The organism is Sporosarcina pasadenensis (genome assembly GCF_047228845.1).
Lineage (GTDB): Bacteria > Bacillota > Bacilli > Bacillales_A > Planococcaceae > Sporosarcina.
Map to the genome: position 1 here is coordinate 1 of NZ_JBFEGM010000012.1, position 81,528 is coordinate 81,528.

The 81,528-nt window shown below is 42.9% G+C and carries 76 protein-coding genes; 53 read left to right on the forward strand and 23 right to left on the reverse strand.

The genetic code is table 11. The features are described from left to right. Positions 1-316: 316 nt before the first annotated feature. The 7 genes from AB1K89_RS14945 to dnaA all read right to left on the reverse strand — a co-directional run bounded on the left by AB1K89_RS14945 (position 317) and on the right by dnaA (position 10,347). The gene (locus AB1K89_RS14945) at positions 317-1,414 is read right to left on the reverse strand and encodes an HD-GYP domain-containing protein (protein WP_413055512.1); all 1,098 of its coding nucleotides are present in this window, start codon (positions 1,412-1,414) and stop codon (positions 317-319) included. Positions 1,415-1,533: 119 nt separating this feature from the next. Continuing rightward, positions 1,534-4,077 carry a DNA gyrase subunit A gene (gene gyrA, locus AB1K89_RS14950; protein WP_413055513.1) on the reverse strand — a complete coding sequence of 848 codons (2,544 nt, stop codon included), beginning with the start codon at positions 4,075-4,077 and terminating at the stop codon, positions 1,534-1,536. 109 nt (positions 4,078-4,186) lie between these two features. Then, positions 4,187-6,109, reverse strand: coding sequence for a DNA topoisomerase (ATP-hydrolyzing) subunit B (gene gyrB, locus AB1K89_RS14955; protein WP_413055514.1), 1,923 nt, complete (start codon positions 6,107-6,109; stop codon positions 4,187-4,189). Positions 6,110-6,179: 70 nt separating this feature from the next. Further along, the gene (gene recF / locus AB1K89_RS14960) at positions 6,180-7,301 is read right to left on the reverse strand and encodes a DNA replication/repair protein RecF (protein WP_413055515.1); all 1,122 of its coding nucleotides are present in this window, start codon (positions 7,299-7,301) and stop codon (positions 6,180-6,182) included. Next, complete coding sequence (gene yaaA, locus AB1K89_RS14965) at positions 7,291-7,530, reverse strand: S4 domain-containing protein YaaA (RefSeq protein WP_413055516.1); 240 nt, start codon at positions 7,528-7,530, stop codon at positions 7,291-7,293. Before yaaA ends, recF begins: the two co-directional genes overlap by 11 nt. 162 nt (positions 7,531-7,692) lie before the next feature. Then, the gene (gene dnaN / locus AB1K89_RS14970) at positions 7,693-8,826 is read right to left on the reverse strand and encodes a DNA polymerase III subunit beta (RefSeq protein WP_413055517.1); all 1,134 of its coding nucleotides are present in this window, start codon (positions 8,824-8,826) and stop codon (positions 7,693-7,695) included. 171 nt (positions 8,827-8,997) lie between these two features. Next, on the reverse strand, positions 8,998-10,347 hold the full coding sequence (dnaA, locus tag AB1K89_RS14975; protein WP_413055518.1) for a chromosomal replication initiator protein DnaA: 1,350 nt from the start codon (positions 10,345-10,347) through the stop codon (positions 8,998-9,000). Between the two features lie 515 nt (positions 10,348-10,862). Here dnaA and rpmH point away from each other — a divergent pair. The 11 genes from rpmH (at position 10,863) to AB1K89_RS15030 (ending at position 21,556) form a co-directional block, all read left to right on the forward strand. Then, a complete protein-coding gene (gene rpmH, locus AB1K89_RS14980) occupies positions 10,863-10,997 on the forward strand; it encodes a 50S ribosomal protein L34 (RefSeq protein ID WP_239432900.1) in 135 nt (44 codons plus the stop codon). A gap of 60 nt (positions 10,998-11,057) precedes the next feature. Then, on the forward strand, positions 11,058-11,408 hold the full coding sequence (gene rnpA / locus AB1K89_RS14985) for a ribonuclease P protein component (RefSeq protein WP_413055519.1): 351 nt from the start codon (positions 11,058-11,060) through the stop codon (positions 11,406-11,408). 92 nt (positions 11,409-11,500) lie between these two features. Continuing rightward, on the forward strand, positions 11,501-12,271 hold the full coding sequence (gene yidC, locus AB1K89_RS14990; protein WP_413055520.1) for a membrane protein insertase YidC: 771 nt from the start codon (positions 11,501-11,503) through the stop codon (positions 12,269-12,271). Continuing rightward, positions 12,268-13,047, forward strand: a complete 780-nt coding sequence (jag, locus tag AB1K89_RS14995) for an RNA-binding cell elongation regulator Jag/EloR (RefSeq protein ID WP_413055521.1) — start codon at positions 12,268-12,270, stop codon at positions 13,045-13,047. Before yidC ends, jag begins: the two co-directional genes overlap by 4 nt. 330 nt (positions 13,048-13,377) lie before the next feature. After that, on the forward strand, positions 13,378-14,763 hold the full coding sequence (mnmE, locus tag AB1K89_RS15000) for a tRNA uridine-5-carboxymethylaminomethyl(34) synthesis GTPase MnmE (RefSeq protein WP_413055522.1): 1,386 nt from the start codon (positions 13,378-13,380) through the stop codon (positions 14,761-14,763). A gap of 279 nt (positions 14,764-15,042) precedes the next feature. Then, on the forward strand, positions 15,043-16,932 hold the full coding sequence (mnmG, locus tag AB1K89_RS15005; RefSeq protein ID WP_413055523.1) for a tRNA uridine-5-carboxymethylaminomethyl(34) synthesis enzyme MnmG: 1,890 nt from the start codon (positions 15,043-15,045) through the stop codon (positions 16,930-16,932). A gap of 59 nt (positions 16,933-16,991) precedes the next feature. Then, a complete protein-coding gene (gene rsmG, locus AB1K89_RS15010) occupies positions 16,992-17,708 on the forward strand; it encodes a 16S rRNA (guanine(527)-N(7))-methyltransferase RsmG (RefSeq protein ID WP_413055524.1) in 717 nt (238 codons plus the stop codon). 434 nt (positions 17,709-18,142) lie between these two features. Beyond that, a complete protein-coding gene (gene noc, locus AB1K89_RS15015) occupies positions 18,143-19,003 on the forward strand; it encodes a nucleoid occlusion protein (protein ID WP_413055525.1) in 861 nt (286 codons plus the stop codon). Between the two features lie 191 nt (positions 19,004-19,194). Continuing rightward, entirely contained in the window at positions 19,195-19,956 is a 762-nt protein-coding gene (locus AB1K89_RS15020) for a ParA family protein (protein ID WP_252504968.1), read from the forward strand. Then, positions 19,949-20,785: a ParB/RepB/Spo0J family partition protein gene (locus AB1K89_RS15025; protein WP_413055526.1), complete on the forward strand. Its 837-nt coding sequence runs from the start codon at positions 19,949-19,951 to the stop codon at positions 20,783-20,785. The genes AB1K89_RS15020 and AB1K89_RS15025 overlap by 8 nt, the downstream gene beginning before the upstream one ends. Before the next feature lie 63 nt (positions 20,786-20,848). After that, positions 20,849-21,556: a DUF554 domain-containing protein gene (locus tag AB1K89_RS15030; RefSeq protein ID WP_413055527.1), complete on the forward strand. Its 708-nt coding sequence runs from the start codon at positions 20,849-20,851 to the stop codon at positions 21,554-21,556. Here the strand turns inward: AB1K89_RS15030 and yyaC are convergent. Further along, positions 21,525-22,103, reverse strand: coding sequence for a spore protease YyaC (yyaC, locus tag AB1K89_RS15035; RefSeq protein WP_413055528.1), 579 nt, complete (start codon positions 22,101-22,103; stop codon positions 21,525-21,527). The genes AB1K89_RS15030 and yyaC overlap by 32 nt on opposite strands. Positions 22,104-22,198: 95 nt before the next feature. Here yyaC and AB1K89_RS15040 point away from each other — a divergent pair, with 95 nt between their 5' ends. The 3 genes from AB1K89_RS15040 to ychF all read left to right on the forward strand — a co-directional run bounded on the left by AB1K89_RS15040 (position 22,199) and on the right by ychF (position 24,499). Continuing rightward, positions 22,199-23,092, forward strand: coding sequence for a mechanosensitive ion channel family protein (locus AB1K89_RS15040; RefSeq protein ID WP_413055529.1), 894 nt, complete (start codon positions 22,199-22,201; stop codon positions 23,090-23,092). Positions 23,093-23,113: 21 nt separating this feature from the next. Next, the gene (locus tag AB1K89_RS15045) at positions 23,114-23,317 is read left to right on the forward strand and encodes a DUF951 domain-containing protein (RefSeq protein ID WP_413055530.1); all 204 of its coding nucleotides are present in this window, start codon (positions 23,114-23,116) and stop codon (positions 23,315-23,317) included. An 81-nt stretch (positions 23,318-23,398) separates the two neighbouring features. Beyond that, entirely contained in the window at positions 23,399-24,499 is a 1,101-nt protein-coding gene (gene ychF, locus AB1K89_RS15050; protein WP_413055531.1) for a redox-regulated ATPase YchF, read from the forward strand. Positions 24,500-24,544: 45 nt separating this feature from the next. Here ychF and AB1K89_RS15055 read toward each other — a convergent pair whose 3' ends face one another. Beyond that, positions 24,545-25,105, reverse strand: coding sequence for a DUF3267 domain-containing protein (locus AB1K89_RS15055; protein WP_413055532.1), 561 nt, complete (start codon positions 25,103-25,105; stop codon positions 24,545-24,547). Positions 25,106-25,437: 332 nt separating this feature from the next. Between AB1K89_RS15055 and rpsF the strand changes: the two genes are divergently transcribed. The 21 genes from rpsF (at position 25,438) to AB1K89_RS15160 (ending at position 47,980) form a co-directional block, all read left to right on the forward strand. Then, a complete protein-coding gene (gene rpsF / locus AB1K89_RS15060; protein ID WP_252504961.1) occupies positions 25,438-25,725 on the forward strand; it encodes a 30S ribosomal protein S6 in 288 nt (95 codons plus the stop codon). A gap of 70 nt (positions 25,726-25,795) precedes the next feature. Next, on the forward strand, positions 25,796-26,305 hold the full coding sequence (ssb, locus tag AB1K89_RS15065; RefSeq protein ID WP_252504960.1) for a single-stranded DNA-binding protein: 510 nt from the start codon (positions 25,796-25,798) through the stop codon (positions 26,303-26,305). A gap of 41 nt (positions 26,306-26,346) precedes the next feature. Next, positions 26,347-26,583, forward strand: a complete 237-nt coding sequence (gene rpsR, locus AB1K89_RS15070; protein ID WP_413055533.1) for a 30S ribosomal protein S18 — start codon at positions 26,347-26,349, stop codon at positions 26,581-26,583. 517 nt (positions 26,584-27,100) lie between these two features. Further along, a complete protein-coding gene (locus AB1K89_RS15075; RefSeq protein WP_413055534.1) occupies positions 27,101-28,042 on the forward strand; it encodes a YybS family protein in 942 nt (313 codons plus the stop codon). 12 nt (positions 28,043-28,054) lie between these two features. Further along, positions 28,055-30,022 (forward strand): DHH family phosphoesterase, encoded by a 1,968-nt coding sequence (locus tag AB1K89_RS15080; RefSeq protein WP_413055535.1) that lies wholly within the window; start codon positions 28,055-28,057, stop codon positions 30,020-30,022. Between the two features lie 2 nt (positions 30,023-30,024). Beyond that, positions 30,025-30,471, forward strand: a complete 447-nt coding sequence (gene rplI, locus AB1K89_RS15085) for a 50S ribosomal protein L9 (protein ID WP_252504956.1) — start codon at positions 30,025-30,027, stop codon at positions 30,469-30,471. A gap of 12 nt (positions 30,472-30,483) precedes the next feature. Next, positions 30,484-31,842 carry a replicative DNA helicase gene (gene dnaB / locus AB1K89_RS15090; RefSeq protein WP_252504955.1) on the forward strand — a complete coding sequence of 453 codons (1,359 nt, stop codon included), beginning with the start codon at positions 30,484-30,486 and terminating at the stop codon, positions 31,840-31,842. Between the two features lie 269 nt (positions 31,843-32,111). Beyond that, positions 32,112-33,575: a peptidoglycan DD-metalloendopeptidase family protein gene (locus AB1K89_RS15095; protein ID WP_413055536.1), complete on the forward strand. Its 1,464-nt coding sequence runs from the start codon at positions 32,112-32,114 to the stop codon at positions 33,573-33,575. 207 nt (positions 33,576-33,782) lie between these two features. Next, positions 33,783-34,493 (forward strand): response regulator YycF, encoded by a 711-nt coding sequence (gene yycF / locus AB1K89_RS15100; RefSeq protein ID WP_252505154.1) that lies wholly within the window; start codon positions 33,783-33,785, stop codon positions 34,491-34,493. Between the two features lie 5 nt (positions 34,494-34,498). Then, on the forward strand, positions 34,499-36,328 hold the full coding sequence (gene walK / locus AB1K89_RS15105; protein WP_413055537.1) for a cell wall metabolism sensor histidine kinase WalK: 1,830 nt from the start codon (positions 34,499-34,501) through the stop codon (positions 36,326-36,328). Further along, positions 36,319-37,647, forward strand: a complete 1,329-nt coding sequence (locus AB1K89_RS15110) for a YycH family regulatory protein (RefSeq protein ID WP_413055538.1) — start codon at positions 36,319-36,321, stop codon at positions 37,645-37,647. Before walK ends, AB1K89_RS15110 begins: the two co-directional genes overlap by 10 nt. Next, a complete protein-coding gene (locus tag AB1K89_RS15115; RefSeq protein WP_413055539.1) occupies positions 37,634-38,470 on the forward strand; it encodes a two-component system regulatory protein YycI in 837 nt (278 codons plus the stop codon). The genes AB1K89_RS15110 and AB1K89_RS15115 overlap by 14 nt, the downstream gene beginning before the upstream one ends. 12 nt (positions 38,471-38,482) lie before the next feature. Next, positions 38,483-39,271, forward strand: coding sequence for an MBL fold metallo-hydrolase (locus tag AB1K89_RS15120; RefSeq protein WP_413055540.1), 789 nt, complete (start codon positions 38,483-38,485; stop codon positions 39,269-39,271). Positions 39,272-39,372: 101 nt separating this feature from the next. Beyond that, the gene (locus tag AB1K89_RS15125; protein WP_413055541.1) at positions 39,373-40,635 is read left to right on the forward strand and encodes a S1C family serine protease; all 1,263 of its coding nucleotides are present in this window, start codon (positions 39,373-39,375) and stop codon (positions 40,633-40,635) included. A gap of 205 nt (positions 40,636-40,840) precedes the next feature. Continuing rightward, positions 40,841-41,005, forward strand: coding sequence for a CxxH/CxxC protein (locus AB1K89_RS15130; protein ID WP_413055542.1), 165 nt, complete (start codon positions 40,841-40,843; stop codon positions 41,003-41,005). A 79-nt stretch (positions 41,006-41,084) separates the two neighbouring features. Beyond that, positions 41,085-41,564, forward strand: a complete 480-nt coding sequence (gene rlmH, locus AB1K89_RS15135; RefSeq protein ID WP_413055543.1) for a 23S rRNA (pseudouridine(1915)-N(3))-methyltransferase RlmH — start codon at positions 41,085-41,087, stop codon at positions 41,562-41,564. A gap of 551 nt (positions 41,565-42,115) precedes the next feature. Beyond that, positions 42,116-42,871, forward strand: a complete 756-nt coding sequence (locus AB1K89_RS15140) for an SDR family NAD(P)-dependent oxidoreductase (protein WP_413055544.1) — start codon at positions 42,116-42,118, stop codon at positions 42,869-42,871. 162 nt (positions 42,872-43,033) lie between these two features. Then, entirely contained in the window at positions 43,034-44,299 is a 1,266-nt protein-coding gene (locus tag AB1K89_RS15145; RefSeq protein WP_413055545.1) for an amidohydrolase family protein, read from the forward strand. 48 nt (positions 44,300-44,347) lie between these two features. Then, a complete protein-coding gene (locus tag AB1K89_RS15150; RefSeq protein ID WP_413055546.1) occupies positions 44,348-45,607 on the forward strand; it encodes an amidase in 1,260 nt (419 codons plus the stop codon). Positions 45,608-45,717: 110 nt separating this feature from the next. Beyond that, entirely contained in the window at positions 45,718-47,181 is a 1,464-nt protein-coding gene (gene allW, locus AB1K89_RS15155; protein ID WP_413055547.1) for an allantoin permease, read from the forward strand. Positions 47,182-47,311: 130 nt separating this feature from the next. After that, on the forward strand, positions 47,312-47,980 hold the full coding sequence (locus tag AB1K89_RS15160) for an RraA family protein (RefSeq protein WP_413055548.1): 669 nt from the start codon (positions 47,312-47,314) through the stop codon (positions 47,978-47,980). A gap of 83 nt (positions 47,981-48,063) precedes the next feature. Here the strand turns inward: AB1K89_RS15160 and AB1K89_RS15165 are convergent, their stop codons facing one another. The 4 genes from AB1K89_RS15165 to AB1K89_RS15180 all read right to left on the reverse strand — a co-directional run bounded on the left by AB1K89_RS15165 (position 48,064) and on the right by AB1K89_RS15180 (position 50,813). Continuing rightward, positions 48,064-48,297 carry a hypothetical protein gene (locus AB1K89_RS15165; RefSeq protein ID WP_413055549.1) on the reverse strand — a complete coding sequence of 78 codons (234 nt, stop codon included), beginning with the start codon at positions 48,295-48,297 and terminating at the stop codon, positions 48,064-48,066. A 3-nt stretch (positions 48,298-48,300) separates the two neighbouring features. Further along, positions 48,301-48,621 carry a YbjQ family protein gene (locus AB1K89_RS15170; protein ID WP_099675914.1) on the reverse strand — a complete coding sequence of 107 codons (321 nt, stop codon included), beginning with the start codon at positions 48,619-48,621 and terminating at the stop codon, positions 48,301-48,303. Positions 48,622-48,743: 122 nt separating this feature from the next. After that, positions 48,744-49,415 carry a class I SAM-dependent methyltransferase gene (locus tag AB1K89_RS15175; protein ID WP_413055550.1) on the reverse strand — a complete coding sequence of 224 codons (672 nt, stop codon included), beginning with the start codon at positions 49,413-49,415 and terminating at the stop codon, positions 48,744-48,746. Between the two features lie 438 nt (positions 49,416-49,853). Next, positions 49,854-50,813, reverse strand: coding sequence for an aromatic acid exporter family protein (locus AB1K89_RS15180; protein WP_413055551.1), 960 nt, complete (start codon positions 50,811-50,813; stop codon positions 49,854-49,856). A gap of 400 nt (positions 50,814-51,213) precedes the next feature. Here AB1K89_RS15180 and AB1K89_RS15185 point away from each other — a divergent pair, with 400 nt between their 5' ends. Beyond that, entirely contained in the window at positions 51,214-52,140 is a 927-nt protein-coding gene (locus AB1K89_RS15185; RefSeq protein ID WP_413055552.1) for a ketopantoate reductase family protein, read from the forward strand. 69 nt (positions 52,141-52,209) lie between these two features. Next, positions 52,210-52,692 (forward strand): nucleoside deaminase, encoded by a 483-nt coding sequence (locus AB1K89_RS15190; RefSeq protein ID WP_413055553.1) that lies wholly within the window; start codon positions 52,210-52,212, stop codon positions 52,690-52,692. A gap of 66 nt (positions 52,693-52,758) precedes the next feature. Here AB1K89_RS15190 and AB1K89_RS15195 read toward each other — a convergent pair whose 3' ends face one another. From AB1K89_RS15195 to AB1K89_RS15205, 3 genes are read right to left on the reverse strand one after another with little or no spacing between them, the layout of a single operon-like run. Continuing rightward, complete coding sequence (locus tag AB1K89_RS15195; RefSeq protein WP_413055554.1) at positions 52,759-53,451, reverse strand: LrgB family protein; 693 nt, start codon at positions 53,449-53,451, stop codon at positions 52,759-52,761. After that, positions 53,421-53,840 (reverse strand): CidA/LrgA family holin-like protein, encoded by a 420-nt coding sequence (locus tag AB1K89_RS15200; RefSeq protein WP_413055555.1) that lies wholly within the window; start codon positions 53,838-53,840, stop codon positions 53,421-53,423. The genes AB1K89_RS15195 and AB1K89_RS15200 overlap by 31 nt, the downstream gene beginning before the upstream one ends. A 40-nt stretch (positions 53,841-53,880) precedes the next feature. Then, positions 53,881-54,534, reverse strand: coding sequence for a GntR family transcriptional regulator (locus AB1K89_RS15205; RefSeq protein ID WP_413055556.1), 654 nt, complete (start codon positions 54,532-54,534; stop codon positions 53,881-53,883). A 346-nt stretch (positions 54,535-54,880) separates the two neighbouring features. On the opposite strand from AB1K89_RS15205, the gene AB1K89_RS15210 reads away from it, so the two are divergent. From AB1K89_RS15210 to AB1K89_RS15245, 8 genes are all read left to right on the forward strand, one after another. Further along, positions 54,881-56,047, forward strand: coding sequence for a glycerate kinase family protein (locus AB1K89_RS15210; RefSeq protein WP_413055557.1), 1,167 nt, complete (start codon positions 54,881-54,883; stop codon positions 56,045-56,047). Positions 56,048-56,063: 16 nt separating this feature from the next. Beyond that, positions 56,064-57,515, forward strand: coding sequence for an SLC13 family permease (locus AB1K89_RS15215; protein ID WP_413055558.1), 1,452 nt, complete (start codon positions 56,064-56,066; stop codon positions 57,513-57,515). A gap of 13 nt (positions 57,516-57,528) precedes the next feature. Beyond that, the gene (locus tag AB1K89_RS15220) at positions 57,529-58,212 is read left to right on the forward strand and encodes a response regulator transcription factor (protein ID WP_413055559.1); all 684 of its coding nucleotides are present in this window, start codon (positions 57,529-57,531) and stop codon (positions 58,210-58,212) included. Between the two features lie 4 nt (positions 58,213-58,216). Further along, on the forward strand, positions 58,217-59,569 hold the full coding sequence (locus AB1K89_RS15225; protein ID WP_413055560.1) for a sensor histidine kinase: 1,353 nt from the start codon (positions 58,217-58,219) through the stop codon (positions 59,567-59,569). A gap of 3 nt (positions 59,570-59,572) precedes the next feature. After that, positions 59,573-60,172, forward strand: coding sequence for a hypothetical protein (locus tag AB1K89_RS15230; RefSeq protein WP_413055561.1), 600 nt, complete (start codon positions 59,573-59,575; stop codon positions 60,170-60,172). Between the two features lie 422 nt (positions 60,173-60,594). Continuing rightward, positions 60,595-62,829 (forward strand): EAL domain-containing protein, encoded by a 2,235-nt coding sequence (locus AB1K89_RS15235; protein WP_413055562.1) that lies wholly within the window; start codon positions 60,595-60,597, stop codon positions 62,827-62,829. Positions 62,830-62,839: 10 nt separating this feature from the next. Then, positions 62,840-64,474 (forward strand): thiamine pyrophosphate-binding protein, encoded by a 1,635-nt coding sequence (locus tag AB1K89_RS15240; RefSeq protein ID WP_413055563.1) that lies wholly within the window; start codon positions 62,840-62,842, stop codon positions 64,472-64,474. 139 nt (positions 64,475-64,613) lie between these two features. After that, on the forward strand, positions 64,614-65,510 hold the full coding sequence (locus AB1K89_RS15245) for an EamA family transporter (RefSeq protein ID WP_413055564.1): 897 nt from the start codon (positions 64,614-64,616) through the stop codon (positions 65,508-65,510). Positions 65,511-65,547: 37 nt separating this feature from the next. Here the strand turns inward: AB1K89_RS15245 and AB1K89_RS15250 are convergent, their stop codons facing one another. After that, positions 65,548-65,670 (reverse strand): hypothetical protein, encoded by a 123-nt coding sequence (locus AB1K89_RS15250; RefSeq protein WP_413055565.1) that lies wholly within the window; start codon positions 65,668-65,670, stop codon positions 65,548-65,550. A gap of 148 nt (positions 65,671-65,818) precedes the next feature. Here AB1K89_RS15250 and AB1K89_RS15255 point away from each other — a divergent pair, with 148 nt between their 5' ends. From AB1K89_RS15255 to splB, 3 genes are all read left to right on the forward strand, one after another. Beyond that, a complete protein-coding gene (locus tag AB1K89_RS15255; RefSeq protein ID WP_413055566.1) occupies positions 65,819-66,097 on the forward strand; it encodes a hypothetical protein in 279 nt (92 codons plus the stop codon). A 464-nt stretch (positions 66,098-66,561) separates the two neighbouring features. Beyond that, a complete protein-coding gene (locus AB1K89_RS15260; protein WP_413055567.1) occupies positions 66,562-67,752 on the forward strand; it encodes a DUF4317 domain-containing protein in 1,191 nt (396 codons plus the stop codon). A 100-nt stretch (positions 67,753-67,852) separates the two neighbouring features. Beyond that, positions 67,853-68,881, forward strand: a complete 1,029-nt coding sequence (gene splB / locus AB1K89_RS15265) for a spore photoproduct lyase (RefSeq protein ID WP_413055579.1) — start codon at positions 67,853-67,855, stop codon at positions 68,879-68,881. Positions 68,882-68,960: 79 nt separating this feature from the next. Here the strand turns inward: splB and AB1K89_RS15270 are convergent, their stop codons facing one another. The 3 genes from AB1K89_RS15270 to AB1K89_RS15280 form a co-directional block, all read right to left on the reverse strand. Beyond that, positions 68,961-70,298 (reverse strand): CitMHS family transporter, encoded by a 1,338-nt coding sequence (locus AB1K89_RS15270; RefSeq protein WP_413055568.1) that lies wholly within the window; start codon positions 70,296-70,298, stop codon positions 68,961-68,963. 210 nt (positions 70,299-70,508) lie between these two features. Further along, on the reverse strand, positions 70,509-71,216 hold the full coding sequence (locus AB1K89_RS15275) for a response regulator (RefSeq protein WP_413055569.1): 708 nt from the start codon (positions 71,214-71,216) through the stop codon (positions 70,509-70,511). Next, complete coding sequence (locus AB1K89_RS15280) at positions 71,209-72,873, reverse strand: ATP-binding protein (protein WP_413055570.1); 1,665 nt, start codon at positions 72,871-72,873, stop codon at positions 71,209-71,211. The genes AB1K89_RS15275 and AB1K89_RS15280 overlap by 8 nt, the downstream gene beginning before the upstream one ends. A gap of 183 nt (positions 72,874-73,056) precedes the next feature. Here AB1K89_RS15280 and AB1K89_RS15285 point away from each other — a divergent pair, with 183 nt between their 5' ends. Further along, entirely contained in the window at positions 73,057-75,441 is a 2,385-nt protein-coding gene (locus AB1K89_RS15285) for a polyprenyl synthetase family protein (protein ID WP_413055571.1), read from the forward strand. Between the two features lie 245 nt (positions 75,442-75,686). Here the strand turns inward: AB1K89_RS15285 and AB1K89_RS15290 are convergent, their stop codons facing one another. Further along, on the reverse strand, positions 75,687-76,388 hold the full coding sequence (locus AB1K89_RS15290) for a YjjG family noncanonical pyrimidine nucleotidase (protein ID WP_413055572.1): 702 nt from the start codon (positions 76,386-76,388) through the stop codon (positions 75,687-75,689). A 436-nt stretch (positions 76,389-76,824) separates the two neighbouring features. Between AB1K89_RS15290 and AB1K89_RS15295 the strand changes: the two genes are divergently transcribed. Next, entirely contained in the window at positions 76,825-78,483 is a 1,659-nt protein-coding gene (locus tag AB1K89_RS15295; RefSeq protein ID WP_413055573.1) for a malate:quinone oxidoreductase, read from the forward strand. A gap of 51 nt (positions 78,484-78,534) precedes the next feature. Here AB1K89_RS15295 and AB1K89_RS15300 read toward each other — a convergent pair whose 3' ends face one another. Both AB1K89_RS15300 and AB1K89_RS15305 read right to left on the reverse strand, forming a co-directional pair. Next, the gene (locus tag AB1K89_RS15300; RefSeq protein WP_413055574.1) at positions 78,535-78,816 is read right to left on the reverse strand and encodes a GNAT family N-acetyltransferase; all 282 of its coding nucleotides are present in this window, start codon (positions 78,814-78,816) and stop codon (positions 78,535-78,537) included. After that, positions 78,813-78,983 carry a hypothetical protein gene (locus tag AB1K89_RS15305; RefSeq protein ID WP_413055575.1) on the reverse strand — a complete coding sequence of 57 codons (171 nt, stop codon included), beginning with the start codon at positions 78,981-78,983 and terminating at the stop codon, positions 78,813-78,815. The genes AB1K89_RS15300 and AB1K89_RS15305 overlap by 4 nt, the downstream gene beginning before the upstream one ends. Before the next feature lie 199 nt (positions 78,984-79,182). Here AB1K89_RS15305 and AB1K89_RS15310 point away from each other — a divergent pair, with 199 nt between their 5' ends. Genes AB1K89_RS15310 through AB1K89_RS15320 form a run of 3 tightly spaced genes read left to right on the forward strand, consistent with a single transcriptional unit; the run spans position 79,183 to position 81,428 of the window. Beyond that, positions 79,183-79,932, forward strand: coding sequence for a methionine ABC transporter ATP-binding protein (locus tag AB1K89_RS15310; RefSeq protein ID WP_413055576.1), 750 nt, complete (start codon positions 79,183-79,185; stop codon positions 79,930-79,932). After that, positions 79,925-80,587: a methionine ABC transporter permease gene (locus AB1K89_RS15315; protein ID WP_413055577.1), complete on the forward strand. Its 663-nt coding sequence runs from the start codon at positions 79,925-79,927 to the stop codon at positions 80,585-80,587. Before AB1K89_RS15310 ends, AB1K89_RS15315 begins: the two co-directional genes overlap by 8 nt. Positions 80,588-80,600: 13 nt before the next feature. Beyond that, a complete protein-coding gene (locus AB1K89_RS15320; protein WP_413055578.1) occupies positions 80,601-81,428 on the forward strand; it encodes a MetQ/NlpA family ABC transporter substrate-binding protein in 828 nt (275 codons plus the stop codon). Positions 81,429-81,528 lie beyond the last annotated feature (100 nt).

The following is an 81,528-nucleotide window of genomic DNA, read 5'->3' on the forward strand; positions in this document are numbered from 1 at the left end:
TTTTGTCTTTTCACCGACAGGGTCGGTTGCAAGACTTTATTTGTTGACGTTTTGCTGTTCAGTTTTCAAGGTTCATTTGATTCGTTGTTCATTGCCTCTCTCAGAAGCAACTCTTATATAATACCATGTTTGCAATTCCGTTGTCAACAACTTTCTCAAAAAGTTTTAAGCTGTTTTGAAGTAGTTATTCATTTACCGGAGAAGCAACGTTTATAACTATACCAGCTTGTCTTTTTGATTGCAACACTTTTTTAAAACTATCTATTCCTTGTAAAGTAAAGCCGCTGTCTTCTATATGAGAGCGGCTCTATTTCATTCATTCTATAATCTTCGAAATCGCTATGCCGCGGTGGGCTGTCAAATCAATGATAACTCCATCCGATTCTTTTTTGATCATCGGCCTTAACGGGTTATCGCGATGGATGAACATGATCTCGCCGATTTCCCCATCAGTCAGCTTCACACGTGTACCTATGGAAAGATTGCCGACAAGTTTAAGAAGCGCTTCCACTACTTTAATGTCGAATTTGCCGAACTCTTCCTCTTTAATCATTTCAATTACTTTGTAAGGGGAATGTTTTACTCTATATAATCTTTCCGACGTCATTGCATGGAAGACATCCGCAACGGCGAGGATTTGGGAGTATATCGAAATCGTGCTCATTTTCTCTCCGCGTGGATAGCCGCTCCCATCAAGGCGCTCGTGATGTTGAAGGATTGCCATCTTCATATCCTGCCTGAGCAAAGGCGTGTCCTGAATCATTTTCACGCTGAACAACGTATGCTTTTTCACTTCGTTGTATTCCGCTTTTGTCAGGAACGCAGTCTTTTCCAATATAGAGGGAGAGATTTTTGCCATGCCGCAATCCGCTAATACACCCGCCAATCCAAGTTGCAAAGTATCCCCTTTTTCATATCCCATTTGGTTGCTGATTGCCGCTGCAAGAATCCCGACAGCGACGGAGTGATGATAAATGTATTCTTCTGGATTGGAGAAATCATTTAACATCACAAGCATTTTTTTCTGCTTAATGAACTTCTCTAGCAATGGAATGACAAATGCTCGGACTTTTGGAACGTCTGGACGTTGGCCGGCCCGCCAATAGCTGAATTCCTTTTTATAACTCCCAACCGCTTCGTTATATTCTTTGCGAAGCTGAAACATGCTCACTGGAATATTTTCCAAAACTTCATCTGCATTCATGGAAGAAGTTTTCTCAGAATCAGGTATGTCCTTCTGGATAACCCGTTCTTCCACTTTTACGCGTTTCACTCCGAATGCTTGTAAAACCTCTATATGTTCTAGTGATAGCTCAGTATCCTTTCGCATGATCGGATACTTCGTCTTGCCATATATATCTTCTTTAAGTAAAATTCCTGCGCGCAGCTCACTGATCGTTTTATAAACTTCCATATCTATGATGTCACCACTTTCCGATCGTCTTTATAGGTCTATCATACTGCAAATATTCAAAATAGACGATAGAAAAAAAGTTATTGAGCGGCATTTTGCCGTCTCAATAACTTTTAAAATCATTCTTCTTCAATTTCTTCTATAGGTTCTGTTTCAATGGTGTCGTCCATTTCCACGTCAATACCACTTTCGTTTCCGTCATTCTCTTCGGTCTCTTCATGCTCATCCTGTTCCTGTTCCTTTTCGACTTTTGCAACTGTCGCTACGAGCTCGTCTTCTCCAAGACGGATTAGACGAACACCTTGCGTGCTGCGGCCAATTGAGGAAATGTCTTCAATGTCCATGCGGATGAGTATGCCATGGATTGTGATCAGCATGAGGTCTTCCGATCCGTCGACGGTTTTCATTGCCACGAGTTGTCCGTTCCGCTCGGTGACGTTCAATGTCTTCAATCCATACCCGCCACGGGACTGCATACGGTATTCATGTTCCGGCGTCCGTTTTCCGAAACCTTTTTCGGTTACGACAAGAATTTCATCGCCTTCCGACACCGTATCCATGCCGACAGCGATATCTCCTTCACGTAATCGGATTCCGCGCACGCCGCTTGCTACACGACCCATTGAACGGATATCACGCTCGTCGAATTTGATGAGCATTCCATCACGTGTACCAATTGCGATATTCTGATCGCCGTTCGTCATTTTCACGCCAATCAATTCGTCATCGCCGCGTAATGTCAAAGCAATGAGGCCATTGGAGCGGATATTGGCAAAATCGGCAACCGATGTACGCTTGACGACGCCGTCACGCGTGGCGAAGAAGAGATATTTATCTTCCTCGAATTTAGCGACAGGAATCATAGCTGTAACCTTTTCGTTCTTGTCGACATCCAACAGATTGATGATTGGCAACCCTTTTGCCGTCCTGCTGAACTCGGGAACTTCATATCCCTTTTTACGGAATACCCTTCCTCGGCTCGTGAAGAACAAGATTGTATCATGTGTCGAAGTGTTCAACAAATGTTCGACAAAGTCGTCATCATTCGTTCCCATGCCTTGGATGCCGCGGCCTCCACGGCGCTGGCTCCGGTACGTACTAGCCGGCAACCGTTTGATATAGCCGTTGTGCGTCAACGTCAATACGGAGTTTTCAACAGGGATGAGGTCTTCATCCTCAAGCATTTCTGCTCCGCCACTCCCGATTTCAGTCCTCCGGTCATCAGCGAAACGCTGCTTCACTTCAAGTAGTTCCTCCCGGATGATATCAATCACTTTTTCCTCATCTGCAAGAATGGCGCGCAGTTCGGAAATCAAGACTAAGAGCTCTTGGTATTCATTCTCGATTTTGTCGCGTTCCAACCCAGTCAAACGTTGAAGGCGCATGTCAAGGATCGCCTGGGATTGCCTTTCGGACAAATTGAAACGCTCCATCAGACCTGTTTTCGCTTCATCGGTTGTTTTCGAACCGCGAATCAACGCGATGATTTCATCGATATGATCCAGTGCAATCCGAAGGCCTTCCAAAATGTGTGCGCGGTCTTCTGCTTTCCTCAACTCGTATTGAGTACGTCTCCGGATGACCACTTTCTGATGTTCCAAGTAATGATAAAGAATTTCTTTCAGTGCTAAGATCTTTGGTTGTCCGTCTACGAGCGCAAGCATATTGATGCCGAAGCTCGATTGCAGAGCCGTGTGCTTGTAAAGGTTATTCAACAATACATGTACATTCGCATCCCTGCGGACGTCGATGACAATACGCATGCCTGTCCGGTCGGATTCATCCGCCAAATGCGTGATGCCTTCGATACGCTTGTCGCGGACTAGCTCAGCGATCTTTTCGATAAGACGAGCCTTATTTACCTGATAAGGAAGCTCCGTCACAATAATCGTTTCCTTACCGTTCGAATGCTGTTCAATTTCCACTTTACCTCTGATGATAATTGAACCGCGGCCGGTTTCATAAGCTCTCCGGATGCCGCTTCTTCCGAGGATGATACCACCTGTCGGGAAGTCGGGGCCTGGTATGATTTCCATCAGTTCTTCGGTAGTAATCGCAGGATTGTCCGCCATCGCTAGTACTCCGTCAATCGTTTCGCCCAAATGGTGAGGCGGTATATTCGTAGCCATCCCGACCGCTATTCCCGATGTTCCGTTGACGAGCAGATTCGGGAACCGGCTCGGAAGGACAATCGGTTCTTTCTCCTGGCCGTCATAGTTATCTTGGTAATCAATCGTGTCTTTATTGATGTCACGCAATAATTCCATCGCAATGCGGGACATCCTCGATTCCGTATAACGCATCGCTGCAGCCGCATCTCCATCGACCGAACCAAAGTTCCCGTGGCCATCTACGAGCATATAGCGATAGTTGAAGTCTTGTGCCATCCTAACCATTGTGTCATAGACGGCACTGTCGCCATGGGGGTGATACTTACCAATTACATCCCCGACGATACGGGCTGATTTCTTATGTGGTTTATCCGCGGTGTTTCCAAGATCCTGCATCGCATAGAGAATACGGCGGTGGACGGGCTTCAACCCATCCCTCACGTCAGGCAATGCCCGGGAGACGATGACACTCATCGCATAGTCGAGAAAGGACGTCTTCATCTCCGTACTGATGTTAATGCCTTGGACACCACGTTTTGGCATATCTGCCATATTGTCAAACTCCTTTCAACTCAGGCGCTTTTCACGAACAGCCTGTCAACTGAACAAAGCCCCGTCTGTTGCAGGTCCATGTTCTTTTCATTTCCTTGCATGGAATAAATCAAGTATCCAAATTCTTTACATACATCGCATTTTCTTCGATGAATCTGCGTCGCGGTTCAACTTCATCACCCATCAGTTGCTCGAATGTCGCATCCGCATCGAAAGCGTCTTCGAGATGCACTTGCAGGAGTGTACGCTGATCCGGATCCATAGTCGTCTCCCATAACTGAGTGGCGTCCATCTCACCAAGACCTTTATACCGCGTAATGACCGGTTTCGGAACGGAAGAAAGTCGACCCAGGATTTCCTGCAACTCGACTTCATCGAAACAGTATTCCTCATGCTTCCCTTGTTTGACCCGGTAAAGCGGCGGTTGTGCGATGTAAACATAGCCCGCTTCGATCAAAGGCCGCATGAAACGGAAGAAGAATGTCAGTAATAATGTCCTGATATGCGCTCCATCGACGTCGGCATCTGTCATGATGACGATCTTATGGTAACGCGCCTTAGAAAGATCGAATTCATCCCCGATTCCTGTACCGAGCGCCGTGATCATTGTCCGGATTTCGGCATTGCCTAAAATACGGTCCAATCTGGCTTTTTCAACGTTCAAGATTTTACCGCGCAATGGAAGGATCGCCTGGAAATGACGGTCACGCCCACTTTTCGCGGAACCGCCGGCAGAGTCACCTTCAACGATATACAATTCACTGATAGCCGGATTACGTGAAGAACAGTCCGCCAGCTTTCCTGGAAGGCTTGATACTTCCAATGCAGATTTCCGGCGTGTCAGTTCACGTGCATTTCTTGCAGCAATTCGAGCCCGTGCTGCCATGAGGCTTTTATCGATGACTAATCGCGCAGTTGGCGGATTTTCAAGAAGGAAACGTTGGAACCCTTCTGAGAATAGAGCATTTGTAATCGTGCTCACTTCAGAGTTGCCCAATTTCGTTTTCGTCTGTCCTTCGAATTGTGGATCCGGGTGTTTGATGGAGATGATCGCCGTCAATCCCTCTCGGACGTCATCGCCAGAAAGGTTCGGATCCGAATCTTTCAGCATCCCATTCTTCCTGGCATAATCATTGACAACACGTGTCAATGCAGTCTTGAACCCCGATTCATGCGTACCGCCTTCATACGTATTGATATTATTTGCGAATGAAAACAGGTTTTCCGCATAACCGCTATTGTATTGCATAGCAATTTCTATGGAGATGCCATCCTTCTCGCCTTCTATAAAAATCGGTTCCTCGTGGATCGGCTCTTTATTTTTATTCAAATGTTCAACGTAAGATTTGATACCGCCTTCGTAGTAGAAAGTATCTTTGCGAATTTCCTCTTCGCGTTCATCTGCAATGGTGATGCGTAGTCCTCTGTTTAGGTATGCCAGCTCACGCAGACGATTTGCCAATATTTCATATTCATAGACTGTCGTTTCTGTGAAAATTTCAGGGTCTGCTTTAAATCGTGTACGTGTGCCTGTTTCATCAGTCTCACCGATGATTTCCAATTCATGCGATAGCACACCGCGCTCAAACTTGATGAAATGAACTTTTTCATCCCGTCGCACATACACTTCCGTCACCTCGGAAAGTGCATTCACGACAGAGGCGCCGACGCCGTGCAAACCTCCTGAAACCTTGTAACCCCCGCCGCCGAATTTACCGCCGGCGTGAAGGACCGTCATAATGACTTCCACGGCTGGTCTGCCTGTCGATTCCTGGATGCCTACAGGTATGCCGCGTCCATTGTCATCGACGCGTATCCAGTTATCCTTTTCAATCGTCACTTCAATATGATCGCAATAGCCCGCAAGCGCCTCGTCGATACTGTTGTCGACAATTTCCCATACAAGATGGTGAAGCCCTCGCGAACTCGTTGTACCGATATACATGCCCGGACGTTTACGGACAGCCTCCAGGCCCTCAAGGACCTGAATCTGATTCGCATCATAAGCTGTCTGCAATTCTTTTTCTTCCATAGCCAAAACGTTCACCTTTCCTTTCCGAACATCAATCTAAGCTTCTATCACTATCAAACAGGAATGGACTTCAATTCCCTTTATCACAAACCTTGCCCGCCGATACTTCATACAGTTCGGCTTTCCGTATCGTCTCGTGGTCGAGTCCCGCAATATTCGTCGTTGTGACGAATGTCTGCACCTGGCCCTGCATGATATTCAGCAAGTGGGACTGGCGGTAATCATCGAGCTCGGATAGCACGTCATCTAAAAGTAAAACCGGAGTCTCTCCAACTTCCTGTTTGACCAGGTCTATTTCCGCAAGTTTCAGGGACAGCGCCGTTGTCCGCTGCTGTCCTTGTGAACCGTATGTTTGGATATCATAGCCATTTACAAAAAAATGGAGATCGTCACGGTGCGGTCCGATCAGTGTCATTCCGCGTTCCAACTCACGACGTCTCGCTTCGTGCAATTTTTGGCTGAGTATTTCTTCCATCTGTTCAGCAGTCTGCCCAGAATCCAACTCTTTTAATGTCCCATACGTCACTTTAAGCTGCTCGATACCCCTAGAAATCCCTTTATGGATCGGTTCTGCCCATTTTTGGAGCAGTTCGATGAAATAAAATCGTTTCCGAATGATCTGCACAGCCAACTGTATATATTGTTCTGTATATATATCGAACATGACGTCCGTAAAATCCAATTTGCCGCGATGATCTTTGAGGATTGCATTCCGTTGTTTTAAGACCTTTTGAAAAGTCAGCAGGTCATGGAGATAAACGGGGGAGATTTGTCCGATTTCCATGTCTAAAAATCTTCTTCGGACCTGTGGACTTCCCTTTACAAGATTCAAGTCCTCCGGAGCAAACATGACAACGTTGAGCTGACCGATATATAGGCTGAGGCGGTTTTGTTCCAAATGGTTGACCCGTGCCTTCTTGCCTTTTTTCGATATCGTCAGTTCAAGTGGGAGACGTCCATACTTTCGCTGAATGTCCCCTTCTATTTTACCATACTCTTGTTCCCAACGTATAAGTTCACGATCGTTGGAGGTGCGATGCGATTTTGCCATCGATAATACATAGATCGCCTCCATGATGTTCGTCTTGCCTTGTGCATTTTCACCGATCAGAACGTTGATATGCGGGGAAAAGGATAGATCAAGCGAAGCATAATTCCGGTAATCCGTTAAAGCTAGCCGTTCAATGAACATCCGATTGACCGTCTGAGGATGCTGATATTTTAAATTTGCCTGCGCCAGGAATGTTGACAATATCCCCGTCATACAGTTTTTTGCCTCGTCTGCGATCGACTTCACCATTTACGTACACGGTATGCTCTTCCAAATACCATTTGGCCATGCCGCCAGAGCTAATACAATTCGACATTTTCAGTAGTTGACCTAATGTGATGAACTCAGTATCAATTTTCATGACTTCCATCCGCTTCAATCCTTCATAAAGTAGTCTGTTCTTCTATTTTACCGAACTTTCAGCTGTAAGTAAAAACGTAAGTGAAAAGGGAGTGCAAAAAATAAAAAGAAACAGGCGAAGGAAAACGGTTTGCATTCCTTTGCCTGCTGTTAGTCTACAGTCTCTTGATTCTTAAAATGTCCTGACAGGTAAAATCAATTGTAAAATTGCATCGCTTTCCATTGATTTCAGAATGAATGGTCTCATAGCACCTGTGAAATGGATGGCAATGTCCTGCCCTTCGATCGCTTTTAATGCATCCATCATGTATTTAGCGCTGAAGGAAATTTTCAAATCCTCGCCATTTACATTGATCGCCTCAATCAATTCCTCAACCTTTCCGATTTCCGGAGAATTGGATGATACTTCAATGGCGTTGCCGCCGTCTGCAGAAAAACGAACGATATTATTACGGTCTTCACGAGCGAGCAGCGAAGCACGATCGATCGCCTGCAACAATTTGCGGCCATTCACTTGCACGGTCGTTTTGTATTCTGATGGAATCAATCTCGAAGTATCTGGATAATTCCCTTCCAAAAGGCGTGAATAAAACAGCACATTCCTCGTTTTGAAGAGAACTTGTTGATCCGCAATGAAGATTTCTACAAGATCTGCATTGTCCGGAAGGATTTTGTTCAATTCCTGAAGGCTTTTGCCAGGAATGACGACGCTGAATGGGCTTTCCGGCATCATCTCAGGAACGATTTCCCTTCTTGCAAGGCGGTGGCTGTCCGTTGCTACGCAGACAAGCTTTTCTTCATCCGTTTCCCAATGTACGCCCGTCAAAATCGGACGGGTTTCCTGCTGTGAAACAGCAAAAACAGTTTCCTTGATAATCGATTTCATCAAGTCGGATGGCAAGGAGAAGCGATATTCGTCTTTTACGTTTGGAAGTACAGGGTATTCATCGGAGTTGGATCCAATTAGATGGAATTCAGATTTTCCGGATTGAATATGGGTTTGCATGTTTGCAACTTCGATAATGACTTCATTCTCCGGTAATTTTCGAACAATTTCACTGAAAACTCTTGCTTGAAGAATGATGGAACCTGACTCAATGACACGAATGATCTGCTCGCCATCTTTTTCAACCGGGATGAATGTGCAAATTGTAATATCCGAATCACTTCCGGTCATCGTCAATCCTTTTTCATTCACGTCAATTTTCACGCCGGTCAAAATGGGATTGGCCACTTTTTGACTGATTGCTTTCATGACGTCATTCAATCCTTCGAGCAACCAATCTCTCATTATTTCAAATTTCATTTTGTACCCTCGCTTATATAATTATTAGTTAAGTAATAAAGATAGTAATAGTAATAGGGGCTGTGGAAATGTGGATAAGCCCTGAAAACCTATATGTTAGAAAACAATTCACATGTGCATAATGTGTGTACATCTTGTTTCGATTTCCAAGAGTTATTCACATGTGGATTGTCATCCACGGCCAAGGATGCTTTTAATTTCTTGAATATCCTGCTGCAAATTTTGATCATCTTTCAGTTGCTTGGAGATTTTTTCATGCGCATGGATGACAGTCGAATGATCGCGGCCGCCAAATTCGGACCCTATTTTCGGCAAAGAGGAATCCGTAAGTTCACGTGAAAGATACATAGCAATTTGACGAGGGAATGCAATCGCTCTCGTCCTTTTTTTGGCTGTGAAGTCTTCTAGCCGTATATTGTAATGTTCCCCGACTGTTTTTTGAATATCCAATATGCTGACAGTCCGCGGGCGGGAATTTGGAATGATATCTCTTAAAGCTTCTGCTGCCAGGTCAGTCGTAATGTCCATATTGACGAGTGATGAATAGGCTACGACGCGGATCAAAGCCCCTTCCAATTCACGAATGTTCGTGTCGATCTGATTGGCGATGTAAAGCATCACATCATCCGAAATATCAAGTAGTCCATCTGCCTTAGCCTTCTTGCGCAAGATGGCAATCCGTGTCTCGAGGTCAGGAGGCGCAATATCCGTTATCAAACCCCATTCGAAACGGGATCTGAGGCGGTCTTCCAATGTCGGGATTTCCTTCGGAGGACGGTCGCTCGAGATGATGATCTGCTTCGATTCTTCATGCAATGTATTAAAAGTATGGAAAAATTCCTCTTGTGTCTGTTCTTTTCCGGCGATGAATTGAATATCGTCAATTAGCAGGACATCTACGTTCCTATACTGATTTCTGAAATCGCCAGCTTTGTTATTCATAATCGAATTGATGAATTCATTCGTGAATTTCTCCGATGACAAATAAACGACTTTGGAGGAAGGATCCTGTTCCATAATATAATGCCCGATTGCGTGCATGAGGTGGGTCTTCCCAAGCCCTACGCCTCCATAGATGAATAATGGGTTATATGATTTAGCCGGTGCTTCGGCTACAGCAAGTGATGCGGCATGAGCAAACCTGTTGCCCGAGCCGATGACGAATGTATCGAATGTATATTTTGGGTTCAACATGACAGATGCTGATTGGATGGCAGACCTGTCTGCCTGTTTTACTGCCGGTTTCGGGACTTGGAAATCTTTTTCTTCCATTTCTTTTGGAACGACGAAATGAATGAGTCGATCTTCTCCAGTCAATTCCGAGAGGATGCCTGTGATCAAATGCACATAATGATTCTCAAGCCAATCCTTCGCAAACGAATTTGGAACAGCAATTGTAACGTTCTCGTCGCCGTAGGACATCAATTTTGTCGATTTGAGCCAGGTTTCAAAACTCGGCCTTGAAATTTTGTCTTCAATTTTCGACAAAACATCGTTCCATAATTTTTCAAGCTGATCCACTCGTGGGCCTCCTTTACATAGAAAATAAAAAAACACAGGAATATGTATTATACACAGAATTCGCTCCTGTGGATAAGAAATATCCGAAAGTGTTGAAAAAATTATCCACAACCTATCAACAATTGTGGATAATAAAATGGGCTTATAAATTTGTCAACAGCAAAATCCTCTATATTGTATCAAGAAACTATAAGAATGACAAGGTATTCTATGAGTTATTAACAGTAGCGGCAATTGTGGAGAATTAGTTTATCCACAGCCTTTTGTATGTGTAGAAGTTGTAGATAAGACCTGTGCATAAAAAAATGGGGAAAAATTTCTATGAACATATTATTCGGCTGTCGATTTTTGTAGTTGTGGATAAGTGATTTGTCGAATGGTGCGGTTGAATTTTGTAAATTGGGATGGACGGCGTGAAACTGCATGTAGAAAAAACGGTTGACATCTTCGGCTGTGCCCTTTATACTGTTCAAGACTGTCAGATTGTAGAGGGACAATGCAGGAGGTGTCTTTAAATGAAACGTACATTCCAACCAAATAAACGTAAACGTAGTAAAGTTCACGGCTTCCGTGCAAGAATGAGCTCAAAAAGCGGTCGTAAAATTCTCGCTGCTCGTCGTCGCAAAGGAAGAAAAGTGCTTTCAGCATAAGACCACTAACTCAGTGGTCTTTTTTTTTACATAGAAGACGATCTATGGAGGTGTAGGTTTGTGAAGAAACGTCAGCGGGTGAAAAAGAATGAGGACTTTCAAAAAGTATTTAAAAAAGGGAAGTCAGTCGCGAATCGCCAATTTGTCGTCTATTCCTATAGGAAGGAAGGGCAACAAGAATTCAGGATCGGACTATCCGTCGGCAAGAAATTAGGGAATGCGGTGACGCGTAACCGTATAAAACGCTATATCCGCCAAGCCTTCCTAGAAATGAAAGAAGAGCTGAAAAATGATCAGGACTATGTTATTATCGCCAGACATCAGGCGGCCACACTTGATTTCCACGAAACGAAAAAAAGCTTGCAGCATGTTTTAAGGATTGCCAAAGCCTTCAAGTCGAAACAAGCGTAGAGGCGTTATTGAGTAAGAAGTAGAACGTAATAAATGTTCATGATAAACTGAAATCACCGATATTTCATAGAAACAGATTTGGGGGATATGATTTGAAAAAAAGAGCCGCGTTACTACTTATGCTGACCGTGTTGTCAGTATTCCTCGCCGGATGTTCGGAATTCAACCAACCGATATATGAATCGAGCGAAGGTTTTTGGAATAAATACATCGTCTGGCCGATAGTGTCCTTGATTGTCACATTCAAAGATCTACTCGGCACATATGGACTAGGAATTATTGCCGTCACGATCATCATCCGACTTGTCTTGCTTCCATTAATGATCAAGCAAGCGCAAAATTCGAAGCGGATGCAGCAAATGCAACCGATCCTTGCCGGATTGAAAGAGAAATACAAATCGAAGGATGCTGTGACGCAGCAAAAATACCGTGAAGAAATGCAAAAGGTGATGACGGAGCAGAAAATCAATCCTGCTGCAGGTTGTCTACCAGTTTTAATTCAAATGCCGATCATCATCGGACTTTATCACGCGATCAGCCGGATGAATGCTACACCGGAAATTGAAATCGGGAAATTTCTTTGGTTCGAACTTGCGACGCCGAGCATTACGCTAGCCGTTGTTGCAGGACTCATGCAGTTTGTTGTTTTACGGACAGGTCCTGCAATGGACAATCCGCAAATGAAAGTAATGATGTATATCATGCCTTTCATGATTATTATTTTCGGTACATTCCTACCAGCAGCACTTGCACTTTATTGGGTTATCGGTAATATCATTTCAATTATCCAGAATATCTTCATTTACAAACCATTTAAGAAAAAAGAAGTGGAACCTGTAAAAGTAGGAGGGAAAAGGAAATGAAAAAGATAACGCGAAAGGGGGCAACAGTGGAGGTTGCGATTGCGGCAGCCCTACAAGAGCTCAATGTTACGCGTGAAGAAGTCGATATTGAAATAGTGGATGCCGGAAAGAAAGGGTTTCTCGGATTTGGAGCAAGGGAAGCCGAAGTGACCGTCACACTAAAAGAAACAATCAAGCAAGAAGCGAAAGAACTTGAAGAGAAGAAGGAAAACATTCAGGCAGAAACGGAAGAACCGCCAATTGTAGAAGAAACAGTTGCCCAGGCTGTCGAACTGGCAATGCAAACAATCGAGGCGGAAGCCAAGGATCCGGCTATGTCGGACGAGCAGGCAATCAATGAAACGAAAGCTTATGTGACGGAAATCGCTAAAGCGATGGGAATTGACGATCTGGTCGTCAAACACGAACTGGATGGGAAATATCTATCTTTCCAATTGGAAAGCGAGAAAGCGGCATTCCTAATCGGCAAACGCGGTCAAACATTGAATGCTTTGCAGCAGCTTGCCCAGCTCGTCGCCAATAAAACGTCCGAGCAATTCAAAGTTGTGCGCCTTGACGTAGGCGACTATCGTGAACGTCGCGAACAATCATTGGAGCAATTTGCGGAACGGATGGCCGATCAAGCGGTCCGGAATGGAAGAAAAGTTCAACTGGAACCGATGCCTTCCTATGAAAGGAAAGTCATTCACAACGCATTATCGAACCGATTGGACATCGAGACGTATTCGGAAGGAACAGATCCGAACCGATATCTTGTCATCGAGCCGATCATTTAATAGGGAACCCCGTGAAACTTCACGGGGTTTTTGTGTGCCTGTAAATGATTCCCCTCGGCGTAAAGCGGATGCACCAGTGATATAAAAGGCCCGAGGTGAGCATATGCATCCTAAACTTGCGCATTACCCCTGCAAAATCGAGCAGAATTAGCTCAAACACTCCCAAACTCCCGCAAAAATTTGACAGCTCCGCCTTTGTTATAAGTTATCCACATTTTTTTGATCCCACAACTATGAGAATGGCTGGATTTGTGTTATTATATGTTGTCAGATAGTCAAGTCAAAACAGGTTATCCACATGTGGGTAACCGAGTTAGGAAGGTGAAGAGTGTGCATTTTGATACAATAGCTGCCATATCGACTCCAATGGGGGAAGGGGCTATCGCCATCGTCCGGCTTAGTGGAGATGAGGCTATCGGCATTGCAGATAAAATTTTTCGTTCTCCGTCAGGGAAAAAACTTGCGGACGAACAATCACATACAATCCATTATGGGCATTTAACAGATCCGTCAACGGATGAAATCGTCGAGGAAGTCATGGTATCCATTATGAAGGCTCCGAAGACGTTCACCCGAGAAGACGTTGTCGAAGTGAATTGCCACGGCGGCGTGGTGGCGGTGAACCGTGTCCTCAACCTTGTGTTGAAAGAGGGAGCTCGCCTTGCAGAGCCGGGCGAGTTTTCCAAGCGTGCATTTTTGAACGGACGCATTGATTTATCACAGGCAGAAGCAGTCATGGACCTGATCCGTGCAAAAACGGATCGGGCGATGAATGTCGCCTTGAATCAGATGGAAGGGAAACTTTCCAGGCTGATCGGCGAACTGCGGCAAGCGCTCCTTGAAACATTGGCGCAAGTCGAAGTAAATATTGATTACCCGGAATATGACGACGTCGAAGAAGTGACCATTCCGCTCATGATTCAAAAAGGGACGTGGGTGAAAGAAGAGATCGAGAACCTTCTGCGCACTTCATCCCAAGGTAAAATCCTTCGTGAAGGGTTATCGACGGTCATCGTCGGAAGGCCGAACGTCGGAAAATCTTCTTTGCTGAATAGCCTCGTTCAGGAGAATAAAGCAATTGTCACCGATATTGCAGGAACGACCCGTGATATTATAGAGGAATACGTAAATGTCAGAGGAGTACCGCTGCGTCTCGTAGACACTGCCGGCATCCGGGAGACAGAGGATATCGTCGAGCGAATCGGGGTTGAAAGATCCCGGCAAGTCCTGAAGGAAGCAGATCTTATTTTGCTTGTCCTGAATAGTTCCGAACCACTAACGGAAGAGGATATTCGGCTATTCGAAGCAACTGAGGGAATGGACCTTATTGTTGTCATCAACAAAACCGACCTGCCGCAGAAGATCGATATGCAGCAAGTGAGAGAACTGGCTGGCAATGGCGCGATTGTCACGACATCCATCCTGAAGGAAGAAGGCATTGTAGAACTGGAAGAAGCAATTGCCAAGCTTTTCTTCGAAGGGACACTCGAAGCGGGCGATCTGACGTATGTTTCGAATGCGAGACATATTGCATTGCTTCACAAGGCTCATAAAACCATCCAGGACGCCTTGTCCGCTGCAGAGGCAGGCGTGCCCGTCGATATGATTCAAATCGATGTCACGCGCACGTGGGAGCTCCTGGGCGAAATCGTCGGCGACACCGTCCAAGACAGCCTCATCAACCAGTTGTTCTCTCAGTTCTGTTTAGGTAAATAGTTAATTTTATTGTAGACACTTAGGGTTGAAGCGTAAGGCGGCGACTCCTGCGAAAGCCGTTACGAAGAACGGCTTTTGCGACCAAAAGCGAAGCGTTGGGAGCAGGGAGTTGTTAGCCGCTGCCTTAATTTCTGCAAAAGGCGTAGAAATTAAGGCAAATCGAACTCTTCGTGGTTCGATTGGAAAGCGTCAGCCTGGAGCTGAAACACGGTTAGAAGGAACTTACATGCCTCGGAAAATATAGCAACACCATTCATAAAATAGGAAGGATGAACGAACATGCCACAATTTGAAGCAGGCACGTTCGATTGTATAGTCATCGGAGCAGGTCATGCCGGCGTTGAAGCGGCATTGGCTTCTGCAAAGATGGGTGCATCGACATTGGTGCTAACAATGAATCTAGATATGATCGCTTTCATGCCATGCAATCCGTCACTTGGAGGTCCCGCTAAAGGGATTGTCGTCCGGGAAATTGACGCGCTAGGCGGAGCGATGGGAAAAGTCATCGATAAAACACATATCCAAATGCGGATGTTGAATACAGGGAAAGGACCAGCTGTCCGTGCACTACGTGCGCAAGCGGATAAAGTCCTCTACCAACAGGAAATGAAACGCGTCCTTGAAGAACAGGAAAACTTGACGCTCCATCAAGGAGTCGTTGAAGAACTAATCGTCGAGGACGGCGAAGTAAAAGGGCTCGTTACGCAAATCGGTGCAATCTACCGTGCGAAAACGATCATCATTACGACAGGGACTTTCCTTCGCGGGGAAGTCATCATCGGCGACTTGAAATATTCAAGCGGTCCGAACAACCAAATGCCGGCAATCAAACTTGCCGAAAATTTGCAGGAACTCGGATTGGAAACAGTACGTTTCAAAACCGGTACACCACCGCGAATTAACGGTAACACGATCGATTACAGCAAAACGGAAATTCAACCGGGTGATGACGTACCTCGTGCTTTCAGTTACGAAACTACGCAATTCATCATGGATCAATTGCCTTGCTGGTTGACATACACAACGCCGCAAACGCATGAAATCATTAACGAAAATCTTCATTTATCCCCAATGTATTCAGGTATGATCAAAGGGAAAGGGCCAAGCTATTGCCCTTCAATTGAAGACAAAATTGTCCGTTTTGCGGATAAATCGCGCCATCAGATCTTCTTGGAGCCGGAAGGTCGGAATACAAAAGAGTATTACGTCCAAGGACTTTCAACAAGTTTACCTGAACACGTTCAACGCAGATTGATTGAAAGCGTGCCAGGATTGGAGAAAGCAGAAATGATGCGTGCTGGTTATGCAATCGAGTATGATGCGATTATTGCGACACAACTTTGGCCGACACTTGAAACGAAAAAAATCAAAAATCTATACACTGCCGGGCAAATCAACGGAACATCAGGCTATGAAGAAGCGGCTGCCCAAGGAATCATGGCTGGTATCAATGCGGCGAGCAAAGTGCTCGGCAAAGAAGAAGTCATTCTTGGAAGATCTGATGCTTATATCGGGGTTCTGATCGACGACCTTGTAACGAAAGGAACGAGCGAGCCATATCGACTTCTCACGTCGAGAGCGGAATACCGTCTCTTATTACGCCATGACAATGCAGATCTACGTTTGACAGAAATCGGATACAAGCTTGGAATGATCAGTGAAGAACGTTACGAGAAATTCCTCCTCAAAAAACAACAAATTGAAGAGGAAATTGAACGACTTCGTAAAGTGACGATTAAACCAGGTGAAGCGGTCCAAGAAATCATCCGAGAATCTGGAGGCACCGAGCTTCGCGAACCGATGAAAGCTGCTGATTTACTGAAACGGCCAGAAATGAAATACGAACAAATCATCACTGTTGTGCCACCCGAAGAGGAAAAATCTGAAGAAGTGGCGGAGCAAGTGGAAATCTTCATCAAATATGAAGGCTACATCGAAAAATCAATGCAACAAGTAGAACGCATGAAGAAGATGGAGAACAAAAGAATTCCTGAGAACATTGATTACAATGCCATTTCGGGAATCGCCAAAGAGGCGAAAGCAAATCTGTCCGCTGTCAGACCGTTATCCATTGCGCAAGCATCAAGGATTTCAGGTGTGAACCCGGCAGACATCTCCATTCTACTTGTCTACATTGAACAAGGAAAAATCGCGAAAATTACTGGTTAACATCATGTGACTGATGTGGGATAAGTCCGCATCAGTCTTTTTTTAGAAGGAGGATCCGAGTGAACGAAGAACAATTTATAGAAGCGTTGAAAGAGCAGGGGATAAGCCTCTCCGATCATCAGCTTAGTCAATTTAACAAATACTTCCACACGTTAGTTGAGTGGAATGAAAAAATGAATTTAACAGCGATAACGGATGCACCGTCTGTTTATCTAAAACACTTTTACGATTCCATTACCGCCGCATTCTACACAGATTTGACCGGAAGTAAATCCATTTGCGATGTCGGTGCAGGAGCAGGATTTCCGAGCATCCCTTTAAAAATATGCTTCCCGGATTTAGCCGTAACAATCGTTGATTCTTTAAACAAAAGAATCACATTTTTGACTGAGCTTGCTAAGGAACTCGAACTGGAAAACGTAAGGTTTATCCATTCAAGAGCCGAAGATTTCGGACAAAATCCGAAATACCGTGAACAATTTGATATCGTCACGGCCCGTGCAGTTGCCCGTTTATCTGTCCTTTCAGAACTATGTCTACCCCTTGTGAAAGAGGGCGGGATTTTCATTTCCATGAAAGGTGCAGCTGCGGAAGAAGAATTACAAGATGCCAAAAAAGCAATCCACGTGCTGGGAGCGGAACTCGTCGAGAAGTTTTCTTTCAATTTGCCAATGGAGGAAAGTGAAAGAAACATATTCATCTTGAACAAAGTCAAAAAAACACCTAAGAAATACCCTCGAAAGCCAGGCATCCCGAATAAAACGCCAATCAAATAAATGTTTCACGTGAAACATTTCCTACTTGTCAGTGAATTCTTATCCAAATAAAAATGAAGAACAGGCGCTTGCTAAAATTATAGCGCCTGTCTTTATACTATTTCTTTATACAGAAACTAGTTATACTAAATTATTTCTTTACCTACTATTTTAGAAGTAATAGTTGCTAGAAGTGCAAGCACGAGACTCCTTCAGGAAAAGCGTTAGTCGAAGACCCCGCAGCTGCGAAGAGGCGAGGAGACTGAGGCAACGCCCGAGGAAAGCGAGTGCTGAAACGGAAAGAAACGGTCTTATAAATTGGATTCATTGTTATAATTTATATAGTATTGAATCTAATACAATTCTACTCTTTAATAAGTAATAAAGAGGATATATAATAGATATGACGAAATAGCTATTAATGATGAGCAGTTTTGTAAAGGTGGGTGCCGGCGATGAAAAACACGTTTTCACGGTTTTTTGGTAGTGGAGAAAAAGAACCTGATTTACAGAACATAGATAAAACTCCACAAGAGAAAGTCGATAAAGTAAAGATTGATTTAATTAAACCGAATAAATATCAACCTCGAACCATTTTTTCTGAAGAGAAAATTGAAGAGCTTGCGCGCACAATTCATACACATGGTGTGATTCAACCGATTGTCATTAGAAAAAGTGACGATGGATATGAAATCATTGCAGGTGAACGAAGATTTCGCGCAATGAAAAAACTAGGTTGGGAAGAAGTCCCAGCCATTATTCGTGATCTCGATGATAAAGAAACAGCGTCCATTGCATTGATTGAAAACTTGCAGCGTGAAGAATTAACGGCAATCGAGGAAGCATACGCTTATGAAAAGTTATTGGAGTTGCATGGTTTAACCCAAGAAGCCCTAGCGCAACGGCTTGGGAAAGGGCAATCAACCGTTGCCAATAAGCTGCGTTTATTGAAACTTCCGGAAGAAATCAAGAACAGCATCCTTACGAAGGAAATATCCGAAAGACATGCGAGGGCTTTGATTTCCGTGAAGGATGTTGAATTGCAGCATATGCTATTCCGAGAGGCGATTGACGAGCAACTCAATGTAAAGCAATTGGAAGAACGAATTCAACAAGCGTTAAACCCCGTTGAAGAAGAGAAGGAAAAAAAGAAAGTCGTTAAGAGGAAATCGGTCAGCAAAGATGTCAGAATTGCACTGAATACGATTCGACAATCACTGGCGCTTGTTACGAAAAGCGGCATCAATGTGAAAACAGAAGAAGAAGATACAGAGGACTTTTATACAATCACAGTTAAAATACCGAAAAAGAAATAGTAAAACAACATAGTATTCTCGTAAGATGTGCGAGATGACTCTTGCTTGACTGAAGCAGGAGTTTTTTTGCGCTATACATTACCACGGCCAACGTTTTTTTGATAAACTAGTAAAGAGTGAACGAAATAGAATGAATCTATTCATTATTAAAGATAGCTTTTTGATAGATGAGTGAGAAAGCAGGTGCAAGTGTGGGTAAAATTATAGCCATTGCCAATCAAAAAGGAGGAGTTGGTAAGACAACCACTTCGGTAAATCTTAGTGCTTGCCTTGCACATATCGGCAAAAAGGTCTTGTTAATAGATGCCGATCCACAAGGGAATGCAACGAGTGGAGTAGGGGTCAATAAAGGTGACGTGCATCAATGCATATACGATATGTTAATCGATGACGTTAACATAAATGAAGTCGTCCACCAGACGAAGATGGAAAACTTGTCTATCGTACCGGCGACTATTTCATTGGCAGGTGCGGAAATTGAATTGGTTTCAACCATTTCTAGAGAAGTACGGATGAAACACGCGATCCAAGAGGCAAAGGAATTGTATGATTATATTATCATCGATTGCCCGCCATCTTTAGGGTTATTGACAATCAACTCATTGACCGCTGCAGATTCGGTCATCATACCAGTTCAGTGTGAGTATTACGCATTGGAAGGGCTAAGCCAATTATTAAGTACAATCAGGCTCGTCCAAAAGCATTTAAATGAAGGCCTGACAATTGATGGCGTGTTATTAACAATGTTCGATGCGAGAACAAACTTAGGGATTCAAGTTATTGATGAAGTGAAGAAGTATTTTCAAGATAAAGTGTACGGTACGATCATTCCACGAAATGTACGTCTGAGTGAAGCGCCAAGCCATGGAGAACCGATCATCATTTATGATTCAAGATCGAGAGGCGCAGAAGTATATTTAGAGCTGGCAAAGGAAGTGGTGCACAATGGCTAAAGGTCTTGGAAAAGGATTGAACGCTTTATTTCCAGATGAGTCTTTAACGAAAGCAGAGTCAATCGAGAATATTCGGTTGAAAAGCATTAAAGTGAATCCGTATCAGCCCAGGAAGATATTTGACGAGAATGCAATCCAAGAATTAAGTGAGTCGATTAAAGAGCATGGAATCTTACAGCCAATCATAGTCCGGAAAGTAGGGACGATGTATGAAATTGTAGTTGGGGAAAGACGTTTCAGAGCTGCCAAAATGGCAGGATTAGCTGAGATTCCAGCAGTCGTCCGTCAATTGACAGATGAAGAATCGATGGAAATGGCGATTCTTGAAAACTTACAACGTGAAGATTTGACGCCGATCGAGGAAGCAGAAGCTTATCAAAAGCTTATGGATAATCTAAGTCTGACGCAGGAACAACTCGCATTTAGATTAGGGAAAAGTCGTCCTCATATAGCAAACCATATCCGACTACTCAGCTTGCCTGAAAAAGTCCGCACTTTGATAACAGAGGGCAAACTCTCAATGGGACATGGACGTACTTTGCTCGGTCTTCGAAAGAAGGAACAAATTTTGTTGATTGCCGAAAAGACAATCAATGAAGGTTTGAACGTCCGTCAATTGGAGAAGCTGGTTCACAGATTAAATGAAAGTGTTCCACGTGAAACAAAGCCAGAAAAGAAAAACATCTTCCTGGAAGAGCAAGAGTCGCATTTGAGGGAATATTTCGGTACAAATGTAACGATAAAGAAATCGAAGAACAAAGGTAAAATTGAGATTGAGTTTTTCACAGAAGAGGATCTTGAAAGAATCCTAGATCTATTGAATGAATAAGCCTGTACCTATTTTGCTCTACGCAAAATAGGTATTATTTTTAGCAAATGGAAGTGAAAAACGATGATATTACTTGGTTCGATTATCAATGCCTTGTTAATAATAATAGGGGCTCTACTTGGCCGTTTCTTATATAACATCCCAGAACGGATGAAAGAGACCGTTATGTATGGAATCGGATTAGCAGTTGCGGCAATCGGTATCCAAATGACATTCGAAAGCACGCAAATATTGATTGTGATCATTAGCATCGTCATAGGAGCAATCATTGGGGAATGGATGGACCTGGACAACAAAATTAATGAATTGGGAAATTGGATTGAGCGGAAACTCCCTTCGAAAAAAGAAGGACCTGGCATCGCGCAAGGATTTGTCACAGCAACACTCATCTTCGTAGTCGGCTCAATGGCCATTATCGGAGCGATAGACAGCGGCTTGCGGAATGACCATGACGTGTTGATCATGAAGGGGATCATCGATGGATTCACATCTGTCATCCTTAGTTCCACGCTTGGCATTGGCGTCATAATCTCTGCGGTCCCTGTTTTTCTTTACCAAGGTCTCATTACGTTATTTTCGACGCAAATTAGCCGCTTCGTGCCAGATGAGCTATTGCAATTTTTCATTTCAGAAATGACTGCGACGGGCGGCTTAATGATCGTCGGAATCGGATTGAACCTGATCGGCATTACGAAAATCCGAGTGGCGAACCTCATCCCGGGAATCTTTGTCGTCGGTATTATTGTAACAATCGTTCATTTCCTGTTTTAAATCTTCCATAAGCTAATTGAAGGGAGCGGGAAATGACTCGGCTCATTTCAAAAGGAAGATGCAGCCGAGTGCTTTGCAGGACGGCTTGTTCCATGAAACCCGAAATATTGACGACCCCTTTGATGGACAAATCACCGACAGGGGGCAATTCTTTTCCAACCGCTTTACCGGGATAGAGCGGTCCACGATGGAACAGCAAGTGGCCAATTGAATCGCTTCTTCCTAAGCATGCATCGATCGCGACGATGAAGGAGGATGGGTCCAATGCTAGCCGTTCATCTAATCGTTGTTGTAGATTAAGGGCATGCAATGGCTTTTCCAATGTCCCGACGACATGAAAAGGAAACAATAAAGATTCAGCTAAATGCGAACCGGTTAACGGTCCTAATGCGTCACCAGTGGATCGGTCAGTTCCAATGCAAAAGAAGGTTAAAGACTCCTCATGAAAGGGGATTTGTTCAAGAAAATATGTGCTGAGCTTCCAAACAGCACCTGTTTCATTATAATGAAGACGGTAATCATAATTAGTGGAAAGTGCTGAATGCATGACAAAACTCCATTCTAATTAATAGTCCACAATGAATTGATTGTGTAGCAGTATACGCGGCTTCATGAGGATTTATACGGAAAGGCATGATGCGGATGACGAATAAGCAAACAGAAGGTATTAAAGAAGTGCTCCTAAATGAAGAAACCGAAAAAATCGGCAGATTCATCTTCTCAGAACAAACATGGATCGATTTCGGAATTCTTGCCGTAAGGATTGCCATTATCATCGCAATCTCAATTATTGTCGTACAAGTCGGCAAGTATATTATTCGAAAGATCTTCAAAATCAAATTAAAGGGTCCGATTCGAAAAGAAGAGCGGCGAGAACAGACTTTACTCAAGCTGCTCGAGAACACGCTCAGCTATGTCATCTATTTTTCAGCAATTCTATCCATCCTGCAGGAGTTTAATATCGACGTGAAAGGGCTTCTAGCGGGAGCGGGGGTACTAGGCCTCGCTGTCGGTTTCGGAGCGCAAAGCCTCGTGAAGGACGTCATTTCTGGATTCTTCATCCTTTTCGAAGACCAATTTTCAGTCGGAGATTACGTCAAAATTGGAACTGCCGAAGGTAAGGTAGAAGAAATCGGTTTACGGACAACGAAAATTAAAAACTTCACCGGAGAGCTTTTCATTTTACCGAATGGTACTATCACGCAAGTCGTCAATTATTCTTTAAAAAATTCTTTGGCGATTGTCGATGTCGCCATTCCATTCGAACTCGGCATTGAGAAAGTTGAAAAGTTGATCGATGCATTTTTGGATTCGATGAGCAAGGACAACCCCGATCTTCTAGGAAAGCCGAAATTGATCGGTGCCCATGACTTCACGGAAGACTCCGTCATTGAACGGATCATCGTGGAAACGAAGCCGATGCGTCATTATGACATTGCAAGGAATATTAGCGTGGGGATAAAAAAACATTTGGATCAGGAAGGAATCGAGATTCCATATCCTATACTTGTTTCAAAGTCATTTAATAACCAATAAATGAACAAGGAGAGATGGACGGTGGAGAAAGAGTTTCATTTGAACGATGTCGTGGAAATGAAAAAATCGCATCCGTGCGGAACAAATGCATGGAAAATCATTCGGATGGGCGCTGACATTAGGATAAAATGCGAAGGGTGCGGCCATAGTGTAATGATTCCACGGAATGAATTTGCAAAGAAGATGAAGAAAGTTCTCGTCAAAGCGGATTCAGAACAAAATTAGACAGGAACGTCAACTATTCTTATAATAGAAGAGTTGCAAAGATGATTATGAAATTGACCTATATGAAAGGTTGGGAAATAAATGGCGTTAACAGCAGGAATCGTCGGTCTACCGAACGTCGGGAAGTCGACTCTATTCAACGCAATAACGAAGGCGGGAGCAGAGGCTGCCAACTATCCGTTCTGTACAATCGATCCAAACGTCGGAATCGTAGAAGTTCCGGATGAACGGCTTCAGAAATTAACTGAGCTTGTCGTACCCAAAAAGACAGTGCCGACAGCTTTTGAATTTACAGATATTGCAGGGATTGTTGAAGGGGCGAGTAAAGGGGAAGGGCTAGGAAATAAGTTCCTCTCCCATATCCGCGAAGTAGATGCGATTTGCCAAGTCGTACGTTGTTTTGACGATGAAAATATTACTCATGTATCAGGGAAAGTGAATCCAATTGACGATATTGAAGTCATTAACTTGGAACTGATCCTTGCTGATATGGAGAGCGTGGACAAGCGTTTGACACGCGTATCGAAAATGGCGAAGCAAAAAGATAAGGATTCCATGGCTGAGGAGCCGGTCTTGCTAAAGCTGAAGGAAGCTTTCGAAAATGGAGAGTCTGCCCGCTCCGTCGAATTGACACCGGAAGAATTCCAGCTCATCAAAGGGATGCATCTGTTGACAATCAAGCCGATGCTTTACGTCGCAAACGTTTCGGAAGATGAAATTGCCGATGCAGAAGAGAACGATTATGTCAAAATGGTCCGCGAATTCGCCAAGAAGGATAATGCGGAAGTGATCGTCGTAAGTGCAAAAGTTGAGGAAGAAATGGCTGAATTGGATGATGAAGAGAAGGCAATGTTCCTTGAAGAATTAGGGATAAAGGAATCTGGTCTCGATCAACTCATCAAAGCTTCTTATCATCTATTAGGCCTTGCCACATATTTCACGGCAGGCGTTCAAGAGGTCCGAGCATGGACATTCCGTAAAGGGATGAAAGCGCCACAATGTGCAGGCGTTATCCATACCGACTTCGAACGTGGTTTCATCCGTGCAGAAACTGTTTCTTATGATGCGCTAGTAGAAGCCGGATCAATGGCAGCTGCCAAAGAAGCAGGCAAAGTCCGTCTAGAAGGAAAAGAATACGTCGTCCAAGACGGGGACGTCATGTTGTTTAGATTTAACGTGTAAATAAATGAAAAACAACCGGAGAAGGGACATCCTTTTCCGGTTGTTTTACTGTATATTGCGTCCTGGCTCAAATAAGTATAGCTTCGGCTTCTCGGGATCGTCTTTTACAAGCCAATCATCCGGAAGTTTACGCAACTCCTTATACATCGCAAAGTCACCAGCAGCACCGCCAATCAGAAAAGCGGCTAGCCCAAGCCAGATACCATTACTCGTAACTAGTCCAATAATCGCGGGTACTACGCCAGTCGTCCAAAAAGGAAGCAATAACGCTTTCCGGATCGCCTTGTTCGTCATTAGGCGATCAGTCGTTGCATAAGCAATACCCAACTTGAGATTCATTCCAATAATCATGCTCTTCCAAGGCACCTTACCGAACATCCTGAAACCGAGCAGATGAAAAAGCTCATGAAGAATAATCAAAAGTACATATCCACCAACAAAAAACAGAACATTCAAAATGGTGAATGTGAAAGATAGTTCCTGATAAATAAGACCATCTACAACTAGCAATCCAATGAGCGTCAAAAATGTTACCCACAAACCACTCTTAGCCACCTTCGGTAAATCAATCTCAATTATCTTATCCGGTTGAGTAGAATCCTCCATCTAATCACCCCTTCTATTAATTATACACAATTTATATTGCTTTACTGCCATTTAATAAGCTGAAGTAGCTTGGAGTGGAAGCGCGAGACTCCTGCGGGAAAAGCGTCAGTCGAAGACCCCGCAGGTAGCGAAGAATGAGCGAACGAGGAGGCTGAGGCGACGCCCGCGGAAAGCGAGCGCTGGAACGGAAAGCAACTGCTCATGCTTATTCATATTTATTAGTTGATTGTTCGAAGACATCATGTTAAAATATGATGATGTGAGTAATAAAAATTACTTACTCCTTGCCCGCCGTAACAAGTGGGCCAAAGTCCATAAGGAGGTGACTAAAGATGAGAAAGTACGAAATCATGTACATCATCCGTCCAACAGTAGAAGATGAAGCAAAAAAAGCATTGATCACTCGTTTCGATGACATCCTAACTTCAAACGGAGCGGAAATCATCGAGTCGAAAGAGTGGGGCAAGCGTCGTCTTGCTTACGAAATCGACGACTTGCGTGAAGGCTACTACCAATTGGTAACACTAAACGCAGGTACAGAAGCTATCGATGAATTCAATCGTCTTGCGAACATCAACGAAGATATCATTCGTCATATGGCTGTTCGTCTGGACAACTAATCCATATAAGAACGAAATGCACTACCGTTAATAGGTGAAACTTGAAAATGATGAGGGAGGTTGCATTCTGATGATTAACCGTGTCGTTTTAGTTGGCCGATTGACAAAAGATCCTGAACTCAAGTACACACAGAGCGGAATTGCGGTAACACGCTTTACGCTAGCGGTGAATCGGACATTCTCGAGCCAATCGGGCGAGCGTGAAGCTGATTTCATCAACTGTGTCACTTGGAGGAAGCAGGCGGAAAACACTGCGAACTTTTTACGTAAAGGAAGTCTTGCTGGAATCGAAGGCCGTATCCAAACGAGCAGCTTCGATGGACAAGATGGCAAGCGTGTCTTCATGACAGAAGTCGTAGCAGACAGCGTGCAATTCCTTGAACCGCGCAGTGCAAATGCTGAGAGATCCGGAGCTGCTTATGGTGGAGCACCACAGAACGAACAACCGTATTATCAGAATCAGCAGCCGAACCAGCAATATCAACAACCAGCTCAACAAAACTATACACGTACTGACAATGATCCATTCGGTACGAGCAGCGGTCCGATCGAAGTATCGGATGACGATCTGCCGTTCTGATGAATGATTGTCTGTAACGTAAAGTAAGGAGGGAAAGCGATATGGCACCACGCCGTGGAGGTCGCAGACGTCGTAAAGTCTGCTATTTTACATCGAACAACATTACAAATATCGATTACAAAGATACTGATCTACTTAAGAAATTTGTTTCTGAACGTGGAAAGATCTTACCTCGCCGTGTAACTGGTACAAGCGCGAAATATCAGCGTAAATTAACGACTGCTATTAAACGTTCACGTATCATGGCACTTCTTCCGTTCGTTTCGGAAGAAAGATAATTATACTTTTTTAACCGCCTTGTGATACCGGCATCCCCGGTCCCAAGGCGGTTTTTTGAATTTATAACAACATATGAATAGTTGTCAAATGCATTGGTCACGATGGTTATTCAAATACATTCCTGGCTAACAGCACGTCTTATGAGTGCGGAACGGGTACCGTTTCCAAGCCTAACAAACTCGCGCCCAATGCCGTTGACAATCAACAAGCCTATCCAGGTGAGAACGTTCGTTATGCGTGAATAAATCGATTTATGCTTTTTTATAGACAGTTATGAGCGTTTCCTGGGAAATATGCGCTTTTAGGGACGTTTATGCGCATTTATAAGAATTTATGCGTTTTTGCTCAAGGAAGGTTGCCAGTGCTATCGAAATACCGATATGCATATAAAAAGTCCAAAGGTGAGAGTCCATACTGTCCTTTGGTTAATCGGCAGTAATCATGATACAATTATAAGAACTCACTTGTTTGAGGAGATAGACAATATTAAGTCCATTGACTGGACGGAGGAACTGAATGATGCAGGACCAATCACAAAAAATAACATACGGTGCGATGATGCTCGCATTGTTCACGATACTTCTGGCAGGGGCCGTTTATGTCCCTTTCCTCGGAAGTATCATAATGATTTTCATCCCATTGCCAATCATACTTTATCGGCTGCGCTACGACAGGAGCTCGACGATTTTCGTTGTCATTGGCGGCAGTATTTTGTCCCTTATCGTTGGAGGCATCTTGTTGATTCCTTTTGCATTGATGTTCGGGGTGCTCGCCTTCCTCGTTGCTGAATCGGTGCTTTTGGGCAAATCAAAGCTGTACACATTCATGGCAACGGGACTCTTCTTCATCGTGACAGGCGTATTGGTTTATCTTATAGCCGCGATTGTTTTCGAAGTCAATGCAATCGATAGTCTGATGACGATGATGAAAGAGGCGGAGACCCAATTTAAGGCGTCGCTCGAAAGCTTGGGAGCATTGCCGGGGAACTACGAAAAGATAGTGGAAGAAGCGTTCACTATGTACCGGTCTGCAATTCCGGCTATGTTCATCATGGCGGTATATGGTTTTACATTCATTATGGTAATCCCCAATTTCGAGGTGCTCCGTAGACTGGGCCATCAAGTGCCTACGTTTCCACCATTCAGGGAGATGAAGCTGCCTGTCATAACCATCTTCATCTATGGGCTCATTATTCTACTTCCATGGATTACGGACTTGAAACCGGAGTCTTCGGCTTACTTGCTATATGTCAATGCGACAATCATTTTACGATTCCTCCTGCTATTGCAAGGGCTCGCATTGATTCACTACTTTATGTACAAAATGAAATTACCGGTTATTGTCACGGTCCTTTCCACGATTTTCGCATTGCTTTTCAGTCCAATAACCACACTTCTTGGCATACTTGATATAGGCGTGAATATCCGTGCTTGGATCCGAAAAGACAACTTGAAGTAAGGGGATGAGACAATGAGGTCAATTTTTAGAAGAAGAGTTATCCGATACCCACTGACTGTCATATCTCTCCTTGGATTGATAGCGGCCGTCCTTTTATTCCTATCGAATTTCTGGGAGGGCCTTTTATTTACGATCCCTTTCACGATAGCAACAGGCATCGCCTGGAAGCTTGAAGAGCAGACGTATGTTGAGACGGAAAAGCATATCGAATCTCTTTCCTATCGCATGAAAAAGGTTGGAGAAGAGGCGCTGCTCGAGCTGCCGATCGCCATTATCCTTTTTAATGAAAAACAGATTATCGAATGGGCGAACCCGTATGCCGTCAATATCTTTGATAAAGAGACGCTTATTGGAGAGGAATTGTTCCAGCTATCCGAAGCATTTCAATCCGTTATTAAAAATGAAGGACAGAAAACGACATTAAAGGTCGGCGGTTCAACTTATCAAGTCATTTACAGGGCTGAGGAAAAACTGATCTATTTATTCGACATCACTGAAAAAGTGGAGATCGAATCTCTCTATTATCAAGATCGGACAGTGCTCGGAGTCATGCTTATCGACAATTACGACGAGCTTGCCCAGACGATGGATGACCAAACGAGGAGCAATCTCAACTCGCTCGTCACATCATTAGTGAATCAGTGGGCATTGGATAACGGCATCTTTGTAAAAAGGATTGCATCCGATCGTTTTTTAGCGGTTTTCAATGAAGCGATCCTGTCCAAGTTGGAAACGGCGAAGTTTTCGATATTGGATGATATACGGGAAAAGACCGCTAAGCACAATGCAAGCTTGACGCTTAGCATCGGTGTTGGAACTGGCTCCGCCTCGCTGACAGAGCTTGGAGAGCTGGCACAATCCAGTCTGGATCTCGTACTCGGTCGCGGAGGCGATCAGGTCGCCATTAAACATAAGGATGGCAAACTCAAATTTTTCGGAGGCAAGACAAATCCAGTGGAAAAGAGGACCCGTGTCCGTGCCAGGGTCATTTCACACGCTTTACGCGATTTGATCCAAGGCAGCGATAAAGTGGTTATCATGGGCCACAGAATGCCCGACATGGACGCAATTGGAGCATCCATCGGTGTTCGGAAGATGGCAAGAATGAATAACGTGGAAGGCCACGTTGTCATTAACTTTGACGAGCTGGATGGCAGCGTGACCCGCCTGATGGAAGAAATTAAAAAGGACGAAGAGTTGTTTGCCCAATTTGTCGATCCGGAAACCGCGTTGTCGATGCTGACAGAGAAATCCCTTCTTGTCATCGTCGATACGCATAAACCGAGTATGGTCATCGATGAGCGATTGATTGATAAGGCCGAAAAGGTCGTCGTCATAGACCATCATCGAAGAGGCGAGGAATTCATTAATAATACAATGCTCGTCTATATGGAACCGTACGCTTCGTCGACAGCCGAGCTAGTGACAGAGCTGGTGGAATATCAGCCTAAGCATGAAAAGCTGACGATGCTCGAATCAACTGCGTTGCTTGCAGGGATTGTCGTCGATACGAAAAGCTTTACGCTGCGGACGGGTTCAAGAACCTTCGAGGCGGCCTCCTATTTACGGACAAACGGCGCCGACACAGTGCTTGTACAGCGATTGCTGAAGGAAGATATCGGGACATATATTCAGCGGTCCAAACTGATTGAAACGGTGGAGCTTACTTCTTCTGGCATTGCGATTGCGAAAGGGGAGGAAGGCACCGTCTATAGTTCAGTTCTGATTGCACAGACAGCAGATATTCTCCTGACGATGCAAGGGGTCATCGCCTCGTTCGTCATCGCTTCCCGTTCGGACGGGAAAATCGGCATCAGTGCAAGATCCCTTGGAGAGCTCAATGTACAGCTCGTCATGGAGGAGCTTGGCGGTGGCGGGCATTTGACGAATGCCGCTTGCCAGCTTGAAGTGGAAACGATAGAAGAAGCGGAGCATTTATTGAAATCCGCTATAGAAGATAAAAATGAAGGGGGAAAATGACGATGAAAGTTATTTTTTTGAAAGACGTTAAAGGCAAAGGTAAAAAAGGCGAAGTGAAAGAAGTATCTGTCGGCTATGCGCAAAACTACCTGTTGAAAAATAAATTGGCTATTGAAGCTACACCTGCAAACTTAAGCCAGCTTGAAGGTCAGAAGAAGCGTGCCGAAAAAGACGCGGCGGCGGAACTGGCTGAAGCAAAGAAGCTGAAAGAACTCATCGATGAGACGACTGTGGAAATGAAAGCGAAATCCGGAGAAGGTGGACGTCTCTTCGGTTCGATCACAACGAAGCAAATTGCTGACGCTCTCGAGAAAAATCATAAAATCAAAGTGGATCGCCGTAAGATGGAACTGCCTGATGCAATACGGGCTCTCGGCTATACAAATGTGCCGATCAAACTGCACCCGGAAGTTACCGCTACGCTTAAAGTCCATGTAACCGAAGAATGATAGGGAGCGATAATGATGGACCAGATGTATGATCGCGTTCCCCCGCATAACAACGAAGCTGAGCAATCCGTCATTGGTGCGGTCTTCCTGCAACCGGAAGCGCTGATCACGGCTTCGGAAATTCTTCGCCCGGATGACTTTTATAAAACTGCGCACGAGAAGATCTTTGACACGATGCTAATCCTGAGCGACAAAGGACAAGCGATTGACGTCGTCACGGTTACTGAAGAGCTTTCCGCCAAAAAGGAATTGGAAGATGTCGGCGGCATTTCATATTTGACCGAAATTGCAAATGCCGTACCGACGGCGGCGAATATCGAGTATTATGCCAAGATTGTCGAAGAGAAATCCATCCTGAGACGGCTCATCCGAGTGGCGACCAATATCGTCGAGGAAGGTTTCACAAAAGAGGATGAAGTTGAAGCGGTCCTTTCCGAAGCTGAAAAAAGGATCATGGAAGTTTCCAACCGGAAAAATGCCGGCGATTTCAAGCACATTAAAGATGTCCTTGTGGAAACATACGACAATATCGAACTTCTTCATACAAGAAAAGGAGAAGTGACTGGCATTCCGACCGGATTCCGAGATCTTGACAAGATAACGGCCGGTTTTCAGCGGAATGACCTGATCATCGTTGCCGCCCGGCCTTCCGTCGGTAAAACGGCGTTTGCCTTGAACGTGGCTCAAAACGTGGCGACGAAGACGGATGAAAACGTTGCGATTTTTAGTTTGGAGATGGGTGCGGAACAACTCGTCATGCGTATGCTTTGTGCGGAAGGGAATATTGACGCGCAAGTGATGCGTACAGGGAACTTGGAAGCAGAGGATTGGCGGAAATTGACGATGGCGATGGGGAGCCTTTCCAACGCCGGGATCTTCATTGACGACTCCCCGGGCATCCGGATTAATGAAATCCGCTCCAAGTGTCGACGACTCCAGCAAGAGCATGGTTTAGGCATGATTATGATCGATTATTTGCAGCTCATCATGGGAAGCGGCCGTTCGGGCGAGAACCGTCAGCAGGAAGTTTCCGAAATATCCCGTTCCTTAAAAGCGCTCGCTCGGGAATTGAAAATTCCGGTCATCGCGCTCTCCCAGCTTTCCCGTGGCGTAGAGCAACGTCAAGACAAGCGTCCGATGATGTCCGACTTGAGGGAATCGGGAAGTATCGAGCAAGACGCGGATATCGTTTCTTTCCTTTATCGGGAAGATTACTATGATAAAGAAACAGAGAATCAGAATATGATTGAAATCATCATAGCGAAGCAGCGGAACGGCCCAACTGGTACCGTCACTCTAGCTTTCGCCAAGGAGTTCAATAAGTTCCTCAACATCGACTGGAGCCAACACGAAGCTCCATCCTATCAATAATAATATGGAAAAGCCTTGATTCACCTGTCAAACGGGTTTATCAAGGCTTTCTCCATATATAAGACTATTTTCACGGCTGGAATTCCCCTCATTTATAACTAACATATGGAAGTTAATAAGGAATAATTGGTTGCAATACTACAAGTTCATTACAAATGGACGTAAAATAACAAGCAAGTTAGTTGATATGATAAATTGAAGGGGCGTGAAAAATCTTTCAGTATGATAGGCCTCTTGTAGCAGTTGCCAGTCGGAAGGAGTATTAAACGATGTTTTGCAAGAAACAAAAAACGAGGATAGAACAGAATAGAAGTACCCTATATAAAAAATTTCAAAAGGTCGGCATCATTACGGTATTCTTTGCAGGTATCGGCATGAGCTCCGGTTTTTCACTAGAAAAAGTGGAAGACTCCTCAATCCATACAATCTACCATGTCTACTCGGATAGTGAATATGTCGGGATGCTATCCGATGAAAAAAAGATCGAACAGCTTAAACAAGAAGAATTGAAGAAAGCGGCCTCCGAATACGAAGATCTCCCATTGACAATCGGGACTAAGTTGTCTGTCGTGCCGGAAAGGGTGTTTTCAATCGGAACAGACGATGAAAAGGTCCTTGGAAAACTTCAAGGCTTGCTAACCGTGGAGGCGGAAGCGATCGGTGTCCAAATTGATGAAGAGACAGCACTCTACGTCAAAGATATGGCCGATTTTGAAAAAGTGATCCAAGAGATTACATTGCAAACAGTCACCGAGCAGGAGCTTGCAGAATTCGAAGCCCGCCAACAAACTACTGAACCTTTACCACCGTTGAAGGAAAATGAAACTAGACTTGCTGATATTCAATTCAGCGCTGACATCCAGGCGGCCGAGGGACAAACGGCACCTGAAAAGGTCCGAAGCGTGGAAGAAGCAATCACCTTGTTGAATAAAGGCACATTGGAAGAGAAGAAATACGTTATCCAGCAAGGGGACGTATTAGGGAAAGTCGCCAGTGCACACAATATGTCGACAGCAAAACTGATGGAAATCAATCCGGGGATTACAGAGGATGCAATTCTTCGAATAGGCCAAGAGCTGAACGTCACAGTCCTTGAGCCTTACGTAGAAGTGGAAGCTCACTACGAATCAAAAGAGATTGCCCCTATTCAATTTAAGAAACTGACCGAAAAAGACGAATCAGAATTCAAAGGTGAAAAGAGAATTAAACAAAAAGGGACTGATGGCAAGAAATCGGTCACGCATTTGATCCGCAAAAAGAACGGGAAAGTGATCGGTAAATCTGTAGCGGAGGAACATGTACTGGAAGAGCCGGTTCATGAAGTGACGGTCGTCGGAACGAAGGTGATTCCTTCACGTGGGACAGGCAACTTCAAGTGGCCGGCAGACGGTGGATACATTTCGAGTAAAATGGGGAAACGATGGGGCCGGGTACACCAAGGCATTGACATTGCACGTCCATCATCCAGGTCGATTTTCGCTTCTGACAATGGAGTCGTGACGGATGTCGGGTACCATGGAACATATGGAAATCGAGTCGTCATAACGCATAACAACGGGTATAAGACGTTATACGCCCATCTGGCATCCATCGATGTCAAAGAGGGACAAACAGTTCCTCAAGGAGCGAAGATAGGTGTCATGGGCTCCACAGGACGCTCTACAGGCATGCACCTTCATTTTGAAGTATATAAGAACGGTTCCAATATCAATCCGTTGAGTGTGTTAAGATAAAGAGTAAGGAATGGAGACGCTACAGTATTCTGTTGCCGTCTCTTTTTCTAATTTTGTACAGGTCTGGATTGGAAGGTTTTTTGCTAAAGAAATAGAATGTATAATAAAGGCCGTACAATCGAAGAAGGCAAGTTGCAAGCTAAGCACGGACTATGAATGTAAAAGATAATAAGTTAGGCGCCAAATCGGCGGGAAAGGGAATGAATGATGCAAAATAAAACGATTTTAGTCGTAGATGATGAAAAACCGATAGCTGACATATTAGAGTTCAATTTGAAGAAGGAAGGCTTTACTGTCTATTGCGCTTATGACGGAGAAGAGGCGCTCGAGAAGGTGGAAGAAGTGCAGCCTGATATTATGCTGCTCGACATTATGCTTCCGAAGCGTGATGGCATGGAAGTATGCAGGGAGGTCAGGAAGAAATATGATTTCCCCATCATCATGCTTACAGCGAAGGACTCGGAAATTGATAAAGTGTTAGGGTTGGAATTAGGCGCGGATGATTACGTGACGAAACCGTTCGGCACACGCGAATTGATTGCAAGGGTGAAAGCGAACTTGCGCAGGCATTCGAAGACGTTGTCGGAGGAGCAGGATGAGGCGACAAATGAAATTACAGTCGGAAGCCTCGTCATCCAACCGGATGCATATTTAGTCCAAAAGCGTGGAGAATCGATTGAACTGACGCACCGCGAGTTTGAATTGCTTCATTATTTGGCGAAGCATATCGGCCAAGTAATGACGAGAGAGCATTTGTTGCAGACGGTATGGGGCTATGATTATTTTGGGGATGTACGGACAGTCGACGTAACGATACGCCGTCTGCGCGAAAAGATCGAGGACACTCCGAGCCACCCGACGTGGATTGTAACAAGACGTGGAGTCGGTTACTATTTGCGTGATCCGGAACAGGAGTAAGGAAAATGCAGAAAGTCGGATTTTTTCGGTCTATCCATGTAAAATTCGTGCTCATCTATATTATGCTCATCCTTGTAGCGATGCAGATTATCGGGCTTTATTTTGCAAGGGAGCTTGAACAGACGTTAAAAGATAACTTCACGACATCCGTCAGAGACAGGATGAATCTTGTTGAATTCAGCGTCCGTGAAGAAATGATAAAAGACCGATCAACTACGGACGATCCGTCGCTCGAACAGAGCTTATGGAACGTCCTTTCGGGCTTTAATTCGGAAGATATAAATGAAATAAGGGTCATCGATGCAAAGTATCGTATATTGGCAACTTCCGAATTGGGCAATCAATCATTGGTCGGCCAGCGATCAATGGAAGACAGTGTGAGAAGATCAATCTCATCCGAAACGGTCTACGAGAATATCAACTATGACCCGACGAAACGAGAACGTGTCATGGTGCTTGTGACGCCTATTAAGAATAATAATTTGGAAGTCGTCGGCACTTTATATGTGACAGCAAATATCGAAAAAGTATTCAAGCAGATCAATGAAATCAACCAAATTCTTGCGGGCGGAGTGGCGGTCTCGTTAACAATCACAATTATTATCGGCATATTCATCGCCAGGACTTTCACGAGGCCGATTTCGGATATGAGGCGTCAGGCACAAGCGATGGCGCAAGGGAACTTCTCAAGGAAGGTCCACGTATACGGGAATGATGAAATGGGCCAGCTGGCAATCGCTTTCAACCATTTGACAAATCAGCTGCAAGAGTCGCAGTCAACGACGGAAAGTGAGCAAAGAAAGCTCGCCTCGGTTCTTGAAAACATGACGGATGGCGTCATATCTACGGACCGTAAAGGCAGGGTGAGCCTAATCAATGACTCTGCGCTTATGATGCTGCGGATGACACGCGATCTTGTGTTGAATCGCCCGATTGCAAGCATCTTAGGCTTGGAGCAGGAATATACGTTTGAAGACCTCATTCAAGTGAAGGATTCAATCGCGCTCGACTTCAGTACGGAGAAGGTCCCTTACATCCTACGGGCGACCTTTTCGGTGACGCAGCGGGAGACGGGCTTCGTGAACGGTCTCATTGTCGTCCTTCATGACAATACCGAACAGGAGAAGATTGACATGGAGAGGCGAGAATTCGTTTCCAACGTTTCTCACGAGCTTCGTACCCCGCTCACGACAATGCGCAGCTATTTGGATGCATTGGCGGAAGGTGCATGGAAGAACGAGGAGATTGCCCCTTCCTTCCTTCGCGTGACGCAGACGGAGACGGAGCGGATGATCCGGCTTGTGAATGACTTATTGAAGCTTTCCAGGATGGATAGCAAAGAATATGAGTTGAATACCGAATGGGTAGAATTCAACCATTTCTTCAACTCAATCATTGAGCGGTTCGAATTCTCGAAGTCACAGAACGTTCACTTCAAGCGATTGTTACCTTCCGAGGATCTATTCGTCGAAATTGACACCGATAAGATGACACAGGTAATCGACAATATTATTTCGAATGCGCTTAAATATTCCCCGGATGGCGGAGATGTCCGCTTTGGAGTAACGACGTCTGGAACGTTCATAAAAGTGATGATTTCCGACGACGGCATGGGCATCCCGCAAGCGAATGTGAACCGCATTTTCGACAGGTTCTACAGAGCGGACCGCGCGAGATCAAGGGCGATGGGCGGAACGGGTCTTGGACTTGCCATCGCGAAGGAAATGATCATTGCACATGGCGGCGAAATATGGGCGGAAAGTGAAGAAGGGAAAGGCACGACGATTTTCTTTACGCTGCCCTTTGAACAACAAGAGGAAGGTGAATGGGATTGAAGTATATCGAACCGGTCAAATCGATTATCTTACTATTGCTCGTCCTGTTGAGCATAACATTCACCTTTTCCATATGGACGTATTCGCCCCGACTGGATACGATTGAACAATCGCCGACCGTCGATATTTCAATCGGCGAACGAAGAAAAGTGCAGGATATCATTAAGCCATATAAGATCCTCATTAAATATGAGGAATCACTCAATGGAACGACCGATCAAATACGGATTGACAGTATTATGAGGGAAATGAACTCTTGGAAAGTCACGCAATTGGTTCCCGGCCAAAACGAGATGAACAAGGGGCAGATGAAAGCCTTCTTCGAAGATACGAATCAGTTCACCTTGTATTTCCAAGGGGATGTGCCGCTGCCTGTGTATGAAGAAATTTTACCTTTTGAGGACAATATTCGACTTCCGGAATTCAGTTTTGACCGCCTTGTCGTCAAATGGAATCCGAAGGAAATTGCATTTGAAGTGCATTTCATCAACCGGGCGACAGGAATCCATTATCATGGCAAAGTAGCTCCGGAGGATACGATGACGTCATATCGTAACATCGTCATTGAAGGGGAAAATTTACCTTCCTATACTGAAGTGAATGTACAGGAACCGGTCTATTTGGCGGTACCTACTGAACGAGTCACGATGAATCAAATCGTGTATTACCAGGAAGAAATAAGTCCGACCCGCTTCCGTGATGCTTTATTTAATGACCCGAATGCAGTAAGACGCAGTCAGGTGGATGGCAAACATGAGGAATTTGGTGATGACCATGCGCTTTTAGTCGTAAATACGGAATCGAAGATGTTGAACTTTGCCCATCCTGCTGTGGAAAACAGGGAAGAGGTAAAACCTTCAACCCTATTAACAGACGTCATTGACTCGATTAATGAGCATGGTGGCTGGACAGATTCGTTCAGATTCTCGTATATAAATAGTTATTCTCATTATGTGAGATTCCAGTTGTTCATTCAAGGCTATCCGGTCTTGGAACCAGCGGGCATAACGGAAATTGCACAGTATTATGGAGTGAACCGGGCGTTTAGGTATATCCGGCCTTATTATACACTTGATGTGGGGGTGGATGAGGAAGAGGTGAGTCTTCCTTCGGGTGCCGCCATAGCAAACGAACTGAAGGAATCGGAAAAAATCGATTTCGGGACGGTCGAGGAAATTACAACAGGGTACATGATGAGACATGATTTAGAAAAACGGATTTTTGTGATGGAGCCTGCCTGGTTTTATTATATCAAAGGTAGATGGTTCTCTTATACAGCTGAGGATCAAGGCGGGGGTGAGCAAATTGGATTGGAATAAGACAAAAACGATATTCATCGTCGTCTTTTCGATATTGAATATATTCCTCTACTTCTTGTATTTAAATCAGCGTACTGAGGCGCAAAATGTGCAAGTTGCGGGGAAAGCCTCCATTGAGGATTTGATGAAACAAGAAAATATTACGTACAATTTGCCACAGGTCGTTAAAAATGACTTTTCCCACATCTTTGCTGATGTGAAGTCATTCTCAGAAGAGGAATTGGAGTCTTTGGAGGACCAGTCCATCGTCATTGTCGATAATACATCAATTGAATCCGAAATGATTATCCCGGTATCCATCCGAAATGACAAAGAGGATTATCATTTCAATGATTTTCTAGCGAAGTATATATGGCACGGAGCTGAATATGAGTTGTGGGAATTGGATAAGGAAAAGCGGAAAGCCATCTTTTTTCAAAAAGTGGATGGCGAACCGATTTTCTATAGTCCGAATGCCACATTGACGATTTATTGGGATGAAAATCATGAAGTAACACATTACGAGCAGCGAATGCTGGAAGAGTTCTCAAGCAAAAACTTGAAAAGAGACATGTTGACACAGGATGAAGCGGTAGGATCGCTAGTTACGCGGGGGTATTTGAAGCAGGATTCAAAAGTGCTGAAGGTGACACCAGGTTACTCGGCGACGCTCGTTTCGACGAAAAACCAAGTATTTGCCGCAACATGGAATATTCGTGTAGAATTGAAGGATGGCACCATCGAGAATCATTTCATCAATGCCATTGAAGGAAAAGTGATAGACTTCCACCTGGAAAAGATGGAAGAGGAAGAGCTCGATGAGGTTGAGGATGAAGAAGAATAAGGAGTTTTTCATATGCGTTTCAGTGTGCTCGCTAGTGGTAGTACGGGCAATTCCATATATATAGAGACAGAAAAGCATGCTTTTCTGGTCGATGCAGGACTTAGTGCGAAAAGAATGGAACAGCAGCTTGAAAGTATTGGCCGTTCCATGACGCAAGTGGACGGCATTTTTGTCACTCATGAGCATAGCGATCATATTAAAGGGATCGGCGTGCTGGCGCGAAGATACAAAGTGCCCATTTACGCAAATGAAAAGACATGGCTTGCAATGAATGGGCTTGTCGGCGAAATTCCGATGGAGCAACGTTTCCATTTCAACATGGAAACGAACATGTCGTTCGGCTCGCTCGATATCCAGTCTTTCGCTGTTTCCCATGATGCTGCAGATCCGATGTTCTATGTCTTCCATGAAAACGACCGCAAGCTGTCGATTATCACGGATACGGGGTATGTGAGCGACCGAATGAAAGGGCATATTCAAGGGTCTGATGCATTTGTTTTCGAGAGCAACCATGACGTCAGCATGCTGCAAATGGGACGCTATCCATGGTCCATCAAACGAAGGATTCTTAGCGACGTGGGCCATGTGTCGAATGAAGATGCTGCTGTTGCAATGAGCGAAGTCGTAGCCCAAAAAGAGACGAGAATTTATTTATCGCACCTAAGCAAGGACAATAACATGAAAGATCTCGCAAGGATGAGTGTTTCGCAAACATTGGAAGCATGCGGGATCCGCACGGGGGAATTCGTGCATTTGCATGACACCGACGCGGAAAAACCGACAGAGCTTGTCACTGTCTAAATCGTTCATCAAAAGCCTTGCCTTCTGGTAAGGCTTTTTTGATTTTAAACGACAGGATTTGGGTACAGTGAGTGTAACTGTGTAAAGAAAGGGAGAGGAGAATGGACGAATTCAATCAAGGTCCACGAAATGAAGACGAAAAACCGGTCATCGAGGAACCAGAACGACGTGAAGAGCCGCCACGATATAGTGAAAGACCGATCAAGCCTAAACGCAGCGGCGGGTTTCTGCCCGCGCTTATCGGGGCTATTCTCGGTGGTCTGATCGTCTGGTTTCTGATGTATTCCACATTGGGCAAGGAGAAAGTGACACCACAAGTCGGCAGCGAGACGAGCGGTAAAAGCAATTTACAGAGCGAGCGAGTCTCCGTAGATATCAATACGGACGTAACAGACATTGTCTCCGAAGTTGCAGATACGGTCGTGGGCATCACCAATCTCCAAACTGTACGCGATTTTTGGTCATCGACAGAAACGAGAAGGGAAACGGGCAGCGGCTCCGGCGTCATTTATAAGAAGGAAGGCGACAAGGCATATATCGTCACAAACCATCACGTCGTTGAAGGTGCGGAAGGGTTGGAAATCACATTCGATGATGGAACGAAGGTGGAAGGAAAGCTTGTGGGCAGCGATATGTGGACAGATCTTGCCGTCGTTGAGATTGATGGTGCTGCTGTCAACACAGTCATTCAGTTCGGAGACTCCGACGCTTTGAAGCGCGGGGAAACGGTCATCGCCATCGGAAACCCGCTCGGTCTAGGCTTTGCAGGATCTGTAACGATGGGCATCGTTTCCGGGAAAGACCGTTCCATTCCGATGGATTTCGATCAGAATGGAACGATTGATTGGCAAGCGGACGTCCTACAGACAGACGCCGCCATCAATCCCGGCAACTCGGGCGGCGCACTCATCAATATGGCGGGCCAGCTCGTCGGCATCAACTCGATGAAAATAACAGAAGCGACCGTGGAAGGAATCGGACTTGCCATCCCGATCAATATTGCAGTACCGATCATCAAAGACCTGGAAACGACGGGAACGGTTCAACGGCCGACAATGGGCGTCAGTCTCTTTAATTTGGAAGATGTGCCTTCCTCGGAGCGAAAAGGGCTGAAGCTTCCGGAGAATATAGCGGGAGGAGTCATCATCACCCAAGTATTCCGCAATACGCCGGCTGAAGCCGCGGGTGTGAAGCGATATGACGTCATTGTAGAAATGGATGGTGTAAAGATCGACGATATGGTCGGCTTGCGCAAGCATCTATACAATGACAAACGAGTTGGCGATATGATGAAGATGAAAGTGTACCGTGACGGAAAACAGGTTGAAATCGAAATGGAATTAAGGGACGGCAATACATTCTAATCATTTTTACAAAAAGCAGGCGAGAAACCGATTAGAATGTTACACTTTTTACAGTGATGTAATAATTAATTATCCACAACGGGCAGCATAGCAGAACATCGGCTATACTGCCTGTTTTTTCTGTAGTAGTTATCGACATGTGGATAAGAAGTTGAAATTGTGAATAACATTGTGTAAAAAATAAATGATGAAGGAAGTGTGGATAATGAAATTATATAGCTGTGAAACCCATATCAATCATGCGCTTGACGTATTTGTCGCAAAAGAGGAAACGTTTCCGATCATGGAAAAAATCGAGGAAGAGAAAAACTTATCCACAAAATGCGAGTACTGTGACACACCCGCATCGTATATTGTGGCGAACGGATAATCGGGCACAATATGTAGTTTTTCCTGTGGATATGTGAATAAGTTCTGTGTATAACATTTCAGCAAAGGTGGACAACCCTGTGAATATTACAATTGTGTCAGTTGGCAAACTAAAAGAAAAATATTTGAAAATGGGCATCGACGAATACGCCAAACGACTCGGCGCCTATGCAAAAATTGATCTTATCGAAGTGGCGGATGAGAAGGCACCCGAGTCATTGAGTGAAGCCGATATGGAAATCGTCAAGAAAAAGGAAGCCGATCGGATTCTTGCAAAAATCCATTCCGATGCGTTCGTCATTGCTCTTGCAATTGAGGGGAAGATGAAAACGAGCGAGGAATTGGCGGCGGGGATGGAGTCGTTGATGACGTACGGGCGAAGCAAAGTCGTCTTTGTCATCGGCGGATCTCTCGGATTACATAATGATGTATTGAAACGGGCGGATGAGCTGCTGTCGTTCTCAAAGATGACGTTCCCGCATCAGTTGATGAAATTGGTGCTGTTGGAGCAGGTGTATCGGGGATTTCGGATTATTAAAGGGGAACCATACCATAAATAGAGGCAAAAAAAGTTGTAAATAAGGGGATAATTCTTTGTCGAAAGCGGGTATTGAGAATCCCCTTCTTCGCTTCATACCCTCCGTGTATTCCTCTGCTGTTTCCCTTCCATATAGTTGTGCATATTGACGTAAAGTTTGTAGTTGTGCAGTTATGCTGTAACCCTCACTTGCTTGTTCTTCGGTGCTTATCCTTACATAGATGGCCACCCTTTTAATGCTTGCAGCTGAAAGGGCCTCATTCAATTTCTTATAAAATGATAGTTTTCCTTTGTTCAAAGTGAACAAAGGTCTTGTTAGAAAGTAATGTAATGTTAAAATTGTTATGCATGTTAAATAGTTTGTACTCGTTTCTTTTGTTCATTGAGTATATAGAACTTGTTGAAAGGGCTATATATAATAAAAGGAGAGAAGTTTGAAAGCGGTTTCGCTTTTTCTTGCTAATACTGTGTTGATGTTTTGTTAGGATAGTTTTGTGATTTAATTAAAAAATTACAACAACCTATTTTTATTTTTAAAATAGGAAGTAAGGGTATAAATTTAGGAGGGTTATTATGTTGTTACAAGAGAAAGTTGCATTAATTACAGGCGCTGCATCAGGACTAGGTAGAGCACAGGCAATTGAGTATGCAAAAGAAGGTGCCAAGGTAATCCTTAACGATGTGAATGCGGAAGGTTTAGCTGAAACAGAGAAACTGATTAAAGATAATAATGGCACTGTACTTAGTATTGTTGCTGACATTTCTAAAAAAGAAGATGTTCAGATTATGATTAATAAAGCGCTTGAAGAGTTTGGAACAGTTGATATTTGTGTGAACAATGCTGCTATCTTGGCGGATTTTAAAGCATCTCTTGATATTACTGAAGATGAATGGGATAGAATCATGGCTGTGAACGTTAAAGCAGTCTATTTACTAACAAATGCGCTCTTGCCACATATGCTTGAAAAAGGGCAGGGAACATTCATTAATGTCGCTTCAATTGGAGGAACAATTGCTGGTGTTGGAGACGCAGCATACATTACTTCTAAGCACGCACTTGTTGGATACACGAAACAACTTGCTTTCAATTATGCGAAAGATGGAATTCGGGCTGTTTCACTATGTCCAGGATTAACCGATACTCCAATGGTCCGCTATGCAATTGATCAAGAACATCCTGCAGTTGTTCGACAAATAGCTAGTATTCCATCTGAACGTATTGGCCGCTCTGAAGATGTTGCCTATTTTTCGGCATATTTAGCAAGTGACAGAGCTACGCATATTAATGGTGTTGAAATGAAAATTGATGGTGGACAATCAATTGGATAATTTTTTTTAAAAAAATTATAGGGCAATTCCCCAGTTCGGTAAAGTTTTATCGAGCTGGGGGACAGGCCCTTTTTTTAGGAAATTTTTTTAGTTTATATCACAATATAATCTTTATTTTTGTGTGAGATACATGAATTTAATTAATTATAGGGGGTATTTTCCATGGGTAATTTAATTATACGAAATGCACATATCAAAGATGGTGAATCTCAAAAAGACATCAAAATCATTGATGGAAAAATTGTGGAAATAGCTGCACGCATTCAAAATGACAATAACTTAGAAGAAATTGATGCAAAAGGCAATGCTGTGTTACCAACTCTAATTGAAAGTCATATCCACCCTGATAAAGCATTTCTTGAAGATCGCAAACCTAATATATCAGGAACATTAGAGGAAGCATTGAAGAATACGGCTGAACTAAAGAAATTATACACATATGATGATGTGAAAAAACGAGCTGAAAGAGTATTAAGATGGTCGGTATTAAACGGGACTACAATTATGAGAGCGCATCCAGATGTGGATCCTTTTGAGAAAACACTTGGAGTAGAAGTACTTCTAGATTTAAAAGAAAAGTTTAAAGAAGTACTAGATTTGCAAATCGTTGCATTTCCTCAAGAAGGCATTATTCAATCTCCAGGCGTACTGGAGATGATGGAGGAATCCATCAAAATGGGTGCTGATGTAGTTGGTGGCTGTCCTTATAGTGAAAAAACAATGGAAGATACTAAAAAACAACTAGAAATCGTTTTTGATTTGGCGGAAAAGTACAATCTGCCAATTGATATGCATGCTGACTTTGGCACGAACGCTGATGATCCACAAAATACATGTATTGAACTAATTTGTGATATGACAATTGAACGTGGCTACCAAGGTAGAGTTGCAATCGGACATGTTACAACATTAGGGTCACTTGATCCAGAAGTGGCAGCACCTATTTTTGACAAAATCGCTAAAGCTGAAGTTTCAATTGTTCCATTACCAGTAACGGATATGTTTATGACTGGACGCACCGAGAGAAAAAATATTCCTCGTGGTATGGCACCTGTATTGTCAATGATGGAGCATGGAGTAAATCTTGCTTATTCTTCCAATAATATTCGCAATGCATTTACACCGTTTGGTAATGCGGACTTAATCGCTGTTGGCTACTTATTGCAAGTATCACAACAAATGGGCTCTGCGGATCAACGTCGTGCAGTATTAGATATGGTCACTTATAACGCGGCTAAGGCAATAGGGGTCAGTGATACTTACGGAATAGAAGTTGGTAAAAATGCTGATATCGTTATCTACGATTGTGACGATTTGAGCAATTTAATCAATGATCAACCCTTAGTCCGCTATGTTATTAAAAATGGTAAGGTCATTGTCCAAAATGAATTATCACGTAAGATGGCATCTGTTTTAATGGGAGATTAATAAGACTATTTGTTTCTATCTACTACTAATTCAGGAAAGGTGATAAATATGGTTCCTACTAACATGTTAAATAATGCTCGCTTAACTGTCTCTGATCAGCCACCTTATGATGCGCTACAGTCGTTTGTTCGTGAAAACCACATCGCTTTGAAAGGGTCTGGTAAAGGGAATCTCGAAGGACTTGTATTTGGAGTTAAAGATGTTTTTAAAATCTTAGGAAGCACTTATAGTAATGGCCACCCAGAATGGTTGCGGACTAATGGTCCAGATGATTTTACTTCTAGTATTGTCACTAAAACGTTATCTGCAGGAGCAGATTTAGTTGGGAAAACGATTTGTGATGAGCTTTGTTACAGTATAAGTGGTGAAAATTGGAATTATGGATCTCCAATCAACCCTCACGACCCAAGACGCTTTACAGGAGGGTCTTCGAGCGGGACGGGCGCAGCTACAGCTGGAGGTTTAGTAGATTTTGCTTACGGAAGCGACTGCCTAGGGTCAGTTCGGGTCCCCGCAAGTTACAATGGAGTATTAGGTATTCGTCCTACTTATGGACGTGTTGCCAATGATGGAGAGGCTCCGTATTGTGAGAGCATGGACGTTCTTGGATATGTTGCTAGAAATTCCGATGTTTTTAGACGGGTTTCCAAAGAAGTATTAGGTAATGACAGTAAAAAAGTGACGTTTAATAGGTTGCTCATCGCTGACGATTGTTTTGATTCGATCAACAAAGATGTTGTAGAGGCATTACAGCCTGCTGTCAACCATCTTAAACAACATTTTGAAGTAGTTGAAAATATAAAAGTGAGTCCGAATGGTTTGGAAGAATGGACGGGAATTTTTAGAATTATTCAAGGATATGAAGTTTGGGAAAGTTACGGTGGTTGGGTAAGGAAATACCGTCCGAATCTCTCATCAGGTCCAAAAGAACGATTAGAGTGGGCATCTACCATTACTATGAGCGAATATAAAGAAGCATTGAATAAAAGACAAGCTGTTATTGAAAGAGTTAAAGATATTTTACCAGAAGGCACACTACTATGCTTACCTACAGCTGCCTCTGTAGCACCTCTAAGAAGTAGCTCTTTAGAAGAAATAAATGCAACGCGTGTACAATCGAGTAAATTATTATGTATTTCACCTTTATCCGGTACACCGCAAATTACACTACCATTAGTTAAACAACACGAAGTGCCACTTGGTATTTCTTTAATTGGAGCTCATGGTTGTGATTTACAGTTAGCCGAATTTGCTGCAGATTTAGTCGATAGTTATAGTAACGCCAATCATAAAATTTTAGCTAGATAATACATCCAAAATGCATACCCCCGTCCTGCTTTAGATGGGGGTAAAAAAGTTAATCTAGCTTTTATTGACAAACAAAAAATAAAAAAAGCCTCTAGGAGGTTTATTTCAATATGGGTAAGGAACATATAAGTGTAACTCAAGAAGAAGTTAAGTTATTCAAGTCAAGAGGTTACGATAACGAGGATTTATTACCGAAAACTGAAGATAAACGCAGTATGAAAGTTGGTAACTATTTCACGCTGTGGATGGGTAATTTGCATAACATTCCAAACTATGCTGCAGCTGGTGGTTTCTTAGTTTTAGGTTTAGCTCCTATTAATATCATGCTTGCTTTAGTTTTAGGTGCCATACTTACGGCGGTATTTATGGCCTTTAATGGAAAAGCTGGTTCAAAATACGGTATTCCATTTTCGATGCATTTACGAGCAACTTATGGAGAGGCTGGGGCTAAGATACCCGGTTTCTTAAGAGGTATCGTAGTCGCTATAGGTTGGTTTGGTTTACAAACTTTCGTGGGATCCCAAGCCCTACTAATCATTATTGGTAAACTTTGGCCTAAGTTTTTAGAAATTGGTGGAGACTTTACTTTTTTTGGTATCGGTATGCCAGGACTACTTGCATTTATCATTTTTTGGTCAGCGAACCTTGCACTAGGTATTAGTGGAAGCAGTTTCCTAAACAAATTCAATACTTTGTTAACGGTCTTGATTTATGTTCTGTTTTTCTCCATGGGAATTTGGGGAGTCATTGTTGGTGGTGGCTTTGGTAATATTTTAAGCTATTCTATTGAAGGAACAAACCAAGATATAAGCCCTCTATTTGCTTACATGATGATCATTAATGCTGTGTTGGCATTTTGGGCGGCACCAGGGGTTAGCGCTGCTGATTTTACACAAAACGCAACTTCAACTAAAGATCAAATGGTAGGACAAGGATTAAGCTTGATTGTTGGTTACGTTATTTTTGCTTTTACTAGTATCTCTATTCTTATTGGTAGTTCTATTCATTATGGCGTGGAACAATGGGATGTGCTAAATGTAATTAATCATTGGGATAGTTTACCGGCCATTCTTATTGCAATGCTAATCTTATTGTTGATAACTGTTAACTCGAATGCTACTGCTAACATCACTCCAGCCGCATTTCAGCTAACAGCACTCTTCCCTAAATGGATAAATTATCGAAGAGGTGTAATAATCGCTTGCTTGTTGGGATTCGCGATTATGCCGTGGAAGTTGATGGAAAATCCAGATAGTATTTATACTTTCTTAAACGGAATAGGTGCTATTTTAGGTCCTGTATCTGGTGTAATGATTTATCAATATTTCTTTGTTTTTAAACAAGAGATCAATCTTAACGAGCTATATTATGATATGAAAGATACGAAAGCTATCAATAAATTTCGCGGAATTAACAAGAATGCATATATCGCAACCATTCTTGGGGTGCTAGTGTCTCTAAGTGGTAATCTTATCCCAACCTTTTCGATTTTTACTGATCTTTCTTGGATAAGTGGTTTTATCACAGCATTAGTATCGTATGGAATTCTTGCTAAGTTTTTTGCAAATAAATAAAAGAAAACTAGTTGGTGGTGGGAGGGAATAAATGCTGCGCATTTATTCCCTCTTTCTATCTAAATTCGATTGAAAATAGTCAATTCTGTTGCTTAATCATACTGAAAAACAAATCAAAGGAGTGGTATTCATGTTAGATTTACGTATCGAACCTTCATATACAAAATTGCCCCAAGAAATAATCGATGGGTTAGGTGCTATTAGTACTACGATTATTGCCGATGCAATGGGAATATTTAATGCAATGATTGGAGTTGCACATTTTAATAAACCGGATGTTCAAATGGTTGGGCAGGCTTTGACAGTCAAAACAATGCCTAGGGACAATTTGATGTTTCATAAAGCGATTGAGATAGCATCCCCTGGCGATGTTATTGTTGTTGAGACCGGTGGAGATATTAGCAGAGCCTTATTAGGAGAAATGATGTGTATGATTGGGAAGAGAAATCGCATTTCTGGCTATGTAGTAGATGGAGCGATTAGAGATGCGGAAGCGATAAAACAAATCGGCTTTCCCGTTTTTGCAAAAGGCGTGAACCCTGGGGGTCCTTTCAAAGAAGGGCCGGGACAAATCAATGTTTCTATTAGCTGTGCCGGTGTTACAGTGAATCCGGGTGATGTCATTGTAGGTGATAACGATGGGGTAGTGGTTGTCCCTTATGAACAGGCGGCAAAGGTGCTAAAAAGAGCGAAAGCAATATACGCTCATGAACAAGAGATGCTCACACAAATAGAGGCTGGTACATTAGATAGAAGTTGGATAGATGAAACATTAAAAAGGAAAGGATTAAAATTTTAAGTTGTAAGTTTTGAGACCAGTTCCCCAGTTCAGTAAAGTTATATCAAACTGAGGGACTGGCCTCTTTGTAAAAAAGCTCCTTTTCAATTTCTATCTTCCTCTTTATAAAAGCGTTCTCCAGATTCTGGGTTGAAATAAACTACTAATCTTTTGTTTGTGATTGGATCAATTGAAATCTCATTTGTCCGTATGAATCCTTTTGGTACTTGCCTGCCGTGTTTCGTTTTGAATCGGCGATCCCAAATGAACCATGAACCGATAATTAAAATAATCAAAATAAGGAATTGGATACTATAAAATCCTATAATCCATTTCATTAGTTATCTCTTTTCTACAATGACTGCTGTTCCATAGGCTACGATTTCACTCATATTTTGACCAATTTCACCTGAGTCAAAACGCATCATAATAATAGCGTTTGCACCCATTGCTGTAGCATTTTTCACCATACGATCCATTGCTTGTTTTCTAGCATCTTCAAGCATTTCTGTATACTGATTTATTTCTCCACCTACTAGCCCCTTAAAAGCAGCAGCAATATCTTTACCAATTCCTCTTGCTCTTACGGTTAAACCAAATACTGGACCTAACACTTCTGTAATTTGGTGATTAGCAATATTTTCAGTTGTTACGATCATCATATGAATCCACTCCTTAATAATAATTTCATACTTATAGTATAATCCATCTTTAGGAAAATAGAAGTATTTGCCAGTGATAAATTATGGAGTGTGTAATCATAAGTAAAATGAGAAATCATAACTTATTTTGTACATGAATAAATTCGATAGCCCAATTTCTCTTTATACCTCAATATCATATCAAAATGTTTATCCATAATCTCGTAAAGTTCAGGTTCAATATCATCTAAGTAATGGATATCAGGCACTGAATCGATGGATGTATTTTGTTGTATGCGAATATTTTCAAAACCTGCCTGTTCCAATAACGCCACCCAATCTTTTTCCGTAGGAAGGGAAGTAAATCCATAAAAATGTTTGATTTCGTTTTCCTCTTTTTCCTCTAGTCGCTGGTTAATCGTTTGTTCAATTGCAATGAAACGGCCGCCATTCTTTAATAACCGAAAGATTTCTTTAAGGGCTCTGGGTTTATTTACAAAAGAAAGAACAGATTCAGAAGCAATAATATCAAAATGATTATCCGGTAACGGAATTTTTTCTACTGGGCCTTGAATTATTTTGACCGATAATCGATTTTTTTTCATTCTCCTTTCGGCCTTTGCAATCATTGTTGGATTGATATCGATGCCAGTTACTTTTGCTCCATATCTGTAAGCTAAATAGGCAGCAGTTTGGCCAGTACCACACCCTACATCTAGAATGTGAGAATTTCTGTTAATGTTCTCCCTCTTGAATATTTCCTTTGTCAGATTAATTCCACCAGGATGTGCACCTTCAATACCGAGTTTAGCCAAAAAATCTAGATAATTGGAATTCAGAATTAAGACCACCTTCTTTAATTTTTTTTGAAGATAAGAAGTATAAATGCCACTGCTTGAAAGTAGTTAAGTGGGTACGAATATAACAGCTAGCGATAAACCTCATTACTTTTTAGTCATATTAGTATACGGGGGAAGGACATGTATGGTGAGGGCGGAAAAAAGAACCTGTACGATTTTAGGCTATTTTTTCGGCAATAATCCAATTGTCAAAGACAACTTTTCAACGGTTCTCCTAGCAATTATCTTCATTTCCGTAATGCCAGCCGTTATAGGTATTATTCAGGGAAGATTGAAGAAAAGATGATGGTTTCAAAGTTGTTTTTGTCATATTAAAAGCAACGGGGACAGAATCCTTGGCTTCGTAAGCCGAGAAACCTGTCCCCGTGGCTATTGTTAAGTTACTGACTAGATTCAAGAGCTAAGTTTACTTCTATTAAAAATATTTTTCTTTATAATTAAATAGTTCTTAATCTCGAAATTCAAATAAAATAGATTTGCTCTGATTTCAAATTCTTCCCTTGTCTTCGGTAATTCTGTTTCCCGTATTGACTCTTCATATTCCTCTAATAGCTTTAATGCAATGGTTGTATCTCCTGAATCTACATGTTGACTGATATTCAGAAAGATGGCTGCAAGCATTCCTCTTTGTTTAATATCTAACTCCGAAGAAGAAACAATGCGTAAGATGGCTGCCATCTGTTTTAGGATTCCCAGTTGATCCTCTCGCATTTCGAGATAATAATAATCATTATTTTCTTTCCGTAACAGATGATTTTCTACTTCTTGGATAGCAATGTTTTTAGCCTGATTAAGGATATTTTCTACTTCAATTAACTCTTTGCCGTCCCATTTTTGCTCATTATCTTTTAAAAGTATAGAGAACTGGTGCAGAATAACGCTGAATTTATTCTCGATCTTCATTTTATATTTTTCAATTTCTTTCTTAAAGCTTGGCATAATGCTGTTTACGAGTAAGGCGATTCCTATGCCAATGAAAATAATATAGAGTTCATTCAATAAGTTCTCTAGGTTGGCTTCCTTGACTGTATAAATATGTAGAATGACAACCATGCTTGTGACAAAACCTTCCTGAATACGTGCCTTTAAAAGGACTGGGACAAACAATAAAATAAATAAAGTTAAAACAATTGGATGATATCCTAATAGTTCAAAGCATATGGACCCAAGAAGTAAAGATAAAAGAGATGCGAAGAATTTCTTCTGAATGGAATGCAATGTTCTTTTTTTTGTCTTCTCAATACACATGATCACGATAATTGCTGCAAATGATGCAAATTCCAAATCGAGTAAACTCGCAATCCAAATTGCTAATCCTGCCCCTATTGCAGTTTTAATTGTCCGATATCCCATAAGTATCATCCTATATTCTCTATATTTTCATTAAACCAATCGAGAGTAGTTTTCCCCATACAAGTATTTATATAACATCAATATAATATTACAGATATTAGATAGAGATTAATAAAATTTAATACCGTACTAAGATCAGTTTACTTTAATCGTATCATAAGTTAATAAGGATTATATATATATGAATAAATTTATTGATAATAAAAAGGGAAATGGACGTAGTATTTCCCTTTAGTAATGTCTGCAGAAGAAGACCGTTAAATTTGAAATTACTACCATTTATGTAAAGGTTATTTGATATAATTTCAGAAGTCGCTTACAATTAAAATGTAAGCGGTTTAAAAGCTAGGGTTACATAAAACAGATATAGATATACAGGTAAAAGAAAGGTTGAGTTTGTATGAAAATTGGTATCATCGGCGCGGGAGCCATAGGCGGGCTTTATGGTGCAGTCTTGTCCGAAACAGGACATGACGTTTACTTGATCGATATATTTAAAGAACATATAGACGCAATCAATTCTAATGGACTTACGATCTTGCATGGTGACGAGAAAAAGGTATATACGAATCTTAAGGCGTTCACTGATGGTAGAGAGGTCTTCGAAGAACTTGATGTAGTCATCGTTTTAGTCAAAACATATATTACCGAAATTGCGATGGAGCAAAATAAAAATCTCATTGGCGACAACACGATTGTGTTAACTCTGCAGAACGGCATCGGTAATATTGAAAAAATCGCTAAATATATTGATGAAAGTAAAATTATCGCAGGAAATACGAGTACAGCCGGTTACATTGAGGAGCCTGGTGTCATTCTCCACACGGGCAGTGGAGGAACTGTAATCGGTGAGATTGATGGTAAAGTCACTGATCGCATCAAAGAAATACAGCGTATCTTCGACCATGAAAAACTGGGGCAATCAAAGGTTTCTGAAAATGTCATGTCATTAATTTGGGAGAAGTTAATAGGCAATTGCGGCATTAATCCATTAGGCGCACTGACTGGACTGAGAAACGGTGAGTTGGTAGAAAACGAGGAAACTTCTAACCTACAGGATAAAATTGCAGAAGAATGTCTAATGGTTGCCAAAAAGGCAGGCATTCCATTACGTTTTAATGATTCTTCTATCATTAAAGACTTAGCTAGGAAAACAGCGCCAAACCAGACATCGATGTTGGTCGACGTCTTAAATAAAAGAAAAACAGAAATTATGGCCATCAATGGTGGAGTTGTTCAAAAAGCAAAAGAACTTGGCCTGGAAGTTCCGATTAATGAAATGCTCGTCAATTTAGTGTTGGCAAAAGAGAAAAGTTATTTAAACTAAATAACAAAGAGCGGATACATCTGCTCTATTTGATATTGAAGTAGTAATGCAAACGAGGAGGATTCAATTATGATAAGTAATTCAGATTTGAAGCACCTGCGACGTTGTATTGAATTAGCAAGAACTGCGCTGGAGAAAGGTGACGAGCCATTTGGTTCGGTCCTTGTCTCAGCAGACGGAGACGTGCTTGCAGAAGATCATAACCACGTTGCAGGTGGTGACCATACACAACACCCGGAATTTGCTTTGGCACGATGGGCGGCTGCGAACATGACGCCTGAAGAGAGAAGCAAGGCAACAGTATATACTTCTGGCGAACATTGCCCTATGTGCGCTGCCGCCCACGGGTGGGTTGGGTTAGGCAGGATCGTTTATGCAAGTTCCTCCGAACAGCTAGTACAATGGTTGAGTGAATTGGGGGTTACTTCATCGCGCGTCCGTAATCTTCCTATTCAAGATGTAATTCGTGATACGACAATAGATGGCCCTGTTCCTGAACTAGCGGAGCAAGTTCGTGAACTCCATCGCCAGTTCCATGCAAGCAGACGATGAACACAGATTGCCTCTCTACCACATAATAAAGTCCAATCTCCAAAAAAGGAGATTGGACTTTTCTAATTATATATGAAATACCCACACAACAATTGGACCAAGAACAGAGCCGATGATCGCACATAACGCCATTGTGACAGAGCTCATTGAAAAGGTAAGTTCACCGTATTCAGCTGCTTTCGCAGTCCCTATCGCATGCGATGCACTGCCAAGAGCGATGCCTCTTCCCATTGGGCTATGCACCCGCAACAATTGAAAAATAGAAGGAGCAACGATTGCGCCAAAGATTCCTGCAATCATAACAGCGACAACTGCCAGCGAGGCATCTCCGCCTAATCCTTTAGCTACTTCTATTGCAATAGGAGTGGTAAGAGATTTTGGGATAAGGGAAAGAGTTAATGAATGATTGACCCCGAAGATTTTAGCGAGGAGAACAACACTGACCATTCCGGAACTGGCACCTACGAATACTCCTCCTATTATAGGAGCTAAGTGATCTAGTAAAAAGCGACGCTGTTTATATAAAGGGTAAGCAAGTGCGACAACGGATGGACCTAAAAGGGAACTGATCCATTGCCCTCCAGACATATAGCTTTCATATGGAATATGAAACAATGACAGGATGATGATAATAATTGTAGTAGCTGTTAAAACAGGAATTAATACTGAATACGTATATCGTTTATAAATCTTAGCCATAGCAAGATAAGCAATGACGGTTATTAAAATCATGCAGATTGCGAGTGGGCCTTGCTGCATTCTTTATCATCCTTTCTCTTTTGTGCCTTTTTCTCAAGAAATTGACCTGCCGTTCCCGTAATTGCAATGGAAATGACTGTACTTAATAGAACAGCAAGGATGAACAATGCACCTTGAAAAGAAAGTAACGAAGAATAGTTCATGACACCAACTGTCGTTGGAATGAAAAACAACATTAATAAACTTAATAAAAATCCTGCTCCATTTTCAATCCATTTAACGGGGACGATTTTGAAACATAAACAAGTAAAGAGTAATAAGAGTCCTAGAATACTCCCAGGGATAACTAAGTGAAAAAAGTTCTGAATAACGTTTCCAATATAAGAGAATATATATAAAATACAAATTTGTAATACAATAATGAGCGTTTTCTTGACGTGTTGCTCCAAAAGAACTTCCCTTCTTTCTAATGAAAATTAAATCTTTCCTTCATTCCTTAAAATTTACCATTAATGTGGCGTATGCCTTATCAATATGGTTCAAAACAGCGTCCGTAGTTCGGCGTACATTCCTTGCTTTTAGTCCCTCGATGATTAATGTATGTTCATAGTGAATCTCATCCAAGCTTTTCCCGGCCTTCAATGAAGCAAATCGATACCAATTAAAATGGTCGGTGAGATTTTCAATCAATTGATACAGACGGAGATTTTGACTCAACTCTGCTAAAAACAAGTGAAAGGAAGAATCGCAGTACACAAACTGTACATGATCTTCCTTCTTGCCAGATAGTTGTTCATCCAGCTCCTCGATTTTTGCAATTGCTTCGTCGTCAAGAAGAGGAATGAGCAGTTCTATGACTAGTACTTCATTAGCCTTCCGCAGTTGGAAAATGTCCTCAACGTCGCTTCTAGTAATGGTTTTAATGAAAATTCCTTTTCGAGGTACAGATGTAATCCAACCTTCCAATTCCAGCTGTTGCAAGGCTAACTTTAATGGGGTACGGCTAATTCCAAGGCTTTCACTAAGTGAACGTTCATTTAACATGGATCCAGGTTCGATTTCGTGCTGAATAATGGCTGTCTTAATTTCGTTATATGCGTGATCCTTAAATAATTGGGGTTGTTCTGCCTTTAGAAAGTTCATCAATTTCATCCTTTAACATAATAGTCGTTAGGTAGATCTTCAGCGAGTAGCACCACTGCTAATTAAACAAGAAATGAGGAAACGAAAACTGGCATCTGGTATACCAGATACCAGTGAAAATAGTATATCATTTGATTTTCCCCTTTACAACCTCTGCAAAGGTTAGCCCCTATTACATCCCAACTCATTTGCTATTTATAGGAGACCCCTTAGCAGAAATCAATATAATCTTCTATTGTTTAACCTCCAAAACCATTTCTAATCATTTATTAATCTATCTCTCAAAATATATTAGCTTTTGATAGGTACATTACAAGTAATCAATAATTTCAAGGAGGATATTCACATGAAGATTGTAATTGTACCGTCGGGGTTTAAGGAATGTTTAGACGCGGAAGATGTCGCGATTGCGATGGCTAAAGGGGTAAGGCGGTTTGATGAGGAAATTGATGTTGAAGTTGTGCCGATGATTGATGGAGGGGAAGGGTTTGCGAAAACAATTGTAAGTTTAAAGGCCGGTGAATTAATTTATAAAGAAGTGACAGGCCCTGTCGGAAAGAAAATCAAAAGCCATTTTGGAATTTTTACTGAACATAATAAACGGACGGCCGTGATTGAGATGGCGGCTGTTGCTGGGTTGAAGCATGTCCCTCGAGACCAAAGAAACCCGTTGAAAACGACTACATATGGGGTAGGGGAACTGATACTTGCAGCCCTTGACCTTGGTGTCGACCATATACTTGTTGGCTGTGGGGATTCCGGCACATCAGATGGCGGCTCGGGGATGGCACAGGCTCTTGGTGTAAAGTTTTTCGATCATCATCATAAGCAGCTGTTCATTCAAGGTGGTGAAGATTTGCTAGAGGTTGCCCATATTGATTCGACTCATGTAGACAAACGACTCACGGATGTTTCCATTGACGTGGCTTGCAATTGGACGAACGTACTTTGCGGAGAGAAAGGGGTCGCCCGAGTCTTTGGCCCGCAAAAAGGAGCGACTCCACAACAAGTAGAAAAATTGTCAGCTGCACTGGAGCACTATGCCGCTTTAGTCCAAAAAAACTGTTCGGTCGATGTCAGGACTCTGCCGGGAAGCGGTGCATCCGGCGGGCTTGGGGCAGGGTTAATTGCCTTTACAGGCGCAACCCTTCACCCGAGGTTCGATCTTATTAAAAATTATATTAATATAGAGGAAAAAATTGCGGGTGCGGATATCGTACTCACGGCTGAAGGTAGTATCGATTTCCAAACGCCAAACGGAAAAATCCCAGCTGAAGTAGCTAGGATTGCGAAAAAGAATCAAATTCCGGTTATTGCAATCACAGGCACGATCGGTAAAGGTGCAGATCTAAACTACCAGGCAGGTATCGATGCATACTCAAGCATCATTCAAAAACCGGCAACATTGGAAAAGGCGATCAGCAAAGCACCCCAATGGATTGAAGACAGTATTGTAGCAGTTCTCCGCCAAGTGAGCGTAGGACTACGGATTGCAAGAAGAAAAATGGCATAGATGAGGTGATGGACCGATGATTACGAGAATGAATAAAAGAAGGACAAAAGAAGGCTTCGCAGTTGCTCTAGTCGACAGAATTTCAACGGCAACCTTGGGGATTATTAGTGTCCATGTCTTCTACTTGATGATCATTGCTTCAGCCTCCCAACTTGGCTATGCTGCCAAGGTTTCTCTTTTTGCATTCTTGTCTGCTATGACTTTATGGGTTGCGACCAAAATTCCTGCAGGGTTCGTGGCAGTCTCGCTGCTCCTATTTATTGTATTATGTAAAGCGGGCAAACCAGAGCTCCTCTACAATTCCCTTTCGGAGGAAATTGTATGGCTGATGGTCGGATCATTTATTATAGGAGAAGCGGTCAAACAATCAGGGCTTGCAACACGTTTTGTTGAGTCGATCGTAAGATACTCCAGTAACAAAAATAGAGTGCTAGGAGGTGTTTCATCGGCATTGTTCGCCTCCGCGTTTTTTATCCCATCCACTTCTGGAAGGGCCGCTCTTTCCATGCCGATGTTACAACAGTTGCGCAGCAAGTTTTCCGCCAAGGAACAAAGTGTGTTGGCGATCATGGCGCCAGTCGTTATTTTAATGAGTACTTCTGCAACATTAATAGGAGCTGGCTCCCATCTGATTGGAATAGGGTTATTGGAAACAACGGTCGGACAGTCCATTTCATTTGTCCAATGGCTTATTTGGGGTGTACCGTTTGCCCTCATTATTACCATTATTTCAGTCATTGTTATAAAGCTCATGTTATGGCCGAAAGAAGCATTGAACGAATTTGAAGCGACGGAGAGCGGAAAAGATATACTGCCGAATAAACCATTTGGGAAAAACGAAAAAAAGACATTGGTCATCATTTTTATTTTGATGGCCGGTTGGCTGTCAGAGAGCATTCACGGTTATGACATTGCTTTTATTACGATGCTTGGCGCGGTACTAGTCATGCTACCAAACTATGGAGTGATTACTTGGAAACAAGGAATCAAGTCGGTATCATGGAATCTAATTCTATTTGTGGCTGCAGCAACGGCACTCGGGCAGGTTTTAGTAGACACTGGCGTTGTCTCTTGGATAGAGAAAGGGATGTTCAGCGCTATTCACCTGTTTAGCGAAGCGCCTGAGTGGGTGGTTGTAAGTATTATTTTACTTGTAACTATCACGAGCCATTTATATATTACATCTCATACGACAAGGGCGATTGTCTTCATCCCGAGTTTTATAATGTTCAGCCAAAGTATTGGAATGGACCCGGCTGCAGTAGTCTTTCTAAGTTTAATAGGGATGAATTACTGCATAACGGTACCTGTCAGCTCGAAAGCTTTACTGCTTTTTTACGAAGAAGGAGAAGTATCCTACGATGCAAAGCAGCTAGCCAAAGTCAGCTCCGTTTTAATGCCGATTTATTTACTTGTCATGCTCTTATTTTATTTTACGTACTGGCAGTGGACAGGACTGCATTTATAAATGAGGTGATAAAATGTCTGACCATATATTAATTATCGAAGATGATTATAAAATAGCTCGAATCATTCAGCTCGAACTTGAATATGAAGGATATGAAGTTAGCATCGCCCACACAGGCCGGGAGGGTATGGCCTTAATTGAAGATAGAAAGATAGATTTGGTGATTCTGGATGTCATGATTCCAGAATTAAACGGAATGGAAGTATTGAGACGTATCCGTCAGGTGAATAACGAAATTATTGTCATTATGCTAACAGCACGAAGTTCAGTGTTTGACAAAGTGAACGGCCTTGATTTGGGTGCTAATGATTATATGACAAAACCGTTTGAAATTGAGGAACTGTTGGCCAGGATCCGCACGAACCTCCGTTTTAAGCCGAAGAGCGTTTCGGTGAAAAAAACAATCCATAAAATTGGTTCTGTTGAAATCAACACAAATACAAGAGAAGTGTACAAATGCGGTAATTTAGTGGAGTTGACTCCGAAGGAATATAATTTGCTTCTTTACTTGGTGACAAATAAAAATCAGGCGATAGGGCGTGAACAAATTTTAACGGAAGTATGGGGCTATGATTATTATGGTGATACAAATATAGTAGATGTTTATATCCGCTATTTACGAAAAAAATTAATAGACTCAAAGGAAGAATCATTCATTCAGACTGTCCGTAGTGTCGGTTATATGATAAAGGACTAACCCCATGAGATTGCAAACGAGAATACAGTTATTTACGACGGTTGTATTAATCGTGCTGTTGCTAGCTGCCAATACGAGCATTTATTTCATCTTCAAAAATACAAGTATTTCATCAGAACTAAATCGTTTGTCGAACATCTCCAATCATATTCTTATTGAGATGAACGAAAAGCCCGATATTTCAATGGAATCCATGCTGCAAGCATATTTACTTAGTGACGGACTGATCCGAACTGTAATTAAAAATGAAAGGAACCCGTCCATTCAGGTTTTTACTGACAATGGCTATAGGACAATTCCATCCAGCTATTATGAAAAACAGTTTGAGGGAATCATTGAATTTAGAAATTCGATGTTTGCGATCGTTTCCATTCCCGCTATAAGTGAAAGCGGCGAAATTATCAACCTGCAGTTAATCGAGAATATTGATCTGTTGTATGAAAATATACAGGAATTAAAATGGGTGTTAGTGATGACTACCATAGTCGTCATCATTATTTTATACGTCACAAGCGGTTTTGTAGGAAGGTTGATCTTATTACCGATTCAACGGTTGACGAATACGATGAACATGATTGAAAAAAGAGGGTCATTTGAAAAGATTGCTGTTGCTTGTGAATCGAAGGATGAAATAAATAAAATGGCCATGACGTTTAATCGAATGATGACAAAGCTAGAAGCGAGCTATTTAAAGCAAGAACAATTTGTTTCAGATGCTTCTCACGAATTGAAGACTCCTTTGACGGTCATAGATAGTTACATAAAAATGTTGAAACGCTGGGGGAAAGAGAGACCGGATATGCTTGAGGAAGCTATCTATTCGATTGAATCGGAATCGCACCATATGAAATATTTAACCGAGCAGCTTTTGCAATTGGCAAAAGTGGAAGAGGGTATTGAATATGAGAAAGAAGTGGTGGACATTGCCGCTATTGTTGGAAGCACGATTCAGCGGCTGCAGCCGTCCTTTAAACATACGATTCACTTTCTGAATGCTTCCGGCTATAGTTACGTCAAAATACATGAACAAAGCTTTGTTCAATTGCTTGTCATTTTGCTCGATAATGCCAATAAGTACAGTGACGACAGCATAACAGTGGAAATGACGGAAAGTAAGGGATATGTAAGTATTGCGGTAAAAGACAAGGGAGTCGGCATACCGAAAGATGCACAAGCCTATGTCTTTGATAGAATGTTCCGGGTTGATAAGACGCGAAGCCGCAAAACGGGCGGAACAGGGCTTGGCTTGGCAATTGCAAAAAAGGTCGTAGAGCAGCATGATGGCAAGATCATTCTTGAAAGTGTAGAAGGGATGGGTTCGAATTTTATAGTGACCCTTCCGAAGCTGGAGGTATAAAAAATGAAGGTGAAGCTCCTTCTGATAGGTTTTATCATTCTTGGCCTATTGTTTTCGCTGTTTCAGATTTTTAGTGATTCTTCAGCGGAATTCACTGAAAAAGAAGCCCAAGATGTAGCTGTAAAGCTCTACGGTGGAAAAGTGCTCGACTATGCCGAGCAAAATGGAAACTACCAAATGACGCTTGAAAACGATAGAGGAGTTTATTATTTGGTTGTCGATGGAAAAACCAAAAAGGTGAATACAATAAAACTTATTGAGAAAAAAGAAGAAATTGACTTGGCTGGCGAAAAAGCCGTCGGTACGAGCGAAATCTCTGGCAATGGAGATGATGGAGACGGCGGGAAAAGCATAAGAGAAGGGAAGCTTGAAGCGATATATGAACAGAAGGCAAAAGAAATTGCTTTGCAGCAAGCTCGTGGGATCATTACAAATGTTGTAAAGGTCACGACACAAAAAGGTGATCATTACAAAGTGACAATTGATGGCATGCAAGAAGTTGCTCATGTGTATGTTCAGTCAGACACAGGTAAAGTATCCTCAGTGTCATCCATTCCAAAAAAGCAGACGGATGACGATGATGACTATGACGACGATGATTAAAGTGCCAATCGACCATCATTGTCGCTCTTTTTTGGGAAAGCCGTGATGCATAGAGAATTCATCAGCCTGATTGAAAACGCTTGTCAAGGAAGGCAACCTAAAAGCGCCACGTCCTGTGGCGACGGTTGCATGACTCGCTTCCTGCGAGCAACAACGGATGCGAGCGTTTGTCAACAGGCTGAGCTGTTAAGAATTTTTGGGAAACTAAATAAATCTGAAAAAATGCCGATAGCCTTTATGTAGGCTATTTTTTTTATGCTGAAAAGCCATTTTGATAATATTATTCACCTTGTAATTTCTTCCTTTTAACTTTATAATTATCTAATATATTTAAAAATACATAACGAGCCGTAATAATACTTATTTTCATCATTGTTTTTTTGCTCTCAAACCCATAGAATTACAGATTTGGAGAGAAAAGTATGAGTAATCATGATAATTTATTTATAATTGAGTCGAATCGGTATTGCAAAGAGGCTGGAATGGATCCGAATGTCGTATCGAGACCGAAACATTTTTTGACGGATAAGGAACTGACAGCAAAGAGAACGTCGTATACTGAAATTTTATCTGTGGTAAGTTTTTTTTCCAATAAGCTATTGGACTCCTTAAAAGGTACGCCAATTCTCGTTGTCGTCTCGGATGCGAAAGGTTACCTTCTTGATATAGAGGGCGATGAAACGATCAAAGAGACGATCAAGCAATTTGGGATTCAAATAGGCAGCTTGTTCACTTTGGAAGATACGGGAACGAATGTAATCAGTCTCGCTCTGCAGCAAAAGCATCCGATCAGTATTATCGGCACGCAGCATTTCCATTCGTTCCTCCATGAAATCGCCTGCTACGGCACGGCATTTCGTTATACGGATGAAAACAGCATGCTTGGCAGCGTATCCATTATGATGCCTATCCAGTTTCAAAATCCACTGTTCCTTACGATGCTAACACAAGCCGTCGATTCGATTGAACGCGAACTTTTATTACGGAAGCAGAATAAGAAGCTCGACATTATGAATCAAATTATGCTGAGCAGGACTAGAAATGGGATTGTCATTACGGACGAAAAGGGAATCACCACCGAATTCAACGATTTTGCACAACAACTTTCGAGCAATAACAGAGAGGTTGTAATCGGAAGAAACATTGTCGAATCCCCTATAACTGGGACTTATTTCAAGGAAGTCCTTGAAAGAGGGAAAATATTTAAGGATGAAGAGATTCAGTTTTTCGATCAAGAAGGGAAACTGGTGGTCTGCCTGTTCGACGCTCAGCCAATCTATGAAGACGACAAAATGATAGGTGCTTTCGGTCAATTCCGGGACATTTCGGATCGCTACTTCCTCCAAAAAAAATACAATTACTTAGCCTATCATGATGACCTGACAAATCTCCCTAATCGAAGATTCATCAATGAAGAAATAGATAATATCATTAAGGAAATAAACGCAGGGCATAAGAGATCGTTAGCCCTTCTTTATATCGATTTGGACCGCTTCAAAGTAATAAACGACACATTTGGTCATGTATCAGGAGATAATTTTCTAAAGAAAGTTAGCGAACGTTTAGCCAGCTGCCTCGAGAGAAACGATGTGCTCGCCCGTATGGGGGGAGACGAATTCATCTTCGTACTGAAAGATTTTAAGGACTCCAACTATGTTATGAAAAAGGCCGAAAAAATTCTGAAACTATTTGAGGAATCCTTTTATATAGGTAATGATGAATTGCATACTTCAGCGAGTATTGGAATCGCCGTTTATCCGGATTATCCCATTTCAATGGAAAAGCTTATGGTCTACGCGGATAACGCGATGTACCAAGCAAAGGAGAAGGGGAAAAATCGTTACAGTGTGTATACTACCGGACTATTAGCGGGGTTGGAGGATGAATACAGACTCGAAGCCGACTTACGGAGGGCAGTGGAGAATGATGAATTTGTACTCCATTACCAGCCACAAATTCATCCGCGGACCGGTACATTAGTTGGGTTGGAAGCTTTGATCCGCTGGCAACACCCATCGTTGGGATTACTGTCTCCGGATAAATTCATCAGGCTGGCTGAAGACAACGGACTGATCAATCAAATCGGCAAGTGGGTCATCAATGAGGCGTCGTCCCAAAATAAAAAATGGCAGGATGCCGGATACAATCCGCTTAAGGTATCTGTCAATCTATCCACTCAGCAATTCCTTACGAAAGACCTGATCACATTTATGGAGGATACGCTTGCACAGACCGGACTTGATCCACAATATCTCGTAGTCGAAATCACTGAGTATATGGCGATGGAGTACGAGTACTCCCTGAAAGTATTGCAAAAACTAAAAGAGATTGGTATCGGGATTAGTATTGATGATTTCGGCACGGGTTATAGCTCGCTGACGTATCTAAACAATTTTCCGATTGACTTCATTAAGATCGATAAATCATTTGTCTTTGAAATAATGAATGACCATCCGAATGCCTATATTGTAAAAGCAATCATCAAACTTGCCCATAATCTACAAATGGAAGTCATTGCAGAAGGGGTGGAGACAAAGGAGCAGCTCGATTTCCTAATTGATCAACAATGCGATTATGTGCAAGGTTTTTATTTTAGCAAACCCCTTCCAGCAACTGAAATTGAAAGAATCTACTTAGAAAAGAACAATAGAGAGTGAGATTATAAAAATGAAAACAGTCGCTTCTATATTAGCAGCAAATTTTAAGCATTGGGGACTAGGGCATATTTTCGGTATTCCGGGAAAAGCTATTTCACCGATTCTCTTTGAGCTATTAAACGAGAATATTGAGTTTGTGTTAAGCAAACATGAAGCAGCCGCAGGATTTGAAGCTGCAGGTTATGCCTTAATGAATGAGAAAATTGGAGTCGCTATCGGTACGTCCGGACCAGGCGGGACAAACTTGATTACGGCTGCCGGCCAGGCATCAGCCTCACACTTGCCATTATTAATCATTACCGGGCACCCTTCCATGAAGGAGACGGGTAAGGCATTAGGACAAGACTCCAGTCAATTTGGCACCGATTTAGTGAACATGTTTAAACACGTAACTAAGTTCAGTGAACGTGTAGAGCGTGGTGATATGCTGGAGCCATACTTGCAGCATGCCCTTGAAAAAGCGTTATCCGGCGTAAAAGGACCAGTGCATCTGTCCATCCCGTTCGATGTATTATTGGAAGAAATCGAGCCATTTGAACTGGATCTTCCGACAACGTACGAAATGATTTCACCATACACGGGAGACGTGATTGAAAAATTAAACCATGCATCCCGTCCGCTTCTATTCATCGGCAAGGGTGTCCATTCCAGCAGAGCATATGACGAAGTGCAACGACTCGCCGAGCATTGGAACATTCCGGTCATCACGACGCCGGGAGGAAAAGGGGCTTTCCCGTCCAATCACGCACTTTCGTTAGGAGCTTTCGGATTGGGCGGCACTCCAGAAGCGACCCAATATTTCCATGAAAAAATTGATCTGTTAATTGTCGTTGGATCTAAACTAAGTGATATGTCAACAGCAGGCTTGTCCGAAGCAATGTATCCCAAGCATATCATTCAGTTCGATTACGACCCGACATTCATCGGAAAATCCATCAAAGTCCCGACGACACCTGTGCTTGGCGATATCAAAACGAACTTGCAAACGATTCTCAAGGATATACCCGAATCAACTAGCGATGAGTATTTATCCAAGCCTGAGACGATGCAACTTTATGAAAATGCACCTGGTGAGCGTATGTCTGCAGTACAAGTAATGCTGGCTATGCGCAATGCACTTCCAGAGGACGCAATTGTATTTGGAGATGACGGCAGTCACTCCTTCTACGGCATCAAGCATTTTGACATTTATAAGCCAGGCACCTACTTTTTCGATGATATTTTCGGTGCAATGGGCAATGGAATCGGCTATTCCATCGGAGCGCAGCTGGCTGCCCCCGAAAAGACCGTCGTCTGCTTAGTAGGGGATGGTTGTATGTTCATGCATGGCACGGAAATTTCGACTGCATATAACTATGATTCGCCTGTCCTCTTTATTGTCGTCAATAATGGACGGTTGGACATGGTGGAAAAAGGCATGCAAAAAATGATCGGCACATCCATTGGAGGCATTTACGAAACGCCGATGGATGCCGCGAAGTTTGCGCAGTCTATGGGATTGTCAGCATATACTTGTCACAATCCGTTCGAATTAAGTGACCGCATTGTTGAAGCCCTGAAGCTCATAAAAGAAACGAACAAGCCGATCGTTATCGAAGCATTAGTCGATGAAAATGAAATTCCACCGACGATGGGGAGACAATGATCAGGGAAAATAGCATACGATATGGCACCGAGACAATGATAAATTGTTTTGGTGCCTTTTAAGTGTTAGTAAGAAAGATTTTTTCCGTTTATTTATGCTACAATAATAAGGTTATCTTTAAGCTCCAAGGGGGATCATAATGAGAGTAAATAAGGGGATTTTATTTGTATTACTAGGTGCTGCTTGTTTTGGGTTTACACCGATATTTGCCAAGTTGGGGTTTGGCTTCGGCTATTCACTTGGGCAAATTAATATCGTTCAAATGACTATTTCCTTTATTTTATTATGGGCTCTCACACTTATTAAACGGCCAAGTTTCAAAGGTCTAACGAAAAAGAACGTTATGCAAATCATGATGACCGGTTGTTTTATCGGTTTGACGACTATATTTTATTATGCCTCTATGCAATATTTACCGGCCTCATTGGCAATTATTTTAATGTTCCAGTTCATTTGGATCGGCATTATTATAGAATGGATTTTCAGTAAAGCAACACCTTCGCCCGTAACGATTTTATCCATTGTATTAATTTTAGTAGGGGTCTTTTTCGCCTCGAATATTATTAATGGAGACGTACAGGGGTTGCCTATAAAAGGTTTAGTATTTGGTATTCTCTCTGCATTCACGTATGCAGGCTTTATTTTTTTGAGTGGAAAGGTCGCTGTCAACGTAGATGCATTGACGCGGAGTTCTTTGATGGTGACGGGATCAACCGTCTTAGTGTTTGTCCTATTTGCGCGTGACATTCCAGCCGTACTCCCATTAGAAGGAAATTTAATATTGATTGCTATCGGAGTTTCATTATTTGGCGCCGTCCTTCCACCGCTGTTTTATGCGGTAGGCGCACCGTTAGTCTCTGGAGGAATCGCAAATATACTTACATCGATTGAATTACCTATCACAATCCTATTGGCAAGCGTCATTCTGTCAGAAATGGTAACGCCCCTTCAATGGTTAGGTACGGTTATCATACTAATGGCAATCGCATTGAATGAGTTTGGCACTAATCTCTTCCGCATGAAGAAGCTTCAGTAAAATATAAAAACACCAGCCTCTCACCTGGCTGGTGTTTTTAGCTATCATTATTCTGAAGTTCCTCATAAAGAGCATGAGCCTTTTGCTCTGCCATTTGCTTATTCTTGTCATAGATGGTGATCAGTTTATTTCCAATAATAAAGTTGTATTGTTTCGTCATGTTATTCACCTCCTTGCTTAATTACTCTCTATGTATACCACTCCTCGACTGTTTTAAACATATGCTTTCAAAAGGCGCATAGTTTCGGGATAATTCACGATACTATGCTCGCAGTAACTTATCCTATTTGCAGGAGGGGAAGACATAAATGGCGAAGGATTCAAAACCGAGTTGGAAAAAGGATCATCCGAGCACCTTTTTAAGCAACTCTGTACTGAAGGCGGATCGTTCGGTGAAGCAGGCGATGTCGCATCCGGAGGAGATGGCAGTTGAGCATGCGTTCAATTCAATCTTGCGTGCTGAAAATGCATACGCGAACGCTGTGGAACGCCATGAGCATATGGATACAGTTCAACAGAACAAGGAACAGTTGGAATTAATGAAAGAGCAATGGAATGAAGTGTCAGAGCAAGTCGAAGACCAGTAATGTGAGAAAGCAACCCCCGTAGACTTATGGGGGTTTATTTATTTCTGACTGCCGGCAATCAAAAATGCCTCTTCTCTTCTCTCACCGATAAAACCTCCACCCCAGCCCCATACTTTCCTCTAATCACTTTTCTCGCACCAATAGGGTTTCGCGCGATGACTTGCTTGATTTGTTTTGTCCCGTTAAGTTCCATCTTCACAAGGAAGCATTTTGATCCACACAACATGGGAAATCCCTCGTTTCATTAGGAGTAAGCATTTGCTTCATTGTAGGATAACTCCGCCCAAATAGGAAATTCTCGGCAATAGCGACCCGATAGACAAACGTATTATTCAAAATTAAATGTGTTCCTGCTATCCTCATAAACATTGATATAATGAAGGAGTGTCAAAAGCGGAATGCTGCTTTGGACGCTCTTTTTTACGTAGTTGATAGAACAGATTAGCCAGGGAGTTGAAATATAAATGAACAAGAAGGCCATTGCGGATTTCCGTAAACGTTTTAAATTAGATACGGATTTATTGAAAATCATTGATATTTACAATGTATATGTTAGGCAGGAGAACAATGAAATCTACCACGAGGTGAGCCAACCGTTTGCTCTTTTGGATCGCGAGCAACAGGAATTGTTCCTTGCCAATTTCAAAAAAGTGTTGGGCGGCAAACTCGATGCAAAGCTTTTTGAAGTGAAGTTCCGAAGTCAATCGGAAGAGGAAACAGACCATACACAACAGATTTTATATGATGGTCTCCAGTCGGACAACGTAGAGGATTGGAAGGCAGAAATGCAAAGAATTGCTCAAAAGATGGTGCAGGACACTCAATATGAAAAAGACATCGTCGTCACGTTTATCCGCGGGAATTATTACAAACCGACGAAACGGCATAGCGAAGAGGCAGAAGTGGCGGATCGGGATGAAGTGTACAAGAACCCGTTCATTCTTTGCAGCATGAATCAGACAGATATGCCAAAACAATCCCTTATTTTTGATTTCAATGAGAAGAAATTCAAGTCGCGTATAACGCTTGACCCGATCATCAATCTAACTTCTCCAATCGGCGGCTTTTTATTCCCATGCTTTACGGATAACGCGGCAGACGTCAACCATGTCTTATACGCGGCGGGCAAAGCGAATAAGCCAAACTTCCACTTTATCGAAAATGTGTTGGATGGCGAGGAGATCATGACTGCCGAGGAAGATAAAGTCGTTTTTGAAGAGATTGTCAAATCGGTTGTCGGTGACGAAATGAATACACGAACGATTGCGAGCGTGTATGACGAGATTCAACGCATGATGGAAGTGGACGACGAGGAAGAGGAAGAAGATAGCACACCTACATTGGATACGAAAGAGTTGACCCGTGTACTAAAAGCGAGCGGCTTGGAAGACGTCGATACCGAAAAAGTGGAAAGGGCTTTCCGGAAAGTGATCGATGATGATACGTACGAAATGAAAGCGAGCCATATCGTTCCAAGCTATACATCCAAATCGATCAAAATCCAAACGAAAGTGGCGGATATCGCCATCAGCCCGCAGGACTTGCGGTTTGTAAGGCAAGTTGAAGTGAACGGTAAAACTTGTATTTTAATTGAGGTGGAAGAGGACACGATGATTGAAGGATTTACACTCCTTTCGGAAGAGCTGTTGGATTAGGAGAAAGTACTTTTTCATAATTTCTTGTCCTTAAGACAAGCTAAGGAAAAAGAGAAAGGTGATCACATGGATAACCAACATGGATCTGGTCGTGCAAAGCATGAATAAACCCTTCACACCACAGCTTGTCTATTTTGAACCGAATGCATTGGATTATCCGCTTGGAAAAGAATTGAAAGAGAAATTCGAGAAAATGGGGATTGAAATCCGGTTCACGACTTCGCACAATCAGATCCGGGATTTGCCCGGTGAGACGGATGCACAGAAGTATCGGATCGCAAAATCGACGTTAGTCGTCGGAATCCGAAAAACGTTGAAGTTCGATACATCGAAACCATCAGCGGAGTATGCGATTCCCTTGGCGACAGGGTGCATGGGTCATTGCCATTACTGCTATCTCCAGACGACAATGGGTACAAAACCGTATATCCGGACGTACGTGAACGTGGAGGAGATCCTCGAAACTGCTGACAACTATATCGCAGAACGGGCACCTGCAATCACGAGGTTTGAAGCAGCCTGTACATCGGATATCGTAGGTATTGATCATCTGACCCATTCATTGAAAAGGGCCATTGAACATTTCGGCAAAACGGAACTGGGCCGGCTCCGGTTTGTGACCAAGTTCCATTACGTGGACCATTTGCTCGACGCGAAGCATAATGGCCACACGCGATTCCGATTCAGTGTCAACGCCGATTACGTCATCAAAAACTTTGAGCCGGGCACCTCTCCTTTGGCGAAGCGTATCGAGGCGGCGGGGAAGGTGGCTAGAGCAGGCTACCCACTCGGCTTTATTGTCGCACCGATTTACATCCATGAAGGCTGGGAGGAAGGGTATCGGCATCTGTTTGAGCGTCTTGATGAGGAGTTGCCGCAGGATGCCCGCGAAGACATCACATTTGAATTCATTCAGCACCGATTTACGAAGCCAGCGAAAAGAGTCATCGAGAAAAACTATCCGAAGACGAAACTCGAGTTGGACGAAGAAAAGCGGCGCTACAAATGGGGGAAGTACGGCATCGGCAAATACATTTATCAAAAAGACGAAGAGGATGAATTGAAGGATCGTTTATACAGCTATATGGAAAAGTACTTTCCGAACGCCAAAATAGAATATTTCACGTGAAACAAACTGAGCAGCACAAAAGAACAAAAAAGTATCAGCACACTCCGAACGTTTCGGGAGAGGCTGATACTTTTTAAAATTAAATCACAATCACGCCAAGTAAAACTGCGATGATTAACAGGACAATGCTGAGCCCCCACATCATCATGAAGGAATAACGGATATGTTTACCCATTTCCAATCCAGCGAGCCCTAGCGCCAACCAAAGCGCCGGTGATAACGGGCTGACAAATGTGCCGATAATGTTTCCGATGATCATTGCGTAAGCCGTTGAAAGAGATGGGATGCCGAATGTAACGGCAACCTGATCAATAATCGGCAAAAGGGCAAAGTAGTATGCATCCGTGCTTAACAGCAAGTCGAAAGGAACGCCGAATACTCCGATAATGATATGCAAATATGGAGCGACGAATGCCGGTAATACTGTCACAAGATCCGTAGCAATCGAGGTGAGCATATTCGTGCCGTTTAAGATCCCCAAGAAAGATCCAGCCGCCAAAATAATCGTCGCCATCATAATTCCACCTGGCGCATGTTCTTTAATGCGCTCCATTTGGTCCTGAACTTTCGGGAAGTTGAGTGGCAATGCAATACTGACGCCAATCATGAACGCAAAACCTGCCGGAATAATTCCCCACACGAGAACGCCGATGACAGCAATCGCGAGAAGTGCATTGATCCATAGAAGATTGGGACGCTTTAAATCATTCTCTTCTGCAACAGTGGCCGCCAATTGTGCTTCCGCAATTGTTGCATCGGAAATCCCTTCTTCCATCAGACCTTCGCCTAACGAAGCTTTTTTCGCTATTAAGCGTTTTTCACGATAGCCTAAAGCGATGGCAATGATAATTAATAATACAAGACCGATAATCTGAATTTGAATGAGTGGTCTCCATAGCTCCGTCACATCCACATCGAGCACAGAAGCCGTTCGTCCAAGCGGACCAGCCCACGGCACCATATTCATAATGGCGGCAGCTGTTCCGACAAGCATCAGGAGCAAATATGGATTCATCTTTAACCGTTTGTACAAAGGCAGCAATGCCGGGATTGTAATGAGAAATGTCGATGCGCCTGAACCGTCCAAGTGTGCGATTGCTGCAATGATAACAGTTGCAACGGCAACTGCAATGACATTTCCACGGGAAATTGCAATCATTTTATTAATGAGTGGATCGAATAGACCGACGTCTTGCATGATTCCGAAAAATAGAATTGCAAAGATAAACATGATTGCAACGCTTGCAACTTTAGTTGTACCTTCCGTGAAAAACATACCGATTTCATCGAAACTGAAGCCTGCAGCAAATGCTCCTGCAACTGGCACTAACACGAGTCCGACAATGGGAGAAACTTTCCCGCTAATGAGTAGAGCTACAATGATGACAATTGTTATCAAACCTATAATACTTAGCATATTGTCTCCTTTCCGTTGAGCCGAATTGCACTCATGCAAGAGAGGGCATACATTTGTGTAAGCGGATACATATTTGACAGAATAAGCACCGCCTAACAAATATTAACCTCTCTATTTCAAAATATTCTATAGTTAGAAATCTATCATAGAGAGGTTATAAGTATAAGGTTATTCAATTAAAAACACTATTGGGTGTTCTGGTCGTTTTGTTCATTTTGTCCACGGTATGTATTTTCGTTCGGGACGGCCGATATCTCCGTATTTCAACTGGGCATCTGCTTCTTTGATGGACACTAAATATTCCAGATACCGCCTGGCGGTCGATCTGCTCACACCTACTTTGCTTCCGGCATCTAAAGCCGTAATACCGGACTCATCGCTCTCATGTAAAATCATTTTTATTTTTTCCAATGTAAGTTGATCGATTCCTTTTGGCAACATTTCATCATTGTCTTGTAATGGAGGTGCGGTTATTTGCAAACCTGTCAGGAGATCGATTTCCTCTTGCATGAGCTCTGTTTTTGTCGTCAGAAGATGCTTTTGCTTCCGATAGCCCACAAAGGTCCTTTCGAATCGGTCGAAGTCTACCGGTTTCACGATATAATCGAAAATCCCTCCGCGCAACGTTTCCGCTATCGTCTCCACTTCCTTTGCAGCCGTCATCATAATGACATCGACTTCCGTAAACTCGGTTCTTAACGTCCAAAACAACTCCAATCCTTGGACATCCGGAATATAAACATCCAATAAAATTAGCTGCGGCAAATTTTCGGCGCCGCGTAAGTAAGTGAGTGCTTCCTCGCCCGTCTTTGCAACGTAAGCTACAATAAATCCTTCCACTCGATTGATAAATTGACGATTAATGTCTGCAATCCGAAAGTCATCCTCAACGATCAATACTTGAATCGACTCAAGCATTCGATGTCCCCCTCTCATCCGCTTCTTTCGGCATGGATAGCACGAAGCTTGCACCGCCAAGATCCCCTTCTTCCAAATAGAGGTTTCCGTTCACTTCCTCGATTAGTTGCTTTGTTAGCGCTAACCCAAAACCGCCGTGTTCGCCTTCCTTTAATGTAAAACCTTGCTCGAAGATCTTATTCACATACTCGTCGGGAACCCCTTCGCCTGTATCATCTACTTCAAAAATGATTTCCTTTCCGATATCGGTAAAGAAGATAGCTATTCTCCGACCATCTGGGGGATTTTTTTTCACGGCGTCCATCGCATTATCAATCAAATTCCCGATGGCAGTCAATAAGGCCTCACTTTGCTTTTCCCTTAAATGGGTTGCCAGTATGCTATCTTCTTGTATTGTAATAGCTATCCCTAATTCACTTGCTTGGTTTATCTTGCCGAGCAACAGTCCGCTCACCTTCGGGTCGGATACTTTCTGAATGAGCAGCCGAATCCAGTTTTTTTGCAGTGAACTTTCCCGCTGGATATAGTGTAGCGCCTCTTCTTTTTTATCAAGTTGCAATAAACCAAGAATCGTATAGAGCTTGTTCGAAAACTCATGTGTTTGGGCTCTTAATGCATTTGTATATTGCTTAATCGACGTCAATTCCTTTGTTAATAAATCAATTTCCGTTTTATTCCGGAATGTAAATACCGTTCCGACTAACGAGTCATTGTAGTAGATAGGAGATTTATTAGCAAAAACAATCGTTTTGCCGATCATCATCTCTTGATCAATGCGCTCATTTTCGTCTTGAAGAAAAGGGAGCAATTGTTGTGCAGGCACGAGGTCTTGGAGCGGCGTTCCTATATATTGTTCAGGATGAATGACCTGATTGAACAATAAATGTTGTGCCGCAGAATTGATCATCGTAATCATGCCATTTTGATTTACAGCGATAATGCCTTCATGGGTTGATTGTAGAATCGTCTCTTTTTGATAGAATAAATGTGCAATTTCCTCCGGTTCTAAGCCGTACAATACTTTTTTTATATACGACGCAATTAGAATGGCGCCAATTACAGCTACTGAAGCGATAGTTACTAAGACGAGCCATAAGTGATTATTATAGGATTTTATTATCGATTGGATATCTGTCGCTAAAAATCCGACCGATACGACTCCGACAATGTTTCCGTCCAAATACACGGGGACTTTGGCGCGAACTGAGCTGCCCAATGATCCGACTGCTTGGGAGACATACGACTCGCCATATACTAAAGCCCTTTCATTGTCTTCCCCGACCATTTTCTTTCCGATTTTATTAGTATCAGGATGTGCATACCGAATTTCTTCCGTATTGCCGATGACAATAAATTCAGCTTTAGTGGCCTTTTGAATCGGTGCAACAAGTGGGTTGATAATGGAAGCGGGGTCTTCATGACCAAATGCTTCGGCCAGTTCAGGAATGTTCGCCACGCTTTCCGCGACACTAAGCGCGCGATTCCCGACTTCTTCTTTCAGCGTGACAGAGATGAAATGATCTATGTATAGTCCAATCACCGAAATAATTGCAATAATAAGGGCGCCTATTAATAAAATCATTTTCATTCTGAAACTGATGATGATGTTTGGCTTCAGATGTGGATTTTTATCACGCCTATTATGTTTTTGAAACATGTTCGCAGCTCCTCGCTATGCAATTCCTTCCAATCATAATCGTAATCCCGTTAATATGTTAGTATTTGTTTAGGTTTGCCACACATAATTGCGAAGTGAGGCAAATCATTCAGACAACGCTATTCCATTGCATATAGTAGAATTCACAGGCAATTAAAAAACATGAAGTAGAGGTAATGTAGTATGAATGACAAGTTACAAAAGAATGCCGATGCGTGTTATCGGCTTGCTGAGAACGAAGCTGTCGAATATTTTACATCGCTAACCGGACAGCTCGCAAACAAGATTTATGCTACTACCTTAACGAAAGATATTCAAAATTGGAAACAGAATCATATTCATCATAATACATTTCTAACATTGTTTTCGCGTGGAAAAGGCAAATCTGACTCGCGGGATTACTACAATTATATACAATGGCTTGATTACACAGGAAAACTCGATAATTACTTAGAGCGGAGCATCTCCTATATATTCTTGCGGGACTTAGGCAAATCATTGGATTCATATCATACACAGAACAGGATTCGCCTTGTAGTTGACGATATAAAAGAACACCTTCCACTTTCGACGGCAACCGGCAATGGAGGCAAGGTGGAGATGTTCAGCATGGCCGGCTTGTACCGTTGGGCTCAAAAGGAAGGCGTTGAGTCGACGATGATTTGGTTGATGAACAAACTGAAGATTGTTTCCTCCAATATTCCTAAAGGGATGAATTCTGAAGAGGCGAAGCGAAAACTGATTAAAATCATTGCTGGCGTCATCTTGCACCAGATTGAAGAGATGGGTGAAGAGGAAACGGCCGAAGAACGTACCCGGAAGTTGGATGAAGCGATAAGACTCGGCTACTCGTATGGTCTGACCTATCCATTTATCGATGACCTTTTGGATTCGGGTGTTCTCTCTCTCGAGGAGAAAAAACAATATTCCGATTTGATACGAACGACACTTGTTACGGGAGTCGTGCCTGAACTTGAGGCATGGAGTGGAAATAACAAAGGTTTGATTAACTATATCCATTTAGAGCTGCGTGAAGCTTTTTCGTATATTCAGGCGTGTCGGCGACAGGGGACAGGAGATAACTTCTTTGATCAATCGTATGTGTTCTTTCATTCCCAAGAAGTGGACCGTGAAAAAGATCTATTAAACGAAAATTATACGAATGAAGAGCTTTACATTCCGATTATCTTAAAATCAGCCTCTTCCCGTTTAATTGTCCGCGCGGTGCTAAGTGCCGAAGAGGATGACGGGTTTGACAAACGAACATTCTTTTACGGCATATACAACCAGCTGGCCGACGATTTCGCGGATATGTTTGATGACTTGGAAGCTGGCGCGGTTACTCCATACACCTACTACATGAAGTACCACCACAGTCGTCCGGATCTTATTAACCCATTTGAATTGTACTGGACGGTCATCTCCAATTTGATTCATAACGTGTATCATTCGGATACGAAGACGAGAGACGTCATTCTAAACCGTGCAATCAATGGTTTGAAACGATATAAAGAACGCATGGGAGACAAAAAATACGACGAAGTGATGGAGCTATTCGCGACCGGGAATCCAAAATTCGATAGGCTCATACAAAGGATGGTCCGGAAAGCGGACGACGTGGATTTCTTTGATAAACTGCTCCGGGATCATATTATCGCCAATTTCAAAGATGACCGGGAAGAGCGGGAAGTCTTTAAAGACATGGTTGAAACGATGCGAAATGAGATCAACGATTTCTTACATATTCGCGAGAATGATGATGTTTCTATCATGGAAGAGCCGATCATGGATGCTTCAAATTACAGTCTGCAAGGTGACGGAAAGCGGCTTAGACCGATTATGACTTGGGTCATGGGGGTTCACGAATATGGATTGGATCAGTCTGCAATCGTACCCTTACTGAAATCATTGGAATATATGCACACGGCATCCCTGATCTTCGATGATCTGCCATCCCAAGACAACTCGCCTGTCCGCAGGGGGCGTCCAACGTTGCATCATATGTACAATACCGCTACGGCGGAATTAGCCGGTCTTTATCTGACACAAAAAGCGGTAGAGGAACAAGCGTCACTCGAACAATTTGACCCCGAAGCAGTGCTCCGCTTAATCCGATATTCGGCTGGAAAGACTACGGATATGTGTAAAGGCCAGGCGATGGACTTGAATTCCAAAGGGAAACGATTAACGTTGGAACAGTTAAATACGATGTGCTTTTACAAAACCGGCATAGCGTTCGAGGCATCGCTCGTCATGCCTGCAATTCTTGCGGGGAAACAGGAAGGCGAACTAAAAGCATTGAAACGGTTTGCCTATCATGCCGGCATCGCTTTTCAAATCAAGGACGACTTGCTCGACGTCGAAGGCGAATTCGCATCACTCGGAAAGCCAATCGGAAAAGACATTGAAAACAACAATTCAACCTTCGTATCAATCCTCGGTGCTGAAGACGCCCGAAAAGCAATGTGGGACCACTACTGCACCGCAATGGAAACGTTGCAAGAAATGCAGCATAAAACGCCCTACCTAAAACACTTCCTGAACTACATCGTGAACCGGGACAACTGAGTTGTCGGAATCTTTTCGGTGCCTGTGCAAGACACAATTCAGACTATGCACTACAATTGTATAAATAAAAAATAAAACCCACTCATCTCGGAGTTGGGTTTTATTGTTGTCGTATTTTAATTCAAAGCCTTGAATAGTCATAAATGTGTCTTGCACAGGCACCCGAACAACACGTCGAGAATCAATCAAAAATTCACTTAAGCCGGTATTCTATGAAGAAAGTAAATAAAAAACGACCGCATCCATTAACTGGACGCGATCGTTTGAGTACGAATGAACTGGAAGTCTTTCCAATCATAAATTTCATATGTAGGCTGAGCCAAGCCGTTATTCTCTTTTCGTTTCGGATTGTACCAGCACGTATCAATGCCGAAGTTGTTGCCTCCCCGAATATCCGACGAAAGCGAGTCTCCAATCATCAAGACACGGGATTTGTCTTTGATTTGCAACTGTTTGAATACATGCTCGAATATTTCCCGTTGTGGCTTTTGGAAACCAATCTCTTCCGAAGTGAAGATTGCTTCGAACGTGTCAGATAAACCGGAAGCGGCGATACGGGCCAATTGAACGTCTTTGAAACCATTTGTCAAAACTGCGATCCTCGCGCCCTTAAGGGAATGAAGCATTGAAGCCACGCCCTCGATCAAGTGGACCTCTTTCCCTAAGTGATCCAGGTACATTTGGCCGAACTGCTCTGCATCCATTTTAAGACCATGTTCAAGGAATAATCGTCTGAATCGCTCCGATTTCAGCTCCGCAAGCGTTATTCTGCCTTGCTCCAAGTCATCCCAAAGCACCGTGCTGACTACCCGGTACGTATCCCTAAAATCTACTAATGCGTTCGGGTAACCGTGTGTAGTGAACACATTCGTAAACGCATTTTTTTCTGTCTCACCGAAATCCATCAACGTATCATCCAAGTCGAATAAAAACACATCGTAGTTCATTCTCACATCTCCTGACTGACGTAAAGCTGTATAGCTAGTATAACACCATTACTTACATTCAAAAACGGTGCCTGTGCAGCAAACAATTGCGACTATGCACTACAATTGCATAAAGAAAAAAGAAAATCCAATCATATCGCAGTTACGTTTTCTTTCGTTAGTATTTTCATTCACCACATTGAATAGTCATAAATGTGCCTTACACAGGCACCCAAACAATTCTAACAATTAACACCCAAACAATTCGAAAAACGATTCACCTAAACAATTAAACAATTTTGCATATAGAGGGATGTAGACAAATAATTATGATATAATATATGAGGTTATTATTAACAGAAAAGGTGTGTTCCTAGCTCGCGTCTTGTCTTGTTGTGACGCCTAAGAAGGAGCGTCTACATCCTTTCTGCAAATTTAGGGTATAAGGATGATAAAAATGAGCAACGGAGAAACAAAAACAGACGTCATCTTAATTGGCGCCGGAATCATGAGTGCAACTTTGGGAACAATGTTGAAGGAATTGGCACCGGACTGGAAAATTACAGTGTTTGAGAAGCTCCCGGGCGCAGGTGAAGAAAGTTCCAATGAATGGAATAATGCAGGTACAGGACATGCTGCACTGTGCGAGCTCAATTACACCAATGAAAAACCAGACGGAACTTTAGATATTAGCAAAGCGATAAAAGTTAACGAACAGTTTCAGCTTTCTATGCAATTTTGGTCTTATCTTGTGAACAATCAACTCATCAGTAATCCGGAAGACTTCATCATGCCATTGCCGCATATGAGCTACGTGCATGGCGAAGACAACGTGAAATTTTTGAAAAAGCGTTTTGAAGCACTTTCCAATAATCCGCTGTTCGAAGGGATGGAATTCTCCGATGATCCGGAGAAATTAAAGGAATGGCTTCCTCTCATGATGAAAGACCGGACTGTGAATGAACCGATTGCAGCGACAAAGATCGATACTGGAACGGACGTCAATTTTGGCGCTTTGACACGCATGCTATTTGATCATTTGAAGAATAATAATGTAAATATAAACTACAACCATAGTGTAAATCATTTGAAACGTACAGCTGACGGTTCATGGGAATTGAAAGTGAAAAACCTCGAGAGTGGAGTTGTTGAGCGTCATACCGCTAAATTCGTCTTTATCGGTGCCGGTGGGGGAAGTTTGCATCTTCTGCAAAAATCCGGCATTCCTGAAGGAAAGCATATCGGGGGCTTTCCGGTGAGCGGACTCTTCCTAGTGTGTAAAAACCCGGAAGTTGTCGAGCAGCATCACGCGAAAGTATACGGAAAAGCTTCGGTAGGTGCTCCGCCGATGTCCGTTCCGCATCTCGATACAAGATACATTGATAATGAAAAATCATTGCTCTTCGGACCGTTCGCCGGTTTCTCACCGAAGTTCCTAAAAACGGGTTCTAATATGGACCTCATTACTTCTGTGAAACCTAGCAACGTCTTTACGATGCTGGCAGCAGGCGCAAAAGAAATGGCGTTGACGAAATACTTGATACAGCAACTGATGTTATCGAAGGAGCAGCGGATTGAAGAGCTGCGCAGCTTCATCCCAAGCGCGAAAAGCGAGGATTGGGACATTGTCGTAGCTGGCCAACGTGTCCAAGTTATTAAAGACACGGAAGCGGGCGGCAAAGGGACGCTTCAATTCGGTACGGAAGTCGTCAGTGCTTCTGACGGCTCGATCGCCGCATTGCTCGGTGCATCACCGGGTGCTTCGACAGCCGTTCATGTCATGCTGGAAATCATTAATAGATGCTTCCCGCAACATGTACAAGAGTGGGAACCAAAACTAAAAGAAATGATTCCTTCTTACGGCTTGTCGCTCGTCAACAACCCTGAACTCTTAAAAGAAATCCATGCGACAACTGCACAGTCGCTTGGTCTGGAATTGCCGGGCGAAGCGGAATCATCGGATGTAGAAACAGAAGCAGAAGCATTGGAAGAAGAGGTTTCTGTTGTTGTTGAAACCGGGGAGACGGAGCAAGATGCCGCCTTGGGAGTAGACCGGGAAGTACCAAACGTAGACGATACGTTAGTTGTAGAATCAGAGCCACAGACAAAAGAATAACATAAGAAAGCTGACTCGGTAGAATCGTGCCGTAGTCAGCTTTTTGCATATTCAAAATGTATAACGGGCCACTTGTTCGTCGCTTATGATTAGCCCTTCCACTTCTTTAAACCCCATATTTTCATAAATGCGTTTTGCATGTTCATTGGACGGTTCATATGAAAGCGTAATCGTTTGATGACGCTCTTCCTTCATCGACCTAATATCATCAATCACAAGTTGGATCGCTTCTTTTCCGTACCCTTTCCCCTGATGTTTTTGATCGATCATCATCCGGTATATCCAGTATCCATGGTCGTCTTCATCAATTCCATATAGCGCAAAACCGATCATTTCCTCGCCTCGCCATTATAGATTCCTTTGGCATGGAAGTTTTCTAGGAAATTCAACTGGGCTAGCGACACCGCGTTTGACGCCACAAAATTCACTTGATCCTCCCGTACACGAAGCGAAATGGCCTTCACCCAATTATCTTTCGTAATCGTCTCCAAATGCAGCATGATCATCTCCCCTTTACCTAAATTATAATCGATGATCATGCAATCTTAGAAGCCTGATAATTAATAATTAGGTGCGGCTAAGGTCCTGTCTGAAATTAACAATAATATTATGCAAATGATAATATGACAACCTAGGCAGAATAGGCTATAATATTAAATGTCGCAATCACCCTTCAAATCTAAAAAAGGGGATTTTTTTATGATTAAATTACATAATGTGAACAAAAGTTTCATGCGTTATCAGGCTATTCAATCAGTCTCCTTATCGATAGGGAAAGGCGAAATCCATGGGGTTATCGGGGCGAGCGGCGCCGGCAAATCGACCCTTCTGCGTCTGATGAATTTGCTGGAAGTTCCTGATGATGGGGAAGTGGCGGTCAATGGGCAGACGCTGACAAATTTGAACGGCAAACAGCTCCGGCAAGCAAGAAAATCAATCGGAATGATATTCCAACATTTTAATCTAGTGGCGAATAAAACGGTATATGACAATGTGTCGGTTTCATTGGAGCTGGCAAAGTTCCCGAAGAAAGACCGGCGTGCCAGAGTGGAGGAATGTCTACAGTTTGTGGGGTTGGATAGTTTTAAGGATAAATACCCATCCCAATTAAGTGGCGGGCAAAAGCAGCGTGTCGCAATCGCAAGGGCATTGGCGAACAATCCGCAAGTACTGTTATGCGATGAGCCAACATCATCTCTCGACCCGAACACTACCGCTGAAATTTTAGCTGTGCTGGAAAACGTGAATCGGAGCTTCAGAGTGACGATCGTTATTGTTAGTCACGAGATGGAAGTGATCAAAAGCATTTGCAACCGCGTCACTGTCCTGACTGAAGGAAAGGTCTACGATACGGTTTCGATTGAGCCGGAAGGGATTGGAATGATGGAGAATAGCCCGAGGTTCTTTGTAGAACAGCTAACAAAGGACGGTGACATGAACGATGCCTGATATTTTGCTTCAATATGAAGCCGAGATTTGGCGTTCGATCGGGGAGACCTTCATAATGGTCGGCGTATCAATTGCTGCAGCCGTATTAGTCGGACTTCCTGTTGGAACATTGCTCTTTTTGTGCAGGAAAGGGCAGGTTTATGAGAACCCGATTGTCTTTTCGGTATTGAATTTACTAGTGAATACCATCCGGTCCTTCCCGTTCCTCTTATTGGTCGTATTCCTCATCCCATTCACGAGGATGCTCATCGGGACAGCCATCGGGACTGCGGCCGCAACGGTACCCTTGTCGATCATAGCCATTGCGCACTATTCACGGCTCGTTGAACAGTCGTTAGTTGATGTGCCGAGAGGCGTGATGGAAGCAGCAATCGCGATGGGGGCATCGGTTAGGCAAGTCATCTTTAAGTTCCTTTATGTCGAAGCTCGTTCAGGACTCGTGTTAGGATTAACGACGTCGATCATCAGTTTCATTTCCTATTCGACGATAATGGGCGTCGTCGGTGGCGGCGGCATCGGTGACTTTGCAATCCGGTACGGTTATCAGCAATTCAAAACGGATTTGATGATGTACATGATAATCATAATGGTCATACTGGTACAGCTCATCCAATTTACGGGAACGACTGTATCAAGAATGATAGATAAACGATAACAGGAGGAACAACATGAGAAAACTACTTATGCTAACGGCATTGCTAATGGTTTTATTAGCGGGCTGCGGCAAGGATAAAGCAGCGGACACCCCTGCTGAGGAACAAAAGAAAGATGAAACAGTGACGTTGAAAGTTGCTTCATTGATTCCACCGATGACGGAAATTCTTGAGCTTGTGAAACCGAAGCTTGCTGAAGAAGGAATTGACTTGGAAGTTGTCGTATTAGGCGACAATGTCCAGCCGAACAGTGCGCTTGCCGCAAAAGAAGTGGATGCGAACTTCTTCCAGCACGTGCCGTACATGAAGGAATTCAACCGCAACAATAATGCTAACCTAGTTCCGATTACACCAATCTATTTTGCGAATTACGGAGTGTACTCGAAGAACTTCGATTCAATGGATGGCCTGCCTGAAGGTGCAGTCATCGCAATGGCGAACGATGTTTCCAACATCGACCGTTCCCTGTCATTGCTCGCCCAGCACGAAGTCATTACGTTAGGTGAAAAGAAAGACACGTATTATACGAAATCGGATATTATCGATAACCCGAAAAATTATAAGTTCGAAGAAGTCGATTTGTTAATGCTTGCACGTATGTATGATGACGCGGACGCGGTCGTCATGACTCCAGCGTATGCAGCACCTCTCGGCTTGACGCCGAAGAGCGACGCGCTGCTCACGGAAGGAGTCGAAAATGACTTTGCGATCACGTTAGTGGCCCGCGAAGACAATAAAGACTGGGAGCCGATTCAAAAGTTGGCTCAAGCAATGACAAGCCCGGAAGTACGCAAGTTTCTAGAAGAGAACTATGACGAAACCGCAATACCTGCGTTTGAATAAAGGATAAAAGAAGCCATGCCCACTGGCACTGACTATCTTTTTTGAGACAAGTAAAAAACACCTTATTAAGCAGCCAGTTGTCGGTATTGTACCGGCGATT

Bases quoted from the DNA above. Each gene is read 5' to 3' on its own strand.
- AB1K89_RS15305 (WP_413055575.1), bottom strand. From the start codon at position 78,983: ATGCTGCATTTGGAGACGATTACGAAAGATAATTGGGTGAAGGCCATT.
- AB1K89_RS15320 (WP_413055578.1), top strand. From the start codon at position 80,601: ATGAGAAAACTACTTATGCTAACGGCATTGCTAATGGTTTTATTAGCG.
- AB1K89_RS15270 (WP_413055568.1), bottom strand. From the start codon at position 70,298: ATGCTAAGTATTATAGGTTTGATAACAATTGTCATCATTGTAGCTCTA.
- splB (WP_413055579.1), top strand. From the start codon at position 67,853: ATGAATAAACCCTTCACACCACAGCTTGTCTATTTTGAACCGAATGCA.
- AB1K89_RS15295 (WP_413055573.1), top strand. From the start codon at position 76,825: ATGAGCAACGGAGAAACAAAAACAGACGTCATCTTAATTGGCGCCGGA.
- AB1K89_RS15160 (WP_413055548.1), top strand. From the start codon at position 47,312: ATGTTAGATTTACGTATCGAACCTTCATATACAAAATTGCCCCAAGAA.
- AB1K89_RS15250 (WP_413055565.1), bottom strand. From the start codon at position 65,670: ATGACGAAACAATACAACTTTATTATTGGAAATAAACTGATCACCATC.
- AB1K89_RS15310 (WP_413055576.1), top strand. From the start codon at position 79,183: ATGATTAAATTACATAATGTGAACAAAAGTTTCATGCGTTATCAGGCT.
- rplI (WP_252504956.1), top strand. From the start codon at position 30,025: ATGAAAGTTATTTTTTTGAAAGACGTTAAAGGCAAAGGTAAAAAAGGC.
- AB1K89_RS15285 (WP_413055571.1), top strand. From the start codon at position 73,057: ATGAATGACAAGTTACAAAAGAATGCCGATGCGTGTTATCGGCTTGCT.
- AB1K89_RS15170 (WP_099675914.1), bottom strand. From the start codon at position 48,621: ATGATGATCGTAACAACTGAAAATATTGCTAATCACCAAATTACAGAA.
- AB1K89_RS15025 (WP_413055526.1), top strand. From the start codon at position 19,949: ATGGCTAAAGGTCTTGGAAAAGGATTGAACGCTTTATTTCCAGATGAG.
- AB1K89_RS15040 (WP_413055529.1), top strand. From the start codon at position 22,199: ATGACGAATAAGCAAACAGAAGGTATTAAAGAAGTGCTCCTAAATGAA.
- AB1K89_RS15300 (WP_413055574.1), bottom strand. From the start codon at position 78,816: ATGATCGGTTTTGCGCTATATGGAATTGATGAAGACGACCATGGATAC.
- AB1K89_RS15125 (WP_413055541.1), top strand. From the start codon at position 39,373: ATGGACGAATTCAATCAAGGTCCACGAAATGAAGACGAAAAACCGGTC.
- yycF (WP_252505154.1), top strand. From the start codon at position 33,783: ATGCAAAATAAAACGATTTTAGTCGTAGATGATGAAAAACCGATAGCT.
- AB1K89_RS15260 (WP_413055567.1), top strand. From the start codon at position 66,562: ATGAACAAGAAGGCCATTGCGGATTTCCGTAAACGTTTTAAATTAGAT.
- dnaN (WP_413055517.1), bottom strand. From the start codon at position 8,826: ATGAAATTTGAAATAATGAGAGATTGGTTGCTCGAAGGATTGAATGAC.
- AB1K89_RS15235 (WP_413055562.1), top strand. From the start codon at position 60,595: ATGAGTAATCATGATAATTTATTTATAATTGAGTCGAATCGGTATTGC.
- AB1K89_RS15110 (WP_413055538.1), top strand. From the start codon at position 36,319: ATGGGATTGAAGTATATCGAACCGGTCAAATCGATTATCTTACTATTG.
- gyrB (WP_413055514.1), bottom strand. From the start codon at position 6,109: ATGGAAGAAAAAGAATTGCAGACAGCTTATGATGCGAATCAGATTCAG.
- mnmG (WP_413055523.1), top strand. From the start codon at position 15,043: ATGCCACAATTTGAAGCAGGCACGTTCGATTGTATAGTCATCGGAGCA.
- AB1K89_RS15190 (WP_413055553.1), top strand. From the start codon at position 52,210: ATGATAAGTAATTCAGATTTGAAGCACCTGCGACGTTGTATTGAATTA.
- AB1K89_RS15215 (WP_413055558.1), top strand. From the start codon at position 56,064: ATGATTACGAGAATGAATAAAAGAAGGACAAAAGAAGGCTTCGCAGTT.
- AB1K89_RS15220 (WP_413055559.1), top strand. From the start codon at position 57,529: ATGTCTGACCATATATTAATTATCGAAGATGATTATAAAATAGCTCGA.
- AB1K89_RS15290 (WP_413055572.1), bottom strand. From the start codon at position 76,388: ATGAACTACGATGTGTTTTTATTCGACTTGGATGATACGTTGATGGAT.
- rpmH (WP_239432900.1), top strand. From the start codon at position 10,863: ATGAAACGTACATTCCAACCAAATAAACGTAAACGTAGTAAAGTTCAC.
- AB1K89_RS15080 (WP_413055535.1), top strand. From the start codon at position 28,055: ATGAGGTCAATTTTTAGAAGAAGAGTTATCCGATACCCACTGACTGTC.
- ychF (WP_413055531.1), top strand. From the start codon at position 23,399: ATGGCGTTAACAGCAGGAATCGTCGGTCTACCGAACGTCGGGAAGTCG.
- AB1K89_RS15280 (WP_413055570.1), bottom strand. From the start codon at position 72,873: ATGTTTCAAAAACATAATAGGCGTGATAAAAATCCACATCTGAAGCCA.
- AB1K89_RS15150 (WP_413055546.1), top strand. From the start codon at position 44,348: ATGGTTCCTACTAACATGTTAAATAATGCTCGCTTAACTGTCTCTGAT.
- AB1K89_RS15145 (WP_413055545.1), top strand. From the start codon at position 43,034: ATGGGTAATTTAATTATACGAAATGCACATATCAAAGATGGTGAATCT.
- AB1K89_RS15195 (WP_413055554.1), bottom strand. From the start codon at position 53,451: ATGCAGCAAGGCCCACTCGCAATCTGCATGATTTTAATAACCGTCATT.
- AB1K89_RS15030 (WP_413055527.1), top strand. From the start codon at position 20,849: ATGATATTACTTGGTTCGATTATCAATGCCTTGTTAATAATAATAGGG.
- AB1K89_RS15130 (WP_413055542.1), top strand. From the start codon at position 40,841: ATGAAATTATATAGCTGTGAAACCCATATCAATCATGCGCTTGACGTA.
- yyaC (WP_413055528.1), bottom strand. From the start codon at position 22,103: ATGCATTCAGCACTTTCCACTAATTATGATTACCGTCTTCATTATAAT.
- noc (WP_413055525.1), top strand. From the start codon at position 18,143: ATGAAAAACACGTTTTCACGGTTTTTTGGTAGTGGAGAAAAAGAACCT.
- AB1K89_RS15210 (WP_413055557.1), top strand. From the start codon at position 54,881: ATGAAGATTGTAATTGTACCGTCGGGGTTTAAGGAATGTTTAGACGCG.
- AB1K89_RS15225 (WP_413055560.1), top strand. From the start codon at position 58,217: ATGAGATTGCAAACGAGAATACAGTTATTTACGACGGTTGTATTAATC.
- AB1K89_RS15095 (WP_413055536.1), top strand. From the start codon at position 32,112: ATGTTTTGCAAGAAACAAAAAACGAGGATAGAACAGAATAGAAGTACC.
- AB1K89_RS15255 (WP_413055566.1), top strand. From the start codon at position 65,819: ATGGCGAAGGATTCAAAACCGAGTTGGAAAAAGGATCATCCGAGCACC.
- gyrA (WP_413055513.1), bottom strand. From the start codon at position 4,077: ATGGCAGATATGCCAAAACGTGGTGTCCAAGGCATTAACATCAGTACG.
- AB1K89_RS15165 (WP_413055549.1), bottom strand. From the start codon at position 48,297: ATGAAATGGATTATAGGATTTTATAGTATCCAATTCCTTATTTTGATT.
- recF (WP_413055515.1), bottom strand. From the start codon at position 7,301: ATGTTCATTGAACGGCTAGCTTTAACGGATTACCGGAATTATGCTTCG.
- AB1K89_RS14945 (WP_413055512.1), bottom strand. From the start codon at position 1,414: ATGGAAGTTTATAAAACGATCAGTGAGCTGCGCGCAGGAATTTTACTT.
- AB1K89_RS15275 (WP_413055569.1), bottom strand. From the start codon at position 71,216: ATGCTTGAGTCGATTCAAGTATTGATCGTTGAGGATGACTTTCGGATT.
- AB1K89_RS15185 (WP_413055552.1), top strand. From the start codon at position 51,214: ATGAAAATTGGTATCATCGGCGCGGGAGCCATAGGCGGGCTTTATGGT.
- AB1K89_RS15245 (WP_413055564.1), top strand. From the start codon at position 64,614: ATGAGAGTAAATAAGGGGATTTTATTTGTATTACTAGGTGCTGCTTGT.
- rpsF (WP_252504961.1), top strand. From the start codon at position 25,438: ATGAGAAAGTACGAAATCATGTACATCATCCGTCCAACAGTAGAAGAT.
- AB1K89_RS15180 (WP_413055551.1), bottom strand. From the start codon at position 50,813: ATGGGATATCGGACAATTAAAACTGCAATAGGGGCAGGATTAGCAATT.
- allW (WP_413055547.1), top strand. From the start codon at position 45,718: ATGGGTAAGGAACATATAAGTGTAACTCAAGAAGAAGTTAAGTTATTC.
- AB1K89_RS15055 (WP_413055532.1), bottom strand. From the start codon at position 25,105: ATGGAGGATTCTACTCAACCGGATAAGATAATTGAGATTGATTTACCG.
- walK (WP_413055537.1), top strand. From the start codon at position 34,499: ATGCAGAAAGTCGGATTTTTTCGGTCTATCCATGTAAAATTCGTGCTC.
- AB1K89_RS15205 (WP_413055556.1), bottom strand. From the start codon at position 54,534: ATGAACTTTCTAAAGGCAGAACAACCCCAATTATTTAAGGATCACGCA.
- AB1K89_RS15315 (WP_413055577.1), top strand. From the start codon at position 79,925: ATGCCTGATATTTTGCTTCAATATGAAGCCGAGATTTGGCGTTCGATC.
- AB1K89_RS15240 (WP_413055563.1), top strand. From the start codon at position 62,840: ATGAAAACAGTCGCTTCTATATTAGCAGCAAATTTTAAGCATTGGGGA.
- dnaB (WP_252504955.1), top strand. From the start codon at position 30,484: ATGATGGACCAGATGTATGATCGCGTTCCCCCGCATAACAACGAAGCT.
- AB1K89_RS15120 (WP_413055540.1), top strand. From the start codon at position 38,483: ATGCGTTTCAGTGTGCTCGCTAGTGGTAGTACGGGCAATTCCATATAT.
- AB1K89_RS15075 (WP_413055534.1), top strand. From the start codon at position 27,101: ATGATGCAGGACCAATCACAAAAAATAACATACGGTGCGATGATGCTC.
- jag (WP_413055521.1), top strand. From the start codon at position 12,268: ATGAAAAAGATAACGCGAAAGGGGGCAACAGTGGAGGTTGCGATTGCG.
- ssb (WP_252504960.1), top strand. From the start codon at position 25,796: ATGATTAACCGTGTCGTTTTAGTTGGCCGATTGACAAAAGATCCTGAA.
- AB1K89_RS15140 (WP_413055544.1), top strand. From the start codon at position 42,116: ATGTTGTTACAAGAGAAAGTTGCATTAATTACAGGCGCTGCATCAGGA.
- yaaA (WP_413055516.1), bottom strand. From the start codon at position 7,530: ATGGAAGTCATGAAAATTGATACTGAGTTCATCACATTAGGTCAACTA.
- rpsR (WP_413055533.1), top strand. From the start codon at position 26,347: ATGGCACCACGCCGTGGAGGTCGCAGACGTCGTAAAGTCTGCTATTTT.
- AB1K89_RS15230 (WP_413055561.1), top strand. From the start codon at position 59,573: ATGAAGGTGAAGCTCCTTCTGATAGGTTTTATCATTCTTGGCCTATTG.